Source organism: Cerasibacillus sp., from assembly GCF_036516575.1.
Taxonomy (GTDB): Bacteria; Bacillota; Bacilli; order Bacillales; family Amphibacillaceae; genus Cerasibacillus.
The window spans coordinates 57,672-173,014 of the sequence record NZ_DATBTY010000036.1 but is presented as its reverse complement, the minus strand read 5'-3'; the positions used below and the strand labels follow the sequence as shown (position 1 = coordinate 173,014).

Sequence of the window (115,343 nt, the reverse complement as noted above, 5' to 3'; positions counted from 1 at the left end):
GGATTCTTTTGTTGTTCGGATTATTTAATTGGCTCGGTATTCTATAAAAAAAATACGCAAGTGAAGATTCTGCTCTTCCTTGCGTATTTTCTCTTTTAACCACGATTACGTCGATGACCGCCCTTAAATCGGCCCTTTCCTCTACCTTTTCCCTTTCCGTAAAAGCGCTTTTTATTAGAACGACGTTTTTTATCACGATGATTCTCTGCTTTTTTTACACTAACTGGAGCAATCGATGAAATCCTAACCGGAACAGCATTTCTTTCTTTTGTTAGCATCTTTAAGGCTGCTGCAATAACGGTAACCGAATCATGTTCTTCCAGTAATTCAACAGCTGTCTCACGGTAATCTTGTAAATCATGCCCGTTAATTTGTTTGATGATTTTCTCTGCTGTTGCTTGTTGTTTACCACGAACCGCTTCCTGGTGGGTCGGTGGAGATAAGCGTTTCATTTTACTCTTCGTTGTCGCTTCAATTAATTTCAAATGTGCAATTTCACGTGGTGTAATAAACGAAATTGCTTCTCCAGTTCGACCAGCCCGACCTGTTCTTCCAATGCGGTGAACATAGCTTTCTGGATCTTGTGGAATATCGAAGTTATACACATGAGTAACACCGGAAATGTCGAGGCCACGTGCTGCGACATCTGTTGCTACTAAAATGTCAATACGACCATTTTTAAATTTTTTGAGAACAGACATCCGTTTTCCTTGTGTTAAATCACCATGAATTCCTTCTGCTCTAAAGCCTCGCACCTGTAATCCTTCAGCAATTTCATCAACACGCTTCTTTGTTCGACTGAAGACAATGGACAAATCTGGGTCATGAATTTCTAGGTGATTTGTTAACGTATCAAATTTATGACGTTCTGGAATCTCAATAAAGTATTGATTAATATTTTCGACCGTTAATTCTTTTGCTTTCACTTTTACTTCTTTCGGGGTTTTCATCATATTTGTAGCAATATCGCGTATTTCTTTAGGCATCGTAGCGGAAAACAATAACGTTTGACGCTCCTCTGGAATGCTCTTTAAAATATCACGAATATCATCGATGAATCCCATGTTTAACATTTCATCAGCTTCATCAAGTACCGCCGTTTGTACATCATCATTACGGATGGTTCGGCGACGGATATGGTCCAATAATCTACCTGGGGTTGCAACGACAATATGTGGTTTGTCTTTTAATGCTCTAATCTGTCTCCCCATATGTTGGCCACCGTATACTGGTAAAACACGTACACCTTTTATTTTACCAATTCGATTTAGTTCTTCCGCCACTTGAATGGCAAGCTCACGAGTTGGTGCAACGACTAAGCCTTGAATTGTTCGTTCTTTTGGATTAATTTTTTCTATCATTGGAATTCCAAATGCTGCTGTCTTACCTGTTCCAGTTTGCGCTTGTCCAATGACATCATTTCCTTGCATTGCAAGAGGAATTGTCTGTGCTTGAATGGGTGTTGCCTCTTCAAAACCCATTTTCTGTACTGCTTTTAATATGGGTTGTGAAATACCCAATCCATCAAATGTTGTTGTCACGTTCTATTTCTCCTTTATTATGTCAAAAAATTTATCAATAAGTACGATATATTAGAAAAGCTCACTGATTCATCAAATGATGTTGCGAAAGAGGTTCTTCAATCTTTCCACTCAACTTGTTGTACCTGCATACATTTTCTAACAAAAATATCCATCCATTAATTACAATGACACATTTATTTAATAATAACATACTAATAAGTTCTATAGCTACTAGTTGCTATGTGATATCATTTATGGCATGGTTATATTTATTAAGATGTTTTACTTAATCGGTATGATAGGATGATTTCTTGCCAATGAATAGTGATAAATAGATAAATATAAACGAAACATACAGACGAGAGGGAGTGTGTTGCATGCGATTGCCACCATTTAATCCCTATTTAGCCGTCATCATTGGTGTTATTTCTGTATCCACTTCTGCTGTGCTCGTTAAGTTAGCTGATCAAGCACCTGCTCCAATCATTGCTTATTATCGGTTACTTTTTGCAGTTTTACTCATGTCACCTTTGATTATTGCTAAATACCGACACGAATTCAAGCTTGTTGAAAAAAAGGATTGGATTTTCTCTATTTTTGCTGGTATCTTCCTAGCATGCCATTTTATATTATGGTTTGAATCTTTGAATTACACTTCTGTCACAAGTTCCGTTGTCCTTGTGACATTGCAACCAATTTTTGCCTTTTTAGGAACATTTCTGTTTTTCAAGGAAAGATTTACATTTGGTGCTGTTATTAGTATGATTATCGCACTGTTTGGAAGTGTCATTATTAGTTGGGGTGATTTTCAAATTAGCGGTGCCGCCTTATTTGGTGATATACTTGCTATTCTTGGAGCGATAACAATGACCGTTTATTTCCTACTCGGCCAAAAAGTACGAAAGCGTTTATCACTTATGACATATACGTTTATTGTCTATGGATTTAGTACAATTACCTTGCTCATATATAACCTGATTCAGCAACATCCATTCACTGGATATCCACCTAACTACTGGGGGATTTTCCTTGCCTTGGCTATTGTCCCTACTTTTTTTGGGCATACATTATTTAATTGGGCTTTGCGATGGTTAAGTACTGCTACAGTTTCTATGGGTATTGTTTTTGAGCCCGTTGGCGCGTCTATATTAGCCTATTTCTTCCTAGGTGAAACAATTACTTGGGCTCAGTGGCTAGGTGGTACAATTGTTATATTCGGCTTGTTTTTATTTATTTTAAGTACATCTAGAAAACGAAAAGTAACCATCTCACGAAAAAGGGAAATTTAACATTTTTATCTTGAGAATTACTTTTTGCGATAAACAACTTGATGTACCGTCCCTAAAAAAAGGATCAACCTTAATCATAAACTGATATACTATTATTAATTGATAATAAAGCAGGTGGGAACACGATATGAACATTCAATTTATGACAGACGGTGGAGCAGATATTCCAAAACGTATTTCCAATATGTTAGATATTGAAATCGTTCCGCTCTACTTACACTTTAAGGACCGAGAATATAAAACTGGCGATATTGATATGGTGTCCTTCTTTCAAAAAATTGCAGAAACGAAAGCTTTACCGCGTTCAGCTGCACCAAGTCCGCATGATTTTTATGAAGCATATAAAAAAGTTGATCCAAAACGCCCTATCATTATGCTTAGTTTAACGAAAGGGCTGAGTAGTACGTATAATCATGCTGTACTTGGTAAAGACATGCTGCTAGAAGATGAGCCTGAACGTCAAATTGCTGTGATTAACACGAAGACAGCTTCATGTGGTATTGCTTTATTACTTCATGAAGCAGCAACGAAAGTTGAAGAAAACTTTACATTTGAACAATTAGTTAGTCATTTAGAAGAAAGAGTTGAACAAACGACCACATTATTCGTTTTAAAGACATTAGAGAATTTAATCCTAGGTGGTCGGTTAGATAGAGTGCGTGGCACAATCGCAAAAACTCTAAATATTAAACTTTTAATGAAAGCAAATGACGAACGTGGTGACATTGATGTCATCGAAAAAGTACGGGGGAATAAAAAGGCAATTAATCGTTTTATTGAACAAATTGGTCTACACGCCAAAAACTTTGAGAATAAAATTATTACGATGACGCATTGTAATGATGAGCCAAGGGCTAAAAAAGTATTAGATGCCATTACTGAAAAATATCCTTTTAAAGATGCCTATCTAACTGAAACAGGTCCGCTCATTTCAACTTATGGTGGTGAAGGAGCCCTCGTCATCTCCTTTTTTAACAAATAAAAAATGTCATATGTTCCATAATCTTGGTGGGACATATGACATTTTTTTAGATTGGCTGATTTAAAAAATCATACACCATTTTAATCAATACATCGCGGTCATTGCCTAAACAGATAAGATGTTCTGACCTATCGAAAATAACCACTTCTTTTATTTCAGATGCCAGTTCTTTTTCTAAATAATAAGCCGTTTTATAGGGAACCAAGCTATCTTCTTGACCATGTGCTATAAAAACAGGTACTTTCACATCTTTTAAATATTGACGTGTTTGATGAACTAATTTCATAAACTCAATATTTGCCTGTAACGGAACCTGTTCTAGCTTATCTTTGTAGTAATTAAAATATTTATTTTCTTGTAAATTACCTTTTAATCCATCTTCAATGACCTCACCAATATTAACAATAATTTTCCCAAAAGATAAATATTTTCCAGCAGTAGCCAATAAAATGAGACGATCGACTTTATACTTAGCAGTTAGATAGACACTGATCATGCCGCCCATTGAAAAGCCGATGACATAAATCGTATCACACGTCTCCTTTAATGATAAATACGCTTCTTCAGCCGCTAATAACCAATCTTCATAAGTAAGATCAGCTAAATCTAATGGTTCACCATGCCCTGGTAATAAGGGAACAACAATTTCCCAATCCGTATGTTTCTGCAAATAAGCCGTTAATGGTGCCAGTTCATGTGGTCCACCAGTATAACCATGGATCAATAAACAGCCTACCATTTCCATTCCCCTTACTCTTTATCAAATTATAATAACTAGTATATACCAATCAGTATATACATGGAAATTTATCCACTTTTCGTATACTTTATTTTTATAAAATTATTCTTGACGGGGGGTGGTGAAATTCTTCATAAATGAACCAAATTGTTTAATAATCGGACTAACTTGATGATAAATACTAGCGACTTGCCCGACCGTGGATAACATTTTATCAATATCTAGCTGACCATTGCCATCATAAAAATATTCCAAGAAACCATTTCCTGATTGTTCTTGTTCTATTTGAGACATATTTAATGGTGATTCTAATGGTTGATTATAATAGGGTGGTGAAAATGGCACAGGCTGGTGGTAATCGGGTGGTTGGACAACTGGATTTAAATAGGATGATTGGCTTGTTGTATATTGCCATTCACTATTTTGTTGATAAGCACTTGGTGAAGGTGGATAACTCGGATTGGGCTTATGAACTGGATAAAAAGGGTCTCTATACATAAATATAACACACACCCTTACCTTTCATTTGATAATTTAGCATATGATAATAGCAAGACGGGTGTGCATAGCACTACCCGTCACAAAAGAGAAAATGATCGTTGCTCAGTTAAAAAAGGAAAAATAAGTGGAAAAAAACATGCCAACATCGGGTATAAACTGCTTCCGATAACTATACATAAAAATACAAAACTAACCCAGCGAGCTTTAACAAAAACAATTTCTGCTTTAGATAAAACGGCAATTGAATAGTTTATTTCTACATGATAAATATAGAGACCAGTTAGTAAGATTAGTATAAATTGTACTGGAACCCACCACGTAAAATGAAGTGTAAAATAAGTAATCATAGGCATTAAAATAGGTAAACTACCTATTACATACCATTTAAGGAATGATTGTTTATACGCCATCAAATCCCAAGGTAGCACTTCAACGAGATCTGCTTGGAATTGGTTTATGAAAAAAGAAGTCGACCCAGCTGCATATACATAAAGTGCTACTGCAATACCGATGAACATAAAACCTGTTTTCGGAATATAGTTCAACACCGCTAACATAAGCACAAGAACACCAACGAGTTGAATAATATATTCGATATTTCGTATAAATGCAATTTGCCAAATTCGATGATGAATACTTCGAAACGTATAACGAAAAGGCTTTTTTCGGTATGACAATTTTTTCATTAAACTGTATTTCCTTTGTGGTTTAATGCGAACTTGCGATACTCTAGAAACAAAAGCCATATTCCATAAGTGATAATCACATACCGTCATTACTTTTCCCCAATCCACTCCAACGAATAAGCGAGGGTAAAACCATATATTTATAAAAATAAGAACACCGATTATAGTAACCATTGTGAATAAATCCAATTGGACAAAGAACGCGATACTGTTGATTGTGACAAATAAAAACCAAAAAAGCATTTTTATAAAAATATTTCTTTGGAACATAAACCATTGTGGAATCGTCATACCAAGGTCAATGAGAAAGAACATTCCGAAATAATTTAAAATCAATGTTCCGTTAATTGGTGTTAAAAGAAATAAACCGAATCCAAAGAATACCATGACCAAAAGCTTCTTGATCACTTTATTTAAAAAACTCAAAAACCAAATATGCTGACGTGAATAAGGTAAGAGACTTAATTGATATTCTGAACTTGAAAACATAACACCAGGATGTCTAAACGATAAGAAAATATATCTAAAAGGAATCACTGCGATTAACAGATAAAAATAACGTTCTCCTTGAGATTGCATCCACAAAAATTGTTCCTCATATTCACTTAGCACGTTACCAAAAACAAACATCGTCATAAAAAGGTAACCGAAAAAAACAGATAAGTAAAAAGCAATTGTTTTGTCAATAACTGTTCTTAAAGTAAGCTGATAAATGTTCATCTTCTTTTTAAACCGCTGCCGACTTAAAAAAGTATACGCCCATAATGTCGATGGTTTCATACCTTTTACTCCGTTCTCCTTGTAATCGTATCAAAATCATCGATAGAACCTGATTGAACCAATTTTCCTTCCTGAAGCAAGACATAACGGTCAGCGATATTTTTTACACGGTCTAATTGATGGGATGTAATGAGAACGCTCGTTCCTTCGGTGATTTTATCCTTTAGTAATTCTTCAAAATAAGCAATCGCATAAACATCTAAACCCATAAATGGTTCGTCGATTATTAACAGTGGTGTATCTGGTAAGAAAGCACAGATCGTTTGAACTTTTTGACGCATTCCTTTTGATAAAGATTCCGGATATTCATTAAGCTTATCGGTTAATTCAAATCCAGTAACATAATCATCTATCCGCTCATGTAGACTTGTTTCATTGATTTGATAGCTTTTACCATATAACTGAAAATGTTGTAAAACGGTTAACTCAGATAATAGGAGTGGTTCTTCTGGTAAATAAGAAAAATACTGTTTATAGGAAAGGAGGTCTTCATCTTGGTCATACCCATTAATCACAATTCTTCCAAATGATTTGTTCAAAACACCTGTGATTGTTTTTATAAGGGTTGATTTTCCAGCTCCATTATGACCTACTAATGCAAGCACTTCACCCTCCCTTATATCAAATGTGATTGTGTCAAGAATTTTCTTCTTCGATAATTCTGTAGATACCGAATCAACAAGTAAAGTAGACAATATGTTCACCCCGCCCTTTTTGTTACTATACGGGACAAAGGTGAGAAAAGTTTCAAAAAAAACAGGACATTCCCAGAACGCCCTGTTCATCCTTTATTAATCATCTAGGTCAATTAATAAAATTTCTCCCGTACATGCATCAATTTCTATGTCCGCTTCTTGATGCCCATTTTTCACTTCGACTTCATAAATAAGTTGACCATCGTCTTCATCTAATTCGATACTTTCCACTTCACCAGGAAATTCCTTTAATGCAATGTCAGCTGCTTCACTATGATCAATAATCGTTCTTTTTCTCTCTCTTTTTTGTTGCTGTTTAGGTTGTTGTTGCTGTGGCTTTGCTTTATTAATTTCTTTTTGCTTCTGCTTTACGGATTCATTTTTAGGCTTATCTGTACGAGTTGTCATGCATTTCTCTTTAAGTTTTAATACTTCCCCTGTATTTCCATCTAATTTTAAATCGTATTCTTTATCATTTGTTTTAACTTCTACTTCATAAACAACTTTATTGTTTTCCTTTTCCAATTCTAATTCTGTAATTTCTCCTGGATATTGCTCTGTAACTAATGCTTTAATATCGTCTGAGGATAGCTTCGGTTCATCTTGTGAAGCATTTGATTGATAAATCCCAACACCTAGGATAAGCGCTATGACTGCGGCACTTACTGTAATCATCATTTTTTTATTCATTTTGTTTCCTCCTCTTTATCTTGTACTTCTATCATAACGCGCCAAAGTAATAAAACACGGTGAAGTAGATTAGAATTTGATGAGAAATCAATGATACTTAGGTAGTTTTAATGTAAATATCGATCCTTTATCTTTTTCACTCTCCACTGAAAGTGTTCCACCATGTAATTCTGCGATCTCTTTGGCAATGGCTAGACCAAGTCCTGTTCCACCAGAATCTCGACTTCTAGCCTTATCAACCCGGTAAAAGCGATCAAAGATTCTATCTTGATCTTTCTTACTAATCCCGATACCATAATCTTCCACCTGGAAAATAACATCATCAGTTTGTGAGTAAAGACGGATATCAATTTCCCTTTCACTATATTTTAAAGCGTTCATGATTAATATATATACAATCTGTTGTAATTGCTCTTTATTTCCTCTAACTATATTCACTTTGTCCATTGATAATCGAAGCTCACGGGAATGAACGCCACTTATTTTATGAACAATATTTTCACAAATGTTATTGAAGTTTACTTTTTCTTGCAACACATTTGCTTCATTCTTCGCTAACAATAATAACTGTTCGACTAGCTTTTGCATCCGGTCTGATTCTGAATGAATGGCATCCACTGATTCAGTAAATATATCGGGATGTTCTAATCCACGGCGTTTTAATAATTGAGCATAGCTTTTAATAATGGCAATAGGTGTCTTTAGTTCATGAGAAGCATCAGAAACAAAAGCTTCTTGTTTGTGAAAATTCTCCTCCAGCTTGGTAATCATATGATTAAATGTTTTTCCCATCTCGTACATCTCGTCTTTTGATCGTTTTTTTAGGCGAAGCCTTTGCCATTTCTTTGCGGTCATATTTTCATTCATTGTTTTAATAAATTCATGAATGGGTCTTAATAGGAAACCGCTTAACATTTTACTAGCTAGCATCGTTGGGATTAACATAAAAACCGCTGCTATGATGAGAACATAAAATAGAATGCTCATATTCTTTTCTAATATAACGAGGTGTTTCGATACTTCTAAGGTGACAACTTGTCCGTCTTCCCAGATGATTGGTTTTGAGACAACCGCCATTTTCTCGCCATTTAAATCATAAATATTCTTTATCTCTGAATCAGTATAAATGACTTCTTGATTTAGATAGTCTTTTTTCCTTGTCAATTGATGGATAAATGTAGAATCATCATTAATGATACGGATCATGCCATCACTGGGTAAAAATGCACGCAATAAATCATTCGTTAATACATCATCGCTTTCATTAAGAGCTGTAGCAATGATATTCGTCTGATCGAGAAGCTCTTCTAATTCACCATCGCTAGATGTCTTATAGAACAAAATATAAATCGCAGCATTAATAATTAATAGCAATAAAATCATAAAAAGACTGGAGAAGAGCTGAATTTTTGTTTTTAATTTCATTGTTCTGGATCCTTTATCATATAGCCGACGCCTCGTATTGTTTCGATATAAGGTATTGAAAATTTTTTATCTATTTTTTGTCTCAAATAGCGAATATACACATCAACTACATTTGTATCGCCTACATAAGTATATCCCCAGACACGATCAACAAGTTGCTCTCTAGTAAGAACGATATTTTTATTTTTCAAAAGATATGTTAATAAATCATATTCTCGTGGTGTCAGGTCAATGTAATCTTGATCGTGGGTAACTTCTCTTTTATTTAAATCGACTTGTAATCGCCCAACAGTTAGGTAATTTTTCTCTGTTGTTTCTAGGGTTTGTGATTGACGGAGATGGGCGCGTATTCGTGCTAGTAATTCCTCAATTTCAAACGGCTTTGTCATATAATCATTCGCGCCTAAGTCAAGTCCTCTCACTTTATCATGTGTACGATCTCTTGCTGTTAGTAAAATGACAGGTGTTAGGGAATCCCTCTCCCTGAAATCTCTTAAGATATCTAACCCGCTCACTTTAGGAAGCATAATATCTAATAGGACGAGATCCCATTTTTCTTCACGAAGTTTTTTTACAGCTAAATCGCCTTCTTGAATCGTTGTGACGTCATAGCCTTCAAAGTTAAGTTCCAGTTCTAAAACACGGCTTAATTTTTCTTCATCTTCAACAACTAAAATACGCTTTTTTTCCATACTTATGCACCACACTTTCTACACAAAGTATAACATTTATTATGCTGAGTCTAATCATAATAGCTTACTTTAAAACCCGCAAAATTTTTCATGCACAATATTAAAATAGATATTTAAACGCCGATTCCTTTTAGAGCAAGGTTGCCAAAATACAAAAAGGAAGTGTCTCCCGAATTCTTATATATGGCCACTGACCAAACCTCCTTAAAGATTCGTGGAATACTTCATATAGCAGTCGACATACACGAAGACTCCTGATCGGCTAGAAGAGGCCACGTCCTGTCCGTCGCGGGAAAAGCGAGGTTAGAGAGACCCCACAGAACGGAACGTCATTGCAGTTCGAGGAGGCTCGCTGACCACCCGTGGAAAGTGAAGTGTATGTCAACTGCAGATTCGTAGCAATATTCATTATGATGTTATTTATCATTTGAAAAACTGATCATTTCTAGGCATTCATGGTAAGATAAAAAGAAAAGGGAGAGATTGTAACATGTTAGCATTGGACCATCTCGTTATATCTGTAAAAGATGCTGAGAAAGCGAATGAATATGCTCGTAAACATTTGTCTATCAAAGCAATTAAAGGCGGAAATCATGAGCAATGGGGAACGTATAATTATTTAGCCTATTTTTCTAACACGAGTTATATAGAATGGTTAGCGATTCATGATGAAGATAAAGCGAGGTCTGCAGATAATCCATTGATTCAACATCTTCTACATGTTCAAGAAGAAAAAAGTGAACCGACAACTTTCCAATTTGCTCTGCGCACAAATCAGCTAGATAGCTATGTAGAACACTTCAAACAGGAACAAATTCCCTTTAAAGGACCCTTTAATGGTCACAGGGTAAAACCAGATGGAACTGAATTAAAGTGGCGCATGTTATTCCCTGAATATAATTTTAAAACTGAAATGCTCCCGTTTTTAATTGAGTGGGAAACGCCGAATAAAACACTTGGATTAGATAATGCACAAAATATATCTAAAATTTACTACGGCGGTACAACAAAAGATAGATTCACACATATATACAAACTTAGAAACAGAAAAATCCATAAAAACATGCTACGATTACCAAATACAAAGCTTTATTTCACAGATCAAGCATTATTATCCTATGAATTATCTTAAAGAAAACAATAAAATGACAGCTCCATCAAGGACGGATGAAGCTGTCATTATTCATTATTTATTCTTATTGATTTAATTGTTCTTTTAGAAACTGTCGAACTGATTCTGGCGTTTTTGTATAGGCACTATGTTGATGAGCAATCTTTTCGCCGTTCTTAAAAATAAGCATGCTCGGAATGCCCATCACCTCATACGTCTCGGCAATCCCTTCTATTTCATCAATATTCACTTCGTACCACTTGTATGTGCTAAACTCTTCAATAATGTCACCGATAAACATATCTAATCGCTTGCAATCTGGACACCAATTGGCAAAGAACTTAATAATAACCGGTTGTTCACTTTCAATAACCGTGTTAAATGTTTCCAATGTATGTATCTGTTCCATTCTTATACATCCCCTTTTACTTATACTGCTTTTTATTGTATCAAGTCACTCATATATTTTCTTGGATACTGCTTCCTGTTATTGACGATGTTCTACTTTACCAAGAATATAAGCACCGAATAAACCAAGTGCAAAAGTGGCAACAGAAGTGATCATTTCCCTTGTTTCAGATGGCCAACCAGGAAAAACAATAATAAGCGAGCCAATAACGAAGCCGATCACACAGGCGAATGTCGCCGTAAAATAATGTTTTAGAAAATAATTAATCAACTTACTCATCGTGACGATACCGATAACGATACCGAGTCCAGTTACAATAATGACATCAAAATGAAAATTACTGATGGCATGAATGATTGTCTTATATGCTCCAATGACGAGAAGTATCATTGATCCACTAATACCCGGTAAAATCATCGCCGCACTTGCCAAAATTCCAGAAAAAAATAAAAATACGTAATCACTTATAGAGAGGTTATTCATAATTGTCTCATCTGTTCCAAGGAATTCAATCGATCCAACCAATATAGCACCAACAATCAGGATGCCATAATGATAGAAGCGAAATTTACTTTTCATATCTGCTTGTTGTGTTAAAAAAGGCAATACACCAAGGATAAGACCTAAGAAAAAGAATTGTAATGGCCCGGGATGATGTTCGAGTAACCAATCAATTACCTTGCTTAATGAAACAATAGCAGCACCTGCACCTATCCCTAAAGGTATTAAAAATGTTAGATGACGTTTCCATTCCCGACTAAACAGTCCGTTAATCGCTTGAATGAGGCGATCATAAATACCTAATAAAAGAGCGATTGTTCCGCCACTTACTCCAGGTATCAAATCACTTGCTCCCATAAAAAAACCACGGTAAATATTTTTCCATTCCATAGAATTACTCCTCTTCTCTATCAAGTAGGGATAGATTTCCTCGATAATATTTATTATTATACTATGTTTTTTTGTTTATAGAAATACATGGATGTAAGTCTTCACTCTTCGATAAATTGTAAATCCGGAACAAATTGATTCATATGTTGTTTAACTTCTTCATAGTGTTGGCGTGCTTGTGGTAAGTCATCGTCTGTCAATTGAAACATTGGCCTTGGTTTCCATTCATTGACGTGAACAAATGTTGGCATAAACGCTGGTGAATGAATCTCAATTTTATGCGATCCATTTTTTTCAAATGTTTTTGTTATCTCACATTGGAAGATGCCACCTATTTGACGTTCAAGACCAATTTGACCAGATAAGAAGTTTCCTAACGAGTATATGGCAAGTGTTTGGTGACCATCTTTTCCTTCTAGCCAATCAATCGGTTGCAAAACATGTGGATGATGCCCAAGTATGAGGTGCGCTCCCTGATCTGCAGCAAATTGAACAAGATCACGTTGCTCTTCACTTGGCATTCGTTCATATTCAATACCGAAATGGTAACTAACGACAACAACATCTGCCTTTTCCTTCGCTTCTTTAATATCACGTTCAATCACATCTTTTTGAATCAAATTAACTAAATAATCCTTCCCAGTTGGAACTGGGATACCATTTGTTCCATATGTATAAGCTAAAAAGGCGACCGAAATACTTTCAGGCGTTTCTATAACACGTAGATTGTCTCTATCTTCTTGGCTTTTATATGAGCCGACATACATCATCCCGATTTTCTCCCAATGACGTATGGCATGAAGAATTGCCTTCTCTCCTCGGTCAAGCGTATGATTATTAGCCATTGATACAAGATGAATACCCGCATCTTTTAATGCATCACCTACTTCGTGGGGACTATTAAATGCAGGATATGTTGATAAACCTATCTCTGAGCCACCAATCATCGATTCTTGATTAGCAAACCCAATATCTACCTTTTGTAAATATGGTTTAACATATTGTAAATACGGGATAAAATTATACTCCTTCTTTTCACGTGCTGTCTCATAAACGCTTTCATGTATTAATATATCACCAATAGCTGCTAATGTGATCGTCTGCTTCAACTGCTTCTGCTTTAGCTCGGAAGGTGCTTTTTTGGCATGTTCTCTCCCTTGTTGCTCTGAATGTGAGCAAGCTGCTACTGAAATAGCAACAAACATCAATAAGATAAATGTTATATTTTTCTTCATTTGTTGCACTCCTTCTTTATAAACCTTTTTCATCATAACATGAACAGACATACTTTATCATAAATATTTTTTTATACTTTATGAAACATTATTAGATGTGAATCGTATTAAGACGTAATGAAGGAGGTATTTAGCATTGAAAACACCAGCATTAGAATTAATCAATGTTACCAAACGGATCGGTAATAAAGAAATTATTAAAGGATTGCAGTTTAAAATTGATAAGGGAGAAGTATTCGGCTTTATTGGACCAAATGGTGCAGGTAAAACAACAACCATTCGAATGATTGTTGGATTAATGAGCCTAACTGAAGGTGACATCCGCATTCACGGTAAAAGTATCAAAACAAATTATAAAGAAGCAGTACGCGAAATCGGAGCAATCGTAGAAAACCCTGAGCTCTACCCTTATATGACCGGTTGGCAAAACTTAAAACATTTTGCCCGCATGATTCCCGGCATTACCGACGAAAGAATAAAAGAGATTATATCACTTGTAAAGATGGAAAAAACGATTCACGAAAAAGTTAAACGGTATTCACTGGGTATGCGGCAAAGACTTGGAATTGCTCAAGCCCTCTTACATAATCCTTCCATATTAATTCTAGATGAACCGACAAACGGATTGGATCCTGCAGGGATTCGAGAGATTCGAGAATATATTCGCGCACTTGCCAAAGAAGAGAATGTCGCCATTATCATATCAAGCCACTTATTATCAGAAATTGAACAAATGTGTGATCGGATCGGTATTATAAAAAATGGAGAACTCATTACGACACAGAGTGTTCATGACACAGAAGATGAAGAACAATCTAAAACGGAACAAATTTTCTTATTTGATATCAAACCGGCTAAAAAAGCACAAGAGGTTTTGGAATCAGAGTTTGATGCTGAAGTAGATCATAAAGATGGCATCCTAACTGTAAAAACAACACGAGAAAACGTACCAGAAATGATTAAAACATTGGTCAAACATGATATGGCTATCTATCAAGTAGCAGCGTCTAAATCAACATTAGAAGACAAATTCTTTGATTTGATTGGAGAGAATATCATTGAGTAACTTTTTTAAACTCATTTATAATGAATTATTTAAAATCTTTGTGAGAAAATCAACATGGTTTATGTTTATTGCTCTTTTAATTGTCCTTCTGGGAATGGGCTTTTTAGAAAAAGGATTTGGTGATGATTACACAAATGAAAATTGGCGAACAGAATTGGAACAGGAAAATAAAAATTTACAAAAAGATCTAGAAGAAGACGATATTGAAGACTCCCCTTTTTACGATTTTGCAATGTCAACGATTGAAGAAAATAATTATCGGCTAGAAAATGACATCATGCCACTTTCAACAGGCGGTTGGAGTTTCATGTATCTCACAGCATCTTTTTTAGGTTTAGTTAGTCTATTTACAATTGTGATTGCAGCAGGTATCGTTGCTAACGAGTTTTCACAAGGGACGATTAAATTACTCCTAATCAGACCGATTCATCGTTCTGTTATTTTATTATCTAAGTATATAGCTGTTCTCATTTTTGGGTTTATTACAGCCGTTTCCTTATTACTTTTATCTTTAGGTGTCGGGGGAATTTTATTCGGATTTGAAGAGCATATTCCCGCTGTTGTCATTGAAAATACAGAAGGTCTAACACATCTATCAGTCTTAAAAGAAACAATTTACGGATACAGCTTTTACTCTGTTAATCTGATTATGATTACGACGTTAGCATTTATGATATCAGCCGTATTTCGTAACAATGCTTTGTCAATCGGTGTCGCTCTCTTCTTATTATTTACAGGTAATACGGTCGTGCAATTCTTTTCCGATAAAGAATGGGCTAAGTATATCCTGTTTGCAAATACGGATTTAAGACCATACTTTGGTGGAAAACCTTTGTTTGAAGGCATGACGCTCTCGTTTTCAGTTATTACTCTCCTCGTCTATTACGCTATTTTCGTCTTTTTAGCATGGGGTATCTTTACAAAACGCGATGTCGCTTAAATATTTCATTTCTTTTACAAACATTGAGAAAGTATGCTATAACTGAATCATAGTTCACTATATGAGGTGTTTCGAATGAAACGACATATGTCCGGTGTATTCATATTATTAACAGCGATTATTTTGGTAGTTGGAACGAAATTAGACTATGCCTGGAGTGGTATTGTCAAATGGGGATTAGCTGCGATTACGTTATCATTGGCTGCTTACTATACCAAGTATATTCCAAGTCAGAAGAAACAAGACAATACAAAAAGTGGGGAATAATATACCCCACTTCTTTTTTTATTCTCCTATTTCTTTGAATGTTTTGATGCGTTCTTCTATGGCATCCCTTACCTCTTGAAAAACACGCCACTTTTCAGCTTCTGTTCCAGTTGCTTTTGCTGGATCAGGAAAACCCCAGTGAATTTTCTTCACATGTGGTGATGTTACAGGGCAACTCTCCAATGCATCGCCACATAAAGTAATCACAAGTGTAGCATGATTTAAAACGGCCTCATCGATAACAGATGATTTTTGTTTCGAAATATCAATACCTACTTCTTGCATTGCCTTTACTGCTAAAGGATTTAAACCATGCGCCTCAATGCCAGCACTTCTAACATCCCATTCTTCACTTAAATATTTCTTTCCAAATCCTTCTGCCATTTGACTACGACAAGAATTACCAGTACAAAGAAAATATAAAATTTGTTTATCCATTATGCCCCTCCTTTTACAAAATAACTAACGTGATATAAAGGCCGACTAACGTAATGAAAAGAGTTGGAATCGTTAAGATAATCCCTACTTTAAAGTAATATCCCCACGAAATATGAACATCTTTCGTTTTTAAAACATGTAACCATAATAATGTAGCGAGTGAACCGATAGGAGTTATCTTCGGTCCTAAATCACTGCCAATCACATTCGCATAAATGAGTGCTTCTTTCATAACTCCAGATGCATTCGTCTCAGCAATGGCAAGCGCATCAATCATAACAGTCGGCATATTATTCATAACCGATGACAAGATGGCAGCGATAAATCCCATGGCAATTGTTGCTATAAACATACCTTGATCGATTGTTAATTGAATGACATCAGCTAAAACGGCTGTCAATCCAACATTTCGTAATCCGTATACGACAACATACATCCCAATGGAAAAGAAAACGATATTCCATGGTGCATTCTTTATAATAAGAACAGGTTCTACTGTCTTACTATTTCTCCCTAATAATAAAAATAAAATAGCAATCGCCCCTGCAATAAATGATACCGGGATTCCCAAAAATTCACTCGTAAAATAACCCATTAACAATAATAATAAAATGACCCAGGATAACTGAAACATCCGTTTATCTTTAATCGCAGTATGTGGCATTGCTAATTCATTGACATCATAGGTTTTTGGAATATCTTTTCGGAAAAACAAATAAAGGACCACAATACTAGCAATTAAAGAGAATAGATTAGGAATAATCATTCTAGACGCATATTCAACAAATCCAATCGAAAAGAAGTCAGCAGAAACAATGTTTACTAAGTTACTAACGATAAAAGGAAGCGATGTCGTATCAGCAATAAATCCACTCGCCATAATAAACGGCAAGATGAATACGTCCTTAAATCGTAGAGCTCGAACCATTGCTAATACAATCGGAGTTAAAATGAGTGCTGCACCATCATTAGCAAATAAAGCCGCTACTAGAGCTCCTAAAATGGAGATGTAAATAAACATTTTTACACCACTGCCATTTGCTAGACGAGCCATATGTAAGGCAGCCCATTCAAAAAAGCCAATTTCATCTAGTACGAGGGAAATGATAATAATTGCCACAAACGCTAATGTTGCGTTCCATACAATATTTGTAACGTCTTTTACATCTGCCAATGTTACGACACCAAATAATAGAGCTAAAATAGCTCCCCCAATCGCTATATAACCAATTCCAAGATTTTTGGGTTGCCAAATAACGAGTATAAGTGTAATAAAAAATATAATAATTGCCATGATTGTTGCTATATCCATATACAATCCTCCATCATTTACATTAACAAATTGTAATATTGTCTATTTTCTTTAATAATTCATATGGAACTGGAATTTGCTTAAGAATTTGATCGATAAAGGGATACTCATTCGATTCTTTATTTAATTCATAATACACCCATTTTCCACGACGCTCTTCATTAACTAAATTTGCATCACGTAATCTTCTAAGATGCTGACTAATAGCGGGCTGAGACATATTTAATACAGAGACAAGTTCACAAACACAACATTCTTTCTGTTGAATAAGCTTTAAGATCATTAATCGCGTTTTATCTCCAAGTAATTTCAAAACAGGTACAATCGTATCAATATCCATTACTTTCGTAGCCAATTATGTACATCTCCTTTTTCATATAATCAAATAATTATATGATGATATTATAAATTGAAATGACCTAATAAACAAGAAAATAGAACAACAAGTAGTCATTAACGAAGCCGCTTGATATACAAGGAATATTTATAAAACTGATTTTACGTCGGTCTTAATAATTTTTTGAGATATGCCTGAATAGCATTCTAAACGAAATAAGCGGGAGAAACTTATCCAGTTTTCCCGCTAGTTCCGATCTGCGTATTTTTTTAAAAAAGCTGTTCAGATGATTGGAGCGTGCTTGAGCTTCAATACATTGTGTTGTTAGAATTTTCCTCTGTGAGAGGACACATTGATGACTCAATGCGGTGTCTCACTTGGATTTTCCGTCTCGAGAGGACGCATTGAAGGATCAATGCGATGTCTCATTCGGATTTTTCGTCTCGAGTGAATGCATTGAAGCCTCAATGCGGTGTCTCATTTGAATTTTTTGTCTCGAGAGGATGCATTGAAGGCTCAATGCAATGTCTCACTTGGGTTTTTCGCCACGAGAGGCTGTATTGAAGCATCAATGCGGTGTCTCATTTGAAGTTTTCGCCACGAGAGGCTGTATTGAAGCATCAATGCGATGTCTCATTTGAAGTTTTCGCCACGAGAGGCTGTATTGAAGCATCAATGCGATGTCTCATTTGAAGTTTTCGCCATGAGAGGCTGTATTGAAGCATCAATGCGGTGTCTCATTTGAAGTTTTCGCCACGAGTGGATGCATTGAAGGATCAATGCGGTGTCTCATTGCGTACTTTCACTGTGAGAGTACATGTTGAACCTTAGATATAAACGACAAAAATTATCTTAGGCAAGACTAACCATAGGAAGTGGTCAAACCCAAACTAAGTTTATGATCATTTCCTATGATCGTCTAGCAAAATCGACAAACTTAAATTTATCTGGTCGGTGACGTGAAACGGTATATTGAAATAAACTCGCATCCTTTAAATAAACACGACTTTTAATAATAACAATATTTGTAAAACCCTCCATGTCAAGTAACCTGTAGTCTTCATCTGTCGGTTCTTCTACTGTGATCTCTTTTTCTGCAAAACTAATCTCCAGACCGAGCGATCCTTCTAAATATTCATAAATAGAATTCTCACAAACATCTACTGTCAGTTCCGGAACATACGCCTTGACGAAATAATCCTTATCTAAAATAACCTTTTCATCATCTATTTCACGAATACGGGCGACACTCCAGACACGTTCATCTTTAGATAAATTTAATTGATCCTGAATCTCGTCTCTTGGCTTTTTAAGAACAAGCTGATGAACATATGTTTTCGCGTCTAAATTTAGTTTCTGAGATAATTCTTTAAAACTTTGAATACCCGAAACTGGAAAATGATGCATATGGCGATTGATAATAACAGAACCCTTACCGCGCACCTTTTGGATATAACCTTCTCGGACAAGAATATCTAATGTTTTTCGGATTGTTTCGCGCGAGGCGTCATACATCGTGGATAGCTCATTTTCAGAAGGGAGCATCTCTTGCTCCCTCCAATGATGTTCTTTTATTCTTTTTAACAAATCTTGATAGATGGCAAGATATTTCTTTTGCATGAAATTACCTCATTAAATAAATAATTGATTCATAAGGTCTTAGCACTAAATTGTTAATATTTGTAGATGATCCCTCATAATTAGATAACAAGATATCCATTCGTTCATGGGGTATATCTAAAGATACATGTGTCTCTCGATTATAAAAATGACTAACAACAAGTAATGTCTCACCCTGATATCTTCTTACATATGCAAACACATGTGGATCATCACGTAATAACAATTGGAAGTCTCCGTGTACTACTATACCATACGTCTTTCTTAATTCAATCAATGATTTATAATGATAAAAAATCGATTCATCATCATTTAATTGTTCCACTACATTAACTATTTGATAATTATTGGCAACATCAATCCATGGAGTACCATCCGTAAATCCAGCATGCTGACGATTATCCCACTGCATTGGTGTTCGTGCATTATCACGTGACTTCTGTTGTAAAATTGCCATCGTTTCCTCTGCAGAAATACCTTTATCCTGTAACATCTTATAAGCATTAATCGATTCGACATCACGATATTGATCAATTTGGTCAAAATTAGGATTGGTCATCCCAATTTCTTCCCCTTGGTATATATACGGGGTACCTTGCATCATATGCAAAGTCGTAGCCAACATTTTCGCTGATTCTTTCCAATACGTGCGGTCATCACCGAAACGAGAAACAACACGTGGTTGATCATGATTGCACCAAAATAGGGCATTCCAACCATTTCCATTATGCATACCGACTTGCCATTCAGATAAGATATTTTTTAGCTCGAGGAAATCAAAGTCTGCTTTCGTCCACTTCTCCCCGTTAGGGTAATCAACTTTTAAATGATGAAACTGAAATACCATATTCAATTCCTCGTTGTCAGGATTCGTATACTGGATACAATGATTCAAAGAGGTAGACGACATTTCGCCAACAGTAAGCAGATTATAAGGTGTTAACACCTTTTGATTCATCTCATGTAGATACTCGTGAATTTTCGGCCCATCAGTATAAAACTTGCGACCATCACCGTCTGAATCATCGGGAAAGCTCTGGTCTTTTGAAATTAAATTAATCACATCTAGACGAAAGCCATCGATTCCCTTTTCAGCCCAGAAACGCATCATATCAAAAACTTTTTCTCGTAAAACAGGATTTTCCCAATTTAAGTCGGCCTGTGTTTGATCAAACAGATGTAAATAATACTGCTCTGTTCTTTCATCCCATTGCCACGCTGAACCACCGAACTTCGATTGCCAATTATTCGGTGGTCCTCCATCCTTGGCATCTTTCCAAATATAAAAGTCTCGAAAAGGATTTTCCTTCGATGATGCCGCTTGTTTGAACCATTCATGTTCAGTCGATGTATGATTGACGACGAGATCCATTATTAAACGCATATCACGTTTGTGAACTTCTGTTAATAATCGTTCAAAATCTTCCATCGTGCCATAACGTTTGTCAATGGCATAATAATTACTAATATCATAACCATTATCGCGTTGTGGCGATTCATAAACCGGTGTTAACCAAATGACATCAATTCCTAATTCATGTAAATAATCGAGTTTTTCAATAATCCCTTGCAAATCACCTGTACCATTACCAGTCGTATCGTTAAAACTTTTAGGATAAATTTGATATACAACTGCTTGTTTCCACCAATCTTCAGTCATCTTTTTTACCTCACCCCCGCTTTCTTAAACCAATGATTAACGTTACTACAAATGGGAATATAATGACGATGGCCATACCAATTAAAAAGGCAGTCCAGCCACCTGGTATAATAGATAATATCCCCGGTACACCACCAACACCGACAGATGCCGCCTTAACATGCATACCCATAATGAATGCTCCTGCAATGGAAGCCCCTGTTATAGCTGCAATAAATGGATATCTGAAACGTAAGTTCACTCCGAACATAGCTGGTTCTGTAATACCGAGCCAAGCAGAAATCCATGATGTTAATGAGAGTCCTTTTAATTTTTCATCTTTCGTAACAAACATCATCGCCAGTGTAGCAGAACCTTGGGCAATATTCGATAGAGCTAAAATCGGCCATAAGAACGTTGCTCCGATTGTCCCTATTAATTGTAAGTCAACTGCTAAGAATGTATGATGCATCCCTGTAATAACTAATGGTGCATAAATTGCCCCATAAATTAAACCACCTAATACAGCAAAATTATCAAAAATCATCACTAAACTATCTGTAATCCAGTTTCCAATTGCAAATGTTACAGGACCAATGATAATAAATGTTAAAAAACCTGTGATTAAGAGAGAAACTGGTGCAACAACCAATAATTGAATCGAGTCAGCCACACGACGCTTTAAAAAGATTTCTATTTTCGCTAAAATCCAAGATGCAAATAAAACAGGAAGAACTTGACCTTGATAACCAATTTTATCCACTTCTAAGCCAAATAAATTCCATGTAGGAATGGCACCTTTTTCGAGAGCTTCACCATAAGCCCAAGCATTTAACAAATCAGGATGAACGAGCATGAGTCCTAATACAATTCCTAATAATGGGTTACCACCGAAACGTTTAACCGCTGACCAACCAATTAGACCCGGCAAAAACACGAATGCCGTATTAGCAATAATATTAATCATATCGGCTAATCCGGCCCAGCTTTCATGAACTTCAATAAATGATTTTCCCTCATAAAAAATATCCGGATTCGCTAGTATATTATTAATCCCCATCAATAAACCGGCCGTTACAATCGCAGGTAAAATCGGAATAAAAATATCAGCTAACGTTTTAATGCCGCGTTGTAATATATTTTGTTTGTTGCTTGATGCTTGCTTTACATCATCTTTTGTTGCTTCTTCCGTAATACCTGTCTCTTTAACCATCGCTTGGTATACTTTGTCAACCGTTCCTTGACCAATAATAACTTGGAACTGACCACCTGCTAAAAAGGAGCCTTTAACAACATCTAGACGGTCTAGTTGGGCTTGATTAATTTTAGCATCATCTTTTAAAGCAAATCGTAATCTTGTCACACAATGCGTCATTTTTTCAATGTTTTCTTTACCACCAATTGCTGCAACAATATCTTTTGCTTCTTGTTGATATGAATCATCTGTTATAGACGATTGAGAATTATCTTGTTTTAAGATAGATAAAACAGGTGTCTCTCCTCTAACAACTTTTTGTTCTGCAATTTTTTCTAAACCAGAAAACGCTTTACTGTTCGTTACAATAATCGGGGTAATGATATGTTTTGCTTTCTGTTTAATTGTTTCCAGATCAAATGTGATGAGGCGTTGACCGAGTTCCACTTTATCCCCTTGTTCGACATGAGCCTGAAAGCCTTCTCCTTTTAAACCGACTGTTTCCAAACCAATGTGAATAAGAACTTCTACACCGGCATCATTTTTTAAACCGATGGCATGTTTTGTAGGGAAAACGGAAACCACTTCACCCGTAAATGGCGCAACAACTTCACCATCTTCTGGTATAATCGCTATCCCATCCCCAACCATTTTTTCTGAAAACGTTGGATCCGGAACCGTTTCCAGTTGTTTAACCGTTCCATTCAAAGGCGCATAAATAACGTATTGGCTATCCACATTTTGTTTTTTAGCCATGTCAAGTACCTCCCATATAATATATTAACTTGTATAGACATCTCCTACTTCAATTTTAACCTGTATATACATGTTTGGCAACAATATTATAGAAGCCACCATCTTTTATAAGAACGCTTTAAATTATGTTACCCAAAATTCACGATATCACATAAAAAAATCGATATGTCTGAAAGTAAAAGGACATACCGATTTTATCTATTCATTAATTTTTATTTCGTTTTGCTGCTTTTTCACGTTCTGATTTATTTAAAATTTTCTTTCGTAAACGAATTGATTCTGGTGTTACTTCACAATACTCATCATCATTCAAATATTGTAAAGCTTCCTCTAAAGACATATCACGTGTTTTTCGAATGGTAACCGTTTGGTCTTTATTAGCAGAACGCATATTCGTTAGATGCTTTTCTTTTGTAATATTAACCGTTAGATCATTTTCACGGTTATGTTCTCCGACTATCATCCCCGCATATACTTCTGTACCTGGTTCAATGAAGATGACACCGCGATCTTCTAATTGCATAATCCCATAAGTTGAAGCTTTTCCATTTTCAAGGGCAACTAAAGCACCTTCACGGCGGCCACCGAGCTGCCCTGGCGTAATAGGTTGGTATGAATCAAATGTATGATTAAAAATACCATAACCATGTGTTTGTGTCATAAATTCCATTGCATAACCGATTAAACCACGGGATGGTACTTTGAATTCGAGGCGCACTTGACCATTGCCATAATTAATCATATCAAGCATTTCGCCTTTTCTTGAACCGAGCGCTTCCATAACGGCTCCTGTATATTGTTCTGGTACATCAATTTGTACGCGCTCAACGGGCTCACATTTGATACCGTCAATTTCTTTAATAATAACTTTCGGCTTAGATAATTGTAGCTCATAGCCTTCACGGCGCATATTTTCAATTAATATCGATAAATGTAATTCCCCACGCCCTGATACAATCCATGCATCTGGAGATTCTGTCGGTTCAACACGGAGACTCACATCTGTTTCTAATTGTTTCATCAGACGGTCTTTAATTTGACGTGAAGTAATATATTTACCTTCTTTTCCTGCAAATGGACTGTTATTTACGACAAAGGTCATCTGTAATGTCGGTTCATCAATACGCACTTCTGGTAAGGCTTCTAAATGATCTGGCGGACAAACTGTTTCACCGACATTTAAATCTTCCATACCGGACAATGCAACAATGTCTCCCGCCTGTGCCTCTTCAATTTCAATCCGCTTCAAACCAATAAACCCGAACAGTTTGGTAACGCGGAAGGATTTTGTCGAACCGTCATTTTTCATGACAACGACTTGTTCACCGACACGAATTTTCCCACGAAAGACTCGACCGACTCCGATTCTGCCAACATAGTCATTGTAATCAAGTAATGACACCTGGAATTGAAGAGGTTCTTCACTTTTTTCTTCCGGGGATGGAATATGTTCTAAAATGGTCTTAAACACTGGATCCATCGTATTTGCCTGCTCATCTGGTTCCAAACCTGATGTACCATTCAATGCAGAAGCGTAAACAACTGGAAACTCGACTTGTTCATCATCAGCACCGAGATCAATAAATAAATCTAACACTTGATCAATGACCTCTTCGGGACGTGCATTCGGACGATCAATTTTGTTTAATACAACAATGGGTGTCAATTTTTGTTCGAGTGCTTTCATTAAGACAAAACGTGTTTGAGGCATCGTGCCTTCATAAGCATCGACAACAAGAACGACACCGTCAACCATTCTTAAAATACGTTCCACCTCGCCACCGAAATCAGCATGTCCTGGTGTATCTAGAATATTAATCGTCGTATCTTTATATTTCACAGCCGTATTTTTAGCTAATATAGTAATCCCACGTTCTCTTTCGATATCATCGGAATCCATGACCCGATCATCAACTTGCTCATGCTCATGGAATGTTCCCGAGTATTTTAATAATTGGTCTACTAACGTTGTTTTTCCATGATCAACGTGTGCGATAATCGCAATATTTCGTATATCTTCTCTTCGTTGCACGGGCAACGCTCCTCTCTATATAACAACTTAACTAGTATAGCACATCTTACTTTATCCTAAAATAACTGTCTATGAAAAAATTATTTTTTTATCACTTGATGAAAGGTCACCTTAAACAACGCTCCACCTAAATCAGAATCAGCAACTTCAATCTTGCCATCCGAACGCTCAATTATCGCTCGCGAAATAGCGAGTCCTAAACCCGTTTCCCCATGTTTACCTTTTACAAATCGTTGGAATATATGCGGTTTGAGTTCATCCGAAATTCCCTGTCCATCGTCTTCAATAGTGATGACAACGCGTTTGTCCTGTTTCATTAATCGAATGCGCACAACATCACGCGCATGACGTACACCATTTATCGTTATATTTAGCATTGCTCTTAATAATTTTTCTTGATCTGCTTTAACAGTCAATCCTTTCGTTACGGCATAATCCAATGTAATATCTTTATCATTGGCGAGAGGGATGACGCGATCAATCACTTGTTCAACGAGCTCTGCCATATTGACAGGTTCTTCTTGATAGACCGTTTTTTCACTTTCCAACTTCGCTAAAATGGTCATTTCATTAATAATTTTTTTCAAACGTTTTACTTCAACAACCATGACTTTCAAACCTTTTTCGATTTCTGCTTGATCAAACACCCCTTCTTTGATCCCTTCTGCATAGCCTTGAATCGTCATTAATGGGGTTTTAAGTTCATGGCTTGCATTTTGAAAGAAGGTTTGCTGTGAATTGATATAGCGTTCTAATTCATTCGCCATATCATAGAAACCTTCTGCAACTTCATGAATTTCACCGGTCGCTTGTATCGGTTGTATCTCATTAAATTTACGCTGTTCAATCTTTTTCACTTGATGCTTTAAGTGAGTTAACGGTGTGACCATTTTTTTCGTTAAGAAATAGCTCAATATAACAGCTACAATCGCACCGATCAAAAACACGAGTAAAAGCCGAGTAAAAAAGTCATGCTGAACAATCTTCAAATCATGGAGAGGTGTTAATAAAATCAGTTCTAATCCTGACGTTCGTGGGTAAAAAAGAATTCGTGACTGCACATATTTATCGTTTCCAAAACTCATTAACTTCACATGCATATTAGAAAAATCATTCGATTTAATAAATCCCTTAACGACTTGATCTGGCATCGTCGAATAAAGTACCCGATCTGATTCGCGATCATATAAAAACATCTGCAAATCTTGTTGTTTCAAAAACGTATTAAACTGCTCGATATCTTTTTGGGTTTGATAGCGTTCTGACAAGACTTTAACAATAATTTGCCCTTTTTGTTCAAGTTGTCGTTGTTCATTTGAAATCAATAAATCCATAATGAGCGAATAAATAACGAATCCCGTAATCGTCATCATAATAATTAATAACATCGTAAAAGCTGTATTTAATTGATCTTGAAGTTTCATTTCGATTCCTCTTTATCTCTCAGCCGATAACCATAGCCCCATACCGTCTCTAATGGTATATGATTTAATTTTTTACGAATACGTTTTACTAAATCATCAACAGCACGGTCACTGCCAAAGTAGTCTTCACCCCATACTTTAATAAGCAATTCTTCGCGCGAGAAAGCACGGTTGACGTTTTGAGATAATAATAGCAACAGGTCAAATTCCTTCGTCGTTACTTCTCGTTCTTTTCCTTCCCAGAAAATCCGTCGATCATGTTCATAAATAAGTAAATCACCTACTTTAATACGATGATCATCAATCTGCTTATGTTCAACGGTTGAATCGAGGCGTTTGAATAAACGCTTAACACGCGCAACAAGTTCACGAGGGCTAAACGGTTTCGTTAAATAATCGTCTCCGCCTAATTCCAAACCGAGTATTTTATCAATTTCTTCATCTTTTGCCGAGATAATAATGATGGGGACATTACTTTCATTGCGGATTCGTTTACAAAATTCATACCCATCCATCCCAGGTAACATAATATCCAAAATCCACATATCTGGAGGATTTCTTTTCCACAACTCCCAACCTGCCTCTGCAGAGTCCAATAACGTCACATGATAGCCTGCCTTTCTTAAAAAAGCGGCTACGATGTTTTGGATATTCGGATCATCTTCTACTATACCGATATGTTTCATATAGTAACCCTCCATTCGTTCTTTACTTCTATTTTCCCATAATTAAAATGGAAATAACACTGTTTCACATTAGTTACGACCCACATTTCCATACTTATTCCACAATTATACCAAACGGACACAAACTTCTTGATGTAAATTAAATATATAAGAGATAATAATAGAAGATAGATCTTAATCAGATTTAATAAGAAGGAGGCTTTTTCATGAAACAAGATGATTTGAAACAAGAACAATCCGAATTAAACCATCACGATAAAAATAAAGCAGAAATCAAACATGACATGGCCGATACGGATTCGTATAGACTAAAACAAGAAGAACAACATACAGAATCAAATCAAGAATTAACATCGGCTTCAAGTGAAGGACATGACGACCAACAATATTCACGTCAATTCGAACAAAGAAGTGCAAAAAAGTCGCCTCGTTTTAATATAGGTGCTTTCTTTAGTGGGATGATTGGTGGACTTGTTCCTGTGATTGTAGCCATTATGTTAATCATGAACAATGTCATACCTCTTCCTGTTACAGACAATGAACAACCACAACAAACACAAGCAAAAGAAGATTACAGTCAAGAAGTTGTTTCAAACATTGCTAGTGATGATGCTGACATGTCCACTGATATTTCTGAGGTATCCGATGCCGTTGTTGGGGTTCTTAATTTACAACAGCGAAGCATTTGGGAACCGAGTGAAGAAGTCGGATCAGGTTCGGGAATTGTTTACAAAAAGGAAGATGGTTACGCCTATATTGTTACAAATGAACATGTCGTCCAAGATGCCCAAGAAGTTGAAATTGTGTTCAATGATGACAAACGTGCAGAGGCAAAAGTACTTGGAACAGATAAATTAACAGACTTAGCCGTTTTAAAAGTAGATGGTAAACATGTTAAAACAGTTGCTAAGCTCGGTGATTCAGAAAAACTAAAGGTCGGCGAAACGGTCTTTGCCATTGGAAACCCGCTTGGCATTGAATTTGCTAACTCACTTACAAAAGGAATTATCAGTGGGCTTAATCGCTCCATTAGTGTTGATACGAATGGAGATGGCCAACCGGACTGGATTACAGAAGTTATTCAAACAGATGCCGCGATTAATCCTGGAAATAGTGGAGGTGCATTAGTTGATAAAGATGGTGATGTCATTGGCATTAATTCGATGAAAGTAGCCAGACATGCTGTCGAAGGGATTGGACTCGCGATTCCAATCAATGCTGCATTACCGATTATGGAACAACTTGAAACAAATGGCGAAGTTGTCCGGCCATTTATCGGAATCAGTTCTGCCCCATTAAGTGATGTTCCACCACAATATAGAGACCAAATCGTCTTGCCGAAAAACATCGAGGGCGGCATGGTCATTGCCAACGTCGAAATGGGGTCTCCTGCTGATAAAGCTGGTTTAAAACAATTTGATATCATTACAAAAATCGATGGTCAAAAAGTAACATCAATTTTAGAACTCAGGAAATTTCTTTATACTGAAGCAAAAGTGAATGAAAAAGTAAATATTGAATTTTATCGTGATGGTAAAAAACAAGAAGTCGAATTAAAACTAACAGAAAGAAGCTTATAATAAAAAGCACCCCAAATTTATGGGGTGCTTTCCTATATATAACTCGTTTTTATTCTTCTCCATGTTATGATGACTAATAATATCGTTAAAGCAATGATAATTGGAATACCGTCATACCATGATTGGAAGATTTGCTTAATAATACGTTCTTCACCTAAAAGATATTGAAATGGATTAACCCAACTCATAAATGACCAAGGGATAATTGAAAATAGAGCGAATCCACCAAATAAGGTGAGTACAACACTAAAGAGCATAAATAAGGTTTGTTTAAATAATATACTATACAGTAAAGATAGCGACACCATCAGAAATAATGTGACTGTTGTTGTAACCATTGCTTGAAAAATATACTCAAAAACCGTTATAAAATCAAGCTGCTGATGCTTTTCAATCAGAATTGGATACTGAAATGTCCCCTTCTCGCCAAATGTATAACTGAGCATAGAAGCGAGCCCAAATAAGAGACCTATAATTATAAAGTAAACAATACAAACTGTAACAAATTTACTAACGAATATCCCCGTTCGCTTTAATGGCTGCGTATATAATAACTTTATTGATTCATTTTCAAATTCATAAACTAAAATATCACCGACTAATACGAGTAAAATAATGAGACCACCTAGGTTAATAAATAAATCAACCATTTGCTTTAAAAATAAAGGCATACTAATACTATAGCGATGTTCTGGTGAGATATTATCTTCTAATAAGCGATTATTAATTGCTTGCTTGTGTGTGATGTCACGTTTATTTATGCCAAATTCGCCTTCACGGTCTAAATAGGCTAATACATATGTCATAAACGTATTATCCCACTCAAGAAATTCTCGCCAATCTGACGGAGATCCTATTAACTCAGCTTTATGTCTAAGCGCCTCAGAAATATGCTGCATAAGCTGAAGCCTTTCCTTAGCTTCTTCATCATTTGGTTTACGGATTAATTGCTGTTCATATGAATCTTCTAGCCAGTAGCTTTGCCTCTGGTAACTGTTTATTTGCTCTTTTTCTTCTTTAATCACTTTCTCCTGAAAAAGGACATTACGAACGAACAAGCCGACGATTCCAATTATAATAAAGGCAAGTAAATAAAGGAACTTTTTGCTATAAATTAATTTACGTAATTCAAACCTAATTAGCTTCATAACGATGATTCCTTTTCAAATAATTCTCGATAACGTTTTTCTGCGCCTACCTTTTCCTTATCAATATCAAGAATCGTTATCCCTTTTTCATTGATAAAATGAATCATCGCTTGCAAGGTAATATCTGTTTCATTAAATTCAAGCTCATCTCGTGCATTTACTGTAAATGGCATATTCGCACCTTGTAAAGCAGACAGCGCTTGATCGGCATCGCTAATCGTCATACGATATTGATTTGTCGATAAATCTTTTAAAGACTCTTTTAATAAAGAGCCATCTTTCATAAAATAAATTGTATCTGTCAGGCGATCAATTTCGGCGAGATTATGGGAGGAGACAATAATGGTCGTTCCCCGATCATACAATTCCAATAAAATATTTCTCATATTAATCGCACTTGTCGGATCTAGCCCGTTTAAAGGTTCATCCATCAAGAGTAATTTCGGTTCATTAATTATTGCCATCGCTAATAAGAGATGTTGCTTCATACCTAGGGAGTAACTTCTAACCCTTTTATTCATATAATCCGTCATGCCTACCCAATTAGTCACTTCGTTTATCTTTGACATGGGAATCTGTTGCACTTGGCATATGAACTTCAAATGATCATACCCAGATAAATCACCATAAAGAATACGATTGTCCTGTAAATAGGACACATCATAGAATAACGAAGAATCATTATGTGATTTACCTAGTAGTTTTATTTCTCCTTCTTGAAACGGAATTATATTAGTCATGCAATTTAATAAAGTGGTCTTCCCTGCACCATTCGGTCCAACAAGAGCGATAATATTTGGTTTTTCAATCGAAATATGAATATCATTTAATACTAATTGTGATTTATATCGCTTGACTAATTGATTAATTTCCACAATCACTCATCTTCACCTCTTTTTCTTTATAAAATTATCTAACGTGTTTTTGTTGAAATAATAACACGAAATATATAAAAACAACGACAATTAAAATCGAAACGACGAACGAAAGAATCCCGTTTAAATAAGTAAAGCGAAAATCATTAACGACTACTGCATACTCATTCGTTACAATGCTAAAAATATCAACATAATGAAAAGGTAGATACTGTGAAAACGGGAAAGATAATAAACTCTCTCTAAAATAACTTCCTAAACCAATGACTGAAATGGTTAAAACAACCGAAATAAGCGCTCGCTTTGTTATTAAAGAAAAGAGAAAATGGAGCGTATAACTAAAAATGAGTAAGATGAAAAACAATCCTAGACTTTTCATTAAAAACGGCGCCAATTTCATAAAAGAAAAGGTAACTTCCTCACCATAAATTAAAATAGGATAGTTCCATTCACCCATGCGGTCAAAAATCGTTCCTAATAAAAACGAAAACAATGTGATACATAAAATAATCACTACGCTAACGAATAATATTGCGATAAATTTGCTAATTAAAATGTGTCGCCGTTGAATCGGTTGTGTCCAAAGTAAATGAAGCGTTCCATTACTGCCGTACCCTTCTCTTGTTACAACTTGACCGAATAATAGAATAAAAACAGCGATGCCGATGATAGAGAATAAATAGGAAAATAAATGATATAAAAAATAATAGCCTGTGGAAGAATAAACAACCGCAAGCTTTTTAACCAATTCTTCTAATAAGTCATCCGAAAAATTCACATCATATGCCGTTAGCCAAGCGAATAACGTAAGAGGTAAAACCGGGGCAATCTGATGGTCGTATAGCCATTTATTTCGCTCGATATATGTAATCATATTAAAATCAGTCGAATATGTAGTAGAGTACAATATTCGTCCCTTTTCAAGGTATTCCTGATAGTAAGGTTCATCGATAAGTTTATCATTTTCTACTTGTAGATAACTTTGCCAATCATTATTTTCAAGTGCTGTAACGATCGCTTGTTTCTCTTCGAAAAAATGCTTAACGCCGTCATATTCTGATTTAAATTCTGGATCAAAAAAATCCTTTTCTCCTGAAGCAAGAACTTCTTCTAATTCTAAAAACTCCTTTTCATAACTATGTAAACTAATTTTCTCATTTTCTAATATATTTTCTTTTCTTTCTGTGTTTGTATAAACAAAAATGAAATAAAAAACAATCATTAAAAAAATACAGCCTAACATAACGGGGAAGAAAACCGATTTACCTATCTTTTTCATTTCGAATGTTATTAAATAACGCAAACAATCACCTCCAGTTTTCATGTACTTGGGTGTTATATATATTATTCGACATAAATTCAGTTATCCCTTCATTTATTACTGATTTTTTAGTTTTATCAGTAATATTTGAATAATATTTGCCCTATGCTATAATAATGCCAACTTTTTATTCTCAGATTGAAGTCTTCCAAGTCGATTCTCAAGGTAACGAAACACCCGTTGAACTCGAGGGTCAGTCGTATACAGCACCGCATGAAAATGGGAACTATTATTACATCGCTCATTTAAAATGGAGAGAAGAGATAGTAGCTGAAGGCATTTATGCATTTGCTTTTAAAATAATGGATATTGATTAATATCCACTATAAAAAACAGGCATCATCATCGGGATGACACCTGCTTTTTTTATTCTTCTTCTATAACCTCATAATTTTCCAGTTTGTTTTGTGGGAGTTCTGTTCCTAGAATATCTCCGTCTTCGGTTGAAGTCATCATGTTTTCGATTCCCTCTACAAAGCCTACGAAATCGTCCTTGTTTGGGTACATCTCGTTATAGTCTTTTCGATCGCCAAAGAAATCAGACGGTGTTTCACTTGTGCCATATTGACTCACTTCTTGCCAAGCATCTTCAGCATCATAGCCTACTTGTTTCTCTGGAGTTGTATTATCCGGATTAATATTCGGACTAAAAACTTGCTCTTCGACGGGGCGGGCATTCTCATAAGGCGCGTTTGAAGCGTGTTCGATACAACGATTCGTCGTCGGAACAGCTTCTAAGCGCTCATAGGGAATATCCTCTCCACACTCAACACAAATTCCATATGATCCTTCTTCAATCGCATGGAGAGCACGATTGATATCTTCTAATTCTCTTTCCGCATGTTCATTAAGAGCTAAATCCTTACCTCTCTCATATGTTTCAGTCCCTAAATCTCCTGGATGATTATCATAGTTCGACAATTCACCGGTTGTTTGCCTTTGGGCATTTTCTAAACCATAATGATCTTGAATTTGTGGGATAAGTTCATTTTGTCTTTCAACTAATGTCGCTTTTAAATGATTCCTTTCCGTATCTGATAACATCGTCACTTTACCTCCCTTACACACGGTTTAACAAATAGGTAGATGTAAAGTTACTTTATGTTATTCTGATCAGTTCATTCTGTTATTTCTTCCCATTATAGAACGTAAAATCATTTAATTTCCTTTTTAGCGACTCGATGCCCGCGGTAAGCAACTATATGAAGTAAAAGGAAACGCACCCTGAATATAGAAACGATTTTATCAAAAAAAGAGCCCAGTTATATTAACTGAACTCTTTTCTATTTAGCTGGGTTTCCTTCCAATCTCTTTTTTACTTAAAGTTTACATTCAGCTTTTACACTAACTCCAAACTTATGCCATTCCCAATTTCCAGTAAATTGACCACCTTTATAAACTAAACACCAGATGGTTAAACCAGCGAAAATAGTAAATGCTAATGTTAATAAAACAGCTAGCAATACAACAAACCAAGCATCAAATTGTGCCTTTCGCTGTTCAAATGATTCCATTACCTGATCCTTCCATGATGTTAACATAAGTGCAAACATGAGTGAAAAACGATTAACTAAAGTCATTATTTTCACCTCCTTTCAGGTCTTATTAATATAGATTTTATTATCATCATTCCATCACCTAATGGTGGGATGATGTTAATAATATGGAATATATAAATATAACCAACATACATAAGGAAAGTTATTTGCATTAAGTGAGCAAAAATAATCACTAATATGCCTATTACTAATAAACATAAATTTGGGATGAGTGCTATGATGAACATGTCACTCGAACTTAATTTAAATTTGGGATATAGTGAAATCCTTATCAATGAAAAATTAATATTAATATATCCGGAATTATTAACTCTTCTTAAAAAAACAATGTGTAAATATTCATGAAAAACATACGATAGAATAAGACCTAACCACAAAATCGCATGAAATTGAAGTATATATTTCATCATCAGCCAAGTCGGAGCAAAAAATAATGGAATAAATGTAATAAGACAAATTCCAATGATTATTTTTTTACAATAACGCAAAATCAAATTGAAAAAATAGATAAATGTAATATTTTTAATTAATAATGTTTTATTCATGCTTTATCTTTTGCTCGCTTTTTTATAGAAAATAATAGAAAATATACTACAAACAAAATAATTATTGTCATGATAATAGGACTGCCTTTTGCAACACCAAATTGCATCTCTAAAATTTCTTCAGATACAGCCACATTATTAAAATAAATGCTATCAAAATATGATGTTCGATACCCTTCCTTTCCACTACTAAAAAGCATAATCATAAAACTTGCCGTTAATATGATTAGTGTAGATATGATTGATGCCACTAAACTATTAATAAAATTAGCCAAGATCTTCATATCTTTCACTCCTTTTCAGATTATGTAGCCCCTGTATACTGAATTGAACGACAACAAAATAAAAAAATATCATAATTGCTACATTTTTAATCAATCCAAGGTTTAAAAATGAAAGAGAAATTCCTATCACCAATATCGGAATAATCACTACTACCATACTTGTTACTACAGAAAATGGATTGTCATTATAAGGAGGAAATAATATTCCTGTCATTGTAAGAATGAGTGTTCCCAATATTAAAAATCCATAAGGTGCTATTAGGTTAATATGATTTTGAATTGATAGTATCCCTAGAAAAAGTAAAGGTAATGTCACAATGAAATGAGCTATCATTTGTGATCCTATTAAATATAGATAATCTCGCCAAGCTTGATATGATAAGTTATACATAATTACTCTAATATTTTGTGATTGAATGTAACTGTAAATACTGTTAAATGACAGAAATACGATTGGATACAAAATATATTCATCTAATTGAAATATCATTAAAATAAATGAAGCTAAATACACAAAAGATATTGTATGCACTGTATTTATGTTTCTGACAAAACTTAACATATATGTTTTCAAGAGATTAATTGATTTTACTTTGTTAATAGTTAATAGATGTTTATTATGAAACATATAGGATCTATCCGGTAAAATAATAATAACGCTAATTAACAAAGTAGTAATAAACAGGTAAAGTGATGTAGTTTTCAAAAATCCATATTCTGCGTGAAATTTCTGTAACCATACCAAAATACCTCTTGTACTTTCAGTTTTATTTAATAAATCACTGGATAAGTTAGTTACTAATTGACGTGCCTCTTTTAAAAATATTGAAAAAATAATTATTAGAACTGAAATATTTATGATATGAAAAATCTTGGTTAATTTTAAATAGTAACACGCAGAAGCTATAAGCTTTGATATAACTTGAAGTATTAAATAGGATAGAGTGCTTATATACAAAATATTGACAACTAACACATCAACAAAAGCTAGTTTATGAATCCATATAATTGATGTGACAACTGAAAAACTTAATATAGTAATAATTAAAAGAGAAATAAACGTTTCAAAAATAAACAATGAAAAATTTCGTTCTTTATTATTTATTGGAAAATTAACTGTTAGGATTAAAAATTTGTCAACTTTTGAAAAGACAAATTTGAGAAATATTGTTACAACGATAGTCCACAAGACAATTGTGCTAGAGTATGTATTTAATAAAAACAATACAATTTCCTCTGAATGTAATGTTTCCGAAAAAAAGGCAAAAACTGAAAAAGATGTAAATAAAAATATGATGATAAAACCTATAAAAAGTAATATCTTTATAATGGGATTACTCAGTACTCCAAAGTTTAAAATTCTCCGGACAAAAAAGGTGTTGTACAAACGGACTAAGGTCATTATTTGACTTTTTCTCATTCTTAACCACTACCTATATTTTATTTCGCCAATCTAGTCATTTTGTATTTTTTAAGACATCATTATTTTATTAATTAGTTCATCATGTTTAATAATTTGCCTAAACGTTGTGATTAAATTACTATTTTTCTTTATTTCATCCATGTCTTTGTCGATATGTACGACACCATTATATAAAACAACTACTCTATTACAAACTTCCTCTAACAAATGCAGATCGTGTGAACACATAATAATTGTTTTGTTTTGTTTCATATATTTCTTTAGTAATATTTTTGTTATTTCTAATGATTCGATGTCAATTCCATTTAGAGTTTCATCAATAATTAAAATTTCTGGCTCTATCAATAAAGCAGTCATTAGCTGTATTTTCTTTTTCATCCCGTGAGAATATTCTTCAATTAACACATCTAATGCAGATTCAAAAGAATAGAATTCACTCATTTTTTCCAACGCTGTTTGATTCAAAGTTTTTTCGTACATTTTTAACATGAGGTCAATATATTCGGCTCCCGTAAGAAAGTCTGGAAGAACATCATCACTTGGTAGATATAGAAAAGACTTCTTAACTTGCAAACGGTCATTATCTATTCCGCGAAACTTAATATGACCTTCTTGCTTTTCTAATAAATCACATATTAATTTAATTAACGTCGTTTTCCCACAGCCGTTAGGACCTACTAATGCTAAAAAATCACCTTTGTTAATAGATAAATTAATATTATTTAACACGGGGGTCCCTTTATTATACGAGAATTTGATTTCTGCTATTTCCAACACTTCAAATCGCCCTCTACTCCTTTATTGATTAAAATAATGTCTGTAAATATATAATAACATGAATTATTAGATTTAAAACTTAAATTTTGTTAAGAATACGTAGTAATATAGGACTATTTGTATTATTTAAACTATCTATAAACATACATTTATGTTTAAATTATATATAGATAATCCTTGAAAATGTTCAATGAAAGGAGATCGTAAGTTGTTAGAGATTAATGAAAGGTGGACATTAGACACGCGAAGAGGATTACTAATTAATGGAGAAAACATTGTTTCTTTGTCAAGAATAAACTTTAGAATCATCTATTACTTAGCCACTCGTCGAAATCAACCAGTTTCTATAGAAAATATTATTCAATTTGCGTGGGGTAATAAAAATTATGCAACTAAAAACACATTATATGTATATATTTATCGTCTACGATTTATTATTGAAGAAGACGTAAAGTCTCCAAAAAGCATTCTCAATGTTAGAAATTATGGATATGTGCTCACTAATAAATTTTAGATATTAATGTCTATAAAAAAGATGCCACTCCAAATTGAACTGCCCCCTGTCAATTAGACAGTGGAAATAATAAAAACTGACTTAAGCGGCTTTAACTCTGTATTCCATAGAGCTAAAGCCGTTTAGTCGTTCTTGGTATCTTTCATTGTTGTAGAAGCGAATGTATTCATCAATTGCTTTTGAGAGATCCTCAAATGTCTCATACTTATGTAAATAATACTTCGCACTTAAGAGTTCCCCAAAACAGCATCTTGTACAATTTCAATACGTTTTTACCAAGTCGTTTTTCTTCCTTTAGTCATAGAGCTTGTCCTTCCTTTTCCTGTATCTTTTTATTCCTTAGAATACTTTTTCCATGGTTTCGATGCTTTAAACCATGTATTCCTAATTCCTCAAATTTATCAATCCATTTGCAAAGAGTTGATTTATAAATCTGATATTTTGAACATAACTCACTAAGTGCATAATCTTCACTTTTATAATCCATTATTATTTCATATTTCAATTCTAAAGAATAAGCTCTTTTTGACACAAAAAACTCCCCCTAAGATAGAAACAGATTTTTATTTTTTAATCTGTCTACCTTAAGGGGAGCATATAAAATTAGGCCTCATCTTTTTTTCATATGATCCATTTCTCGTTGGACGATAAACGCTAAGTCATGATTTCCAAACAGCTGCAGGGCTTGTAAGACGGTCTGCTCTGGAATCGGTGTAGACTCTTCTTTCGGTACTGTTAATTCAAGTGCCTCTTCTAAAGCGTCATTCCTCATTTGCCCTGGATATGCTTCTTGATATAACTGTTCCGGATCCAAATCATGATTTATACACCATTGTGCATAAATAAGAATCATCATCTTTTCATCAGATTGATAACTGTCTATCACTTGCTGTTCGATTTCTATTTTATTCAATCTAAATCTGCCTTTCATCATTTATTTTTTCGAAAACAATAAACCCACATAAAAGAGAGAGCTTGTTGTAATGATTCAGTCAATTCCTTGTAATGATAGGCTTTGACACCTCGTTTATATACACCAAAACCATCAACAAAATGAAAGCCTTGTTCTTCCGCTAATTGCTTCAATTCCCACGGCATCATTGTATTACAAATCGCCACTTGTTTATACAATCTCGGATAACTATTTTTCCTAGGTCCTGCTGTTGGGCCTAATATACCAACAAAAAATAGACTGTCTTCTTTTAATACGCGGTCAATTTCTTGGAGTCCGTGCAATGGATTTTCTAACCACTCCAACACATTGATTGCCATCACCGCGGAAAATGAACGATCTTTAAAAGGAAGCTCGAGAATACTCCCTTGTAAAAAGGGAATATCGTGATGATTTTTTTTCGCAATATCAACCATATCAGCGGATAAATCAACACCCGTCACATCATAACCCGCTTGCTTTAATTTAAAAGAACCATAACCATCACCACAGCCAATATCAAGAATTGAACCTTTATGTTGAAGATGCCTTTCGATAAATGGAATGATCCGCTTGCGGCTGCCTTTATCCCACATATGGCGACTTCTTTCACTCCACTGGATGGCTTGCTGATTCCACTGTTTCTCCGTTTCATCTTGCCAATTAAATGTTTGCAAAATAACCCCTCCGTTTGTTTCTCCATTCCCCTTGTGTTTCATTATAGCCTGTTCAATAAATGTTTGCCAAAACAAAAAAGGCCCTCTCCATCATGGAGAAAGACCTTTTCTTTTTATGAATTATAGTTTAACAACGTTTGCAGCTTGTGGGCCACGGTTACCTTCAACGATTTCGAATTCAACTTCTTGACCTTCTTCAAGAGTTTTGAAACCTTCGCCTTCGATCGCTGAGAAGTGTACGAATACGTCGTCACCGTCTTCACGCTCGATAAAACCGAAACCTTTCTCTGCGTTAAACCATTTTACTTTTCCAGTCATTCGAACAACCTCCTTATCCAACATAGTGTTGCAAAGTAATTGAATCATGAATACTTTTACACCACTTTGGTAAAGAGATCGTAAAAAATTATTCAACCTTCAATTTCCTTTTGCTATGTTTAACTTTACCTGTTTGTGGTGCTGATTGCAAGTAATAAGGAAAATTTTTTTAATGTTTTTTTCGCTTAGACATTTTCCTCGGTCTTATTATTCGATATATGTCAAATTGTATACGTTAGGCAAACTGTTTTTTTCTGTCATATATGGCATCTTCATAATCGGCAATTAGCTGAGAAAATATGTTATCCCATGATTGTTTTAAAGCGAACTGTCTTCCTCGTTCGCCCATTGTTTGTAGTAGCATTGGATGTTCCAGAAGAGTGGTGATTTTCTCGATGTAGTCGGATGGATCATAAGGATCACAAAGGTAGCCCGTTTTCCCGTGTTTAATTAATTCCGTCACCCCACCTTTATTAGCACCAATTACCGGAGTTTTTGAAGCAAATGCCTCTAAAACGACATTACCAAATGTTTCTGAAGCGGATGGAAACACAAATAAGTCGGCCGTTGCATAAGCTTGTGCGAGTGCTTCCCCTTCCAAATAACCAGTAAATATAGCATCATGTTCTAATTCACCTTCTAATTTAGTGCGCATTGGACCATCGCCAACAACCAACCACTGGGATTTGTTTCTAATCGAATCTGGTAACTGTTTTATTATTTTCGCTAATGTGGCAAGATTTTTTTCCTGCGCTAAACGCGATACGAATAAGAAAACAAACGGAGCACGAATACCATAGCGCTCTCTAAAATCACGCGTGTCTATGTGTGGTTGAAATATATCTGTGTCAACCCCTCTTTTCCAGTAAAAAATGTTACTAAATCCTTGGGAATGTAGATGGTCATTCGTCTCGCATGATGGAACAAATATTTTCTTAAAGTGATCTTGATAAAACCAATTGAAATATCGCTTCATCCATGGGGAAAGAAATTCCATACGATAATATTTTAAATAATGGTCAAAATGTGTATGATAAGACGCAACCATTGGGATATTATTTTTTTTACCATAACGGAGACCCGTTAAACCCAAATTAAAAGGAGTCGCTATATGAATTAAATCTGGTTTAAATTCCTTAAGCTGTTCGTTTAATTTTATTTTATTTGGGAAAGTAATCCGACATTCTGGATATAGAAAAAAAGGAAGGCTCTTGAATCGACGAATATGATGACTATAATAGTCTTCTCTAGCATAATGGGGTGCATAAATTTGGTGTTCGATTTGTTGACGTTCTAAATAATCAGCAAGTCGCTTCAATGTTTTCGACACACCATTCACTTGCGGAACAAATGTATCGGTAAATAGCGCTATCTTCATGATTAAATCCTCCCACCTTAAATAGTGAAATAGACCGTGGTCAATCCAACTAAACTGCCAAGAAGAGCACCAGCAATTACATCAGTCGGGTAATGTAATCCGATATAAATTCGCGATAAACCAACGAGACATGCTATGAGAAATAAATATACGGCTATCGAAGGCATATAATACATAAAAGGTGTAACGATTGAAAAAATAGCTGTTGTATGCCCAGATGGAAATGAATGGTCTGTTAATATTTGTCCTGGTGTTTTCGTTTCCGGATAAATGATATAAGGACGTTGCCTTCGATATCGCCTTTTGATCATAACGACGATGATATGACTGATTGTAAGTGCAATCATACTTTGGATTCCCCAATATTTACCAGGGGCTGGGAAAAACAAGGAAATAAATAATGTTATTGAGATCGTTGCTGTAGCTCCACCTAAATGTGTGATCATACTAAAGAAATAATTTAAACTTTTATGATGACATGATGCATTAATAAAATGAAACAATCGCCACTCCTTGTGATGAAACCATATTGCCAATCGGCTCATAAGTTTCTAACCTCCCTTCCTCTACTTTCATCATAAATGAAAATTGTTTTCTTTTAATTAAGCCAATGTAAAGTTTATGTAATAGTGATTTCTTGTGTAGACAATAATCACCATTGCATGTCCTTATTCACATTTGTTATAATTATTATTTGCAAGGTGTTAATAGTGATAACCACAAAATCATTTGTTCTTGCAAAATAAATGGGATAGGTGGTAACAAATATGGAGGAAAAATATCGCGTATTATTGTATTATCATTACGTGCATATTGAAGACCCAGAAACATATGCTGCGGAGCATCTTCAATATTGTAAAGACTTAGGGGTTAAAGGGCGTATTTTAGTAGCACATGAAGGAATAAACGGCACCTTGTCTGGAACGATTGAACAGACAGATGCCTATATGGAACACATGCGTCAAGATCCATTATTTAAAGACATCGTTTTCAAAATGGACTTACATGATGGTCATGCCTTTAAAAAGATGCATGTCCGTCATCGTCCAGAGCTTGTCACACTTCGCTTAGAGGACGATATTAACCCATTAGAAATAACTGGGAATCATCTAGAACCAACTGAGTTCTATGAAGCGATGCAGGATGAAAACACAATCGTTATTGACGCACGTAACGATTATGAATACGATTTAGGGCATTTCCGTGGTGCTGTTCGTCCAGATATTCGCACATTCCGTGAACTTCCTGGTTGGATTAAGGAAAATAAAGAAATCCTAGAAGGGAAGAAAATTCTTGCCTACTGTACCGGTGGTATTCGTTGTGAGAAATTCACTGGCTGGTTAAAACGTGAAGGTTACGAGGATGTTAACCAATTGCACGGTGGTATCGTCACATACGGTTATGATCCAGAAGTACAAGGGGCATTATGGGATGGAAAATGCTATGTCTTTGATGAGCGTATTTCAGTACCAATTAACCGAAAAGAACATGTTATTGTTGGTGTCGACTATTTCGACGGTACACCATGTGAACGCTATGTCAACTGCGCAAACCCAGAGTGTAATAAACAAATTCTTTGCTCTGAGGAAAATGAGCATAAATATATGCGCGGTTGTACTCATGAATGCCGTGTACATCCACGTAACTTATATATTAAAGAACATAATCTTTCCGAAGAAGAAGTCGATCGCCGTCTAAAAGCAATCGAAGAAGAAGACAGATTAAAAAATAAAGCGATGTAAACATAATACACGAGTAGTTCTTTGTGAACTGCTCGTGTTTTTATATTAAAACTATGATGATGTTGTTGCCGACTGCTTATATGCGACCTTCTTGCTTTTATTAATGGAACGCCTTCTTAATAAGATACGCTGATAAATGTTATTTAATAACAATGCTAACACAATAAATGCTGTGCCGACTACATCGTATAACGTCAAGTTGTATCCTTGAACATAGCCAATCACTAACGTCGTGACAGGTACAAAACTTAAAAATAACAAACTGTTAATGGGCTCTAAAATTCGAACCCCTTCATTCCATCCAAGAAGCGCAATAATCCCTGGGAAAATAACCATAAATATGATGTCATAGCGAACCGCATAAACGGCTTCTAATGTTGGGGCTTCAACCCAACCGAACAAGGTCGTTAATAAAACAATACCTGTTGTTGTCACAATACCATATGTTAATGTCAGTGTTGAGTAGCGAAGGATTGACCAATCAGGAAAACGTCCTCCCCCCATTGTATAGACAACCCATCCAACAATACCAAAAAATAAGATTCCTAATGGGAACAGCTGCTTATGGATATTGGATAAAAAACCAAGATCCCCATTTGTTACAACAAGAACCACTCCGACAAAGGCAACCCCAATTGAGAAAAGTGTAAACGGACTTGGTCTTCTCCTACTTAACACCCATATAATTAATACGGAAACCATTGGGCTAAGGGACTCCATAATAGATGCTAGTAAAGTTCCTGTCTCACCAAGCATCTCCTGACCCCAAAAAATAAATAAATTATAAATCGTAAATCCCATCGTTCCAAAAAACCAAACATAAAATCCACGACCATCTGTGCGAAAGGCATCTTTCCCTTCTTTCATCAAAAGTATGATTACTAGTATGAGTGCCACAGGAATATAGCGGAAAATGGTAAAATAAAAGGAATCTATATATTTAAAGCTATGATTAGCAACCGGAAACATAGCACCCCATGAAATACTTGCCAATAGCGCTAGAAAAGCGCCCCATAACATCTTGTTTTTACGCAAACATTCTCAACCCCTTGTTGTCTATTCTATATCTATTTAACTACAGTTTAAGTATCATGTGAAATGATTCTTAGTGATATTTGACATCACTTTACAAGATAGCCATTAATTATATGAATAGTCCCAAAAGAAATATTAGTATGGTATATTATTAATAACTATTTTATAAAGGGGCGATCGCATGTCATGGAAAAATATTGACGGATCACTTCATGATGATTCGCTTGATTATTTATTTACGCTATTAATTTTCTTTATCATCTTTATTAAAAAAACCATCACATCCCGTTCGTAAAATGGTTTTTAACTTTGAAAGAAAAGCGGTGATGCTTGGGAAAGAACGATACCCCTTTGAAACGATTGAGGAATGGTTTGAGCGATTAGACGTTGAAGCTTCTAGTGCTGTGTATCAGATGATTCGCTATGGAGACAAACATGTTGACGAGCAGGAAATACATATATTTATTCAACAAATAAAAGCTGCTGAAAAAGTATTAAATCATAAATAGAAAGGGATGCACCTTATGTGTCGGAATTAATAAATAGAAAGTTTCATAGATATCTTATACAATGATATATATAATTATATTTCATCTCTTTTTACGATATCAGGAGTGAGCATTCTAATGGATTTAAAGGATTTATATATTTTTCAAAAAGTAGCTGAAAAAGGTAATATTAGTAAAGCTGCTGAAGCATTAAATTATGTGCAATCAAACGTAACAACCCGTATTCAGAAGCTAGAAAAAGAACTTCGTACACCCCTTTTTCATAGACATAATCGCGGGATGGTATTAACGCCAGAAGGAAGAAAGTTAATTACCTATGCTGAGAAGATTATTTCGATAGTCAATGAAATGAAGAAGGTGATGCATGATTCAGACCAACCAGTAGGAAAACTTGAAATTGGCACAGTCGAAACAGTGATTAAGTTACCTTTCATACTTTCAAAGTACAATAAACAATATAAACATGTTGATCTCTCTTTAACATCTGGCGTAACGAAAGAGTTGATTGATCAAGTGCTTCATTATAAACTAGATGGCGCTTTTGTTACAGGGAATCATAAAAGTGCCCACCCAGACCTTGTTCAATATAAAGTATTTGAAGAGGAGCTCGTCCTTGTGACGGATAATACACCAACAACACTTGAAGAAATTAAACAAAAACCACTTCTTGTATTCCGCTCAGGATGTGGCTATCGCTCCAAACTGCGAGAGTGGCTCCGTGATGAACAAGTCGTACCAACAAAGATTATGGAGCTCGGAACATTAGAAACAATCTTAGGAAGTGTTTATTCCGGCTTAGGGGTTACTTTTATTCCCCATTCAGCCGTCCAGCGGCATGAAGCACGGGGACTTATTCAATGTCACCATTTGCCGAAAAAATATAGCAAAATTGATACGCTCTTTATCTGTCGTAAAGAAGCATATCAAACTGCTTCATTAGAAAAGTTCATTGAAACATTAGAAACATGCAAGGACGACACGCGAGCCCCGTTACCATTTATATAATAAGTTGAGATGGTATGCACTGAAGCCACGTTATAAAGCTCAACGCGGCCTAATACAGGAAGAGAATATGAGATTACATCCCGTTTAGCACTAAATACGATTTAATACCAGAAATGGATTTGAGATTACATCACGAACGGGCACTCGGTTGCCAAATAACAATAAAAATTAGTTGCAACAAAAAAAGCGCCGTCCAAAAGTAGTTAGAGAATACCCATTGGACTGCGCTTCGTTTTTATGATAACACTTTATCTAGGAAATATTTCGCACGATCGGTTTGTGGGCTTGAAAAGAAACTCGTTGGATTACCTTTTTCGATGAGTTTTCCATTATCTAAGAATAAAATTTGATCTGCCACTTCTTTAGCGAAATTCATTTCATGCGTCACAACGACCATCGTCATTCCTGAATCAGCTAGATCCTTCATAACGTCTAAGACTTCTTTTACCATTTCAGGATCGAGGGCTGATGTGGGTTCATCAAATAGCATAATTTCTGGATTCATCGCTAGTGCACGCGCGATGGCGACCCGTTGTTTTTGCCCACCAGACAGTTTATTTGGATATGTGTTTGCTTTCTCTGTTAAACCGACTTTTTCTAGTAATTCATATGCCTTTTCTTCTGCATCGGTTTTAGAAATATTTTTAACCTTTTGTGGAGCATATGTCACATTATCAAGTACTGTCATATGGGGGAATAAATTGAAATGTTGAAATACCATGCCAATCTGTTCACGCATCGCTAATTTATTTGTTTTTGGATCTGTAATCTTTTTTCCCTTTACCCAAATATCCCCTGATGTCGGTTCCTCTAGCAAGTTTAAACAGCGAAGAAACGTTGACTTTCCAGATCCAGATGGGCCAATAATTGCTACGACTTCACCTTGCTCGATTGTTGTTGAAATCTGTTTTAATACGGTATTTTCCCCAAACTTTTTCACTAATTGTTCGACTTTAATCACTTTGGCGCATCCTCCGTTCTATCCGTTTACCGATTTGCGTTAATATAAAGACCATCACCCAATAAATAATACCAGCAAATAGGAGAGGTTCAAAGTTTCGGTAAATTTTAGCTCCAACTATTTCGGCACGACGCATTAAATCTAAATAGCCAATGACTGATACAATAGCAGATTCTTTCGTTAATGTAATAAACTCATTCATTAATGCAGGTAAAATATTTTTAAGTGCTTGTGGCAAAATAATATGGACCATCATTTTCGGATATGGCACACCTAATGCTTGTGCCGCTTCAACTTGACCTCGATCAACAGCTAAAATACCCGCACGGATAATTTCGGAAACATAAGCAGATGAATTTAACCCGAATGCTAAAATAGCAGATAAAAATGCAGATATATCATATCCAATTAGTTGAGGTACAGCATAATAAATAATCATTAATTGTAAAATAAGTGGAGTCCCACGAAAAACAGATGTATAGGCATCCGCCAACCATTTTAGAATTGAGACATTCGTTATTTTACATAATGCAAGAATCGTCCCTAATAATAAACCAATGGATATTGAAAAAACGACAAATTTTAACGTTACCCATATCCCTTTTAACATAAAAGGAATATAAGGCACGATTTGGCTAAAATCCAAATTCATGCCTCACACCTCTCCTTCTCTTGTTGACGATTCATCTTTTTATTCTGCTTCATATTCGGTTAACCATTTCTCTCTTAACTTTTCCATTTCACCACTATCTTCCAATTCGGTAAGAATATCATTCACATCGTCAACAAGATCGCTTCCTTTTGGAAAGGCAACACCCATACCCGGCGCACTTTCTGTAGGGTCTTCAAAAGCTGTTAGACCTTGTGATTCCATGTATCCTGTTGCAACTTCTTGATCCATATAGCCGATATCTACCCGATTCGACATGATTTCCTGAACAACAATATTAACATTATCGAGCTTCTTCACTTCGAAACCGTATTCTTCGGCTAATTTTTCTGCACCTTCTTCTTGAATGGATCCTAATTGTACACCGACAACTTTTCCTTTTAAGTCATCCATCTGATTAATTTCATTTTCTGGTTTACTAATAAACATTTGACTTGAATGATGGTATTCCTCTGAGAAGTCAACATTTTTCTTTCGCTCTTCTGTCGCACTCATACCAGCAATTGCTATATCTGCACGTCCCGCTTGAAGCGCACCTACAATGCCATCAAATTTCATATCTTCAATTTGCAATTCAAACCCTAGTTTTTCACTAATCATTTCTGCAAGATCAATATCAAATCCGATAATTTCCCCTGCTTCATTTCGTGTTTCAAATGGTGGAAATTCAGCAGCCGTCACCATCTTTAAGACCTTCTTGTCGTCTTTTTTGTTATTTGTAGTTGATGTTTCTTCTCCTTGACCACATGCTGCTAATAAACAAACAAGTAACACAATGATGAAACTGATTAATATATTTTTTTTCACGTTTTTTCTCTCCTTAGATAATGATGTTATTTTTTTTGCTCAAATTCTTCTTGAACAGCTTGAAATAACGTCGTGTCAGTAAGTAAATCAAAACCTGTACATGCTAGTGCTAATGCACCATCAATGAGTGCTTGATGACCATCTTCTGTAATTGTTTGGTCTGCGAATGCTTTCGTATGAGCAATTAAACCTTTTTTATTTAATCCAATGTATGGATGAATAGCGGGAACAACATGACTCACATTACCCATATCGATTGATCCATTAGCAGGTGTCGCTTCATAAAGCGGATGTGGGCTAATCACTTGAAGATTTTTTGTAAAAGCATTGGATAATGTCTGATTCGTTACCATATTGTCGTAGCTCAATTCATAGTTAGAGATTTCTAACGTTGCACCTGTCATTAATGCTGCTCCTTTAGCGATATTCACTACTTTTTCATTCACTTGATTTAATGCCTCACGGGTTTTGGCACGCGTGTAAAACTGTGCAATGGCTAAATCAGGAACAACATTCGCTGCTTGTCCACCTTCTGAAATAATGCCGTGAATTTTTACATGTGCTGGTAAATGCTCACGTAAAGCATTAATCCCATTAAACAATTGAATGACACTATCTAACGCATTAATTCCTTCTTCTGGTGACGCTGCCGCATGGGCACTTTTTCCCGTATATTTAAATTGCAGAGCATCCATCGCCAATGATTCACCGCTTTTATATGATTGATCCCCCGGATGTAAAATCATCGCCACGTCTATATCATCAAAAATGCCTTGTTCACTCATCGGTACTTTTGCCCCATTCGTCTCTTCAGCTGGGGTTCCGAGGACGATGATTTTACCACCGATTTCGTCTAAAAGCTTACTTAAAATAATCCCCGCCCCTACGCTCATCGTGCCAATTAAATTATGACCACACCCATGACCAACCCCTGGTAAGGCATCATACTCAGCGAGATAGGCAATCGTTGGGCCTTTCTTTTCCGCAGCAAATTGTGCTTTAAACGCGGTTGGACGACCAACAATTCCTTCTTCAATTTGAAAGCCATGATCGATAAGTAACCTTGTTAACTTCTTCATCGATTTGTATTCTTGATCCCCTAATTCAGGATTGTCGTACAAATCATCACTTATGGACCACAACTCTTGTTTTATCAGTTCTATTTCAAATCGCAATCGGCTTTTCATATATGTTCACCCATCTGTATAAATATTATTGATTATGTATATTTATACTATAAATTGCATTGAAATGCAAGTGCTTTTTTATAATCTTGAGTAAAAAGCGCTTCAAAAATGGCTATTAGACAATCTTTAAACACGTCATCCCAACAAGTTTAGCTGTATTTTATAAGGTAAGTTATTGGCTAAACAAGCTTTGACAATCTCAATTTTTTCTTCATGCGTCACTTTTCTACTTTTCATTGTATACATCTCGGGCTTTCGAGAATAAGTTTTTAACCCTTCCCCTTAGTGTACTTGATGATCCAATTCTGAACAGTTTTATCAGATGGAATGTTATAGATGTATCGATTAACCACTTATAACACATTTAAAGAGCTAGAGAAAGATATTAAAGCATATATTGACTTCAATAACACTAAGCGTGTGACATTGAAGATGGATTTGAAAATTCAGCATAAGAAAAGCCATGTATGAAGATCATACATGGCACAAAATATTTTGTTTATTTACCTGTCTACTTGACAGGGGGCAGTTCATCCGTTTTCTCCGCTTATATTTGATTTATATTTGATTTATATTTGATTTAATGAAAAATTAATATGCTTTTGACCAGTAAACCATTTCTTTTGCCTTTTCACCGCAGCATACACATGTATCAGAAATATGCTCTTGGTCAAAAGGAATGCAGCGTGATGTCGCTGTTGTATCTTCTTTAATTTTTTCTTCACATTCAATGTTCCCACACCACATTGCTTTAATAAAGCCACCTTTTTCATCGAGAATTTGTTTAAATTCATCCATTGTTTTAGCAACAGATGTCATGTTTTCACGATGTTTAACGGCACTCTCATAAAGATGTTGCTGAATGTCTTCTAATAATGCTGGAAGACGTTCTATTAATTCATCCATCGCGACAAACTCTTTTTCACCTGTATCACGACGGACAAGTACGACTTGATTTTTCTCAATATCTCTTGGCCCCATTTCAATACGAACTGGGATTCCTTTCATCTCATATTCATTGAATTTCCAGCCAGGCATTTTGTCACTTGCATCGATATCGACGCGGACGATGTCTTTTAATCGGTCACGAAGCTCATATGCTTTATCAAGAACACCTTCTTTATGTTGCGCGATTGGAACAATCATCGCTTGCGTTGGTGCTACACGTGGTGGCACGACTAGTCCTCGATTATCCCCATGTACCATGATGAGCGCACCCATGATACGTGTTGACACACCCCAAGATGTTTGGTGAACATATTGTTGTTTACCTTCTTTATCTAAATACTGAATGTCAAATGCTTCAGCGAACCCTGTTCCAAGATAATGTGATGTCCCAGATTGTAAAGCACGACCATCATGCATCATGCTCTCAATAGTGAGTGTATATTCTGCACCGGCGAATTTCTCTTTCTCCGTTTTCTTACCTTTTAACACTGGAATCGCTAAGAAGTTTTCACACACGTCGGCATAGACATCGAGCATCTGTCTTGTTTCATGTTCAGCTTCCTCTTTCGTTGCATGACATGTATGACCTTCTTGCCAGAGAAACTCTGAAGTACGTAAGAAAGGGCGTGTCGTTTTTTCCCAGCGAACGACATTCGCCCATTGGTTATATAATTTCGGTAAATCACGATAGGAATGGATATTTTTTGAGTAATATTCACCGAATAACACTTCTGATGTCGGGCGAACGACGATGCGTTCCTCTAGCTCCTCGTCACCACCATGAGTGACCCAGGCAACTTCAGGGGCGAACCCTTCAATATGATCTTTTTCTTTTTGCAGCATACTTTCAGGGATAAATAGTGGAAAATACACATTTGTATGACCTGTTTCTTTAAATTGACGGTCAAACTCTGCCTGAATATTTTCCCAAATGGCATATCCATATGGTCTAATAATCATTGTTCCACGAACTGGGCCATAATCGACGAGTTCAGCTTGTTTAACAACATCTGTATACCATTGACTGAAATTTTCTTCCATCGCTGTAACCTTTTCAACAAAGTCCTTGTTCTTTTTACTCATTTCGAGCACACCTTTCTGTTCATTTTTAAACACAAAAAAACCTCCATCCTGAAGGGACCGAGGCTTGGTGGTACCACCCTTATTTGCAATATAACGTCACAAGTGACATTGCACACTTCATTAGATAACGGTTATTAACCGCGCCAATCTTCGAGCATTTGCCTTTCTGATGGCGAACTCAAAGGCAGGTTCCAATTTACCACTTTGGAAAGTTGCACCGACCCTTTCCTCTCTAAGAAAGTGTATAAACTGTACTTATCCTTCTCATCGTTTCATATATTGCTTTTTTGATGGCGTCACATATCGATTGTGTTCATCACCGAAGCCATGCATACTTTGATTATACTATACATTTTACAAAATACAATGGCAAGTAAAATAACAAAAAACATCTGTCATTAAAATGTTTTTTCATATAATGAAAAAGGTGTCCCTTCAATGTCGACTGTCTTTTTAAACATATATCCAGCTTGACGATAAAATTCGTTTAAAACTTGATTTCCGCCCACACAGTCAAGGCGAATCAAGCCATTCGTTACTGATAGGTTTTTTTCTATCCACGATAAGAGCTGCAAACCGATTTGTTGGTGACGATACGTTGGGTGGACTGCTAGACGATGTAAATAAAACGCATCATCATTTCGCTCTCCCCAAAGGGCTTGATCCCATTCGCTTTGATCTTGTGATAAATTAAACGTCGCTACAAGTTGCTCCTCATTAACAACAATATATGTCGCTCCTTCTACCACGGCTGCTTCTACTTCTAAAATAGCTTGACGATCAAGGAGATATTCCCATTGATGAACTCCTTTTTGTTTTAGAATCTGAGCAATATCGTAAAGCATTTGATAAACAGATTGAACATCTTCGAGCGTCGCTTTTTTGATTGTAAATGTATTAAATTGATCTATTCGAAAAATAAATGACATGACATTTACCTCCACTTCTTCATCGTATACGTTGATTTTAACATGTTATGAGTGATCTGTTGGTATTTATTATTATTTTGCTTATATAATAGTATGAGACGGGGGTGACAAGTTGAACGCTGTTAATATTATTGAACAATTAAAGAAACGAAAACGATCAATGATTGGGGGAGAACAATTAAAAAAGTCAGCTGTCTTAATTCCTCTCATTGAAAAACAGGACGGTATTCATATCTTATTTGAAGTCCGCTCGATGATTTTGCGTAGTCAACCAGGAGACATTTGCTTCCCAGGGGGGCGAAAAGATAGAGAAGATCCGAGCCCATTACATTGTGCCATCCGTGAGACATCTGAAGAACTTGGTGTTAACGCCTCTGACATAAAAGATGTCGCACCACTTGACTATTTTATTCCAGATATGGGGCGAATCATCTATCCATTTGTTGGGAGAATTACCGAGAATCATAAACTAAAACCAAATCAAACTGAAGTAGCGGAAGTTTTCACTGTTCCATTAGACTACTTTTTAAATACAGAACCAAAGAAGTATAAAGTGAATTTCCAAGTTATTCCTGAAAAGAATTTCCCGTATCACCTCATTACAGGGGGAAAAGATTATCAGTGGAGAACACCAAAAATAGACGAACTTTTCTACCAGTACGATAATCGCGTCATATGGGGACTAACAGCACGGATTTTAAAGCATTTTATTGATCTCATTAAACATGAATGAAGTCCAGCCAGCGATTTCTTCTAATATGAACGTGCGCATGAACAATAATAAGGCGAATCGTAGCCACATAACAATAGCAGCCTGAATTGATCGAATCAGACTGCTTTATTTTTTTGTATCTTATGAAACAACTTCGCCACCGAGTACGTTTTTTACATGTTTCAAAGCAAAGTCATGGCCAACAGCATTAAAGCTTGCTACCCCTTTTTGGTGAACGACAATTTTAAATCCTTTATTATAAGCATCAATCGCCGTATGGAGAATGCAAATATCCGTACATACACCAACGAGATGCACTTCTTCGATGCCACGTTCTCTTAATTTTATTTCAATATCCGTTCCAGCAAACGCACTATACCTTGTTTTATCCGTGTAATACACATTTGATTTATCTTTATGTTTTTCATAAACATCGGCAAGCTTTCCGTACAGCTCTTTCCCTGGAGTTCCGACAATATTATGTGGTGGGAATAATTGACTTTCCGGATGATATGGATCATCTTCTTCATGAGCATCCATCGCAATAGCGACAAAATCACCCGCTTCAATAAACTCTTCTGTCACCTTAGCAATATAATCCTCTAATACTTGACCAGGTGCACCGCAAGTTAGTTTTCCATCATCAGCTACAAAGTCATAAGAATAATCGATATTTAATAACGCCCGTTTCATCATATACCCTCCCAGAAGATTGTGAAGTATTTTACAATCTAGTGATATATATAATATAACAAATTTTTTGAAATAATTCCATTCGATCATTAGTTCATAAAAAATATTTTTACAATTAAACCAAAAGAAAACACATCCTTAAAGGAATGTGTTTTATAACGTTAAACAATTATTTTAAAACAGTCGAACGCACTTTAATAGAATGTGCTTCGCCAAATTTACCAAAAGCGGCATGATACGTTGGACCGACTAAATCATTATAAGAAAAGCCATGCGCAATGGCGGTTGTAACGAAACTTTTAGCATGGTGAACCGCTTCTTCTACTGATTTGCCTTTAGCTAAATAAGCGGCAATGGCAGCAGAGTATGAGCAACCTGCACCGCTTGTATTTTTCGTATCGATTCGCGGTGCCTCAAAAGTTATTAATGTTTCCCCATCATATAAAACATCAACCGCTGGTCCGGATAAACGTCCACCTTTGACTAAGACATATTTTGCCCCTAACTGATGTAAATCAACTGCTGCTTGTTGTAAATCTTCTACTTCCTTAATTGGTCGATCATCAAGTAGGACAGATGCTTCAGGCATATTCGGAGTGATGATGGTCGCCAGTGGAATTAACCGCTCGCGAAGCATTTCAATCGCATCATCGGCCAATAGCTTTGAATCGAGCTTACCGACCATTACAGGGTCAACGACAACATGCTTCGTCCCCGCCTCACGAATCATATGAGCAACACGTTCAATAATCGAAGTCGAAAACAACATCCCCGTTTTTAGGGCATCAATCCCAATTTGCCTTTTCGCCGTGGCAAACTGGGCCTCAATCGCTTCAATCGTCATTTGATGGACATTTTTATTTGTTGTAGGATGACGGCCAACAATGGCGGTAATCACACTCATGCCGTAGACATCCAGTTCCTGAAATGTTTTTAAATCAGCTTGAATGCCAGCACTTCCTCCTGAAGCGGCTCCAGCAATCGTCATGACACGTGGTAAATCAAACATGAACAAAACTCCTTTTATATAAATTTTAGAAAATAACCGCGATGAAAAACCAAATAATCATCATGAACTGTATGATTATTTTAGCAAGTGTTCCCCCTAAAAAGCCAATTAACGAGCCTGTTGCCGCACGAATCGCTTCTTGGAAAGACCTCGCTTGAAACAATTCAACTGCAACGACAGCGATAAACGGAACGACAAGAATACCGAACGGTGGGAAGAATGATCCTATAATAACAGCAATAGCTGCTGTGTTTTCTCCTAACTTACTTCCTCCAAAACGTTTTACGAAGTGACGATTAGCAATGATATCAGCTAAAAATAACACCACCGTAAACACAATCATCATTGTCCAAAACAGCCAACCTAATTCAGTTGAATTGATTTTAAAATGGTACACTAAAAAGCCGACCCAAATCAATAATGATGAAGGAAGAATTGGAAAGACTAATCCGATAAAACTTACGATAAATAATAGAATAATGAGTATCCAAAGATAAATATCTGCCATCTTTACACCTTCTGTTTTTTAAGAGTTTGGTCTTAGAGGAAGTTCCTACTCTTTACTTCAGCCACTTTCTTTTGGAGTTTGCGCCGAGTCGGAACCTCTACTCCTCGTCCTGTTGGTCCTATCTTTAATGATAGGCTCCTCTTATTCTTTGTTCAACTTTTCTTTTTTAGTCACAAAGGCATTTACATAGACTTTTCTCTTACCTATTCTTACACTAAAGATAATAAATAAAGGATGTGAATAACATGATAATAAAAGGAATTCACCATGTATCAGCAATTACTGCACACGCTAAAGGAAATTATCATTTTTACACTGATATTCTCGGATTACGACTCGTAAAAAAAACGATTAACCAAGACGACCCTTCCGTCTATCATTTGTTCTATGCCGATGAAATGGGAAATCCCGGAACCGATTTAACCTTCTTTGAACTTCCATATGCCGGGAAAACGATGCACGGAATCTCAAGTATCTCAACAACATCATTGCGTGTGTCAGAAGATAAAGCTCTCAACTACTGGTTAGACCGCTTTAATCAGCATGGTGTCTCGCATCAAGGCATCTCAACTCAAGGTAAACGAAAAGCGCTCTATTTCCAAGACCCAGAAGGCCAAAGACTCGCCCTCGTATCTGATGAAAATAATGATGGTGTGCCTGGTGGGACACCATGGAAGCATAGCCCTGTACCCGCGCAATATGGCATTCGTGGTCTCGGACCTGTCCGATTAACAGTAGCTGATAAGCAGCCTACTGAGCATATTTTGACAAACATATTAACGTTTAAATTAGTCGACCAATATCCTTCTCATATAAAAGGTAATGAAGATATTTACGTTTTTTCAACGGGTAAAGGAGGTACAGGGGCAGAAGTTCATCTTGAAGTGCGTACCGATTTACCTCGGGAACGCCTTGGACGCGGTGGGGTTCACCATGTTGCCTTTCGGGTTGAAGATGAAGCAGAACTGGCTCAATGGCGTCACTTATTAACTGAAAAGAGAGTTGCCAATTCTGGTATTATCGATCGTTATTATTTTAAAGCACTCTATTTCAGAGAACCAAATGGAATCTTATTTGAGCTATCAACAGATGGACCAGGGTTTGCAACCGATGAAGACCCTGAATGTCTAGGAGAATCACTTGCTCTCCCTCCGTTTTTTGAAGATCGCCGAAAGGAAATAGAAGCGAATCTCGAACCTTTAGATACAACAAATCATAAATAGATGCAAAAACCCGCTTCAAATATTTGAAGCGGGTTTGCTACCTACTTGTTATCTTCACCTTCATCATCAGTTAGTGTAGGATGGGGGTCGACCTCATGCTTATATGAATATGCTTTAGAAATTAATACTAATGAAATAATTAGGATGATCACAACGATGGCAATCATACCGATGATATAATAAGTCACTATCTCTTCTCCTTTTATTACTATAAATCTTCCCCGATAATGCGAACTTCACGTTCGAGCTGAACACCAAATTTCTCTTTTACTGTCTTTTGAACATGATGGATTAAATCAATGTATTCCTGGGCGGTGGCTCCATTTTTATTAACGATAAAACCCGCATGCTTTGTCGATACTTCTGCTCCACCGACTTGTGTCCCTTGCAAGCCACTATCTTGAATTAATTTCCCAGCGAAGTATCCAGGTGGGCGTTTAAATACACTACCACATGACGGATATTCTAATGGCTGCTTCGATTCACGTTTAAATGTTAAATCATCCATGATAGCTTTAATCCCATCATAATCGCCATGCTTAAGATGAAATGTCGCTTCTAAAACAATATAGCCGTTCGTTGGGATATTACTTGTACGATAAGATAAATCTAATTCCTCTGCTGACAATTTAATTAGCTCGCCTTCTTTCGTCACAACAAGTGTATGAGCGAGAACATCCTTTATTTCGCCACCATATGCTCCAGCATTCATATAAAGGGCTCCTCCAACAGAACCTGGAATCCCACAAGCAAATTCTAATCCGGTAAGATGTGCCTCTAATGCCTTTCTTGATGCATCAATAATGCGTGCCCCACTAGCTGCAACGAGAGTCGATCCATCTGTACGAATCTGATTTAATCGATGGAGATTCATAACAATACCACGTATACCGCCATCTTTAACGATTAAATTTGACCCATTTCCTAACAATGTGAATGGAACTTGTTCTTGATTGGCAAGTTTCACAACTTGTTGTACTTGTTCATATGTTTCTGGAGTGACGAAGAAGTCGGCTTTTCCTCCTAAACGTGTATATGTGTGTTCTTTTAAGTATTCATCGACTAACACGTCTTTCTTGGGAAGAATCGCAACCAATTTATTATATAAATCATGATTTACCATGCTACTCAGTCCTTTAAGTATATACTTCAATCCAAACTAAAAATTATCCTATGATTATTATTGTACGAAAAAAAAGCGTGCCTTTCCACTAACAATCATATGTCAAAGCGATACAATTCATCACATCAGCATATGACAAAGTCCCTTTATCTGTACCTATCTATCATCCAATCACTACATACATATGAAACAGCACTGCATTCGACAGTGCTGTTTCATTTATAATTTCTCTTTTATTTTTGCCGTTTCTTTTAATTCTTTAATTTTCTTCTGTAGTTCTTCTTGTTGTTTACGTTGGGAAATTTGTTCCTTTAAAACACCTTCTATTTCATCATATGTTGGTAAATTCTCATCATCTTTCTTTAAGTCATCATAAAGCGCTTTTGCTTCTTTATCTGAAACTTTAACTGGAATTTCTTTCTCAACATACTTCATATAGACTAGGCTATACATAATTTGTTCTTTAAAAGAATCCTCTGTCAGCTGGAATTGTTTTAAATAATCGTCTAATTGCTCACCATTTTCCTCTTTTAGCTTATTAAACTCCTCTTCAACTTCCTCTTCAGTCACATGAATCCCTTTCACTTCTGCTTCTTGACGCATCAATTCATGGGCAATTAATTCGTCTAATGTATCATTCTTAAGTGCTTCTCGGTCCTCAATATCTTGTCCAAACTGATGACGCTTCATTTTTGTCTGTATATAAAGCGAGTTATAATATTGACCTGTCATTTTATGATTATTAATTTCAGCAACAACTTTATCATCAGCGACTTTCTCTTCTTCAGAGATTGTCAGCTCATCACTTTGTTTTGCTTTCTCATCATCTTTTTTTTGCTCACCACATGCTGTCAGGGTTATTAGTAAAGCACATATCATGAGCCCGATTGATATTGTTCGTAAATTTTTCATTCATTAAAGCCTCGTTTCATTCTATAATACCTTTATTGAAACATAGGAATTGAACACAAGTCAACTTATGGGTATTCACAGACCTAGGCATTTCTTTCCAAATTCCTACACGTAAAAAGCCCCCTAAAAAGGGAGCTTTTCTATATTAAAAAAGGGGGGTATTTTTTTACTTAATACTTGCTTCTATTTCTGAAATCATTTTCTCGACAGAAACGAGTCCGCCACCAGATAAGTACCAAATTTCTGGGTCAAGATAGACAATGCGGTCGTTTTTATATGCTTTTGTCTTTTGAACAAGTTTATTTTCAACAACTTGTTTTGCAGATGATTCGCCGCCAACGACAGCACTACGGTCAACTACATATAGAATATCTGGATCATGTTCAACAACGTATTCAAATGACACAGTCATGCCGTGTGTTGAAGCCTCAATATTTTCATCGACTGCTTTAACACCAAATTCATCATGGATTAGACCGAATCTTGATTTTGATCCATATGCGCTAATTTGATCATCGTTTGATAAAACGATAAGTGCTTTTTCTTCTTGTGATTTTACTTTCTCTTTTAATGTCTCAGCATGCTCTTCAATCGCTGTAACTGCCTCATCAACTTCATCTTGATTATCAAAGATTTTTGCAATGACATTCATATTCTCTTTAAATGACTCCATGTAACGGTCTGGTTCAACACCTAAATAGACAGTTGGTGCAATTTTATTTAATTCTTCATAAACGTCTGTTTGACGTGAAGAAATAAAGATTACATCCGGATTAATTTCACTGATTTTATCAAAATCAGGCTCTTTTAAACTACCGATATTCGCATAGTCATCACTTGTATATTTATCTAAATACTTCGGAATGACACTGCTTTGTGCGACACCTGCTACATCAATACCAAGTTTATCTAAAGTGTCTAAAATACCATAATCAAATACGACAACGTTTTTCGGGTTTTTTGGCACATCGGCTTTACCTAGTTGGTGTTCAATTGTCATCTTTGTGTCTTCGGATTTGGTAGCTGTTTTATCTTCTTGTTTATCTTTACTATCTCCACAAGCTCCCAATGTGAAAGCTAATAATGCGATGATTAAAATCGTGATATATTTTCTCATGACGACTTGACTCCTCTTTTCACTTCATTTATTTTCTGTCACTAATGTTGCCGTTTACTGTTGGATAGCCATATTAATAAAAATGGCTCCCCCTTCTTTATGGTTTACTTCATGGACATTCTAAGGTAAACTTAATGTATCGACGTGCCTCTGTACGATTTATCTTATGATCGTACAGAGGTCTTTTTTTATTTTTATTAATAATGGCTCTCCGCATCCTGTGCAACATTAGTGATCAAAAATAAACACAAATTCGTTGATTATTTACCTCTTTAATATCAATATCCATTTCATAGATTTCTTTTAATACACAGCTGTCAATAACATCACATGCTTGACCTTGTTTGACAATTTTGCCATCTTTAAGTGCAACAATATGATCGGAATAACATGAAGCAAAGTTAATATCGTGGATAACGATAACGACCGTCTTATCAAGTTCATCGACAAGTTGGCGAAGAATCTTCATAATTTGCACAGAATGACGCATATCTAAGTTATTCAGTGGTTCATCAAGCATAATATATTCTGTGTCTTGAGCGATTACCATGGCAATATGGGCTCTTTGGCGCTGCCCTCCACTTAATTCATCTAAGTATTTATTTTGAATCTCTTCCAATTCCATATATCTAATAGCTTGATCAACGATTTCCCAATCATCCTTTTTCAATCGTCCTTTGGAATAAGGAAAGCGTCCAAAGGAAACGAGCTCACGAACAGTTAATTTTAATTGGATGGAATTAGACTGCTTTAAGATTGAAATCTTCTTTGCAAGGTCGTTATTTTTGACCTTATCAATATTTTCTCCATCAATTGCGATCAGACCTTCATCTTGAGCAATTAAGCGTGTAATCATTGACATCAATGTACTCTTACCTGCTCCATTCGGACCAATAAAAGATGTAATCGTGCCTTTTTCAATCGTTAAAGACACATCATCGATGACTTTTTTATCGTGATACGATTTTGATAGACGTTCTACCTTTACCATGATCGATTCTCCTTTAACAATAAATAGATGAAGTAAATACCACCAATAAAGTTAATGATGACGCTTATCGGGGTCTGGAACACAAAAATCTTCTCCACAATTAACTGCCCACCAATTAGAGCAATAATACTGATTAATGCTGATCCCATAATAATATACTTATGTCGGAATGTTTTTAAAAATTCATAGGCCAAGTTTACCACTAACAATCCTAAAAATGTCATTGGACCAGTTAAAGCTGTCGCTATAGAAATCATGATGGCAACAATGACTAATAAGTGTTTAACAACATCGTTATATGGAACACCTAAATTAATCGATAAATCCTTCCCTAAAGCGAGTACATCTAAATATTTGGCATAGCGCCAAAAGTAAAGCATGACAAGAAAAATAAGTACTACAGATAAGTAGACAAGATTCGTATTGACGTTGTTTATACTAGCAAACATTTTATCTTGAGCAATCATAAATTCATTCGGATCAATTAATACTTGCATAAATGATGTTGCACTATTAAAAAACGTTCCTAATATAAGCCCTATTAATAACAGAAAATAGACATTACTATCCTCACCTCTAAATAAAATCCGATAAAGTATGAGTGAGAATAGGACCATCGCTATAATAGATATTACATAATTAATATTACTGTTCATCATGACAAGTGAATGAGATCCAAATAAATAAATCATGACTGTTTGCACAAGTAAGTATAATGAGTCTAACCCCATGACACTTGGTGTTAATATTCGGTTATTCGTTATCGTCATAAAAATCGTTGTCGCAAAAGCAATTGCCCCACCTGAGATAATGACGGCTATCACTTTAACAATCCGTCGCGGTAAGATGTAGTCGATATTTCCAGATAAGCCGTAAAAAATATATAAACATGTCAATAGTAAAGCAACAAGGAATAAGATGACTGTTTTCTTTTTATAAGCCATATTTCTTTCTCCTTAGTAACAGATAAAGGAACATCGCACTTCCTATGACACCTACTGTTAGGCTAATAGGTATTTCATATGGATAAATAACGATTCTGCCTATAATATCACAAACGAGTACAAATACCGCACCTAAAACCGCTGTATGTGTGAGACTTTTTTTCAAATGATCGCCTTGATAGATTGTTACGATATTTGGAATGATTAATCCTAAAAATGGAATGACGCCAACTGTTAAAACAACAGATGCTGTAACAAGAGCAACAATCATTAAACCTAGATTGACAACTTGACGATAGTTTAATCCTAAATTCTTAGCGAAATCTTCTCCCATACCTGCGATGGTAAATTTATTAGCAAACAAAAAGGCTAAAGCTAAAATCGGGATACTAATAAACATTAATTCATATTTGCCACTCATAATCATTGAGAAATCACCTAACATCCAGGAACTTATATTCTGAATGAGATTATTTTTATAAGCGATGAACGTCGCCATTGAACTAATTATGTTCCCAAACATTAATCCTACAAGCGGGATGAAAATCGTATCTTTAAACTTGATTTTCTCAAGTAGTTTCATAAAGATAAACGTCCCTGCTAATGCAAATAAGAAAGCAATCGACATTTTTACTAATGGGCTTGCTGATGTAAACATTAACATAGCAACGAGTATGCCTAGTTTTGCTGAATCAAGTGTTCCCGCTGTTGTCGGTGAAACAAAGCGGTTACGACTTAACTGTTGCATAATTAAACCGACGATACTCATGCTCATCCCAGCTATTAAAATACTAATCAAGCGCGGGATACGACTATGCCATAAAATATCTCTTTGATCTGCTGTCAGTGAAAATATATCTTTCAATGACAAATCAGATACACCAACAAATAGCGATGTAATTGATAAAACGATGAGTGATATGATTAAATAACGTAGTTTCAAAGTATCCCTTCTTGCTCTGTAGGAAGTTTTCTGATTCTTCTTAATCGACAACCGTTTAAAGTATGTCTAATCTATTGATAATGAGAGTCATTCTCAATTAGTGGCTAAATTGATTATAGCATAGTCAATTATTTCGTCAACCGTTTTCATGAAAATTGCTTTAAATTTGTAGTCGCCGTCACATTTTGTTCAAAATTTATTAATGAGAACGATTTGAGAATAAAAAAAGCCGGCATATAGCCGACTCTTTTTATTCGTCTTCTTTTCTTTCGACAACACAGCCTTCATCCGTACAATAACTTGTCTCAGAATGATTTGGTGTGATTGTTTCTAGTGAAGACTTACGATTGTGTCTTCTCCATACCTCTTCTAATACTTCTTTAAATACCTGAGTTGGCTGTGCACCTGAAACAGCGTATTTTTCGTCAAATACAAAAAATGGTACGCCTTGTACCCCAATTTCACGGGCAACAGCTTCTTCTTCACGAACATACTTTGAATGTTTGCTTGATTCAAGCATAGTCAATACTTCTTCAGCGTCTAAGCCGATTTCGCATGCCAATTCTTTTAAAACATGGTGGTCACTTATTTGCTTTGATTCTGTGAAATAAGCAGCAAATAGGCGTTCAGCCATTTCCTTGCCCTTTGCTTTCTTCTCAGCATATTTAACGAGGCGATGAGCATCAAATGTATTTCCATGTTGAATAGAATCAACCCGATACTCTAAGCCTGCTTCTTTTGCTTGTTGGACCAATTGCTGAACAGATTGTTTTGCCTGTTCGACAGTCATACCATATTTATTGACTAACAACTCATAATATTTCTTGTTTCGGATTGGTTTGGCCAAAGGATCTAATTCGTAACTTTTGAATTCAATCGTAATCTCGTCTTTGAATTCGAAGTCATCGAGTGCCATTTCCAACCGACGTTTCCCTATATAACAGAATGGACAAGCGAAATCTGACCAAACTTCTATTTTCATCATGTCACCACCTCTTATCTTTCATGTATTTTAGCATAGAGGAGCGTCATTTTATATAATTGTGCTTACAAAATGTGATGAATCTTAATCTACCAATTTTACACTATTGATATAGGAAAAACGTTTTCCATATGACTATCAATAATAATCTATACAGTTACGAATGATTCATACATATTAAAAAAACTCTCATAAGTCACTATTTAGACTTATGAGAGCTAAATTATTATTCCATAAGTGATTTACCCATAATTTCAACACGATTCGTCTGCTTCAGTTCAGTTAAATTCTTCGCTCCGATACCGAACATCGTAATTCTTAATTCTAATTCAATTTGCTCCATCACTTGTAATACGGATTCAACTGATTCTGTAGCCGCTTGTAGTAAAGTACGGGCGAAACCAATGATATCGGCACCTATTGTCAATGCTTTCGCTGCATCATGTCCTGTTTTCATCCCACCACTTGCAACAATTGGAATATCTGGTAATTGGCTACGGACAGATACAATACAATCTTTCGTCGGAATACCCCATTGATTAAATGCTTCAGCTGCTGCTTTTCGTAAAGGATCTTTGGAGCGAAGTTTTTCCACTTGACTCCAAGATGTTCCTCCAGCTCCAGCAACATCGATATAAGCAATACCAACATCTGCTAATTGCTTCGCCAGTAGCCCATCAATACCGAATCCCACTTCTTTAACCCCGACAGGAACATGTAATTCCTTACATATAGATTCAATTTTTGGTAATAGCCGTTCAAAGTTAATATCGCCTTCATCCTGAAAGACCTCTTGTAATGGATTTAAATGCAGGACTAATGAGTCTGCTTCGGTCATATCAACGATGCGTTTCGCCTCGTCTATACCGTATCCATAATTCAGTTGCACAGCTCCTAAATTAGCTATAAGAGGGGCATGTGGGGCTTGCTTTCGAATAAGAAATGAATCTTGATAAGCTTCACTTTCGAGTAAAGCTCTAGTTGAACCTAAAGCAATCGCCCAACCGCGTTCTTCTGCTGCTATAGCAAGATTCTGATTGATCCGAGCAGCTAATTTTGACCCTCCAGTCATCGAGCTGACTAAAAATGGTGTCTTTATTTGCTTTCCTAAAAAGGTCGAATCGATTTCAATGTCATTAAAATTAATTTCTGGTAATGCATTATGAATAAATGAAATGCCCTCTAACCCTGTTGACTTATTTACACCTTCAACTTGATCGGTTAAACAAAGGCGAATATGCTCTGTTTTTCGTTTATTAATTCCGGATTCTGACATTTTTTCACTTCCTACACACATATTTGAAAAAAGGTTGATTCGCATCTTAAAAACTTTGGCACCATCTGTTTCGTAACTACATGATACCAAAAAAATATACAAATTAAAAAACATACAAGAAAACACCGATTACCCTCCCTTATTTGTGAAAGTAATCGGTTCATCCTACCTTTTTCCTTGACGATTCAACATATATCTTAGAGGTAGAGCTGAAATAATGATAATAAGCAAAGCCGGTGGTGCAGCTAAGTGATACAGTGCTTCACTCGCCTCTACCCAAATACGAACGGCCATTGTATCGTATCCAGGTGGACGCAGTAAGAGTGTTGCCGGAAGTTCCTTAATCGAACTGACGAAGACGAGCGCACCACCCGCTAAAATACCTGGCCAAATAGTTGGAAGAATAACACGAAACATGACCTTCCATGGGGGGGAACCTAAACTTCGCGCTGCTTCATCAATTCGTGGCGAAATTAAACTAAGTGATGCTTCTTGTGCCTGCATCGCTTGTGGTAAAAACCGAATGACAAAAGCAATTACGATTAATAAAAATGAATTATATAGTGGCGTTTCATTAAATACAAAAATGATTCCTAGAGCGACGATTACACCTGGTAAGGCATAACCCGAATATGATAGTTTCTCAATTCCTGATGAAAGAGCAGACGGATAGCGTGACTTTAAGTAAACGATTGGTAATGCGAGTAACATACTCAATAAAGCCGCTAACCCTGAAACTTTCAAGCTATTCAAAGCATACATCCAAAATTTACTATTAAGCGCTCCCTCTTGCCAGCCGATCATCGACCAATAAATTAATACGAGAATCGGTAATGCAACCGCTAAAATAAATATAACAACTAAAAATCCTATCGCAGCCCATTTCCATTTCCCTAATGGAACAGGATCAGGTCGATTATAAGCACCTGTTGCTGATTGTGAATAGCCACCTTTTCGATGTACTCGTGCTTCAATCCATAGAATGATTAATGTTAATGCGACAAGCACAACACTTAATACGGTTGCTGATAAATTGTCATAGCTTCCCATTTGATAATATATCGCCGAGGTAAATGTCATATACCGAAGCATTGCGATTGCTCCAAAGTCTGACACAACATAAAGCGCAATTAAAATAGCACCTGCACCAATCGCCGGGCGAAGTAAAGGCATATTTACTTTCCAAAAAACTTGCCACATATTCATCCCTTGTGAACGAGCAACTTCTTCATAATTTCGGTTCATCCGTCTCATTGCCGCACTAACAATTAAATAAACATACGGATATGTGAACATCGTTAATACGAAAAAGATTCCCCAAAACGTATACATATCAAACGGATAATCTCCAGGAAGCCATGCAGACTTCTCCCATACTTCCCGTAACCAGCCACGCGGCCCTAGAACAATTAAGTAAGCTACCGCACCAACATATGGTGGAATGACGAGTGGTAATGCCACGATCCATGACCATGTTTTTCGACCTGGTAAATCAGTTCGCTGTACAAGCCATGCTAATGTTACACCAATTGTAACCGCAACGAATGTCACGAGAAACGTTAGGCTAAGCGTATTCCATAATAATTCAGGAATACGACCATCCAATAATTTAAGCCACCGTTCTTTACCCGCAAAAAAAGAACGAATCATGACATACAATAATGGAACAGCCATCAATAAGGCCGTTACTAAAGCAATAAATAGTAAAATTCCTGCTTGACGATTTTTCCGCCATAAATGGCGCCATGACAAATGCGAAAAAGCTGAGGGAAAAACTCCCTCAACTTGTCTAGAATCTATTAATTTATCTTGTTGTTCTCTCTTATGTTTATTCATCCCTACATGCACCAACATATCTAACTAGCTGTATATTTTACTCTATAACTCCATTATGCCTGAAGCAAAGTCAGAATACTAGTCCGACACTTAGCTTCCAATTTCTAGGTCAAGGCCTGATTTTTCAATTAATGCACGTGTATCTTCCCATACATCTCCTAGATCCCGTAACGGCATATCGGAAACTTTATAATCTGAAATCTTCTTCGCTTCATCTACTGCTTCAACAGATGGATTAATCGGTACTTCCATTGAAGCATATGAGAATTCACGTTGATTCTCAGGTAACATAATCCAATCTAGGAATGCTTTTGCATTCTCTTCATGTGGCGCATGATTAATAAAACCTACACCAGCAGCATTTACAAATGCACCCATATCCTTTTCATCTTGATCTGGATAAATGACACCAACATTATTATCAGTTGGCTCATTCAATTGTTGATGGTAATAATAATTATTAACAAGGCCAAATTTAACCTCGCCAGAACCGACAGCTCTGCGAATATCACCATGTCCATCGGTAATAACAGCCGCATTTTCTTTAACCTTTGTTAACCATTCGAGTGTTTCGTCATCTCCCCACTCATTGCGTAATGCAGACACATGGGCAATCATACTACCATTTCCACCGCGCGTTATCGCGAATGTATCTTTCCATTTATCATCTGCTAACTCTGCCATTGTTTTGGGCATCTCATCTTCTGTTATCTCATCTTTGTTATACATGAATACGCGTGTACGAGCAGATAATCCATACCAAGAATTATCTTCGGCGCGGTATTTTTCCTCAATGGATTCTATACCTTCTGCGTCATATCCTTGAAGAAAACCATTTTGTCTAAGATGTTCTAATGCACCGATATCATTTGAAATTAATATATCAGCATGGGCATTCTCGCCTTCTTCTTTAATTTTATTTATTATCTCATCTTTACCACTAAGCAGTTTAACCTCAATACCTGTATCTTCTTTAAATTTATCTAAAAGTGGTTCCATAAACTTTTCATTTCGTGAAGAATAGACGACAAGTTCTCCAGCGTTTTTTACTTTTTCACCTGAATCTGTTCCGTCTTTTTGATTAGCGTTATCGTTATCTCCGCTGCACGCAGCAATCAATAATAGCAGTGCAACTGATAGAGCGATTATCGTATATCTTAGTGTCTTTTTCATCACTGTTTCCTCCTATGTTTTAACTTCATATGCTCATCATCATTCTACTGATAATGATTATCAGCGTCAAACACAATATACTTCTCTTCTTTCTAGTATGGCCTAATTCATTCAAAAACGGTGATAAATCGGCAAAATTTCGTTCTACGATTTACACTTGAATGCAGTTAAGTCTTTTGATAAAGCATAAAACAAGGGAAGAAACAGGTACCTGTTTCTTCCCTTGTTTGGCTTTAGTATTCATATCATTCGGCAACTAATGCAACTAATTCGGGTGTAATATCAAACGAGACAGAATGACCGATTTCAATATCTTTTTCAATTGGTGCATATATCAGCATGAGCCGCTCATTCTGTTTATTATCGTTTAGCTGTACAAATAATTCTTGATACTCTCCACTATAAACAACACGTACAACTTCACCTTGATAACGACCTTCCCCATTCTCCTCTAAGCGACAGGCTTCTGGACGAATGGATACAGTCACATCATCTATAGTCGGTTCTGTTTTTTCCGGCAAGCAAACACGCCCGATTCCTGTATCAACATGCTTTAAATCATCAGCTAATTTCCCTTGAATTAAGTTTGTTTTACCAACGAATTGCGCCACAAAACAATTCGTTGGGCAGCGATATAAATCACGTGGCTGTGCAACTTGTTGAATGACACCATCTTTCATCACGACAACACGATCCGACACAGCAAAAGCGTCTTTTTGATCATGTGTAACAATAATCGCTGTCGTATTCGCCTTCTTTAAAATTCCTGCAATATCATGGCGCATCTTTTCACGTAAGCCCGCATCTAAATTACTAAAGGGCTCATCCATTAAGACAACATTCGGTTTCGGGGCAAGTGCGCGAGCAAGAGAAACACGTTGTTGTTGACCACCTGAGAGTTCATTGGGGTAACGTTTTTTAAATTCAGCTAGTCCGACGAGTTCAAGAACTTCATTAACACGCTGTCTCTTATTACCTAGTCGCCATTTATTTAACCCGAAAGCAACATTTTTCTCTATCGTTAAATGAGGGAAAAGCGCATAATCTTGAAATACCATACCGACTCCACGTTTTTCAGGTGGAATGAATGTTTTTTCATCATACATCACTTTTTCCTCGATTTTAATACGTCCTTCTGTTGGCTGTTCAAAACCAGCAATCATACGTAATACCGTTGTCTTTCCACAACCACTTGGACCAAGCAATGTGACAATTTCACCTTTTTGAATTGATAAATCCAAGCGGTCAACAGCCGGAATTGCTGCGTTTGAGAAGACCTTCTGTATCTTTTCCAATTGGATAAAACTCATTTCATTTCCCCCTACAGGTGCTCGCTTTTATCCCATTAATTATTGAATTGAGAATCATTTTCATTCAAAGAAAGTATATCAAAACAGGGCCTACTACGTCAATGAACTGGCCTTTAATGACAAGGTTTGCCCTAGCTTTGGTATATATAATTTATCTTTATTTATATTTCGGCGTTCCCATTCATTAAAAAGGCGATTTAATGCTTCTTCTGGTGTATCATCCGCTAACATAAACGCACCGTAATGAGTAGGGATCATATAAGTTGCTCTCGTATCTAGAAATGCTTGTACCGCTTCTTCAGGACTAACATGCTGACGATGCATAAACCACTCGGGTTCATAAGCACCAATAGGCATTAATGCATAATCAAGTTTAAAGCGCTCGCCAATCTCAGCAAACCCTCTAAAATAACCACTATCCCCTACAAAATATATAGAAGGTACTCTTTCACCTTCTATCACCCAACCACCCCAATGGGAGGTATTTGTATCAAACAACGTTCGCTTCGTCCAGTGCTGGGCAGGGACAAAAGTGAATACTAAATCTTTTAGGCGAAATGATCCCCACCAACTGAATTCTGCGACATGCTCTATCCCCCGTTTTGTAAACCACTTTCCTAATCCAGCTGGTACGAGAAAAAGGGGATTACCAGGTAGTTGATAAATCGTCTGTTGATGTAAATGGTCATAGTGACTATGTGAAATAAGGACGACATCTATCGGAGGTATATCTGCAAGTGGGATGCCGGGCTGTGTGAGTCTTTTATATGTAAATAATTGTTTCGCCCACACGGGGTCTGTAATCATATTCAGTCCATTAAGTTGAATTAAAAATGTGCAATGTCCAATCCATGTGATGGTTGGCTCTGTCCGATTTGTTTGTAGATTTGTGATTTCAGGTTTATCAACAAGAGGTACCTGAAACGACATATCCTTCTGCTTTTTCATCCGCTCCTTGAACCAGAGTAATAAATCTCGCCATGAGTTATTGACTTGGATATTGTCTTGGTTTTTAAAACGCTTTTTCTTCATAAAATCTTCCTTTTATACAGCCATTTTTAAACTTAATAAGAAGTTTTCCCAAAAACATTAATTTTAATAGGCGTTTTATACATCCCTCTTTTATTATATCGAATGAGAATTTAAATTATTTATTATCGAAAAATAATAATTAAACATTTTATAATTTTAAGTCGATATAAATAAAAACACCTAGAATTAGCACTAAATCAGTGTAAGATTCACTGCTTTATTGATGGATATATTCCATAAATGGATTTCCAAAGTAATAGATAACAACAGACAAGGGGACAGGGGGACTTAGATTAATGGCAAAACGAAAGCGGCAGGGGAATAAAATTAATGTGAATTTTCTGAAATGGAATAATTATTCAATTGGAAGAAAATATGTAACCGTTTTCTTCCTGACAGCGTTCTTTTTTATGGTGGCTGGTGTTATTGTGTTTATTCAAATGTTCCAGGGCAACAAGAGCTTAGAAGACGTAGAAATAACAAGTTCACTCGTCAGTGACATGTCAGAAATGGCGGCTATTATTCAGACGAAAGATGTTCAGATATCCGATTTTTTATTAACGAATAGTAAACGTTATATCGAGGCATTTGAACAATATCAGGCTGAATTAGATCAATTGACTAAAAAAATAAAACCACAATTACAAACTAAAACACAACAAACTACCTTTCACAATATTGTTGAAAATGATGCACGAGTAAATGAGATTTTCTTTGACGAAGTGCTAAAGTATGTCGAAATGAAGAGTGACTATATGGCGATGTCAACGCGAAATCAAACATCGGAATTACGGGCACATACGATTCAATTAGTCAATGAATTAATGGACCTTGTTAAAAAAGAAGAGGCTCAATCGGTAAGTAGTGCGAAACGGAATTTAACAGTGAGCACCATTGTGTTAGTTATTGCAATCCCTACCGTTGTCATTATTGGTGTTGTGTTAATGATTTATGTCAGTCGGAAGATTTCAAGTCATTTAAGACAGGTCGTTGGCATTACGTCCGAAATAGCGAAAGGTAACCTTGCCGTATCAGATATGGATTACGAGGGAAATGATGAGATTGGTCAACTAACACAGGCTTTAAATCAAATGAAAGGAAATATGACAGGAATATTATCCAAAGTGGCAAGCGCTTCAAATGTTATCACATCAAGAAGTAATGAACTTAATCAGTCCGCTAATGATATTAGAGAGGGTAGCGAACAAATTGCTACAACAATGGAAGAACTGTCTTCCGGTGCGGAAACACAGGCGGATAGTACGTCTGGATTAGCTGAAAAGATGACTGATTTCGTACAAAAAGTAACGATTTCAGAGGAAAATGGAACGGAAATCAAAGTCAATTCCAAACATATGTTACAGCTTACAAACGAAGGAACGACTCTGATGAATCAATCGGTTAAACAGATGAATCGAATTGATACAATTGTTTCGGAATCCGTGAAAAAAGTTCAAAGTTTAGATGAACAATCCAACCAAATTTCAAACCTTGTATCTGTTATCAAAGATATTTCCGAACAGACAAATTTACTTTCTTTAAATGCCGCTATTGAGGCAGCTCGTGCTGGCGAACACGGTCGTGGATTTGCTGTAGTAGCAGATGAAGTAAGGAAACTATCTGATCAAGTTGCTGAGTCAGTTAGTGAGATTACGAATATCGTTAACAATATTCAACATGAAACAGATGACGTCGTTCATTCACTCCATCAAGGATATGATGAAGTGAAATCTGGGACGAACCAAATTGAAGAAACGGGTAAGAAATTTCAAGTCATTCATTCCTCAATTACTGATATGGTAGAACGGATAAGTATTATTTCAAACCACTTACAAGATATGAGTATAACGAGTGATGATATGAATCGCTTGATTAGCGATATTGCTGCTATATCAGAGGAATCTGCAGCTGGTGTCGAGCAAGCAGCAGCGTCAGCCCAACAATCATCAAGCGCAATGGAAGAAATTACGCGCAGTGCTAGCGAATTATCCGATTTAGCTAAACAGCTGCAAGGAGAATTAAAAGTCTTTAAATTCGTCTCTTTTTTCGACCAATCCGATTAAAATGAAACCATATGGTAGCCCAAAACGTATATCAAATAAGTAAACTATTATCGATTAGGGGGTGGGTACCATGTTAGTCGTAACGACAAATCATGTCCCTGGAAAGAATATTATCGAAACGTTTGGATTGGTTAGAGGAAGTACCGTCCGTGCCAAACATGTTGGAAGGGATATTGGGGCATCCTTGAAAACACTTGTCGGTGGAGAAATCAAGGGTTATGCTGACTTAATGACGGAGGCACGAGAAGAGGCAACAAACCGAATGATCGAAGAAGCGAGACAACTAGGAGCCAATGCGGTTGTCGGAATGCGTTATCAAACATCACAAATTATGAATACAGCCGCTGAAGTTATTGCTTATGGAACAGCTGTCATCATAGATTAACAGAAACGAGGATACCTTATGAAAGGTGATCCTCGTTTTTGGTATGTGGAGATAAATAGCAATCAGCTGTATGATCATTGACCATCCCTATTGCTTGCATAAAAGCATAACAAATCACTGGTCCTACAAAGGAAAAGCCATGTCTTTTTAAATCCTGACTCATCAACTCTGACTCTTTTGTCTTTGCTGGAACATCTGCGGAGGATTCCCACTGATTTATCATTGGTCTACCTCGAACAAATTGCCAAATATACTTGTCGAAGCTTCCAAATTCCTTTTGAACATTTAGAAAAGCAAGCGCATTTTTAATGACAGAACGGATTTTCCTTTCATTCCGTATAATGTCGTCATTTCTCAGAAGACGTTGAACATCTTCTTCATTATATTGACTTATTATTTCTGGTTGAAATTGACTAAACGCCTCTTGATAATGGTGACGCCGACGTAATATCGTAATCCAACTGAGTCCTGCTTGGGCACCTTCTAAACAGAGCATTTCAAATAACAGGCGATCATCATGAACCGGTCGCCCCCACTCATTATCATGATAGTCAATATATAACGGATCATCTGTCACCCATTGACAACGTTGTTTATCAGGCACTCTTACTCCTCCTTTGTTTCTACTGGATGCTCCCCGTAGGAAATCCAATCGCTGTAGCCACCTGGATATAAGTAAACATTTTCATATCCTGCTTTTTTCAAAGCCAAAATATTAGGACATGCGGAAACACCCGAACCACAAGATACAATGATTGGGGTATCTTTTGGCAGTTTTTCGAAGTGTTGTTTTAAAGTGACATCATCTTTATATTGGCCATTAGTCATAAAAACGTCTTCCCAAAAGAAGTTTTTAGCTCCTGGAATATGGCCTGCTTTATGATAAAGTGGTTCGGTTTGCCCGAGATAACGCTCCTTGGCACGAGAATCAATTAGGATAGCGCTTTTATTTTTTAGCTTTTCCTTTAGTTCCTCAATGGTGATGGTATGTGTATATGCTTGTCTAACTTTATAGACTGTCGGTTTTTGTTTAGGAATTGTCGTCTCTAGCGGAAGCCCCGCCTCTTTCCAAGCCGTTAGTCCACCATCTAAGACAGAGATTTTTGGATGACCAATTGCTTGTAACATCCACCAAAATCGTGCCGCAGTCATATCTCGGCCATGGTCATATATGACAACAAGCGTATCAGTATCAATCCCATTCTTGCCAATTTTTTTTGCGAAGTATGTTAAATCAGGTAATGGATGAGCACCACCATGTTCACTAACAGGGCTTGATAAATCTTTATTTAAATCAAAATATATAGCACCTGGAATATGTCCTTCTTGATAAACCCTGTGTCCGTATGACTCATCCGTTAACTCAAAACGGACATCAACAACGACTAGATGCTTTTTTTCATCGAGTCTTCGCTTTAAATCTTCAACTTTTATTAAATGTGGCATTGCATGACTCCCCTTTCACCTTTGTCTCTATGTTAACAAAATTATAGTCTATAAAAAATATTTATCGAACAGGATATGATAAAATAAAATGAAACCTAGATGAGGAGTTGAATGATGTGAAAGAACAGTTAATCGAACGCTTAACAACATATGCTAAAATTGATACCCAATCGAATGAAAATAGTGAAACAACACCTTCAACAAAAGGGCAGTGGGATTTACTTCATTTACTGGAAAAAGAGTTGAAAGAGATTGGTATGGAAGACGTATCACTTGATGAAAATGGCTATCTGATGGCAACACTACCGGCAAACACAGACCGTGATGTACCTACAATTGGCTTTCTAGCCCATGTTGATACAGCAACTGATTTTACGGGAAAAAATGTCAAACCACAAATCGTCGAGAACTTTGATGGTAAAGCAATCACATTAAATGAAGACTTAGGAGTTGTCCTATCACCAGAAGACTTTCCAGAATTAGTCAATTATAAAGGCCACACATTGATGACAACAGACGGTACGACGTTACTTGGAGCTGATAACAAAGCAGGTATTGCAGAAATTATGACAGCAATGTACTACCTAATCAACCATCCTGAGATTGAACACGGGCCTATTCGTGTCGCCTTTACCCCCGACGAAGAAATTGGTCGCGGTCCTCAGAAATTTGATGTTGAGCGATTTAACGCCGATTTTGCTTATACAATTGATGGTGGGCCACTCGGAGAACTCCAATATGAAAGCTTTAATGCTGCTGCTGCAAAAATAACATTTAAAGGGGAAAACGTTCATCCAGGTACTGCGAAAGACAAGATGGTGAATGCAGGAAAGATGGCTGCTGAGTTCATTCAACAAGTTCCAGCACAAGAAGCACCCGAATATACGGATGGTTATGAAGGGTTTTATCATTTAATTTCGGTCAATGGTGACGTGGAAAAAGCTGAAGTATACTACATCATTCGTGACTTTGATAAAGCAAAATTCACTGAACGAAAAAACACGATTCAACGTCTAGTAGAAGATTTGAGAGAACAATATGGAAAAGACCGTGTCATATTAGAGTTACGTGATCAATATTATAATATGCGAGAAAAAATTGAACCCGTTAAAGAAATTGTTGAAGTGGTGGAGCAGGCGATGAAAAACTTAAATATTGAACCCATTATTGAGCCAATCCGTGGTGGTACAGATGGTTCACAATTATCATATATGGGCTTACCAACCCCGAATATTTTTACAGGTGGAGAAAATTTCCATGGTAAGTATGAATATATTTCTGTCAATAATATGGAGAAAGCGGTTAAGGTTATTGTAGAAGTTTGTCGTTTGTTTGCATTGAATCATAAATAATTTACTGATATTAATAGAATAAGGAGCGGACAAACGATGCACGCCAATATTAGAAATTTATTTTTCCTTACCATTCTTTTATGTTTCTTAACAGCTTGTGAAGAAACAGATTTAGCAAACAAATCGAAACAAGCTCCTACAGTTGAAAGCAACTCTATGCAAAAAAACGAGGAGGTTGGGAATATGACTTTACCTGATGCCCCCCTCCAAAAAGGGGATCAAGGTGACGATGTAAAGGCCGTGCAACAAGTGCTTAAAGACATCGGTTATTCAGTTATTGAGTCTGGTATTTTTGATCAAGAAACCATTTGGGCTATCACTGATATCCAACTGCAACAAGGTGACTCACTCCAATTCACTGGTTTATATGACAAAGAAATGAAAGCTGTTCTTGAGAAATGGCTCGAAAAAAATGGCGACATTCATCCCGGTGATGGTTTTAAAGAAGAAAATGGTGAGTTTAACCCTTATGAGATCCTAGCATTAGTGAATAAGAAACATATGCTTCCTGAAGATTTTGTACCGGAGGATCTCGTTGTACCTGATGTCCTTTTTCCATTTACAGAAGACTTACCAAAGAAAATGATGCGTAAACCTGCAGCCGATGCTTTAGAAAAATTATTTGTCGCCGCTGAAAAGAAAGGCTTAAATCTATTTGCGCAATCAGGTTATCGCTCATATGAACGACAAGAAGAATTGTATACAGCCTATGTCGAACGTGATGGTGAGGAAGCAGCAAATAAATATAGTGCTCGACCTGGGCAAAGTGAACATCAATCTGGATTAGCAATGGACGTGACCAGTCCCGATGTTAATTTCTTGCTTAATGAAGCTTTCGGTGAAACAGCTGAAGGTCAATGGCTAAAAGAACATTGTCATGAGTTTGGTTTTATTATTCGCTATCCAAAAGGAAAAGAATCGATTACTGAATATCAATTTGAACCATGGCATTTGCGTTATGTCGGTGAAAAAGCAGCAAAAGAAATAATGGAAAAAGAAATCACATTAGAAGAATACTTAGAAGGTCTGTCTTATTAAGAGTGGATGGTGTTGTTTTGAGTTTCCGTTCTTGGGGGCGATTTTTTTCGATATCGTTTGGACACAATTAGGGCCACTATAATCAACAAATTAACGCGTGTATCTGCAAAACAGGTACACGCATATTTTTTTATTAAAAAAGCACTACCATATGGTAGCACTCATCATTAAATACATGTTGATGGTATTACTGGGTTTGTTATCGTTTCTTTTTCTGGGACGCAATAATAGCCGACGACTTGAAAACCATATTTTCTAAGGTCACGAATACTAACATTACGAGAAATACGGTCTGATGCAATAATGGCAACTTTTTTCGTAGGAATTTGTTGATAATTTCTTCCTAGATAAGGAATTGGGATATGGGTAATCTGTGAATCTTCATCATATGCAATTTCGTTATAATCACGAACATCAATTAACGTTACGTCTTCTTCTGGCATCATTTTTTCTAAACGTTTAACCCCAGGGACAGGTACATAACGTTTATAATAAATGCTCAAGATGATGATGAACATCATACCTAGCAATATATATTCCATATGTTCATTGCTCCTTTTTAAACAATAAGTCATGTGCATAAGGTATGTTATATGATTCAACATCTATCCGTCAATTATTTAGTCTCGGATCATCTTCATAAAAATGGCAAAAAAAGAAGAGTGGGTGTTTGGTGTAGTAATTTTTGTGAGGTTTAATTAATCATCTTTATTCTGTCTATCTGTTGTTCTTCATCAATTTTGGCATCAATGGCACGAATGCGGTTTAGCGCAATGATAGTGTCTATTTTTTTATAATGATGATTGCCACCCGCTTCTTCATCCGCTTCATCTGCTAAAGCAACAACCTGTTGAAGTGGATTTAAACGTAGTTGACCATCCGGTAAATAGGAGTCCGTGTGAAGTAATATTGCAATGGCTATCTTTTTTGCATGACGTGGATTTTCACCGATCTCTATTAGCAACTCGTGGGCACGGTTTGCTCCTTTAATAGCATGAATATCATTTTCTTTATATTGTTGATAATCCCATTTGCCATTTTTATACCATGTATAGTGTCCTACATCATGTAGCAAAGCAGCTTTTGTCGCAAGGTCTGGATTGACTTGAAATCGTTTTGCAAAGATATAGGCATACTCCGCCACCTGAATGGCATGAGCAATCCCTGATCGATGCAAATATTTTTGAGTTACCGGATGAACAAACACCTCTTCTAGTGTTACTCTCCGCATTATTTATACCTCCTCTCAAATAGTGTCGAAAAATATATTGTTAAAGACTATAACATGTTTAACTTAACTTTGCAATATAATAATTGGGATTGCGCGAATTTGGCATGGGATTGCGCGAATTTGGCATGGGATTGCGCGAATTTGGCATGGGATTGCGCGAATTTGGCATGGGATTGCGCGAATTTGGCATGGGATTGCGCGAAAAGCCGCCAAGCGGTGCTGGCGGCTTTTCTTAAATCATGGTTTGATAATCATTAAAACGATAATAATCAGGAAAATGGTATTTTCGATTCGCTCATAAAAAAATAATTTTCTTGCTAACGAATAGTAAATACCAGGAATTGTCTCCCCTTGGTGTTCTTTAAGTAATTTTTTTATTGGCTTTGATCTTGGTGATAAAATAACTGGGCCAATGGCTAATGCGAGTAAATATAAAGCCAAACTAACTACGTACCAGGGTGTTTGAAATAAGCTTGGTCTTAATATCCCCATTACAATACCAGTAATTAATAGTAAGACACCACCAACCATCACAAAAATATGAACACGATGTCTAATCTGGTAGGCATGACGGAGCTCTGTCATACTATTTGCTTTCTTTGCAATTGAAATCATCGCAAATCCAGGTCCTAACCCAAGTATAGCTGAAAATATATGTATAAATAGTAATACATCATAAAGGCTCATCATTTTCGCTCCCTTTAGAGGAATGTTATTCAACTCCGCATGACTCTTATTATAGTAAAAAACGGGGAAATTTCCCAAGAAGAGCACCATGAATATCTTGTGAATGATATGATAATATTACAAAAACAGTGGAAGAATCTACCGCCTTTTATACCAAAAACTCAGAGGATCCACTTCTCCTTCACTTAGAGGTGAATGAATCATTTCCATTGTATCTCGTTCTGTTCGGCCCTTTTTAAAATCGTCATATAAGATTTTTGATGCGCCCAAACCCTTCTTTGCTGCTTCTTCAATTGATACACTATAATAGACTTTTCTAATATTAGAAAAATACATCGCTGTATAACACATCGGACAGGGTTCACCACTTGCATACATAACTGCCCCCTTAAGATGACTCGTCTGTAGTTTATGCTGCGCACGACGAATCGCTAATAATTCCGCATGACCGCTTACATCATGTTTGAGATGTAATTCATTCACTCCTTCCCCTATAATTTCATCATCCTTAACAAGAACTGCCCCAAAAGGTTGCCCACCTTCCGCAACATTTTGTTTAGCTAAATCAAGCGCTCGTTTCATATACATATTCATATTAATTCCTCCTTAGCCTGCACAAGATTTTATTAAAGTAGACGATTTTTAAATGTAGAAGTAAATAAAGCTCACTATCATTTTAAGTTTCTCACAAAATCCTATCACCTTCAATTATAAATCTGAACTTTCCCGCGAAAACAAAACCCCTTGCCTTTATGAATGATTTAACGTATAAATAAAATAATACTTTTATTTCGGAATTTTATGTGAAACACTTCACAGATAAACTCTATTGGAGGAGATTTTGTCATGGTTAAAATTTTAAGAAAAAAAGGCATCTCTTTATCAGTTAAAGAATATGTTATTACAGCTTTAAGTTACATGGCACTTGGACTATTTTCTTCCTTGATTATTGGACTTATCATCAAAACGATTGGTGAACAACTTGTAACCGTTGACATGACAACAATCGGAACCTATATGATTGATATGGGATCCTTTGCTATGGATACGAAAATTATGGGTGGTGCCATTGGTGTTGCAATTGCCTATGGATTAAAAGCACCTCCTCTTGTTTTGTTTTCCGCTTTATTTGCTGGTGCATTCGGAGCTGAACTCGGTGGACCCGCTGGAAGTTATGTTGCAACATTATTTGCTACAGAATTTGGAAAACTCGTTTATCAAACGACACGTGTCGATATTATTATCACCCCTTTTATTACGATCTTTGTTGGTTTCGTAACAGGAAGTTTAATTGGTAAACCAATTGAATCGTTTATGACTGGGTTTGGTCATGTTATAAATTGGGCTACAGAACAACAGCCTTTCATTATGGGGATGATCGTTGCTGTCCTTATGGGATGGGCACTCACGGCACCAATCTCAAGTGTTGCCATTGCTTTGATGCTCGGTTTAGATGGGCTTGCAGCTGGAGCAGCTACTATTGGTTGTTCTGCGCAAATGATCGGTTTCGCTGTATCAAGTTATCGTGACAACGGTATTGGCGGTCTATTCGCACAAGGGCTAGGAACATCGATGCTTCAGGTCGCAAATATTATTAAAAACCCGCTCATTATATTACCACCTACAATTGCTGGAGCAGTTCTTGCTCCTTTTGCTACAATTGTTTTCCAATTAACGAATAATCCTTCAGGAGCTGGAATGGGAACGAGTGGCTTAGTTGGGCAGATTATGACATTTGAATCAATGGGTTTTTCATGGCAAATATTTTGGCTAATTATCGGCCTACATATTGTAGCACCGGCTATCATTAGTTTAATCTTTTCTGAGTGGTTTGTTAAAAATGGGTGGATTAAGCCTGGTGATATGAAAATTATGTATCAATAAATGCCTTTATCATATTAAGATGTATTGAGCTTATTCATATTTAAGGAAAAACACGGAAACACACTTTTTTGCAAATTTAACTTTAATCCGGTATAATCTAATTGATAATGATTATCAATTATGGGTAAAGGAGACATATAAATATGGGGTTATCTAATCTTTCAGAGCTTATCCGCGGGCGCCGTTCCATAAAAAAGGGCTACACAAATCAAGAAGTAAAGAAGGAACTTGTTCTAGAATTACTAAATGATGCTGTATGGGCACCAACTCATGGAATGCGTGAGCCATGGCGATTCATTTTTATAGATCAAGATCATTTACCAAATTTCGCTGAGAAGGTAGCTAGAACGTATCCAGAAGAAATGCAAGAAAATCGTAAAAATTACTTAATGGAGCCAAATGCGATTTTAGTTGTCGTTATGGAGGCACCACCACTCCCTAAACAATGGGATGAAAACTTCGGTGCAACGGCGGCTATGATTCAAAACTTCTGGTTATTGGCTTGGGAAAAGAGGCTAGGAGTCGTGTGGAAAACAAATCCACATATTTATAACGAAGAAGTAAAAAATCTTTTAAATGTTCAAGAACATGAAAAAATTGTCGGCTTTTTACATCTAGGTTATTTTGATGACATTCCCGAAGATAAAGGACGTACAAAAGCAAATGACAAATTCACCGTATACGGGCAATAATTTATTTAACTAAATAATTTTAATATCAAAAAGAAGTGAAGAAACGAAAATTAGTTTTTTCACTTCTTTTTATTTATTTTCCTCACATCATTAAATCCTTTATAGTGTTATTTAATTTCACTTTCCGCAAAACAATATCTTCATTTCTGTATAAAACAACCGAATTAATCAATGCTAAGAATATATACAACTCTCATAAGAAAGGAGTAAAAAAACAATGAAGACTTTACAAAGAATTGCGCTTATTCTAACCATTATTGGTGCCATTAATTGGGGTTTGATTGGATTTTTTGATTTTGATTTAGTTGCTGCAATTTTTGGAGGACAAGATGCTGCATTTTCACGAACGATTTATAGTCTTGTTGGTTTAAGTGGATTGTTCGCCATTACATTGCTATTCGATCAAACAGATGATATTCATCATGAAGAAATGCAAAGAGGACCTAATCAAGATGTCAGATACGGTACAGAATTTGCAGAAGACCAAGATTTGACGAGTAACGACTTAGAAGATAAATAAAAAGACGATAATAATCAAAATAAAGCAAGCGAAGAACGATAGCCATTTCTCCGCTTGCTTAGCTTAAGTTATTGGCTTATTTCTCATCCCAAACTGAACTTTTAAGCTTCTGATCTGCTTCATGACGCTTAATAGCTAATTCAATCAATTTTGTAATTAAATCTGTATATGAAATACCACTCACTTCCCATAATTTCGGATACATACTGATTTTTGTAAAGCCTGGGAGGGTGTTGATTTCATTAACATATAAATCGCCATTCTCTGTTAAGAAAAAGTCAACACGTGCTAATCCTTCACATTGCAATGTTTCATATGCGTGTATCGCTGTTTCTTGTACCTTTTTAACTTCTGCTTCTGTAAGATCTGCTGGGATGGCAAGGTCGGCACCTTTTTCATCAATGTACTTTGATTCATATGAGTAAAATGCAGTTTTCGGTAAAATTTCGCCAGGTACAGAAGCAATTGGGTCTTCATTTCCTAGAACGGAGCATTCAATTTCCCTACCATGGATTGCTTCTTCTATCACAATTTTATGATCATATTCAAAAGCAAATTCAATCGCAGTCGTAAATTCTTCTTCAGTTGCTACTTTACTAATCCCAACAGAGGACCCTTGATTAGCTGGTTTAATAAAAAGTGGTAAGCCGAGCTGTTCTACAACCGTTTGATAATCAATCTGTTGTTTCTTTGCACGTGTGTAAACAAGTCCTTCGGCTACTTTAATTCCAGCATCGTGGAGTAAGCGTTTCGCAATATCTTTATCCATACAAATAGCTGAACTTAAAACATTCGGACCTACGTATGGTAAATTAGCCACTCTTAGCATCCCTTGTAAACTACCATCTTCCCCTAATGTCCCATGAACAATTGGGAAAACAACGTCCAATTGTTGAAGCACTTCAGCTGTTTCGGTCTGAATGAACTGGTGGTCACTTGAGCCAGGAATAATTGCGACTGATTGGTTAGATTCATTTAATTCAATATGCTTCGGATCATCAGCATTTTTTAAATATGACTGTTTATTATTCACATGCCATTTTCCGTTTTTATCAATCCCAATAAGGACGACATCGAATTTTTCTTCGTCTATCGCATCAACGATATTCTTTGCAGATTGTAATGATACTTCATGTTCAGCTGATTTTCCACCAAAAATAATCCCAACGCTCGTTTTCTTCATCTTTTTTATCCTCTCTTATCATTAACTTAATTTATATGTATGCACATTCGATTGATTAATGAACTGACCTATTTACCACGGCTTCGCTTAGCATGTAAATAATCCTTAAAACTCACTTCGCCTTTTTCCATTCGTTCTTCTAATAGATCAAGTGAATCTTGTGCCGGATTTTTGTCAGCTCGGAAGCGAAATAAAATGTAAACTAATGCAACAAAAACAAGGAACGTGAGCAGAATGCGTACACCAATCGGAATCGACCAAAGCGCTAACATAACCCTTTCACCTCGTCGTTGTTCATTATCTTTATTTAAGCATAATCTAATGGAATTGCCAAATGAGAAAAACGTTTATACAGTTCCTTTCATTCAAACACTCATTTGATTGACATACTCCTTTCCATTTTCATATAATACATTCAAATGATCATTTGAATGAGGTGTTCCAATGTCTATAAAACTAAATGTTGAAGATGACAATCAAGCATGTGATATATACTGTTATGATGAAAACGTTGTAAATGAAGGCAAGCCAAAAGTAAAACAAGTTGATGGTGTAGAGAAGATTTTTAAAGCCTTGGCCGATCCAACTCGTTTGAAGATTGCTTATGCACTTACAATTGAAAAGGAATTATGTGTTTGTGATGTCGCTCATATCATTGGATCAACAAGTGCGACTGCTTCCCACCATTTACGTTTCTTAAAAAAAATGGACCTAGCCAAGAATCAAAGAAAAGGGAAACAGGTCTTTTATTCTTTAAAAGACGATCACGTTAGACAATTGATCTATATTGCCATGATTCACGCACATGAGGAGGAGGAAGATGTCTGAGACAAAAACATATCGTCTTGAAGGTTTGTCCTGTACAAACTGTGCTGCAAAGTTTGAAAAAAACATTCGTAATATCGTGACTGTTGAAGATGTTCAACTCAATTTCGGAGCATCTAAAATAACGATTCAAGGCGAAGCATCAATCGAACAATTAGAAAAGGCTGGAGCATTTGATGATATTAAAGTATTACCGGAAAACGTACGCATTAATAAAACAAAAGAGCCTTTTTGGAAGAAAAAGGCGAATATAACAGCATTAATTTCGCTTGTTTTCGTTTTTCTAGGGTATATCTTTTACTTTAATTATGGCGAAAATCATGTCGTGACGATTGGGTTATTTTTGGCAGCCATCATCATTGGTGGTTATCAGATGTTTATCGAAGGATTTAAAAATCTATTTAAATTAGATTTTAATATGAAAACACTAATGACGATTGCGGTTATCGGGGCTGCTATCATCGGTGAATGGGCTGAAGGTGCGGTTGTTGTTTTTCTATTCGCTGTTAGTGAAGCTTTAGAAGACTATTCGATTGATAAAGCAAGAGAATCCATTCGCTCACTGATGGACATTGCGCCAAACACGGCCCTTATTAAACGAGCGGACCAAGAAATTGAAATGAAAGTAGAAGATATTCAGATTGGCGATATCATGCTCGTAAAGCCTGGGCAACGTATCGCGATGGATGGTGAAGTGATTAAAGGAGAATCGTATATTAGTGAAGCAGCCATTACAGGTGAATCACTTCCTATTTTTAAATCAATTGGTCAGGATGTCTTTGCTGGATCCATTAATGAGGAAGGATTTCTCGAAGTTAAAGTAACGAAGCATGTTGAAGATACGACCATTGCTAAAATTATTCATCTCGTTGAAGAAGCACAAGCTGAAAAAGCCCCTTCACAAAAATTTGTAGACAGATTCGCCAAGTATTACACACCAGCTATCATGTTAATAGCATTATTCGTTGCAATCGTCCCACCATTATTGTTTAGTGCCGACTGGTCTACATGGGTGTATAGTGGATTAGCCGTGCTTGTCGTCGGTTGTCCTTGTGCGCTCGTTATCTCAACACCTGTTGCGATTGTCACAGCAATTGGTAATGCAGCACGACATGGTGTATTAATTAAAGGTGGTGTTCATCTTGAAGAAGCGGGACATTTACGCGCTGTCGCCTTTGACAAAACAGGCACATTGACAGAAGGTACACCTAGAGTTACAGATGTCATACCATTAAATGATACAGATGAACAAGACGTTTTATCCATTGCTCATACAATTGAATCTTATTCAGAGCACCCGTTAGCAACAGCCATCGTTCACTATGCAAAAGAAGCACAAGTACCTAAATATAAAGCAGAAGCATTTCAATCTATAACAGGGAAAGGTGCTAAAGCGACAATTGAACATACCGAGTATTATATTGGAAGCCCCGCTTTCTTTAATACAGAACAAACGATACCAGAAACTATTCAAGAGACAATTAATGCCTTACAACGAGATGGGAAAACAGTGATGGTTCTAGGCACAAAAACAAAAACACTCGGTTTAATCGCTGTAGCTGATCGGCTACGTAAAGAAAGTCGCGATATCATTGATACATTACATCAAATCGGAATTGAAAAAACAATCATGTTAACTGGCGATAATGAAAACACAGGACATGCCATTGGGCGTGAACTTGGTATATCAGAAGTTAAAGCAGAATTATTACCAGATGAAAAACTAGAAGTCATAAAGAATTTAAAACAACAATATGGGAAAACCGCTATGGTTGGTGACGGGATTAATGATGCACCAGCACTTGCTGGGTCTTCAGTCGGAATTGCTATGGGCGGCGCTGGAACAGATGCAGCTCTTGAAACAGCTGATATCGCCTTAATGGGTGATGATCTAACAAAATTACCATATACAGTAGCACTTAGCCGCAAAACGTTATCGATTATAAAACAAAACATCTCTTTTGCACTCGGTCTAAAATTACTTGCTTTATTATTCGTCATTCCAGGCTGGCTAACACTTTGGATTGCTATTTTTGCCGATATGGGGGCTACGCTCATAGTTACTTTAAATTCTTTAAGATTAATCCGCAGTAAATACGAGTCAGCATAAAACAGAGTCCGCTATTGGTTAAAGTAGCGGACTCTCATTTATTTCGGTACATTTTCTTGTGATTCATAGGCTTTTCGACGGCTATCGCTTAAATAAGCCTTAATGTTGGGACAAGCGTCACATGTCTCATCTTTAAATTGCAGATACAACTCTTTATATTCCTCGTCTGAAATTTCACCTTTAGCAAGACTTTCATTTAACATGTTAACGACTTTTCGATCACGCTTTTTATCTTTCCGAATAATAATGATAGTCGTGAGAATGGTGATAATAATAACACCAATCCAAAGTAGTCCAAACAATTCCCCACCCTGCATTCATATCCTCCTATCACATTTGCTATTCATACTTATTTAATCATGATTGATTTAAAATTGAAACAAAGTCAACTTAGACACAAACATACTTAACTAAAAAAGTACCATCTATTTTTCTGTATCCGCTTTACAATCTAAGTAATCATCGTTAAGATGAAATTAAGTTATTATTTGCACTAGGGGTGCCATTTTTGGCTGAGAGGAATAAATATTCTAACCCTTTGCACCCGATCTGGTTAATACTAGCGTGGGAAAGTGCAGTTTACCATGAGAATTATTACACATGGTGCTGCATTCCTAATGGGATGCAGCTTTTTTTTGTAAATAAAATAGCTGTTTAAAGGGGGAGTTATTTTGGGAGAAACATGGAATATCTTACGAACAGGTTCTCATGATGCCCATATCAATATGGCGCTTGATGAGGCTCTATTGAATTGGCATAGCGAAGGACATATTCCACCAACATTACGTTTCTATGGCTGGAGGAAACCATCATTATCTGTTGGGCATTTCCAAAAGGTTGAGAAATCGATACATTTCCCAGGCTTAGAGAAACATGGCTGTCAATATGTTCGTAGATTAACTGGGGGAAGTGCTGTCCTGCATGATGATGAACTAACTTACAGTATTGTCGTTTCTGAGAATCATCCGAAAATCCCACACTCTATTCGGGAAGCATACTATGTGTTATCACAAGGCATACTAGAAGGATATAAAAACCTCGGCATTCAAGCCGAATATTTTATCCCAAAACAAAAAAGCAAACGAACTGCTGTCTGCTTTGAAAGACCTGCCTTTTATGAATTAGTTGTTGATGGTAAAAAAATATCAGGTAACGCACAAACAAGGAAAAAAGGAGTCCTATTACAACACGGATCCATTCCTATTCGCATCGATATCGACATGCTATTTGATTTATTTATATTTCCTAATGAAAGAATGCGTGACGTTAACAAGCGTGCCTTCAGACAAAAAGCAGCAACCATTCAGCAATTAACAGGGAAAACATTTACATACGATGAGGTTGAACAAGCTTTTTATCATGGGTTTCAATCGACACTAGACGTTCAATTTAAGCCTTTTGAGTTAACAGAAAGTCAATGGGATGAAGTGTATCAATTAGCAGAAAAACATTATAAAGAAACCATCCCATCATTTGTTTAATGAATTCATCAATCATTTAGGGGGCACAGCAATGAAAAATAAAACAGAGATTTTAAGAAAGCCGAAATGGTTAACAACGAATATTAACACGAATAAATCATACACACAATTAAAAAAGTTAATGCGTTCTAAAAACCTCCATACTGTTTGTGAAGAAGCAAAATGTCCGAATATTTATGAATGTTGGAGTGAACGTAAAACGGCTACATTCATGATTTTAGGAGATACATGTACAAGAGGCTGTCGTTTCTGTGCGGTTAAAACAGGATTACCGAATGAATTAGATTGGAACGAACCAGAAAGAGTAGCCGATTCAGTTCAGTTAATGGGGCTACGCCATGTTGTCGTTACAGCAGTTGCTCGTGATGATTTAAATGATGGTGGTGCTCAAGTTTTTGCTGAAACGGTACGAGCAATCCGTAAAAAAAATCCAGGCTGTACAATTGAAGTCCTTCCTTCTGATATGAAAGGTGACTATGAAAGTTTAAAAACATTGATGGATAGTAAGCCTGATATTTTTAACCATAATATTGAAACAGTGAGGCGCTTGACAAAACGTGTCCGGGCACGAGCAACATATGACCGTTCTTTACAACTATTACAGCGCGTAAAATTAATCGCTCCACAGACACCGACAAAATCGAGTATTATGGTTGGCTTAGGAGAGACAAAAGAAGAAATTATTCAAGCAATGGATGACTTATTAGCTCATGGTGTCGATATTATGACAATCGGCCAATATTTACAGCCGACGCGAAAACATTTAAATGTGGAACGTTATTATCATCCAGATGAATTTGAGGAATTAAAAGAAATTGCATTACAGAAAGGTTTTCAACATTGTGAGTCTGGTCCACTTGTTCGTTCATCATATCATGCTGACGAACAAGTGAATCAAGCAGCCGCCCAACGTCGGATTAAGTATATGAAAGGCTATGAACAACAAGAGGGAAAAGAAGTAGACTTTTCGTTTAACAAATAGCTAGAAATCTCACTTCATACTATTCAAAAAACCCTCTATCAATTGATAGAGGGTTTTTCACTTTTCCATTACCGTTTGTTAATTAATGCTGCAGTAAATGTTATAGGGCCATTTAGGAATAAATCCGTATCTAGCGGTTCGATAGTTACAGTATACGTGACATTGTTAGCGTTTTCCGTTATTCTATCAACATGCATTAATGGTTCAATGACTTGGTCATCACCAGCCTCACCTTCTACCTCAAATCTAGCTCGATAGATTTCTGAACCAGGGGTAAATACTGGAGGGTTTCCTTTAAATATTCTCATATCTACTCGATTGTCAATAAAGATGGTCTCATCCTGATCTAAACCAAATACGCCATTTAGCCAAACTAAGTCTCCATTTCTAACCTGCTCAAGAGTGACGGAGGCTACAGGTGTTTGCATATCTTCAGGTAATCTCATATTATTATCCATCCGAACATTTGGATCAAGTGTAAAAAATTCAAAATCTAATAAATCTGCTTTGTCTCGTTTTTTATGCTTATCCTTCCCATCATGTTTTTTACCTTTCTTACAGCAACATTTATGATCATGTTTACAACAATCATCCCATTTATGATGATGTTTCTTACAACGATCACATGAGCAATGTCGTTTCATCTTTTTAACCTCCTTTTTATGGCAACTACAAAACTTTGCCATTTCTTCTATTTCCTTATCTTTATACCGATAATAATCTCTCATTTTCCACTTCACCTCCTCTACTATTTAGTACATGCAGTTGGGTAAGTTTTTGATATAGCTAATCGTTTAATAATAGAAAAATATACGATTATCTCTATTAAAAAACCTAGATAAAAAGCCAGTGATCAGCTGGCTTTTAAAGAATTTCATGGGCTGTGGATAAATCCACTACAAGTCTTGTAAGGATTCAATATATTGTATGGCTCACCTCAAAGATATGAAGCGTCACTATCACTAATACAAAGAAACATTTTAATGGTTCTTATGGATTGTTTAACTAGTCTTTTGTTTACTAGACATTAAAACACTCCATAACAGCATAGATAACATATATTAAATTGATGACATATAAAAGGAGTGAACATTCATGGGCTATAGTTATCATCAACAAGATGATTGTGTTTGTACGACTGTAAAAAAGATAGTGGATGCACAGAATGAAGTCGCCGAGCGCCAATCCCATCGTTGTATAACAAGTTGTGAGCAATCCATTAAACAACTGACCTCACCAACGAGAAATGATAGTAATCTAAAAACAACCATTCCATTTATTCTCTACTGTAAACAAAGTTGTCAACCATTTATTGCTAGTGGTGTATTCAAGCAACCAATTGACGGCTTTCCAAATGAAACATTTTATGATTGCATCGAAACACCGATTTTACGTGCTAAAAAATTTGTCAAAGGATCGGAATGTTGTGTCGTCGTTGAGTTATTAAGACCTGTCAACGCAAATGGGATTCCAGTAGCAGACAGCGGGGAGAAACTGTGTGACTTCTTCAGCCATAAGGGTCCATTTAAAACAATTCAATTTCGGGAAACAGGAATATGTTTAACTTTAGACTTAAATGATTTCTCAACCATCGCTTGTTTAGACCCTATTAATCCGTTACCAAAGTACAAAGGAAAAAAACATCATTGCCACCACTGCAACGATCACTGCAGAAAAAAATGTCATTGCCATTGCCATCATTCACATAAACCATCCTAAGCGAAAAAAGAACCTTCGTTGTCGAAGGTTCTTTTCTTTATTTTGTTTTTAAAGGCGATATAATATGAAGTTTGTTTATCTTATTACATCGCATTTCTTATTAAATGCGATGTAATCTCTCATTCGTTTAACCGATTAGGTCGCGTTAGCGTCTATAATGATCATCTTTGTTCTTTTTAAATCACAAATTAACTGATAAACAAAAAACATGCCTAGACAATCAATCCGTGCTATGATAACAGAAAGAATGGAGGATAACTGATGAGAGAATTTAAAGATTTACATTCCATAGAAGAAATAGACACCTTCATAAATGAGCATCAACTCGCGTTTCTCTATATAAGCATGCCTAATTGCAGTGTGTGCCACGGTCTTTTACCACAAGTACAAAATCTAATGGAGAATTATCCCCAGATTCAGCTTGCACATGTTGATGCATCGGAAGTAGAAGCTGTTGCAGGTAAGTTTTCTATCTTTACCGCTCCTGTTCTATTACTCTTTGTAGAGGGCAAAGAATATGTACGTGAAGCACGAATTGTTCATATGGATTTGTTTAATGATAAACTAAAGAAAATATATGAAAATGTGGCCGAATGAGATTCAGCCACATTTTTACTTTTAAGATGTTACAATAATATTGAAATCTGATTTTTGAAGGGAGTTTTGTTGCAATGAGAATTCTTGTCGTTGGAGCAAGTGGGACAATTGGAACAGAAATTGTTAAAGCACTTGAATCAGAGCATGACATTATTCGAGCCAGCAGAAATGGTGAAGATGTTCAAGTCGATATCTCCTCATTTGATAGTATAAAAAAGATGTATCAACAAGTAGGAAAAGTTGATGCTGTCGTTAACGCAGCTGGTGGTGCTAAATTTTCCAAACTAACTGACATGACACCTGATATTTATAATATAGGGATTGAAAGTAAGCTGAAAGGTCAAGTCAATCTCGTCTTATGTGGTTTAGATTATATGAATGACAATGGAAGCTTTACATTAACGACAGGTATTATGATGGATGATCCGATTCGTGAAGGGGCTGCGATTGCGATGGCAAATGGTGGTGTCAAATACTTTGTCAAAGCAGCTGCAATTGAAATGCCAAGAGGAATCCGCATTAATAGTGTTAGCCCAACAATTATGGAAGAATCATGGGAAGCATTAGGAGATTATTTCCAAGGCTTTAAACCAGCTCCAGCACGTGAAGCAGCATTACTTTACAAAAAAAGTGTCCTTGGCTTACAAACAGGACAGAATTACGAAATGTATTAAATACAAATGATTAGGGTTGACCCAAAAGTCGATTTGCCTTTTAGGTCAATCCTGTTGTAAATAATGATTTTCAGCATCCAGTCCAGAATCTCCCCTAAACTGGATTCATTTACTGATTAATATTAAGAAATGCATTTTGAAAAACATAGTCTTTTACAGGTGCTTTCCCTTTTTGTTCAACTTTCCCTTTATATATCGTATCACCGGTAACAATATCCTCAATAATTAGTTCAATACTCTTACTTTCATCTATTAAATTCGTTACGTATAACTTATTATTGTAAAATATTGTATTCGCTCGATAATCCCCGTACTCGTCAACAAACGAATCAAATGTTTGTTTAGATGTTATCTTATTCTTAGAGTGATCATAACCTACAACATGAATGCTTTGTTCAGCTTGTTTAACAAAATATAAGACATCCCCATTAACATGCTCGAATGTATACCCTTCAAGTTCTTTCGGAATCGTTATGTCACTCAATTTATTTGCCTTGATATCATATTTCTTCAATGCTGCCGTTGATTCTGTTTGTTGATTATAGGCGCCCTCTTCCTCACTCTCAACCGTTATATCTTCGTAAGATCTTTCTTCAATCATAATAAAGTCTGAAAACTCATCCCTTTTATCTGTATGAAAGTCTATGATTGAATATTGGTTTTCTGAAATTTCTTCATTCGTATATTCGAATACTTTCTCAGCGTCTATCACTTTTTTTGTATCTATATCAATGGTATACACGACATAGTCCGTTAGCGTTCTGTGACTTTTTGGTTCTTCATATTCATTCGACGTGATTATCTTTAATATATTATCATTTAACGAAGCTGTTACTAGGAAAAGCCATCTATATTTATCGACATGAGGTAGTTTGACTTCAAAAGAGTCTTTCTCTTTTGTTTTTAAATCATACATTGAAACAGTGATGTTATGTTTTTCTCTATTGTCAGTAAATGGATTTAAACTATCATCTATGTGCACAAGTAAATCATCTTTTTCGAAAAATCGACCTACATCTGCCTTACCTCTTATAAAGCTACCGTATTTCTTTCTTAGCCGATTTATTTGGGAGTTTTTAGATATGTGTTTCAGATGTTCATAGATAGATAAATTACTATAAACAATTGAGCCCTTATTCGTAATCCCTACCATTTCCCGTCCATCAGTATAATTGATTTCAGTGTCTAAACTAATGTGCTCAACCTCTTTTTCATCTCCTGACTGCTTCGCAAGAAAGAATTGTGCACTAGCTACAGGATTTGATTGCACATGTATATAATAGGTTATAAATACAATCATCGTTATGAGCGGTATCATAATAACTTTCCAATACTTTCCCATCTTCTTTCCTCCTCTTATACCGTAATTTTTTTATTTAATAAGAAACGACTTGTTAATATCGACATAATAAACACTAAAACACACAAAATGAGTTCAAGATAAAAAAGTTCAAGCGGATATAGATAAGATTTCTCCGTTATAGCAATCATAATGACTGGAGAAAAGATAATTAATAATGATAAAGCAATATATAAAATGCCATAAACAATCCCTTTTAATCGAAAACTACGTTCGAATAAAATCGCAGTAAACAAAAGCGTTACAGCTAATAACCCAAGACCATAATGAATCATAAAATCACTAAAAGAAAAAGGAAATAGGATTGTTAATACATCAAATCCGCTAATCATTTCCTTGAAAGATAAATTCATAAAATAAGCTTCCGGCACTAAAGAACTCATAACCTTATTTAATACCGGTAATAACATGATTTGTAAGGCTACAAGGCTTAAGACCATCACCATAATCGTTGTTAATTTAGCAAAAAATATGTTGATCCGTTCTGTTGGTAACATAAGTAATCGATAAATAAATGTATTTTTCCCGAACCAGTCGCGATACCATATTAAAAGTGTGTAAATCAGTAGAACACTTATACAAAATAATATGGGTCCTTGAATCCAAAGAGAATGAATAATTGCATACATAGACATATCCCCAAATTGGCTTAAAAATTCATCTATAGCCATGCCCTCATGGTAAACATATTTATTAATTTTATTTGTATAAGATCTAGATGCTATCACAACACCTAATACCTGAACGGCCACCGTTATGCCAACAAGCGCTAGGTATCCTTTTAAAAAGCGGCCCATTTCAAAATTAAATAGCTTGACATAGTTTTTCATACATGAAACACCTCTCTCATGACATCTACAATTGATTTCCCTTCATTTTCCCGAACATCTTCTGCATTAAATTCCTTTAATATCACACCTTCATCTAATAACACAGCTTTATCAATTAAATGTTCGATATCATGAATTTCATGAGTCGTTATAATAACACCACGATTTTCAATTAAGTGACTTGTAAAAACTTCTGCAATCTGTTCACGGCTAAAAATATCGATTCCGGAAAACGGCTCATCCATTAAGACATAGTCCACATCCAACGCGAGCCCAAGAAGGAGATTCACTTTCGCACGATTCCCTTTTGATAGTTCAGAAATGCGACTTTCCTTTTCAAGTCGAAAAAATTTTAACATGTCATTTGCACGTTTTTGATTCCAACATTGGTAATAATCGTTCATAAAGGCCATCGCATCAGAAATTTTCATTTGCGGCAACATCGTAATTGCATCGGGAATAAATGTGATCTTCTCATAACTTGTTTTATCTAATGGCTTACCTTCAATTAAAATCTCACCACTTTTAATTGGTGTTAATCCCATGATGGCGTTCATAATTGTTGTTTTCCCTACACCATTTACACCGATTAAACAAGTAATTTCTCCTTTATTAGCAGTGAAACTAACCCCTTTTAGCACTTCTCTACGCCCATAGTTTTTCTTAATGTTTTTAACTTCTATCATCTTTCTCCCCCTCTTCCAAATGGCTTTGATAGTTATCAGTTACTCTTTGTACGACCTCATCGAGTGACACATTAATGGAATGCATCGTTTGAATAAATGTCTCTGTCGCCTCCATAATAAGTTCTTCTCTAACAGCACGTAAGACACGGTCATCTTTTGTCACACGACTCGGTAAATTCCCCTCTGTGAATATCAAACCTTCCTCCTCCATTTCTTTATAAGCTCTCTGAGCGGTATTCGGATTAATCTTTAATTGGTTGGCTAATTCTCTTCGTGACGGAACTTCCTCTCCAGGTTCTATTGTCCCTTTAGCAATCTGTATTTTAAAATATTGAATCACTTGCATATAGACAGGATCCCGATTATTAAACTTCAGTCCCATAGGTCCATCTCCTATCACTATGATGAAATCACAGCGTATTAAATGTTTCATACACTAATGACAAAAAAACACACAAGCTGTATGGACAGCTTAATACACTTGTTACAAAAAAACACGTATTAACCACTTCATACACTCTTTAACTGTATTATACACGTAATACACATCATGTCAACGAATCTTTTTCAATTTTTGATTCACATTGTGTTAATATATGGATTGTTAGGGGGAGAAAAATGAAACTCATTTCATGGAATGTCAACGGCCTTAGAGCCTGTGTTCGTAAAGGTTTTCTAGATTATTTTCATGACGTTAAAGCAGATATTTTTTGTGTACAAGAAATAAAATTACAAGAAGGACAGATTAAATTAGATCTCAACGGTTATCATCAATATTGGAATTACGCAGAGCGAAAAGGGTATTCAGGAACGGCTATTTTTACTAAAAAGGAACCATTGTCTGTCCAATACGGTCTTCTTGATGAACAAGAAGAAAAAGAAGGGCGAATCATTACATTAGAATATGATGGCTTTTATATCGTCAATGTCTATACACCGAATGCCCAGCGTGACTTAGCACGTCTTGAATATCGCTTGGAATGGGAGGGCAAAATATTTGAACATCTGAAACAATTAGACGAGAGAAAACCCGTCATTTATTGTGGCGATTTAAATGTAGCACATCAAGACATTGATATTCGTAACGCAAAAGCAAATAAAGGCAACTCTGGTTTCACAGATGAAGAAAGAGGAAAAATGTCACGATTATTAAATGCTGGATTTATCGATACACTTCGTCATTTCTATCCAGATACTGAAGGAATATACACTTGGTGGTCTTATATGAGAGGCGTTCGAGAACGTAATATTGGCTGGCGGATTGACTATTTCATTGTGTCAAATCGTTTAGAAAAGTACCTTACACATTCTGAAGCACACCCACAAGTTATGGGCAGTGACCACTGTCCAATTCAATTAGATATCGACATCGAGTTTTAAACATCGAGCCGTACGAGGTTTGTCATCTCTTATTCATATTCTGTTCATATTCACAATATATACTCTATATAAAGTGAATTTGTAAGGAGATGACATTATGACATCGTATAGTAAAGTATTGCTTCGTTTTTCAGCACTATTCGCATTAGTCGGTGCTATTTTAGGATCACATATGGCGGGTTCCGGAAGCTATCTATTTAAGTCTGTTCATGCTCACGTCCTCGTTGTCGGCTGGTTATCGCTTTTTGCTTGGGCGGTATATTATAAAATTTTTACACCACAGAATAAAAAATTAGCTGCTGCTCACGTTTGGACAGCGATTATTGGATCGCTCGGTCTGACAATTGGTATGTGGCTTTATTATGTCAACCCGTTCTCATTAAATCAAACCTTAGTGACGATCTTCTTTATCGTTGGTGGCACGATTCTCTTGATTAGTTTTGTTATATTTGCCATTTTAACGTTTATGAAAACTGAAGAAGAGTAATCAAAAAGCGGTCTTCATGGTAAAGACCGCTTTTTTTACTGTTCTATTTTTTGAAAATAATCGATAAGACCAAGAGAACTTAAGTATAAATCTAAATTGATTAATAAATATACATCATCATTGGCCATAATACCTTGCTTCAGGAGGTATTGTGTCACTTTCTGTTGTAATTGTTTCATTAAATCATCATATGTAGCCCCTCTAACAAAGGCTTGTTCCCCCGTATCGATAAAGAGGTCTAGCCAGTTACTCACTTGATTGAGTGCTTTTGCTGGTTCATTTGTGACACCAAAATGACCATAGCATAATTGCTTAATTGGTAATTGCTTTAGTTTTTCTAATGATTTCTTCATCGCTCCGGGGTCAAATTGATTTGGTGGTGTAAATGGCAGAACAAAGTCCACCCCAACTTGAGCCAATTGTTCATATCGTATCCCTGTGCTATTTCCAGAAAACAAACGTTCTGTCTGCTTATCATAGACGACAAAATGATGTGGCATATGTCCAGGTGTATCAATAAATTGTAGTGTACATTTTAAACCAATGTTTAACTCATCTCCACCTTGCTTTATGACGATATCTTCTTCATAAACCTTACGAATCGGATCAAAGAAATCGGTAAAATTATCACCATACATCGCACGTGTCACAGCAGCAACTTTTCTCGGTTGTAATAAATACTGGACCGCATCTGGATGACAGATAATTTTAGCGTTTGGGCAAGATTGCATAAATAGCCCAATGCCTCCTGCATGGTCTAAATGAGCATGGGTTAGAATAATGTATCTCACGTCATCCATGCGAAATCCAAGCTTTTGTAATCCACGTTGAACATAGGGAACCGAGGGACTCGGTCCTATTCCAATTAATGTGAGTTTTTCTTTAGCAAGGACATAGATGCTTGTCCTCTTTCGTATGTTCATATCAAATCCATCAATTAAGTAAAGATCTTGATCAATAAGAAGCGGTTGTTGCAATGTTGTTATCTCCTTCCCATTATGAGAATAATCCTAATAGCCACGGCGCCGCATATAGAACCATAAACTGAACACCATAATTAACACCCCAACGATGTAAAGTACCCGCTACAATACCGATTAAAAAGACACCTGCAATGTTTATTAAACCAGCATCACGATAAGCTAACATAAGAACGAGTGCAAAAAACACACCTAATAGCGCTTCATGTGGAACATATTTAAACACAAATGCACAAATTTGCTGTGAATATTTTACAGTTACATAATAAGTGAGTCCGATAGCAATAACTGAACCAATGATGGTTGCCACGACAAAATCAGTCATTGTTAGTAAATGATGTAAATTATGGTCTTCTGTTAACACAGGGGGTGCATTAAATAAAGCAATCGCTGGTCCAATAGCTGTCGGTGATAACGGTAAACCGATGGCAATTAATGGAATCAATGTTCCAGAAATATATGTTGCATTTGTTAGTCCGTCCATACTCGCAATAGCACGTGAGGCACGCTTTACTGGATTTTTAATATATTTCGTTAATGTCTCCCCTAAAAAGATTGTAATACCAACTGGGCTCATAAAGAAAGTCATCACACCTAAAAATGAAGCAAATGATGTTGTTCGTACTTCACTTCGGTCAAGTATTTTAAACGGGTTCGGAAACCCTTTCGTCGGTTTCTGCTTAATAACTTTAATTTCCTTTTTACCGTAGCGTGGTTTTTTTTGACGAATATCCTTATTTAATAACTCAAATAACGTTAAAATAATAGGTCCAATCGTAATGCCTAAGAAAAATGATGTAAAGACTGTTTTATCTTCCGGAATGATACCTATTCCCCAATATAAATGGCGTAACCCTTGAATGAGGATAGCAAAAGGAACGATGGATACTAAAGCTAGCCAACGGTTTTTAGACATTAAAGCTAAAAAGACAGCTCCGCCGAAAAAGATTGGGCCCGCATATTGAGCAATATTACCGCCAAATGGAGCCAATAGGCTCGCCAGTAATAAACTCAACGGCACAGCCACAAGTGTTCCAATCACAGAACCAGAAGCCATTTTGCGAATACTCACATCTGGTAATCCATGCTTTTTCAATACCATCGCATGTTCCACCATCGGCGCTGCCATCACACCACCTGGAATGCCCGCAATAGCGACTGGAATGGAGTCTGTTAATTTTTTTGCGACAATGGCTGATATAAAAAAAGATAAAATAACGATTGGTTGTATGCCCATTAATACGAGCACAAGGGTAACTGGAGCAAGGACAGCTGTTTCATCTGTACCTGGCGCAATTCCAATTATCGTATATAATGTTGCACCAATAACTGCTGCGATAATCATTTGTACAATAAGTGATACGTCCAAAACTTACTCCTCCTCTTCAATATATTCAAAAGTACGTTTTGGTTTAAAAATGATGCTACAAATAATAAAGCCAATGACTGTACCAATCAACCCAAAAACGAGTGGTTTCGTTGCATCATTAGGTGCGAAAAGATATCCACCCATCGTCGTTACGCTACAGATGATTAAACTAAGCACTAAGTCTTTCATATGAACAACGTCTTCCCAAACTTCAATATACTTTTTATCATTTGATTCCATTTCTTTACCTCCACACCTTTCAAACATATTCGTGAAATTATTATCATACACCTTTTTTTATGTTAAGAGAAATAGATATAGAATATTTTATAATAAATCGTTCACAATAAAAACGATAATAATAAAGGAGGAATTGTAAATTATGCAACAGCAAAATCAAGGACAACAATTTCAGCGTTCGGAACAAGTTCCCCCACAAATGAATCACGGTGGTCATGAGCTCTTTGATGCCCATGAGGCAATTTCTGGATTAGTTGGCGGAATGGAACAGTATATGTTGTATGAACAACATATTCAAGATCCCGAACTCAAGTCAATGCTTCAAAGACATCGGTCGTTTTTAAGTCAATTATACAATACGATTGTCGATACATTAAAAACGGGACAAGATCCGACTGTTAAAACACAAGTATATGAAATGACTGAAAGTAATGACGTACTATTCGGGATGCAACCATCACAACCAAAATCACCTGCTCAATCTGTTCAAGAAATTAACGATCAATGTATTTCCGGTTTTATGATGGCTGCTTTAAAGTCGAGTGCATCTAGTTTTACGATGACAGCCCTTGAAGCGACAAATCCTGTCTTACGCAGGGTGTTTGCTGATAGTGTACCAAATTTAATCGAAATGGCGTATGAAGTCTTTTTATACCAAAATCGTAAACATTATTACCAAGTGCCTCAGCTAAAACAGGAGGATATGAATCAGTACATCAACGCCTTCGCACCAATACAAGGTGGCACGACGATGCATTAATATATGATGGCCACACAAAAATCCGCTCCTCAACTAAGGAGCGGATTTTTCTTAATCAAGCAAACGATTGTTTTCATCGGTTGACATAATTTTAACATTCCGAGCAGTGCTTAATTCATTGACGACTCCTTCTCCATGACAGACGCTACACGTATATTGCCATCCCTCATCATCTCGTTGCATACCTGAACCGTGACACGCTTTACAAGTTGCATCGTTCGTCATACGATAACACCTCCAAATTTCCATGTTTATGATTGCCTATTTTTAACCCAATTAATCATTCCACCTTGAAGCATCACATCGATTTGGCGTTTTGATAATGCGTGAGTCACTTCTATATGTTTTTCTTTATCTTTAACTTTGAGTAGAAATGGTTGATCTGCTTTAACTTTTTCACGTAAATTAGAAACGACTAATACATCTCCATTCTCGAGTTTCTCATAGTCATCAACATTGACAAAAGTGAGCGGTAATACCCCAAAGTTAACAAGGTTTTGCCAATGAATACGCGCAAAGTCCTTAACGAGAGCGATTTTTAATCCTAAATAACGTGGGGCTAATGCTGCATGTTCACGACTTGATCCCTGTCCATAGTTATAACCAGCAACAATGGCATGGCCTCCTTCTTGAACAGTCTTTTTTGCCCGTGAATAATACGTGTCATCAATGATTTCAAAGGTAAATTTACTTATTTCTGGCAGATTACTTCGATAAGGAAGTACACGTGCCCCACCTGCCAGGATTTCATCCGTTGATATGTTGTCACCCATTTTAAGTAAGACCGGTACTTCTAATTCATCAGGTAAAGCATCCATCGTAGGAATAGATGCGATATTAGGGCCTTTTTCTAGCTTAACTTTTTGTGCTTCTTCATCCGGTAAAGGAGCGTCAAGGATTGTTTGATCGACGGTCGGTTTTTTAAGTTCTTTAACTTTTGGGTATGGAATATTTAAGGTTCGCGGGTCAGTAATTTTTCCGGTTAATGCAGAAGCAGCAGCTGTTTCCGGGCTACATAAATAAACACTATCTTCTTTAGTCCCAGAACGTCCAGGGAAATTACGAGGTGTTGTACGTAAGCTGTTTTTACCAGTGGCAGGCGCTTGGCCCATGCCAATACAACCATTACAACCAGCTTGATGCATACGGGCTCCTGCTTGTAGAAGACTTGAGATATGACTTTCTTTTACAAGATCTGTTAACATTTGTCTTGATGTCGGGTTAATATCAAACGAAACACCATCCGCTATCTTTTTATCTTTAACCATTTCAGCAGCAATGGCAAAATCACGAAAGCCTGGATTGGCAGATGATCCGATATATGACTGGTAGATTGGAGTGCCAGAGACTTCACTTACCGGGACAACGTTTCCTGGACTTGATGGCTTAGCAATTAAAGGCTCAAGTTCTGATAAATTAATTTCTTCATTAATATCATAGGTTGCCTCATCATCTGCTACAAGCTCTATCCAATCAGCTTTTCTTCCTTGCGCTGTTAAAAATCGCTTTATTTCTTGATCGGATGGAAAGACTGTTCCTGTGGCTCCTAATTCAGCTCCCATATTAGCGATAACATGGCGATCCATTGCACTTAGTTTATCGAGTCCTGGACCATAATATTCAATCACTTTACCGACTCCACCTTTCACATCGTGGCGTCGTAACAATTCTAGAATAACATCTTTAGCACTTACCCAATCTGGAAGTTCTCCTGTTAATTTAATCCCCCACACTTGAGGCATCTTGACATAAAACGGCTCACCTGCAATGGCCAGCGCAACATCTAGACCACCAGCTCCCATCGCTAACATTCCCATACATCCATTAGCACATGTATGACTATCAGATCCAAGTAATGTTTTTCCTGGTTTAGCTAAATATTGCATATGGACAGGATGACTAACGCCATTCCCAGGACGGCTGTGATATAGCCCGAAACGGCGTGTTGCACTATATAAAAACAAGTGATCATCTGGATTCTTACTATCTTCCTGAATAAGATTATGATCCACATACTGGGCCGATACTTCTGTTTTCGCACGCTTAAGCCCCATTGCTTCAAGTTCAAGCATCACGAGAGTACCTGTCGCATCTTGCGTGAGCGTTTGGTCAATTTTCAGACCAATTTCTTCGCCCGGAACCATCTCTCCAGATACGAGATGGCTTTTAATGAGTTTTTGGGTAACATTTAATCCCATGAAATCTCCTCCTTATTTCATCCTTACTAAGTAGCCGAATCGCCTTGTAGTTAGTATATGATAACGCCGGCAAATTATTTGTTATGCCAATGAATCAATGCCCTAAAGTATTCCTATCATATTTGTAAAATACTTTTTGCATTCATAACATTTACTGACTATAGATGAAACAAGGAAAGACGAAAGTCAGGAAGAAATTTTACAATTTTTGCCCATCATATTTGTCCAATGTAAATCCTCTACCCAATATTTCTGATGCGTTGAGGAAAATAACGAAGGATGAGTCATCTTCTTGTAATCGTTTCTTTAAATGGACAGCCTCCTGTTGTTCAGCTACACAGAGAATCATCGTTTTTTCCATCTGTGTATGACCGCCAATTGAACGAACCTTCGTTAATCCTCGATCGATTTCTTCTTTAATAAGTGCCTGAATTTTATCTTCATGTTCGGTAATAATTAGAATAAGCTTTGTTCGTGATGTGTCAATTTGTACGACATCAATCGCCTTTCCTGTAATATATATAGCCATTAATGCAAATAATGTAAGTTCCAAATTAAAAACGACTAACGATGCGATGACAACTAATCCATCAACGATAAATTGAGAATAACCACTTGAAATGCCTGTAAATTTTTTTACGATTTGAGCGATTGCTGCTGTACCACCTGTTGATCCATTCCCTTTATAGACCAATCCCAAACCTAAACCTAGTACAATTCCCCCATACAATGCTCCTAATAAGGGATTTGTTACATGAAATGGCAAATCCTGGGATAACCAAATGACAAATGGTACCCAAAATGTCCCTACTAATGTTTTTTTAGAAAAGTCTCTTCCTAAAACCATCCAGCCAATAATAAAAATTGGGATGTTCATAATGAATTGTGTAAAGGCTGGACTTAGCCGAAATAACTCATAAAGAATGGTGCTAACTCCTGATAAACCACCTGCGGCTAATTTCGCTGGCAGTAAGAAAATATTGTATGATAAACCGACTAAAGTTGCTCCGATAAATATAAAAAAATAATCGCGGTATATTGATTGGTTATGATGTCTTGACATGGTTGGTTTTCCTCTCTTTTTAAGTAATATTTGTGTTAATGGTTTTTTTATGGTATTTTAATATAATCCACACAGCTGACTTTATCGTAAACATTACAAATTTTATTTTATATGCATGTTTACAAAAATCCAAGCTATATTTTAACATAAGACTTGTTAGAACTAGCAACATTTACCACATCAACCATATGATATTATCCACCGTTCCCTTGCATCTAGTTCATGAATATCGTAAAATTAAAAGTTGATACTGTATTCAATAGTTTGTTAGAAAAAAATTGAGGTGACACAAAGTGAAGAAAGTATTACAAACAAAGATGGGATTCTTCTTTGTAGCTGCAACTTTGCTTTGGCTGAAGTCGTATATCATTTATGTTATCGAGTTTAATTTAGACATAAATAATGGGATCCAGTCGTTTCTTTTATTCATAAACCCTATCAGTTCTGTGTTAATTTTCCTCGGTATTGCATTATTTGCACGTGGAAAAAAGGCTGGGATATGGATTATCGTTATCGATTTTCTCATGAGTTTATTTCTCTATGCGAACGTCGTATTTTATCGATTCAACAACGACTATATCACGTTACCAACATTAACCCAAACAAGTAACTTCGGAAGTATTGGTGGAAGTATTATTAGCTTAATAGAGTGGTACGATATCTTTTACTCAATCGATTTAATTCTGTTAGTTATCTTATTTATTAAGACAAAACATCATTGGTCAGGTGAACGTCTTCAATTACGAAAGCCAGTATTGGTGTTAATGGCGGGTGCGATTGCTTTTTCTGTGAATCTTAGTATGGCAGAAGCAGACAGACCACAGCTACTGAAAAGAACGTTTGACCGAAACTATATCGTTAAATATTTAGGTGCTTATAACTTCGCCATTTATGATGCAATCCAGAATATTAAATCATCATCACAACGTGTCCTTGCAGACAGTAATGATATCGTTGAGATTGCTGATTATACGAAAGATAAATTCGCTGAACCAAATAAAGAGCTTTTTGGTGTTGCGAAAGGGAAGAATATTATTAAGATTCATTTAGAATCTTTTCAATCATTCTTAATTGATTATGAATTACATGGTGAAGAAGTAACGCCGTTCCTGAACTCACTTGTTCATAATAAGGAAGAAGGCTTTACGTATTTCGATAACTTCTTCCATCAAACAGAGCAAGGTAAGACCGCAGATGCAGAATTCATTCTAGATAACTCCCTATATGGGTTACCACAAGGGGCCGCATTTGTAACGAAAGGAAACAATACGTACCAAGCATTGCCTGCGATTTTAAATCAAAGACAGGACTACACATCAGCTGTCCTCCATGGAGATTATAAATCGTTTTGGAACCGAGATGAAGTTTATAAACAATTTGGTATTGATTACTATTTTGATGCGAGCTATTATGATATGAATGATGACAATGTCATTAACTATGGACTTAAAGATAAACCATTTTTCGAAGAGTCTATACCGATGTTGCAAAAGTTAGATGAATCTGATAAACCATTCTACGCGCATCTCGTCACACTGACACATCATCATCCATATTTAATTGATGAGGAAGAAGCATCGATTCTACCAGCCGAAACGGGCGACAGTTCAGTAGACCGTTATTTCCAAACAGCGCGCTACTTAGACGAGTCACTCGAACAATTTTTTAACGATTTAAAAGAAGCTGGTCTCTATGAAGACTCTGTGATTTTCTTATATGGGGATCATTATGGTATTTCTGAGAACCATAACCGAGCAATGAGTGAATTACTGGAGAAAGAAATCACACCATTTGAAAGTGCGAATTTACAACGTGTTCCTTTCCTCATCAGAATTCCTGGTGTTGAAAGTCAAGGAACAAACCATCGTTATTCAGGACAAATGGATGTCATGCCGACACTCTTACACTTATTAGGTATTCGTGCTGACGATTATATCCAATTTGGTACAGACATGTTCTCTAAAGATCATAAACAGTTCGTTCCTTTCCGTCGAGGCGATTTCATAACACCAGATTATACCTATGTATCTGGTTCGTATTATGATAATGAAACGGGTGAGGTAATTGAAGAAGCGACCGAAGAAATGGAAGAAATGAAGCGGCTTATTGAAGAAGAGCTTCGTTTATCCGATAAGCTTGTTTATGGTGATTTGTTAAGATTCTATACGCCGACAGAAGATTGGGAACCTATTGATCCATCTATCTATCGTTATGGATATGATGAAGATGAGGATTCAAGAGAATTTAAAACACCAGGTTCAAATGAAGAGGATCAACAAGAACAAGAATCTGAGAATACAGATGTTATTCATGAACCTAAAGTTGATGAATAATACGTTATAAGGGCTGTCTAAACAGCTCTCTACATGAAGCAAGCGGAGAAAGCTTATCAGTTTTCCCCGCTTGCTTTTTTATTTTTATATACATTCTTTTCTTAATACATTCCTGTGGCTTGAGCGTTCAATGTGGTGTCTCGACTTGGGTTTTTCTCATGAGAGGCTGCATTGAACACTCAATACGTTACTTCGCCTTGAGCTTTCCTCACGAGAGGCTGCATTGGGCACCTCACTCTACAAATTAATCTTAGACAAGTGATTCAAATGAAGAAAATAGTCGCTTTTCCTATAAACTTTGATTCACTTTGCAACTTTAGTCCTAAATTAGTACAATAGAGGTGACAATAAATACCATCTAACGGAGTGAGTACATTGGTTAAAAAGGACGTCAATAATTATTTAACAGATGGCATATACGGTATACGGCTTCCAAAACAAGATGAGCGTAATAAATATTTAGGTACATTACGTGAACGAATTGTACTTGCTTTAACAATTGGTCAAGTGATGTCGGATAAAGGATTAAAAGCTTTGGAGGAAGAAATGTTACGACATCCAGATGCAAAGCTGATATTTAATGGAGCCGTAGCGAATAAATTTCTAACTGAAGAGAAACAACTAGCTGAAAAATATAACATTCCATATACAGTGATTACGAATGGCGAAGTTGAGACACATATCGGTGCTGTTTTAGCATATGATTTTGCGATTGACAAAGAAGAGATTTTTATTAAAGATAAATCTGAAGTGACTAAGCAAGCAAAGAGTACTAAGAAGCACTCAATCTTTGATAAAGTCATAAAAAATCTTTTTAAGTAAAAAAAGCGACCCTGCTTCCCATGTTTCTTTTAAGGAAACATAATTAGCAGGTCGCTTTTTTATACTTTTTGAATACGGATGTTGCTGACCATTAGAACCATTAAGATGGCCGTAATAACAGCGAAGAAAAGGATTGGTAAGTGATTGGAAAATATGGCAAAAAATGACAATATCGTTCCCGCTGCGGTAATCGGCACACCGTAAAAAGCACCGTCGAATTCTTTTACGTTATATCTAGCTAGACGAATAGCACCACATAAAACGAAGAAAATAACAAGTGTGATACCAACAGTTGGCATTTTATTTAAGCTCGTTTCATAAACAAGCAATGCTGGCGCTAAGCCAAAGGAAACTAAATCACTCAACGAATCAAGTTCTTTTCCAAAGTCCGATTCAATATTATATTTCCGAGCGACAATACCATCAAACCGATCAAATAATGCAGCAAGAAAAATAAATAATACACTAATATGGATAAGTCCTTTTAAAACGAATACAATAGACAAAATCCCAAAACTTAAATTCATTAATGTAATAGCATTCGCTTTTTGTGCCTTAAGTTTAGTATAATCAATACGTCTAAGTAAAAACATAGCTTCAACCTCCCGTTTCTATCATTATTTTCGAACAAAAAAGGATGATTCATAATGATGAAATTTCTATTAAAATATGTTGTAGAGCTTACTGGAAACCGCTATAGTTCTTTGTTTTTAAAATCGTTTGCCCAGTCGCGTCTAAGTAAACCGCTTATCCGACCATTTGCGAAAACCTATTCTATCAACTTAGATGAAGCGGAATACCCTATTGGCCATTATCAATCATTACATGACTTTTTTACGAGACGGCTTAACGAGCAAGTTCATACAATTGATGAATCAGTACACACTTTAGTTTCACCAGCTGATGCGTTGTTAAGTGATATGGGACCAATTTCGGAAAAACAAACATTCTATATTAAAGATCAGCTCTACTTTCTTGATGAGATGCTTGGTAGTAAAGAAAATGCAAAGTCTTATGAAAACGGGTTTTTCCTCATTTTATACCTTTCACCAAGAGATTATCACCGTTTTCATTATCCAATTACAGGACAGCTCACGAAGCGATATGCCTTAGGTGAGAAATCATACCCTGTTAATACACTCGGTACACGCTATGGTCAATCGCCCTTTTCGACAAATTATAGGGTTATCTCGGAACTTACATCTACATTTGGCAAATTAGCGATGATTAAAATTGGTGCATTAAATATCAATTCCATTCAACTGACACACTCAGGTTCTGAATTTAACAAAGGTGAAGAGCTCGGATATTTTTCATTTGGATCAACCATCTTACTTCTTGTTGAACCAAATCGATCGTTCAAGCCTCTATTAAAAGCAAACACTACCGTTCGTGTTGGTCAACCTATTGGTGAATGGGCAGATTATTCATTATGACATACTCTGTTTGCGATAGCGATAAATAGTAATACAGATAATAACAATTAATATAATAATGGCAAATATACTTAAAGAGTACTTTCGAAAAAGGTGTGCGATGATGTTCCAATTGGTACCTAGTCGATTTCCAATAGATAAGAAAACAATCACCCACATCATCGCCCCAGCTGTTGCAAATAATAAAAATTGCTTCAGAGAATAACGCGTAATGCCACTAATATACGCTGCTACATGACGAATACCGGGTATGAAATAGGAGAAAATAAGTAGAAGTGAGCCATATTTATCAAAAAGTCGCTTCGTTCGCTTCACAGTTCGCTTTTTAATAAATAATTTATGACCATATTTTTCAATAAAAGGTTCGCCTAATTTCACACCTAAAAAATAGCTAAACGTAATCCCACAAATAGAACCTAAAACAGCTGCGATAAATGTGAGTGTAAAACTCATCTCTCCTAATGATGTAATATAACCTAGATAAGTCAATAATACCTCATCAGGAATAGGAATTGGAACACCTACTAACCCGAGCGATAGAAATGCAAAAATCACAAAATACCCAAATTGACCAATAACATCATGCCATACTCCCATTTGCCTTTCCTGCTTTCATAGATGATTACATTAATGTTCCTATTATACTATAAAAACGTTGATTATAAATGATATTCCAGCATTTTTTTATTTTCCTTCCCTTGCTTACTATTACGTACCAAAATTGAAAAAGATTCATGTATTTTGTATTGCTTATGATGTTTTGTCCTACTATTCTATGCCTCGAGCCAATAAGTGCTCCTTTACACGAGGTAAGCGTTTTCATATAATGGTAGTAATAAGGGGTTTTAATGAAGGGGGAATAATATGAAGCGCATTGAGGAAGGAAAATTACTATGGAAGCCGGGGCAAAAATGGAAAGATGAAGCCAACCTAAACAAATATATAGCTTGGTTACAGGATAAAAAAGGGCTTCAGTTTAAAAACTATCAATCCTTATGGACATGGTCAGTTGAACATTTAGAAGATTTTTGGGAATCGATATGGGAGTACTTTGGCATTCAATCGAAAACGCCTTACACATCTGTTTTATCATCTCACAACATGCCTGGTGCAAAATGGTTTACGGGAGCAACATTAAATTATACAGAACATATTTTTAAAAATCGAAACGCCGAGGATATCGCCGTTATTCATGCATCTGAATTACGTGACACTAAACATGTAACATGGAAAAAACTATACAAAGATACGAACGCTTTACAACAAACTTTAAAACAACTTGGTGTTAAAAAAGGTGACCGTGTTGTTTCATATGTACCAAACATTTACGAATCGGTTGTATCATTTCTAGCGGTTGCTAGTTTGGGAGCCATTTGGTCGAGCGCTTCACCGGACTTTGGTACACATAGTGTTATTGATCGCTTTAAGCAAATTGAACCAAAAGTGATGATTACAATAGACGGCTATCGTTATGGTGGCAAAAATTTCAACCGAATACCTGTGATTGAAAAAATTCAAAAAGAATTACCTATGCTTGAAGCAACGATAGGTATCCCGTATCTTAATCAGGAAGTAGCATTTGACTCATTAAAAAATCCAATACGATGGGATGACGCCATCTCTATAAATCATGATTCTCTCACATATGAATATGTTGAATTTAATGACCCTCTCTGGGTTTTATTTTCATCTGGAACAACAGGTATGCCAAAGCCTATCGTTCATAGCCAAGGTGGTATGTTGCTTGAACATTTAAAGGCAACGGTCCTGCATACTGATTTATCAGAAGGTGACCGCTTCTTTTGGTTCACGACTACAGGATGGATGATGTGGAATTTCTTAGTCGGTGGTTTACTTGGAGGAAGTTCAATTATTTTATACGATGGTAATCCCGCTTATCCAGATACTGATATGCTTTGGCGTTTTGCTGAAGAGACAAAAATGACCGTATTTGGAACAAGTGCAAGTTATCTCACCACTTGTATGAAATCCGGTCTATCTCCTGGCAGGACATATGATTTAAGTCATTTAAAAAATATTAGTTCAACAGGTTCTCCTTTGCCACCTGAAGCATATCAATGGTGTTATGACCATGTCAAAGAAGACTTATGGATTGCTTCCGCTAGTGGTGGTACAGACGTATGCACAGCCTTTATTTTAGGAGCGCCAACTTTACCTGTTCATGCAGGTGAACTCCAATGTCGCGGCTTAGGTGCTAAAATTGAAAGTTACAATATGGCTGGCGAGCCGAAACTGAATGAAATTGGCGAATTAGTCATGACCGCTCCTTTCCCTGCAATGCCGATTTTCTTCTGGAATGATATAGATGGCTCAAAACTCCATGATAGTTATTTTGACATGTTTCCAGGGATTTGGCGTCACGGTGATTATATTAAAATTACCGAACATGGTTCTTGCATCATTTACGGACGATCTGATGCAACAATCAATCGCGGTGGAATCAGAATCGGGACGAGTGAAATTTATCGTGCGGTTGATCTAGTTAAAGAAGTTGAAGATAGCTTAATCGTAGATATTCCACTTAATAGCGGGGATTCATTTGTGCCACTATTTGTCATTATGAAAGAAGGCTATGAATTAACAGAGGATATTAAAAACAAAATTAATCATCAAATCCGAACACAATGTTCTCCAAGACATGTCCCAACAGGTATATTCCAAGCACCAGACATACCGAGAACTTTAAACGGGAAGAAATTGGAAATCCCAGTCAAGCGGATTTTGATGGGACATGACATCCATAAAGTGGTCAATAAAGGATCATTAAGCAACCCAGATATGTTAGAGTACTTTTTACAATTCGCTAAAAAACATATGAAGCAAAATGTTTAAATAACAAAAACACCGGAGTTCATATCAGGAGCTCCCGGTGTTTTTTTGGAAAGTTCAACTCAGACTATAGTTGGATTTCACAAATCTAAAAATCGTTCTCTCATCTCCTCCGTAAGTAATTGACAACTTTCCCGCTTGCCAAACCAGCGATAGCGATTTTTAGCCATCACACGATACACGATATTCCGAATAGCAGGAGGGACAATTAAACATATCGTCAACACTTTCCACAATCCTGTTAAATGCTTACAAATATGTAAGGCAGCAGATGATTCAAGGTAATAACGATTATTCTTTATTAACACAAGGCTATCGGTTTCTTTAGGCACACCATATGTTGTTAATAATGTCTGACCGACCTCACTTTGTAAGGAAGCAAATTTATATCGCCCTTTCTTATCACGCTTTATAATAAATTGCACACTCTGATTACAAAAATGACAATCACCATCAAATAAAATGATGTGCGACATTCAATTCCCTCCTACTAGCCTGAATTAAGACGACTTCATTGCCGGTTGCTTTAATAAACTCACACATACATAGGTCACGAATGACAATAAAACAGGCAGTACAACAACATGCATACCAAATGGTTGAATTTTTAACCAATCAAAGACAATATACGAACCGATACCAACAATCATCGAAGCGAGCGCACCATACTTATTCCCTTTCTTCCAATAAAGCCCCATCACAATTGGCCAAATAAACGCCGCTTCCAGTCCACCGAAAGCAAAAAGATTTAACCAAATAATCAAGTTCGGGGGATCAAGTGCAAATAAGAAAACGATGAAACCTAGTATAGCCGTAACCCCGATACTCATTGTTTTTATCTTTTTCGGTGAGGCATTTGGACGGATATAGTTTAAATAAACGTCTTTTACAACTGAAGAACTAACGAGTAATAATAATGAATCAACAGTTGACATAATGGCTGCCATTGGTGCAGCAAGGACGATCCCTGCAAGCCAAGCTGGCATCGTTTCAAGTGCAATTAACGGCATCACTTTATCAGCGACATCAATACCAGGTAAGATTGGCCGCGCAAAAACACCAATTAAATGCATATTTAACATAATAAATCCGACAACAATCGTCCCGATAATAATGGCTCGGTGCATCGATTTTGAATCCTTATAGGACATCGCTCGTACCGCTATTTGCGGTAATGCGACAACACCAACCCCGACTAAAATCCAAAAAGATGATACAAATGCTGGTGATAAATCACCCGCCGCACCAAATGGGGTAATCAAATTTGGGTTTTCAACATATAAATCATCAATAATATTCGAGACACCACCACCTGCGATAATAACAGCGATTAAAAGGATCAATGTTCCAATAAACATAATCGCTCCTTGGACAGCATCCGTCACAGCAACTGCACGAAAACCACCGATAACAACATAAAGAAGGACAGATATAGCGAATATAAACAGAGCACTCGTATAAGATAGGCCAGTTAATGATTCAATCAGTCGACCCCCACCAATCCATTGCGCTGCCATGGCCGAAAATAGAAAAACAATAATACTAAAAGAAGACAATAAAACAACCCACTTAGACTGATAGCGCTCTTTTAAAAAGTCGACAAGTGTGACAGCTTGGTAACGTCTCGCCATAATGGAAAACTTCTTCCCGAGAATCATCAACACGAAATAACCCGTTGCGACTTGTGACATCGCAAGTAACACCCAACCTAAACCTTGTGTATAGGCAACACCTGGTCCACCAATAAAACTACTCGCACTTCCATACGTCGCCGTCATCGTCATGGCCAAAATAAATCCACCTAAACTTCGCCCACCGAGAAAATAGTCTTGTAAAAAATTCGTCGATGAACGAATCGAGCGACTTGCCCATATCCCAATTCCAAACATCACGATTAACATTAAAATCATTGGAAAAAGCGCTTGCCCATTCATTCGTCTTCCTTCCCTTCATCATCTAACGGCACTTCAACAAAATATCTCTTCACAATAAACGTGACGAGAATGACCATCACGATCAAGCCGACGACACAACTATAAAAGAACCATGCCGGTAAACCGAGAACATATGTATATTCAGATGGATCTTTATGACCTAACCCATAAGCAAAGCCAAACCACCATATAAAATTAAAGATAACAAGTCCTACCCCAATAAGTGCTTCACGATGCGCTATTTGGAAGCGTGAATCGCCTTTTTTATTTTTCACCTTTTTTACCCCCACTTTCATTCCATTTTTCATGCGTATTTTAAGTAAATCGTTAGTTACATAAATATTAACATAAACGACACAAATCTATTTATCTCTAAAATTAAATGTAATTTTATTTAATTTCTAATTAACTTGAATTATAAGAAAAGTGATGCACAATAAATTTAGATCTCTACATAAAATTAAAGTAGCTATAATGACTAATGACCTTGTGAGACATCATTTAATAAGTGGGTGATTAGGTATGATTCGTTTTATTTGGCAAAATTGGTGGCGAAGGAAAGAGCGCTTGATTCTCCTTATTATAGGAGCATTAATAATTAGTAGTGGCTTATCCTATCTTCTTGGCATGTTAGATACAAATAAGACAACCATCGTGGATGAATTACAAAAAAGATGGTCTTCAGCCTATGACATTGTCGTTCGTCCTCCTAATACACGAAGTGAAACTGAAGAAAACAATTTATTAGATCCGAACTTTTTAAGCGGGATTAACGGCGGGATTAGTTTAGAGCAATATGAACAAATTAAAGCGATGGAACATATTGATATCGCCGCTCCAATCTCAATGATTGGATATACGGATTATTCACTCTATCTCGAATCCCTTACATTTAATGAAGATGGAATCTATCGGGTAATCGAAAAAAGAATAAACGATGATGGCATTCGAAAAACAGAAGACGTATACACATCATATATTCCTGGTGGTAGATGGCTACAATATGTCGACACAGCACTGGATAAAAATATACCACTTACTTATATGAACTGGTCCAATCATATGTACTTGATGCGATCCATGTTACTCGCTGCAATCGACCCAGAACAAGAAGCACAATTAATTGGAATCGATAAAGCCATTCTTCCGGTAGGAAATAGTAGATATTTCACGGCAGAAGATAAAGCGCGACATAAACCAGTGATCGAACCTGGAGATGATGGCGGAGCAGAGGATGAGGTAGAAGAACAACATATCACTTACTTTCCCGTCATTATTAATACCCATTCATTCGCTGACCAAGAGATTCACTATCACATAGAAAAGCTTGATATCCCATTTGATTCGAACACAGCTTTAAAAACGCTAGAAGATATTGATCAAAAAGGTGGCAAGAACTATTTAAACAGTCTGAAGGGAAATACCGTTACTACATATGAACATGATGAACAAGAACTCTTCTCGCAAATGATTAATAGTATCGCTGGAGTTGATCATCAGACAGGAGAACCGGTATCGGAAGATATTACAAAAAATAAACATAACCCTTTTCAGATGGACGATTTATTTTTAGTGAGTTTTGCAAGCCCACTAGAATATGATGATGTTTCAAGTCCATTTGCAGAAAAATGGCCGTTTGCCTATCGTATACGCACATTTACAGACAGCTTTGAAGATAGTTTCAAGGCGGGAGAATATACGTCGTTTCGTCGACCAATTGAACCTGAATTTGCCAACGCGGGTGATTTTCCAAGAATGAAACCGAACTGGATTGGGTTTTATGATGCGGAAAAAGTAAATATATCAAAAGACCCGACAAATGAATTACCAATGGAAACATATCGTCCAGCTTCGGCTAAACTCGTATTAGATGAGCAAAAACAACCGATTAACCCACCACAAATATTAAAACCAACTTATGATCCATTCGGCTATTTAGCTAATCCACCGACAATGTTAACGACACTTGATGCAGCTGAATACCTTTTAGGAGATAAACCGATCTCGGCCATTCGCATTAAAGTTTCGGAAGCAAGAGATTTATCTGAAGACAGCCAAGCAATGATTGAAAAAGTAGCTAAAGAGATTGAACAAAAAACAGGGCTCATAACAGACATCACGTTAGGTTCGTCCCCACAACCAACGTTAGTCCATGTACCTCAAATAGATGCTCAAGAAGAACTCGGTTGGTTCCAACAACCTTGGATTCGGCTTTACTCGTCAATCACAATCTTTCGTGAAGCGAAAATGGGCTTTTCTATGCTTATTTTCTGCATCATGGCCGTTGCCATTATTTACGTTTGGGCTTCAAGCTTTGTATCACTACTCGCTCGGCGAAAAGAGTTCGCCGTACTACTATCCGTTGGTTGGCGTCCACAACAATTACGTCAATTGATTTTTATTGAATCGGCAATAATTGGTAGTTTTGTTGCATTTGTATCATGGATCATCCTAGGATTTATTTATATTTCTGAAGAAGCCACTTTAGATCCGGTGCGATTCCTGTTAACTGGATTGATTGGCTTTATGATTTACATGCTTGGGGCCGTTATTCCAGCTGTCTTCACGCAAAAAATAGAACCGTATGAAACATTACAAACAGGGGAGATTTCTAAAACGAGCAAACGGTTTATGAAATCAAAGGGAATCATTTCCATGGCCTGGAATCATTTTATTGGCAAATGGAAGCGAAATGTTCTCTCGATTGCAGCGATTGCCTTACCGACCACCTTACTCGCTATCTTTTTATTTATCACCTTTCGTTTACGAGGCATGATGTATTTAACATGGCTCGGACAATATGTCGCCTTAGAAATTGGGCCTCGTCATTATATAGCGGTCATTGTATCACTCATGATTGCCGTCTTAACCGTCGCTGAAATCATGTGGCAAAATATAAGTGAACGTCAAGAAGAAATGGCGTTATTAAAAGCACTTGGCTGGCGAAATGGTTCTATTCGCCTCCTCATTTGGATGGAAGGCTTGTTCAGTGGTTTATTCGCAGCGATGATTGGTCTTAGTCTCGCATTTATGCTCATTAAGCTCATGTATCAGGACATCCCAATGACAGAGCTGCCGTTTATTTTAGCAACAGGACTGATCCCAATTATTGTAGGGATTATCGGTACCATTATACCCGCTGAACGAACAGTCAGGATGTCACCTGCATCTGGAATGAGCGGAAGCTATTCTAACAAAAAAACATCAGAAAAAAGTATGAAATGGCTTTTATTAACATTGTTCTTATCGATTTCTGCATTATTTGTTTATCTGTTCGTTCAAATATTAATATCCTAAAAGTAAAACACTTATTAAATAAACAATCCCGTCACTCATAAAAAAATGACGGGATTGTTTTGTTTACATATAAGCTAATCATATAAGTGGCAACGAACCGTATGCTCTGTTGTAAGCTCATGTTTAACTGGTTTTTCATGTTTGCATCTCTCCTGAACAAACGGGCAACGTGTATGAAATGGGCACCCCTCAGGAATGGCGCTCGCACTTGGGACTTCACCACTTAATACCGTTTCACTTGTATTCACTTCACGAGTTGGAATAGATGAAAACAAAGCTTTTGTATACGGATGTTTCGGTTCATCTAAGTCAGACACTGTCCCCATTTCGACCATTTCCCCTAAATACATGACAGCAATCCGATCACAAAAATATTGCACAACATTCAAATCATGTGAGATAAACAAATAAGTTAAGCGATATTTTTTCTGTAATGCTTTTAAGAGATTTAAAATCTGTGCTTGAACTGATACATCAAGCGCCGAAACGCCTTCATCAATGACAACAAATTCCGGTTGTAAAATAAGTGCTGCTGCTATGACAACACGCTGTCTTTGACCACCACTTAACTCATGCGGATAACGCTTCAAAAAAGACTCGTCTAAACCAACATCATGTAACATGTCGATAATCCGTTTATCCTGTTCCCTACGATTGCCCATTTTATGAATCATCAACGGCTCGCGTAAAATCCATTGAACCGTTTTCTTCGGATTCAACGATGCATAAGGGTCCTGAAAAACAATCTGGACTTTTCTCCGCCATGTTTTTAGCTTTGATGCGCTAAACTTAGAAACATCTTTTCCCTTATATAACACTTGACCACTCGTTTGCTTTATTAATTGAACAATGATTTCTCCCGTTGTCGATTTACCACTGCCACTTTCACCAACAAGACCAAATGTTTCCCCTTCACGTAATGTAAAACTAACACCATTAACCGCTTTAATAGACGTCTCTTTAGAAAAAAACTTCTTCCGAGGCATGTGATAAAATTTATAAAGATTTTTTACTTCAATCATGATGATGGCACATCCATTTCTTCCGTATAAAGATGACATTGAACCATTTGTTCCTTTATATTCACTGTTTTAGGACG

123 protein-coding genes, 1 pseudogene, 1 riboswitch and 1 other annotated feature (2 of these 126 cut by a window edge) are annotated in these 115,343 nt (G+C 36.3%); of the genes and pseudogenes, 39 read left to right on the top strand and 85 right to left on the bottom strand.

Annotated features, from left to right (window positions below; all coding sequences use genetic code 11):
* Nucleotides 1-47, top strand: partial view of a rhomboid family intramembrane serine protease gene (locus VIG73_RS06975; RefSeq protein WP_331640359.1) — the final stretch only. 745 nt of this gene lie to the left of the window's left edge; the window shows 47 of its 792 coding nt (coding positions 746-792); its start codon lies off the left edge, out of view; it ends in the stop codon at nucleotides 45-47.
* Between the two features lie 48 nt (nucleotides 48-95).
* Here the strand turns inward: VIG73_RS06975 and VIG73_RS06970 are convergent, their stop codons facing one another.
* On the bottom strand, nucleotides 96-1,481 hold the full coding sequence (locus VIG73_RS06970) for a DEAD/DEAH box helicase (RefSeq protein WP_331640401.1): 1,386 nt from the start codon (nucleotides 1,479-1,481) through the stop codon (nucleotides 96-98).
* A gap of 419 nt (nucleotides 1,482-1,900) precedes the next feature.
* Here VIG73_RS06970 and VIG73_RS06965 point away from each other — a divergent pair, with 419 nt between their 5' ends.
* Nucleotides 1,901-2,812 carry a DMT family transporter gene (locus VIG73_RS06965; protein ID WP_331640357.1) on the top strand — a complete coding sequence of 304 codons (912 nt, stop codon included), beginning with the start codon at nucleotides 1,901-1,903 and terminating at the stop codon, nucleotides 2,810-2,812.
* 127 nt (nucleotides 2,813-2,939) lie between these two features.
* Nucleotides 2,940-3,794 carry a DegV family protein gene (locus tag VIG73_RS06960; protein WP_331640355.1) on the top strand — a complete coding sequence of 285 codons (855 nt, stop codon included), beginning with the start codon at nucleotides 2,940-2,942 and terminating at the stop codon, nucleotides 3,792-3,794.
* A gap of 46 nt (nucleotides 3,795-3,840) precedes the next feature.
* Here the strand turns inward: VIG73_RS06960 and VIG73_RS06955 are convergent, their stop codons facing one another.
* The 7 genes from VIG73_RS06955 to VIG73_RS06925 all read right to left on the bottom strand — a co-directional run bounded on the left by VIG73_RS06955 (nucleotide 3,841) and on the right by VIG73_RS06925 (nucleotide 10,002).
* Nucleotides 3,841-4,533, bottom strand: coding sequence for an alpha/beta hydrolase (locus VIG73_RS06955; RefSeq protein WP_331640353.1), 693 nt, complete (start codon nucleotides 4,531-4,533; stop codon nucleotides 3,841-3,843).
* Nucleotides 4,534-4,635: 102 nt separating this feature from the next.
* Nucleotides 4,636-5,031 (bottom strand): YppG family protein, encoded by a 396-nt coding sequence (locus VIG73_RS06950; protein WP_331640351.1) that lies wholly within the window; start codon nucleotides 5,029-5,031, stop codon nucleotides 4,636-4,638.
* Nucleotides 5,032-5,111: 80 nt separating this feature from the next.
* Complete coding sequence (locus VIG73_RS06945) at nucleotides 5,112-6,500, bottom strand: hypothetical protein (protein ID WP_331640349.1); 1,389 nt, start codon at nucleotides 6,498-6,500, stop codon at nucleotides 5,112-5,114.
* A gap of 5 nt (nucleotides 6,501-6,505) precedes the next feature.
* Nucleotides 6,506-7,204, bottom strand: coding sequence for an ABC transporter ATP-binding protein (locus VIG73_RS06940; protein WP_414648383.1), 699 nt, complete (start codon nucleotides 7,202-7,204; stop codon nucleotides 6,506-6,508).
* A gap of 87 nt (nucleotides 7,205-7,291) precedes the next feature.
* On the bottom strand, nucleotides 7,292-7,885 hold the full coding sequence (locus tag VIG73_RS06935; RefSeq protein ID WP_331640344.1) for a PepSY domain-containing protein: 594 nt from the start codon (nucleotides 7,883-7,885) through the stop codon (nucleotides 7,292-7,294).
* Between the two features lie 87 nt (nucleotides 7,886-7,972).
* Complete coding sequence (locus tag VIG73_RS06930) at nucleotides 7,973-9,310, bottom strand: sensor histidine kinase (RefSeq protein WP_331640343.1); 1,338 nt, start codon at nucleotides 9,308-9,310, stop codon at nucleotides 7,973-7,975.
* Nucleotides 9,307-10,002 (bottom strand): response regulator transcription factor, encoded by a 696-nt coding sequence (locus tag VIG73_RS06925; protein ID WP_331640341.1) that lies wholly within the window; start codon nucleotides 10,000-10,002, stop codon nucleotides 9,307-9,309. Before VIG73_RS06925 ends, VIG73_RS06930 begins: the two co-directional genes overlap by 4 nt.
* A gap of 490 nt (nucleotides 10,003-10,492) precedes the next feature.
* Here VIG73_RS06925 and VIG73_RS06920 point away from each other — a divergent pair, with 490 nt between their 5' ends.
* Nucleotides 10,493-11,134 carry a VOC family protein gene (locus tag VIG73_RS06920; protein ID WP_331640339.1) on the top strand — a complete coding sequence of 214 codons (642 nt, stop codon included), beginning with the start codon at nucleotides 10,493-10,495 and terminating at the stop codon, nucleotides 11,132-11,134.
* Nucleotides 11,135-11,198: 64 nt separating this feature from the next.
* On the opposite strand, the gene VIG73_RS06915 is transcribed toward VIG73_RS06920, so the two are convergent.
* From VIG73_RS06915 to VIG73_RS06905, 3 genes are all read right to left on the bottom strand, one after another.
* Nucleotides 11,199-11,522 carry a thioredoxin family protein gene (locus tag VIG73_RS06915; RefSeq protein WP_331640337.1) on the bottom strand — a complete coding sequence of 108 codons (324 nt, stop codon included), beginning with the start codon at nucleotides 11,520-11,522 and terminating at the stop codon, nucleotides 11,199-11,201.
* 78 nt (nucleotides 11,523-11,600) lie between these two features.
* The gene (locus VIG73_RS06910; protein ID WP_331640335.1) at nucleotides 11,601-12,413 is read right to left on the bottom strand and encodes a DUF368 domain-containing protein; all 813 of its coding nucleotides are present in this window, start codon (nucleotides 12,411-12,413) and stop codon (nucleotides 11,601-11,603) included.
* 101 nt (nucleotides 12,414-12,514) lie between these two features.
* Nucleotides 12,515-13,648, bottom strand: a complete 1,134-nt coding sequence (locus VIG73_RS06905) for a CapA family protein (RefSeq protein ID WP_331640333.1) — start codon at nucleotides 13,646-13,648, stop codon at nucleotides 12,515-12,517.
* Nucleotides 13,649-13,784: 136 nt separating this feature from the next.
* Between VIG73_RS06905 and VIG73_RS06900 the strand changes: the two genes are divergently transcribed.
* The 3 genes from VIG73_RS06900 (at nucleotide 13,785) to VIG73_RS06890 (ending at nucleotide 15,921) form a co-directional block, all read left to right on the top strand.
* Nucleotides 13,785-14,714: an ABC transporter ATP-binding protein gene (locus VIG73_RS06900; protein WP_331640331.1), complete on the top strand. Its 930-nt coding sequence runs from the start codon at nucleotides 13,785-13,787 to the stop codon at nucleotides 14,712-14,714.
* Nucleotides 14,707-15,654, top strand: coding sequence for an ABC transporter permease (locus VIG73_RS06895; RefSeq protein ID WP_331640329.1), 948 nt, complete (start codon nucleotides 14,707-14,709; stop codon nucleotides 15,652-15,654). The genes VIG73_RS06900 and VIG73_RS06895 overlap by 8 nt, the downstream gene beginning before the upstream one ends.
* 75 nt (nucleotides 15,655-15,729) lie before the next feature.
* Nucleotides 15,730-15,921, top strand: a complete 192-nt coding sequence (locus VIG73_RS06890) for a hypothetical protein (protein WP_331640327.1) — start codon at nucleotides 15,730-15,732, stop codon at nucleotides 15,919-15,921.
* A gap of 18 nt (nucleotides 15,922-15,939) precedes the next feature.
* Here the strand turns inward: VIG73_RS06890 and arsC are convergent, their stop codons facing one another.
* From arsC to VIG73_RS06845, 9 genes are all read right to left on the bottom strand, one after another.
* Nucleotides 15,940-16,359, bottom strand: coding sequence for an arsenate reductase (thioredoxin) (gene arsC / locus VIG73_RS06885; protein WP_331640325.1), 420 nt, complete (start codon nucleotides 16,357-16,359; stop codon nucleotides 15,940-15,942).
* Between the two features lie 13 nt (nucleotides 16,360-16,372).
* Nucleotides 16,373-17,671 (bottom strand): arsenic transporter, encoded by a 1,299-nt coding sequence (locus tag VIG73_RS06880; protein WP_331640323.1) that lies wholly within the window; start codon nucleotides 17,669-17,671, stop codon nucleotides 16,373-16,375.
* A gap of 22 nt (nucleotides 17,672-17,693) precedes the next feature.
* The gene (locus tag VIG73_RS06875) at nucleotides 17,694-18,026 is read right to left on the bottom strand and encodes a metalloregulator ArsR/SmtB family transcription factor (RefSeq protein WP_331640321.1); all 333 of its coding nucleotides are present in this window, start codon (nucleotides 18,024-18,026) and stop codon (nucleotides 17,694-17,696) included.
* A gap of 891 nt (nucleotides 18,027-18,917) precedes the next feature.
* Nucleotides 18,918-19,628 (bottom strand): trehalose operon repressor, encoded by a 711-nt coding sequence (treR, locus tag VIG73_RS06870; protein WP_331640319.1) that lies wholly within the window; start codon nucleotides 19,626-19,628, stop codon nucleotides 18,918-18,920.
* A 4-nt stretch (nucleotides 19,629-19,632) separates the two neighbouring features.
* Nucleotides 19,633-21,288 (bottom strand): alpha,alpha-phosphotrehalase, encoded by a 1,656-nt coding sequence (treC, locus tag VIG73_RS06865; protein ID WP_331640317.1) that lies wholly within the window; start codon nucleotides 21,286-21,288, stop codon nucleotides 19,633-19,635.
* A gap of 10 nt (nucleotides 21,289-21,298) precedes the next feature.
* Nucleotides 21,299-23,218 carry a PTS system trehalose-specific EIIBC component gene (treP, locus tag VIG73_RS06860; RefSeq protein WP_331640315.1) on the bottom strand — a complete coding sequence of 640 codons (1,920 nt, stop codon included), beginning with the start codon at nucleotides 23,216-23,218 and terminating at the stop codon, nucleotides 21,299-21,301.
* A gap of 205 nt (nucleotides 23,219-23,423) precedes the next feature.
* On the bottom strand, nucleotides 23,424-25,250 hold the full coding sequence (gene typA, locus VIG73_RS06855) for a translational GTPase TypA (RefSeq protein ID WP_331640312.1): 1,827 nt from the start codon (nucleotides 25,248-25,250) through the stop codon (nucleotides 23,424-23,426).
* 80 nt (nucleotides 25,251-25,330) lie between these two features.
* The gene (locus VIG73_RS06850; protein ID WP_331640310.1) at nucleotides 25,331-26,674 is read right to left on the bottom strand and encodes a HAMP domain-containing sensor histidine kinase; all 1,344 of its coding nucleotides are present in this window, start codon (nucleotides 26,672-26,674) and stop codon (nucleotides 25,331-25,333) included.
* On the bottom strand, nucleotides 26,671-27,360 hold the full coding sequence (locus tag VIG73_RS06845; RefSeq protein ID WP_331640308.1) for a response regulator transcription factor: 690 nt from the start codon (nucleotides 27,358-27,360) through the stop codon (nucleotides 26,671-26,673). Before VIG73_RS06845 ends, VIG73_RS06850 begins: the two co-directional genes overlap by 4 nt.
* Before the next feature lie 206 nt (nucleotides 27,361-27,566).
* Here VIG73_RS06845 and VIG73_RS06840 point away from each other — a divergent pair, with 206 nt between their 5' ends.
* Nucleotides 27,567-28,940: a S1C family serine protease gene (locus VIG73_RS06840; protein WP_331640306.1), complete on the top strand. Its 1,374-nt coding sequence runs from the start codon at nucleotides 27,567-27,569 to the stop codon at nucleotides 28,938-28,940.
* Between the two features lie 32 nt (nucleotides 28,941-28,972).
* On the opposite strand, the gene VIG73_RS06835 is transcribed toward VIG73_RS06840, so the two are convergent.
* From VIG73_RS06835 to VIG73_RS06825, 3 genes are read right to left on the bottom strand one after another with little or no spacing between them, the layout of a single operon-like run.
* On the bottom strand, nucleotides 28,973-30,088 hold the full coding sequence (locus VIG73_RS06835; RefSeq protein WP_331640304.1) for an ABC transporter permease subunit: 1,116 nt from the start codon (nucleotides 30,086-30,088) through the stop codon (nucleotides 28,973-28,975).
* Nucleotides 30,085-30,969 carry an ABC transporter ATP-binding protein gene (locus tag VIG73_RS06830; protein ID WP_331640302.1) on the bottom strand — a complete coding sequence of 295 codons (885 nt, stop codon included), beginning with the start codon at nucleotides 30,967-30,969 and terminating at the stop codon, nucleotides 30,085-30,087. Before VIG73_RS06830 ends, VIG73_RS06835 begins: the two co-directional genes overlap by 4 nt.
* A 28-nt stretch (nucleotides 30,970-30,997) precedes the next feature.
* The gene (locus tag VIG73_RS06825) at nucleotides 30,998-32,266 is read right to left on the bottom strand and encodes an ABC transporter permease subunit (RefSeq protein WP_331640300.1); all 1,269 of its coding nucleotides are present in this window, start codon (nucleotides 32,264-32,266) and stop codon (nucleotides 30,998-31,000) included.
* A gap of 134 nt (nucleotides 32,267-32,400) precedes the next feature.
* Here VIG73_RS06825 and VIG73_RS06820 point away from each other — a divergent pair, with 134 nt between their 5' ends.
* Entirely contained in the window at nucleotides 32,401-32,601 is a 201-nt protein-coding gene (locus tag VIG73_RS06820; protein ID WP_331640298.1) for a hypothetical protein, read from the top strand.
* Between the two features lie 49 nt (nucleotides 32,602-32,650).
* Here the strand turns inward: VIG73_RS06820 and VIG73_RS06815 are convergent, their stop codons facing one another.
* The 5 genes from VIG73_RS06815 to VIG73_RS06795 form a co-directional block, all read right to left on the bottom strand.
* The gene (locus VIG73_RS06815; protein ID WP_331640296.1) at nucleotides 32,651-33,328 is read right to left on the bottom strand and encodes a TraR/DksA C4-type zinc finger protein; all 678 of its coding nucleotides are present in this window, start codon (nucleotides 33,326-33,328) and stop codon (nucleotides 32,651-32,653) included.
* A gap of 275 nt (nucleotides 33,329-33,603) precedes the next feature.
* Entirely contained in the window at nucleotides 33,604-33,864 is a 261-nt protein-coding gene (locus VIG73_RS06810; RefSeq protein WP_331640294.1) for a hypothetical protein, read from the bottom strand.
* A gap of 520 nt (nucleotides 33,865-34,384) precedes the next feature.
* Nucleotides 34,385-34,672, bottom strand: coding sequence for a hypothetical protein (locus VIG73_RS06805; RefSeq protein ID WP_331640292.1), 288 nt, complete (start codon nucleotides 34,670-34,672; stop codon nucleotides 34,385-34,387).
* Nucleotides 34,656-36,092, bottom strand: coding sequence for a hypothetical protein (locus VIG73_RS06800; protein WP_331640290.1), 1,437 nt, complete (start codon nucleotides 36,090-36,092; stop codon nucleotides 34,656-34,658). Before VIG73_RS06800 ends, VIG73_RS06805 begins: the two co-directional genes overlap by 17 nt.
* Before the next feature lie 51 nt (nucleotides 36,093-36,143).
* Nucleotides 36,144-36,872, bottom strand: a complete 729-nt coding sequence (locus tag VIG73_RS06795) for an ABC transporter ATP-binding protein (protein ID WP_331640288.1) — start codon at nucleotides 36,870-36,872, stop codon at nucleotides 36,144-36,146.
* A 208-nt stretch (nucleotides 36,873-37,080) separates the two neighbouring features.
* Between VIG73_RS06795 and VIG73_RS06790 the strand changes: the two genes are divergently transcribed.
* Entirely contained in the window at nucleotides 37,081-37,386 is a 306-nt protein-coding gene (locus VIG73_RS06790) for a winged helix-turn-helix domain-containing protein (protein ID WP_331640286.1), read from the top strand.
* A gap of 81 nt (nucleotides 37,387-37,467) precedes the next feature.
* Here VIG73_RS06790 and VIG73_RS06785 read toward each other — a convergent pair.
* The 7 genes and pseudogenes from VIG73_RS06785 to VIG73_RS06755 all read right to left on the bottom strand — a co-directional run.
* Nucleotides 37,468-37,575: pseudogene (locus VIG73_RS06785) on the bottom strand (IS3 family transposase); the annotation flags it as partial.
* Between the two features lie 109 nt (nucleotides 37,576-37,684).
* On the bottom strand, nucleotides 37,685-37,918 hold the full coding sequence (locus VIG73_RS06780) for a helix-turn-helix domain-containing protein (protein WP_331640284.1): 234 nt from the start codon (nucleotides 37,916-37,918) through the stop codon (nucleotides 37,685-37,687).
* Nucleotides 37,919-37,996: 78 nt separating this feature from the next.
* The gene (locus tag VIG73_RS06775; RefSeq protein ID WP_331640282.1) at nucleotides 37,997-38,299 is read right to left on the bottom strand and encodes a hypothetical protein; all 303 of its coding nucleotides are present in this window, start codon (nucleotides 38,297-38,299) and stop codon (nucleotides 37,997-37,999) included.
* A gap of 17 nt (nucleotides 38,300-38,316) precedes the next feature.
* The gene (locus VIG73_RS06770) at nucleotides 38,317-38,994 is read right to left on the bottom strand and encodes a class I SAM-dependent methyltransferase (RefSeq protein ID WP_331640399.1); all 678 of its coding nucleotides are present in this window, start codon (nucleotides 38,992-38,994) and stop codon (nucleotides 38,317-38,319) included.
* 120 nt (nucleotides 38,995-39,114) lie between these two features.
* Nucleotides 39,115-39,312 (bottom strand): cold-shock protein CspD, encoded by a 198-nt coding sequence (gene cspD, locus VIG73_RS06765; protein WP_146938151.1) that lies wholly within the window; start codon nucleotides 39,310-39,312, stop codon nucleotides 39,115-39,117.
* A 235-nt stretch (nucleotides 39,313-39,547) separates the two neighbouring features.
* Nucleotides 39,548-40,690, bottom strand: coding sequence for a glycosyltransferase family 1 protein (locus tag VIG73_RS06760; protein WP_331640278.1), 1,143 nt, complete (start codon nucleotides 40,688-40,690; stop codon nucleotides 39,548-39,550).
* A 17-nt stretch (nucleotides 40,691-40,707) separates the two neighbouring features.
* On the bottom strand, nucleotides 40,708-41,235 hold the full coding sequence (locus tag VIG73_RS06755; RefSeq protein WP_331640276.1) for a phosphatase PAP2 family protein: 528 nt from the start codon (nucleotides 41,233-41,235) through the stop codon (nucleotides 40,708-40,710).
* Between the two features lie 222 nt (nucleotides 41,236-41,457).
* Between VIG73_RS06755 and VIG73_RS06750 the strand changes: the two genes are divergently transcribed.
* Nucleotides 41,458-42,432: a rhodanese-related sulfurtransferase gene (locus VIG73_RS06750; RefSeq protein WP_331640274.1), complete on the top strand. Its 975-nt coding sequence runs from the start codon at nucleotides 41,458-41,460 to the stop codon at nucleotides 42,430-42,432.
* 51 nt (nucleotides 42,433-42,483) lie between these two features.
* On the opposite strand, the gene VIG73_RS06745 is transcribed toward VIG73_RS06750, so the two are convergent.
* Complete coding sequence (locus tag VIG73_RS06745; RefSeq protein WP_331640272.1) at nucleotides 42,484-43,467, bottom strand: DMT family transporter; 984 nt, start codon at nucleotides 43,465-43,467, stop codon at nucleotides 42,484-42,486.
* Nucleotides 43,468-43,790: 323 nt separating this feature from the next.
* On the opposite strand from VIG73_RS06745, the gene VIG73_RS06740 reads away from it, so the two are divergent.
* Nucleotides 43,791-43,976, top strand: a complete 186-nt coding sequence (locus tag VIG73_RS06740; protein WP_331640270.1) for a hypothetical protein — start codon at nucleotides 43,791-43,793, stop codon at nucleotides 43,974-43,976.
* A gap of 117 nt (nucleotides 43,977-44,093) precedes the next feature.
* Entirely contained in the window at nucleotides 44,094-44,981 is an 888-nt protein-coding gene (locus tag VIG73_RS06735; RefSeq protein ID WP_331640268.1) for a LysR family transcriptional regulator, read from the top strand.
* A 235-nt stretch (nucleotides 44,982-45,216) separates the two neighbouring features.
* Here VIG73_RS06735 and VIG73_RS06730 read toward each other — a convergent pair whose 3' ends face one another.
* Genes VIG73_RS06730 through VIG73_RS06715 form a run of 4 tightly spaced genes read right to left on the bottom strand, consistent with a single transcriptional unit; the run spans nucleotide 45,217 to nucleotide 48,606 of the window.
* Nucleotides 45,217-45,942 (bottom strand): amino acid ABC transporter ATP-binding protein, encoded by a 726-nt coding sequence (locus VIG73_RS06730; protein ID WP_331640266.1) that lies wholly within the window; start codon nucleotides 45,940-45,942, stop codon nucleotides 45,217-45,219.
* Nucleotides 45,935-46,594: an amino acid ABC transporter permease gene (locus VIG73_RS06725; RefSeq protein WP_331640263.1), complete on the bottom strand. Its 660-nt coding sequence runs from the start codon at nucleotides 46,592-46,594 to the stop codon at nucleotides 45,935-45,937. The genes VIG73_RS06730 and VIG73_RS06725 overlap by 8 nt, the downstream gene beginning before the upstream one ends.
* 39 nt (nucleotides 46,595-46,633) lie before the next feature.
* The gene (locus VIG73_RS06720; RefSeq protein WP_331640261.1) at nucleotides 46,634-47,419 is read right to left on the bottom strand and encodes a transporter substrate-binding domain-containing protein; all 786 of its coding nucleotides are present in this window, start codon (nucleotides 47,417-47,419) and stop codon (nucleotides 46,634-46,636) included.
* Between the two features lie 26 nt (nucleotides 47,420-47,445).
* Nucleotides 47,446-48,606, bottom strand: coding sequence for a M20 family metallopeptidase (locus tag VIG73_RS06715; RefSeq protein ID WP_331640259.1), 1,161 nt, complete (start codon nucleotides 48,604-48,606; stop codon nucleotides 47,446-47,448).
* Between the two features lie 336 nt (nucleotides 48,607-48,942).
* Here VIG73_RS06715 and VIG73_RS15700 point away from each other — a divergent pair, with 336 nt between their 5' ends.
* Complete coding sequence (locus VIG73_RS15700) at nucleotides 48,943-49,077, top strand: IS3 family transposase (protein ID WP_414648382.1); 135 nt, start codon at nucleotides 48,943-48,945, stop codon at nucleotides 49,075-49,077.
* Nucleotides 49,078-49,197: 120 nt separating this feature from the next.
* Here the strand turns inward: VIG73_RS15700 and proS are convergent, their stop codons facing one another.
* Both proS and VIG73_RS06705 read right to left on the bottom strand, forming a co-directional pair.
* Nucleotides 49,198-50,637, bottom strand: a complete 1,440-nt coding sequence (gene proS / locus VIG73_RS06710) for a proline--tRNA ligase (RefSeq protein ID WP_331640397.1) — start codon at nucleotides 50,635-50,637, stop codon at nucleotides 49,198-49,200.
* 49 nt (nucleotides 50,638-50,686) lie between these two features.
* Nucleotides 50,687-50,914, bottom strand: a binding site (T-box leader).
* Nucleotides 50,915-51,035: 121 nt separating this feature from the next.
* Nucleotides 51,036-51,566, bottom strand: coding sequence for a GNAT family N-acetyltransferase (locus VIG73_RS06705; RefSeq protein WP_331640257.1), 531 nt, complete (start codon nucleotides 51,564-51,566; stop codon nucleotides 51,036-51,038).
* 112 nt (nucleotides 51,567-51,678) lie between these two features.
* Here VIG73_RS06705 and VIG73_RS06700 point away from each other — a divergent pair, with 112 nt between their 5' ends.
* Nucleotides 51,679-52,299: a CoA pyrophosphatase gene (locus tag VIG73_RS06700; RefSeq protein WP_331640255.1), complete on the top strand. Its 621-nt coding sequence runs from the start codon at nucleotides 51,679-51,681 to the stop codon at nucleotides 52,297-52,299.
* Between the two features lie 120 nt (nucleotides 52,300-52,419).
* Here VIG73_RS06700 and VIG73_RS06695 read toward each other — a convergent pair whose 3' ends face one another.
* The 3 genes from VIG73_RS06695 to VIG73_RS06685 form a co-directional block, all read right to left on the bottom strand.
* Nucleotides 52,420-52,971: a cysteine hydrolase family protein gene (locus VIG73_RS06695; RefSeq protein WP_331640253.1), complete on the bottom strand. Its 552-nt coding sequence runs from the start codon at nucleotides 52,969-52,971 to the stop codon at nucleotides 52,420-52,422.
* 169 nt (nucleotides 52,972-53,140) lie between these two features.
* A complete protein-coding gene (gene thiD / locus VIG73_RS06690; protein ID WP_331640251.1) occupies nucleotides 53,141-53,980 on the bottom strand; it encodes a bifunctional hydroxymethylpyrimidine kinase/phosphomethylpyrimidine kinase in 840 nt (279 codons plus the stop codon).
* Nucleotides 53,981-54,005: 25 nt separating this feature from the next.
* Nucleotides 54,006-54,488 (bottom strand): DUF456 domain-containing protein, encoded by a 483-nt coding sequence (locus VIG73_RS06685; protein ID WP_331640249.1) that lies wholly within the window; start codon nucleotides 54,486-54,488, stop codon nucleotides 54,006-54,008.
* Nucleotides 54,489-54,733: 245 nt separating this feature from the next.
* Here VIG73_RS06685 and VIG73_RS06680 point away from each other — a divergent pair, with 245 nt between their 5' ends.
* The gene (locus VIG73_RS06680; RefSeq protein WP_331640247.1) at nucleotides 54,734-55,711 is read left to right on the top strand and encodes a ring-cleaving dioxygenase; all 978 of its coding nucleotides are present in this window, start codon (nucleotides 54,734-54,736) and stop codon (nucleotides 55,709-55,711) included.
* A gap of 41 nt (nucleotides 55,712-55,752) precedes the next feature.
* Here the strand turns inward: VIG73_RS06680 and ytzI are convergent, their stop codons facing one another.
* The 13 genes from ytzI to VIG73_RS06615 all read right to left on the bottom strand — a co-directional run bounded on the left by ytzI (nucleotide 55,753) and on the right by VIG73_RS06615 (nucleotide 69,350).
* Entirely contained in the window at nucleotides 55,753-55,899 is a 147-nt protein-coding gene (ytzI, locus tag VIG73_RS06675) for a YtzI protein (RefSeq protein WP_331640245.1), read from the bottom strand.
* Nucleotides 55,900-55,919: 20 nt separating this feature from the next.
* Nucleotides 55,920-56,834, bottom strand: coding sequence for a UDP-N-acetylmuramate dehydrogenase (gene murB, locus VIG73_RS06670; protein WP_331640243.1), 915 nt, complete (start codon nucleotides 56,832-56,834; stop codon nucleotides 55,920-55,922).
* A gap of 219 nt (nucleotides 56,835-57,053) precedes the next feature.
* Nucleotides 57,054-57,746 (bottom strand): SurA N-terminal domain-containing protein, encoded by a 693-nt coding sequence (locus VIG73_RS06665; RefSeq protein ID WP_331640241.1) that lies wholly within the window; start codon nucleotides 57,744-57,746, stop codon nucleotides 57,054-57,056.
* A gap of 166 nt (nucleotides 57,747-57,912) precedes the next feature.
* A complete protein-coding gene (locus VIG73_RS06660; protein ID WP_331640238.1) occupies nucleotides 57,913-58,863 on the bottom strand; it encodes a siderophore ABC transporter substrate-binding protein in 951 nt (316 codons plus the stop codon).
* A 235-nt stretch (nucleotides 58,864-59,098) separates the two neighbouring features.
* Nucleotides 59,099-59,854, bottom strand: a complete 756-nt coding sequence (locus VIG73_RS06655) for an ABC transporter ATP-binding protein (protein WP_331640236.1) — start codon at nucleotides 59,852-59,854, stop codon at nucleotides 59,099-59,101.
* On the bottom strand, nucleotides 59,848-60,798 hold the full coding sequence (locus tag VIG73_RS06650; RefSeq protein ID WP_331640234.1) for an iron chelate uptake ABC transporter family permease subunit: 951 nt from the start codon (nucleotides 60,796-60,798) through the stop codon (nucleotides 59,848-59,850). Before VIG73_RS06650 ends, VIG73_RS06655 begins: the two co-directional genes overlap by 7 nt.
* A complete protein-coding gene (locus VIG73_RS06645; RefSeq protein WP_331640232.1) occupies nucleotides 60,788-61,741 on the bottom strand; it encodes an ABC transporter permease in 954 nt (317 codons plus the stop codon). Before VIG73_RS06645 ends, VIG73_RS06650 begins: the two co-directional genes overlap by 11 nt.
* A gap of 250 nt (nucleotides 61,742-61,991) precedes the next feature.
* The gene (locus tag VIG73_RS06640; RefSeq protein ID WP_331640230.1) at nucleotides 61,992-62,726 is read right to left on the bottom strand and encodes a DsbA family oxidoreductase; all 735 of its coding nucleotides are present in this window, start codon (nucleotides 62,724-62,726) and stop codon (nucleotides 61,992-61,994) included.
* A 223-nt stretch (nucleotides 62,727-62,949) separates the two neighbouring features.
* Nucleotides 62,950-63,999 (bottom strand): type 2 isopentenyl-diphosphate Delta-isomerase, encoded by a 1,050-nt coding sequence (gene fni / locus VIG73_RS06635; protein WP_331640228.1) that lies wholly within the window; start codon nucleotides 63,997-63,999, stop codon nucleotides 62,950-62,952.
* 165 nt (nucleotides 64,000-64,164) lie between these two features.
* On the bottom strand, nucleotides 64,165-65,835 hold the full coding sequence (locus VIG73_RS06630) for an iron ABC transporter permease (protein ID WP_331640226.1): 1,671 nt from the start codon (nucleotides 65,833-65,835) through the stop codon (nucleotides 64,165-64,167).
* A 90-nt stretch (nucleotides 65,836-65,925) separates the two neighbouring features.
* Entirely contained in the window at nucleotides 65,926-67,008 is a 1,083-nt protein-coding gene (locus tag VIG73_RS06625) for an extracellular solute-binding protein (RefSeq protein WP_331640224.1), read from the bottom strand.
* A gap of 245 nt (nucleotides 67,009-67,253) precedes the next feature.
* Nucleotides 67,254-68,318, bottom strand: a complete 1,065-nt coding sequence (locus VIG73_RS06620; RefSeq protein WP_331640222.1) for an ABC transporter ATP-binding protein — start codon at nucleotides 68,316-68,318, stop codon at nucleotides 67,254-67,256.
* 93 nt (nucleotides 68,319-68,411) lie between these two features.
* Nucleotides 68,412-69,350 carry an MBL fold metallo-hydrolase gene (locus VIG73_RS06615; protein WP_331640220.1) on the bottom strand — a complete coding sequence of 313 codons (939 nt, stop codon included), beginning with the start codon at nucleotides 69,348-69,350 and terminating at the stop codon, nucleotides 68,412-68,414.
* 296 nt (nucleotides 69,351-69,646) lie between these two features.
* Here VIG73_RS06615 and VIG73_RS06610 point away from each other — a divergent pair, with 296 nt between their 5' ends.
* On the top strand, nucleotides 69,647-71,413 hold the full coding sequence (locus VIG73_RS06610) for a methyl-accepting chemotaxis protein (protein ID WP_331640218.1): 1,767 nt from the start codon (nucleotides 69,647-69,649) through the stop codon (nucleotides 71,411-71,413).
* Nucleotides 71,414-71,483: 70 nt separating this feature from the next.
* Nucleotides 71,484-71,798, top strand: coding sequence for a YbjQ family protein (locus VIG73_RS06605; RefSeq protein ID WP_331640216.1), 315 nt, complete (start codon nucleotides 71,484-71,486; stop codon nucleotides 71,796-71,798).
* Nucleotides 71,799-71,814: 16 nt separating this feature from the next.
* Here VIG73_RS06605 and VIG73_RS06600 read toward each other — a convergent pair whose 3' ends face one another.
* The gene (locus tag VIG73_RS06600; RefSeq protein ID WP_331640214.1) at nucleotides 71,815-72,402 is read right to left on the bottom strand and encodes a DNA-3-methyladenine glycosylase I; all 588 of its coding nucleotides are present in this window, start codon (nucleotides 72,400-72,402) and stop codon (nucleotides 71,815-71,817) included.
* 2 nt (nucleotides 72,403-72,404) lie between these two features.
* A complete protein-coding gene (locus VIG73_RS06595) occupies nucleotides 72,405-73,244 on the bottom strand; it encodes a sulfurtransferase (protein WP_331640212.1) in 840 nt (279 codons plus the stop codon).
* Nucleotides 73,245-73,360: 116 nt separating this feature from the next.
* Between VIG73_RS06595 and pepT the strand changes: the two genes are divergently transcribed.
* Nucleotides 73,361-74,596 carry a peptidase T gene (gene pepT, locus VIG73_RS06590; protein ID WP_331640210.1) on the top strand — a complete coding sequence of 412 codons (1,236 nt, stop codon included), beginning with the start codon at nucleotides 73,361-73,363 and terminating at the stop codon, nucleotides 74,594-74,596.
* A 36-nt stretch (nucleotides 74,597-74,632) separates the two neighbouring features.
* Nucleotides 74,633-75,634: a D-alanyl-D-alanine carboxypeptidase family protein gene (locus tag VIG73_RS06585; RefSeq protein WP_331640208.1), complete on the top strand. Its 1,002-nt coding sequence runs from the start codon at nucleotides 74,633-74,635 to the stop codon at nucleotides 75,632-75,634.
* 167 nt (nucleotides 75,635-75,801) lie between these two features.
* On the opposite strand, the gene VIG73_RS06580 is transcribed toward VIG73_RS06585, so the two are convergent.
* Both VIG73_RS06580 and VIG73_RS06575 read right to left on the bottom strand, forming a co-directional pair.
* Entirely contained in the window at nucleotides 75,802-76,176 is a 375-nt protein-coding gene (locus VIG73_RS06580; protein ID WP_331640206.1) for a hypothetical protein, read from the bottom strand.
* Between the two features lie 152 nt (nucleotides 76,177-76,328).
* Entirely contained in the window at nucleotides 76,329-76,865 is a 537-nt protein-coding gene (locus VIG73_RS06575) for an HD domain-containing protein (RefSeq protein ID WP_331640204.1), read from the bottom strand.
* 83 nt (nucleotides 76,866-76,948) lie between these two features.
* Here VIG73_RS06575 and VIG73_RS06570 point away from each other — a divergent pair, with 83 nt between their 5' ends.
* Complete coding sequence (locus VIG73_RS06570) at nucleotides 76,949-77,101, top strand: hypothetical protein (protein WP_331640202.1); 153 nt, start codon at nucleotides 76,949-76,951, stop codon at nucleotides 77,099-77,101.
* A gap of 1 nt (nucleotide 77,102) precedes the next feature.
* On the opposite strand, the gene VIG73_RS06565 is transcribed toward VIG73_RS06570, so the two are convergent.
* On the bottom strand, nucleotides 77,103-77,552 hold the full coding sequence (locus VIG73_RS06565) for a DUF2269 family protein (protein WP_331640200.1): 450 nt from the start codon (nucleotides 77,550-77,552) through the stop codon (nucleotides 77,103-77,105).
* Between the two features lie 138 nt (nucleotides 77,553-77,690).
* The gene (locus VIG73_RS06560; protein ID WP_331640198.1) at nucleotides 77,691-78,146 is read right to left on the bottom strand and encodes a nucleoside deaminase; all 456 of its coding nucleotides are present in this window, start codon (nucleotides 78,144-78,146) and stop codon (nucleotides 77,691-77,693) included.
* A gap of 252 nt (nucleotides 78,147-78,398) precedes the next feature.
* Between VIG73_RS06560 and VIG73_RS06555 the strand changes: the two genes are divergently transcribed.
* The 3 genes from VIG73_RS06555 (at nucleotide 78,399) to VIG73_RS06545 (ending at nucleotide 80,648) form a co-directional block, all read left to right on the top strand.
* Entirely contained in the window at nucleotides 78,399-79,436 is a 1,038-nt protein-coding gene (locus VIG73_RS06555) for a PTS sugar transporter subunit IIC (protein ID WP_331640196.1), read from the top strand.
* Between the two features lie 143 nt (nucleotides 79,437-79,579).
* Nucleotides 79,580-80,128 carry a nitroreductase gene (locus VIG73_RS06550; protein ID WP_331640194.1) on the top strand — a complete coding sequence of 183 codons (549 nt, stop codon included), beginning with the start codon at nucleotides 79,580-79,582 and terminating at the stop codon, nucleotides 80,126-80,128.
* Between the two features lie 217 nt (nucleotides 80,129-80,345).
* Entirely contained in the window at nucleotides 80,346-80,648 is a 303-nt protein-coding gene (locus VIG73_RS06545; RefSeq protein ID WP_331640191.1) for a DUF378 domain-containing protein, read from the top strand.
* A 76-nt stretch (nucleotides 80,649-80,724) separates the two neighbouring features.
* Here the strand turns inward: VIG73_RS06545 and ddlA are convergent, their stop codons facing one another.
* Together ddlA and VIG73_RS06535 are read right to left on the bottom strand one after the other, a co-directional pair.
* Nucleotides 80,725-81,831 (bottom strand): D-alanine--D-alanine ligase, encoded by a 1,107-nt coding sequence (ddlA, locus tag VIG73_RS06540; protein ID WP_331640188.1) that lies wholly within the window; start codon nucleotides 81,829-81,831, stop codon nucleotides 80,725-80,727.
* Nucleotides 81,832-81,899: 68 nt separating this feature from the next.
* Nucleotides 81,900-82,103, bottom strand: a complete 204-nt coding sequence (locus VIG73_RS06535; RefSeq protein WP_331640186.1) for a hypothetical protein — start codon at nucleotides 82,101-82,103, stop codon at nucleotides 81,900-81,902.
* A gap of 172 nt (nucleotides 82,104-82,275) precedes the next feature.
* Between VIG73_RS06535 and VIG73_RS06530 the strand changes: the two genes are divergently transcribed.
* Together VIG73_RS06530 and VIG73_RS06525 are read left to right on the top strand one after the other, a co-directional pair.
* Entirely contained in the window at nucleotides 82,276-82,659 is a 384-nt protein-coding gene (locus VIG73_RS06530) for a metalloregulator ArsR/SmtB family transcription factor (RefSeq protein ID WP_331640184.1), read from the top strand.
* On the top strand, nucleotides 82,652-84,766 hold the full coding sequence (locus VIG73_RS06525; protein ID WP_331640182.1) for a heavy metal translocating P-type ATPase: 2,115 nt from the start codon (nucleotides 82,652-82,654) through the stop codon (nucleotides 84,764-84,766). Before VIG73_RS06530 ends, VIG73_RS06525 begins: the two co-directional genes overlap by 8 nt.
* Before the next feature lie 38 nt (nucleotides 84,767-84,804).
* Here the strand turns inward: VIG73_RS06525 and VIG73_RS06520 are convergent, their stop codons facing one another.
* The gene (locus VIG73_RS06520; protein ID WP_331640180.1) at nucleotides 84,805-85,083 is read right to left on the bottom strand and encodes a hypothetical protein; all 279 of its coding nucleotides are present in this window, start codon (nucleotides 85,081-85,083) and stop codon (nucleotides 84,805-84,807) included.
* 168 nt (nucleotides 85,084-85,251) lie between these two features.
* Nucleotides 85,252-85,354: riboswitch (TPP riboswitch) on the top strand.
* A gap of 83 nt (nucleotides 85,355-85,437) precedes the next feature.
* On the opposite strand from VIG73_RS06520, the gene VIG73_RS06515 reads away from it, so the two are divergent.
* Together VIG73_RS06515 and lipA are read left to right on the top strand one after the other, a co-directional pair.
* On the top strand, nucleotides 85,438-86,247 hold the full coding sequence (locus VIG73_RS06515; protein ID WP_414648380.1) for a lipoate--protein ligase family protein: 810 nt from the start codon (nucleotides 85,438-85,440) through the stop codon (nucleotides 86,245-86,247).
* Between the two features lie 7 nt (nucleotides 86,248-86,254).
* Nucleotides 86,255-87,229 (top strand): lipoyl synthase, encoded by a 975-nt coding sequence (gene lipA / locus VIG73_RS06510; RefSeq protein WP_331640393.1) that lies wholly within the window; start codon nucleotides 86,255-86,257, stop codon nucleotides 87,227-87,229.
* Between the two features lie 68 nt (nucleotides 87,230-87,297).
* On the opposite strand, the gene VIG73_RS06505 is transcribed toward lipA, so the two are convergent.
* Nucleotides 87,298-87,873, bottom strand: a complete 576-nt coding sequence (locus VIG73_RS06505; RefSeq protein WP_331640178.1) for a hypothetical protein — start codon at nucleotides 87,871-87,873, stop codon at nucleotides 87,298-87,300.
* 451 nt (nucleotides 87,874-88,324) lie between these two features.
* Between VIG73_RS06505 and VIG73_RS06500 the strand changes: the two genes are divergently transcribed.
* The 3 genes from VIG73_RS06500 to VIG73_RS06490 all read left to right on the top strand — a co-directional run bounded on the left by VIG73_RS06500 (nucleotide 88,325) and on the right by VIG73_RS06490 (nucleotide 90,219).
* Entirely contained in the window at nucleotides 88,325-88,948 is a 624-nt protein-coding gene (locus tag VIG73_RS06500) for a CotY/CotZ family spore coat protein (protein WP_331640176.1), read from the top strand.
* Between the two features lie 261 nt (nucleotides 88,949-89,209).
* Nucleotides 89,210-89,545 (top strand): thioredoxin family protein, encoded by a 336-nt coding sequence (locus tag VIG73_RS06495; protein WP_331640174.1) that lies wholly within the window; start codon nucleotides 89,210-89,212, stop codon nucleotides 89,543-89,545.
* A gap of 74 nt (nucleotides 89,546-89,619) precedes the next feature.
* Nucleotides 89,620-90,219, top strand: coding sequence for a short chain dehydrogenase (locus tag VIG73_RS06490; RefSeq protein ID WP_331640172.1), 600 nt, complete (start codon nucleotides 89,620-89,622; stop codon nucleotides 90,217-90,219).
* Between the two features lie 109 nt (nucleotides 90,220-90,328).
* Here the strand turns inward: VIG73_RS06490 and VIG73_RS06485 are convergent, their stop codons facing one another.
* Genes VIG73_RS06485 through VIG73_RS06470 form a run of 4 tightly spaced genes read right to left on the bottom strand, consistent with a single transcriptional unit; the run spans nucleotide 90,329 to nucleotide 93,477 of the window.
* The gene (locus VIG73_RS06485) at nucleotides 90,329-91,561 is read right to left on the bottom strand and encodes a hypothetical protein (RefSeq protein WP_331640170.1); all 1,233 of its coding nucleotides are present in this window, start codon (nucleotides 91,559-91,561) and stop codon (nucleotides 90,329-90,331) included.
* Between the two features lie 14 nt (nucleotides 91,562-91,575).
* Nucleotides 91,576-92,409: a hypothetical protein gene (locus VIG73_RS06480; protein WP_331640168.1), complete on the bottom strand. Its 834-nt coding sequence runs from the start codon at nucleotides 92,407-92,409 to the stop codon at nucleotides 91,576-91,578.
* Nucleotides 92,406-93,095, bottom strand: coding sequence for an ABC transporter ATP-binding protein (locus tag VIG73_RS06475; RefSeq protein WP_331640166.1), 690 nt, complete (start codon nucleotides 93,093-93,095; stop codon nucleotides 92,406-92,408). The genes VIG73_RS06480 and VIG73_RS06475 overlap by 4 nt, the downstream gene beginning before the upstream one ends.
* A complete protein-coding gene (locus tag VIG73_RS06470) occupies nucleotides 93,082-93,477 on the bottom strand; it encodes a GntR family transcriptional regulator (RefSeq protein WP_331640164.1) in 396 nt (131 codons plus the stop codon). Before VIG73_RS06470 ends, VIG73_RS06475 begins: the two co-directional genes overlap by 14 nt.
* A 236-nt stretch (nucleotides 93,478-93,713) precedes the next feature.
* On the opposite strand from VIG73_RS06470, the gene VIG73_RS06465 reads away from it, so the two are divergent.
* Complete coding sequence (locus tag VIG73_RS06465) at nucleotides 93,714-94,475, top strand: exodeoxyribonuclease III (RefSeq protein WP_331640163.1); 762 nt, start codon at nucleotides 93,714-93,716, stop codon at nucleotides 94,473-94,475.
* 97 nt (nucleotides 94,476-94,572) lie between these two features.
* Nucleotides 94,573-94,962, top strand: coding sequence for a hypothetical protein (locus VIG73_RS06460; RefSeq protein WP_331640162.1), 390 nt, complete (start codon nucleotides 94,573-94,575; stop codon nucleotides 94,960-94,962).
* A gap of 35 nt (nucleotides 94,963-94,997) precedes the next feature.
* On the opposite strand, the gene VIG73_RS06455 is transcribed toward VIG73_RS06460, so the two are convergent.
* The 3 genes from VIG73_RS06455 to VIG73_RS06445 are packed head-to-tail and all read right to left on the bottom strand — an operon-like array spanning nucleotide 94,998 to nucleotide 97,551.
* Nucleotides 94,998-95,939, bottom strand: a complete 942-nt coding sequence (locus tag VIG73_RS06455) for an MBL fold metallo-hydrolase (RefSeq protein ID WP_331640161.1) — start codon at nucleotides 95,937-95,939, stop codon at nucleotides 94,998-95,000.
* A 19-nt stretch (nucleotides 95,940-95,958) separates the two neighbouring features.
* Entirely contained in the window at nucleotides 95,959-97,311 is a 1,353-nt protein-coding gene (locus VIG73_RS06450; protein ID WP_331640158.1) for a tripartite tricarboxylate transporter permease, read from the bottom strand.
* A gap of 3 nt (nucleotides 97,312-97,314) precedes the next feature.
* Nucleotides 97,315-97,551, bottom strand: a complete 237-nt coding sequence (locus tag VIG73_RS06445) for a hypothetical protein (protein ID WP_331640156.1) — start codon at nucleotides 97,549-97,551, stop codon at nucleotides 97,315-97,317.
* A 142-nt stretch (nucleotides 97,552-97,693) separates the two neighbouring features.
* On the opposite strand from VIG73_RS06445, the gene VIG73_RS06440 reads away from it, so the two are divergent.
* Nucleotides 97,694-98,311, top strand: coding sequence for a spore coat protein (locus VIG73_RS06440; RefSeq protein ID WP_331640154.1), 618 nt, complete (start codon nucleotides 97,694-97,696; stop codon nucleotides 98,309-98,311).
* Between the two features lie 51 nt (nucleotides 98,312-98,362).
* Here the strand turns inward: VIG73_RS06440 and VIG73_RS06435 are convergent, their stop codons facing one another.
* The 3 genes from VIG73_RS06435 to VIG73_RS06425 all read right to left on the bottom strand — a co-directional run bounded on the left by VIG73_RS06435 (nucleotide 98,363) and on the right by VIG73_RS06425 (nucleotide 101,572).
* Nucleotides 98,363-98,536, bottom strand: coding sequence for a hypothetical protein (locus VIG73_RS06435; protein WP_331640152.1), 174 nt, complete (start codon nucleotides 98,534-98,536; stop codon nucleotides 98,363-98,365).
* Between the two features lie 26 nt (nucleotides 98,537-98,562).
* The gene (locus tag VIG73_RS06430; protein WP_331640150.1) at nucleotides 98,563-100,509 is read right to left on the bottom strand and encodes an aconitate hydratase; all 1,947 of its coding nucleotides are present in this window, start codon (nucleotides 100,507-100,509) and stop codon (nucleotides 98,563-98,565) included.
* A 199-nt stretch (nucleotides 100,510-100,708) separates the two neighbouring features.
* On the bottom strand, nucleotides 100,709-101,572 hold the full coding sequence (locus VIG73_RS06425; protein ID WP_331640148.1) for a YitT family protein: 864 nt from the start codon (nucleotides 101,570-101,572) through the stop codon (nucleotides 100,709-100,711).
* A gap of 293 nt (nucleotides 101,573-101,865) precedes the next feature.
* On the opposite strand from VIG73_RS06425, the gene VIG73_RS06420 reads away from it, so the two are divergent.
* Both VIG73_RS06420 and VIG73_RS06415 read left to right on the top strand, forming a co-directional pair.
* On the top strand, nucleotides 101,866-103,905 hold the full coding sequence (locus VIG73_RS06420) for an LTA synthase family protein (protein ID WP_331640146.1): 2,040 nt from the start codon (nucleotides 101,866-101,868) through the stop codon (nucleotides 103,903-103,905).
* 366 nt (nucleotides 103,906-104,271) lie between these two features.
* Nucleotides 104,272-104,727, top strand: coding sequence for a YueI family protein (locus VIG73_RS06415; RefSeq protein WP_414648379.1), 456 nt, complete (start codon nucleotides 104,272-104,274; stop codon nucleotides 104,725-104,727).
* 59 nt (nucleotides 104,728-104,786) lie between these two features.
* Here the strand turns inward: VIG73_RS06415 and pssA are convergent, their stop codons facing one another.
* On the bottom strand, nucleotides 104,787-105,320 hold the full coding sequence (gene pssA / locus VIG73_RS06410) for a CDP-diacylglycerol--serine O-phosphatidyltransferase (RefSeq protein ID WP_331640142.1): 534 nt from the start codon (nucleotides 105,318-105,320) through the stop codon (nucleotides 104,787-104,789).
* Between the two features lie 54 nt (nucleotides 105,321-105,374).
* On the opposite strand from pssA, the gene VIG73_RS06405 reads away from it, so the two are divergent.
* Nucleotides 105,375-106,163, top strand: coding sequence for a phosphatidylserine decarboxylase (locus VIG73_RS06405; RefSeq protein ID WP_331640140.1), 789 nt, complete (start codon nucleotides 105,375-105,377; stop codon nucleotides 106,161-106,163).
* Here VIG73_RS06405 and VIG73_RS06400 read toward each other — a convergent pair.
* Entirely contained in the window at nucleotides 106,158-106,760 is a 603-nt protein-coding gene (locus tag VIG73_RS06400; RefSeq protein ID WP_331640138.1) for a DedA family protein, read from the bottom strand. The two genes, VIG73_RS06405 and VIG73_RS06400, sit on opposite strands and share 6 nt — an antisense overlap.
* A 267-nt stretch (nucleotides 106,761-107,027) precedes the next feature.
* Here VIG73_RS06400 and VIG73_RS06395 point away from each other — a divergent pair, with 267 nt between their 5' ends.
* Nucleotides 107,028-109,016, top strand: coding sequence for an acetoacetate--CoA ligase (locus VIG73_RS06395; protein WP_331640136.1), 1,989 nt, complete (start codon nucleotides 107,028-107,030; stop codon nucleotides 109,014-109,016).
* Nucleotides 109,017-109,093: 77 nt separating this feature from the next.
* Here the strand turns inward: VIG73_RS06395 and VIG73_RS06390 are convergent, their stop codons facing one another.
* From VIG73_RS06390 to VIG73_RS06380, 3 genes are read right to left on the bottom strand one after another with little or no spacing between them, the layout of a single operon-like run.
* Nucleotides 109,094-109,489, bottom strand: a complete 396-nt coding sequence (locus VIG73_RS06390; protein WP_331640134.1) for a thiol-disulfide oxidoreductase DCC family protein — start codon at nucleotides 109,487-109,489, stop codon at nucleotides 109,094-109,096.
* Between the two features lie 24 nt (nucleotides 109,490-109,513).
* Nucleotides 109,514-110,947 carry a sodium/pantothenate symporter gene (gene panF, locus VIG73_RS06385; protein WP_331640132.1) on the bottom strand — a complete coding sequence of 478 codons (1,434 nt, stop codon included), beginning with the start codon at nucleotides 110,945-110,947 and terminating at the stop codon, nucleotides 109,514-109,516.
* Nucleotides 110,944-111,222: a YhdT family protein gene (locus VIG73_RS06380; protein WP_331640130.1), complete on the bottom strand. Its 279-nt coding sequence runs from the start codon at nucleotides 111,220-111,222 to the stop codon at nucleotides 110,944-110,946. Before VIG73_RS06380 ends, panF begins: the two co-directional genes overlap by 4 nt.
* 247 nt (nucleotides 111,223-111,469) lie before the next feature.
* Here VIG73_RS06380 and VIG73_RS06375 point away from each other — a divergent pair, with 247 nt between their 5' ends.
* Nucleotides 111,470-114,244 carry an ABC transporter permease gene (locus VIG73_RS06375; RefSeq protein ID WP_331640128.1) on the top strand — a complete coding sequence of 925 codons (2,775 nt, stop codon included), beginning with the start codon at nucleotides 111,470-111,472 and terminating at the stop codon, nucleotides 114,242-114,244.
* Nucleotides 114,245-114,318: 74 nt separating this feature from the next.
* Here the strand turns inward: VIG73_RS06375 and VIG73_RS06370 are convergent, their stop codons facing one another.
* On the bottom strand, nucleotides 114,319-115,266 hold the full coding sequence (locus VIG73_RS06370; RefSeq protein WP_331640126.1) for an ABC transporter ATP-binding protein: 948 nt from the start codon (nucleotides 115,264-115,266) through the stop codon (nucleotides 114,319-114,321).
* Nucleotides 115,263-115,343 carry the end of an ABC transporter ATP-binding protein gene (locus VIG73_RS06365; protein WP_331640124.1) on the bottom strand. 909 nt of this gene lie beyond the right edge of the window, so 81 of the gene's 990 nt are visible here — the last part of the coding sequence; its start codon lies beyond the right edge, outside the window; it ends in the stop codon at nucleotides 115,263-115,265. The genes VIG73_RS06370 and VIG73_RS06365 overlap by 4 nt, the downstream gene beginning before the upstream one ends.

Excerpts from the sequence above, each read along its gene's own strand:
- VIG73_RS06435 (WP_331640152.1), bottom strand. The coding sequence starts at position 98,536 with ATGACGAACGATGCAACTTGTAAAGCGTGTCACGGTTCAGGTATGCAA.
- VIG73_RS06485 (WP_331640170.1), bottom strand. The coding sequence starts at position 91,561 with ATGGGAAAGTATTGGAAAGTTATTATGATACCGCTCATAACGATGATT.
- VIG73_RS06535 (WP_331640186.1), bottom strand. The coding sequence starts at position 82,103 with ATGTTAGCGCTTTGGTCGATTCCGATTGGTGTACGCATTCTGCTCACG.
- VIG73_RS06820 (WP_331640298.1), top strand. The coding sequence starts at position 32,401 with ATGCCAACTTTTTATTCTCAGATTGAAGTCTTCCAAGTCGATTCTCAA.
- VIG73_RS06500 (WP_331640176.1), top strand. The coding sequence starts at position 88,325 with ATGGGCTATAGTTATCATCAACAAGATGATTGTGTTTGTACGACTGTA.
- VIG73_RS06845 (WP_331640308.1), bottom strand. The coding sequence starts at position 27,360 with ATGAAACATATCGGTATAGTAGAAGATGATCCGAATATCCAAAACATC.
- VIG73_RS06585 (WP_331640208.1), top strand. The coding sequence starts at position 74,633 with ATGCACGCCAATATTAGAAATTTATTTTTCCTTACCATTCTTTTATGT.
- VIG73_RS06545 (WP_331640191.1), top strand. The coding sequence starts at position 80,346 with ATGAAGACTTTACAAAGAATTGCGCTTATTCTAACCATTATTGGTGCC.
- panF (WP_331640132.1), bottom strand. The coding sequence starts at position 110,947 with ATGAATGGGCAAGCGCTTTTTCCAATGATTTTAATGTTAATCGTGATG.
- VIG73_RS06605 (WP_331640216.1), top strand. The coding sequence starts at position 71,484 with ATGTTAGTCGTAACGACAAATCATGTCCCTGGAAAGAATATTATCGAA.
- VIG73_RS06440 (WP_331640154.1), top strand. The coding sequence starts at position 97,694 with ATGCAACAGCAAAATCAAGGACAACAATTTCAGCGTTCGGAACAAGTT.
- VIG73_RS06850 (WP_331640310.1), bottom strand. The coding sequence starts at position 26,674 with ATGAAACTTCAAGATCAATTAAATACAGCTTTTACGATGTTATTAATT.
- VIG73_RS06800 (WP_331640290.1), bottom strand. The coding sequence starts at position 36,092 with ATGAGAAAAAGTCAAATAATGACCTTAGTCCGTTTGTACAACACCTTT.
- VIG73_RS06560 (WP_331640198.1), bottom strand. The coding sequence starts at position 78,146 with ATGAATATGTATATGAAACGAGCGCTTGATTTAGCTAAACAAAATGTT.
- VIG73_RS06390 (WP_331640134.1), bottom strand. The coding sequence starts at position 109,489 with ATGTCGCACATCATTTTATTTGATGGTGATTGTCATTTTTGTAATCAG.
- VIG73_RS06610 (WP_331640218.1), top strand. The coding sequence starts at position 69,647 with ATGGCAAAACGAAAGCGGCAGGGGAATAAAATTAATGTGAATTTTCTG.
- VIG73_RS06955 (WP_331640353.1), bottom strand. The coding sequence starts at position 4,533 with ATGGTAGGCTGTTTATTGATCCATGGTTATACTGGTGGACCACATGAA.
- VIG73_RS06490 (WP_331640172.1), top strand. The coding sequence starts at position 89,620 with ATGAGAATTCTTGTCGTTGGAGCAAGTGGGACAATTGGAACAGAAATT.
- VIG73_RS06715 (WP_331640259.1), bottom strand. The coding sequence starts at position 48,606 with ATGAAAAGCCGATTGCGATTTGAAATAGAACTGATAAAACAAGAGTTG.
- VIG73_RS06520 (WP_331640180.1), bottom strand. The coding sequence starts at position 85,083 with ATGCAGGGTGGGGAATTGTTTGGACTACTTTGGATTGGTGTTATTATT.
- VIG73_RS06805 (WP_331640292.1), bottom strand. The coding sequence starts at position 34,672 with ATGAAGATCTTGGCTAATTTTATTAATAGTTTAGTGGCATCAATCATA.
- treP (WP_331640315.1), bottom strand. The coding sequence starts at position 23,218 with ATGGCTAAAAAACAAAATGTGGATAGCCAATACGTTATTTATGCGCCT.
- VIG73_RS15700 (WP_414648382.1), top strand. The coding sequence starts at position 48,943 with ATGTATCGATTAACCACTTATAACACATTTAAAGAGCTAGAGAAAGAT.
- ddlA (WP_331640188.1), bottom strand. The coding sequence starts at position 81,831 with ATGAAGAAAACGAGCGTTGGGATTATTTTTGGTGGAAAATCAGCTGAA.
- VIG73_RS06465 (WP_331640163.1), top strand. The coding sequence starts at position 93,714 with ATGAAACTCATTTCATGGAATGTCAACGGCCTTAGAGCCTGTGTTCGT.
- VIG73_RS06495 (WP_331640174.1), top strand. The coding sequence starts at position 89,210 with ATGAGAGAATTTAAAGATTTACATTCCATAGAAGAAATAGACACCTTC.
- VIG73_RS06760 (WP_331640278.1), bottom strand. The coding sequence starts at position 40,690 with ATGAAGATAGCGCTATTTACCGATACATTTGTTCCGCAAGTGAATGGT.
- VIG73_RS06575 (WP_331640204.1), bottom strand. The coding sequence starts at position 76,865 with ATGCGGAGAGTAACACTAGAAGAGGTGTTTGTTCATCCGGTAACTCAA.
- VIG73_RS06375 (WP_331640128.1), top strand. The coding sequence starts at position 111,470 with ATGATTCGTTTTATTTGGCAAAATTGGTGGCGAAGGAAAGAGCGCTTG.
- VIG73_RS06945 (WP_331640349.1), bottom strand. The coding sequence starts at position 6,500 with ATGAAACCATCGACATTATGGGCGTATACTTTTTTAAGTCGGCAGCGG.
- VIG73_RS06725 (WP_331640263.1), bottom strand. The coding sequence starts at position 46,594 with ATGAATTTGGATTTTAGCCAAATCGTGCCTTATATTCCTTTTATGTTA.
- VIG73_RS06460 (WP_331640162.1), top strand. The coding sequence starts at position 94,573 with ATGACATCGTATAGTAAAGTATTGCTTCGTTTTTCAGCACTATTCGCA.
- VIG73_RS06810 (WP_331640294.1), bottom strand. The coding sequence starts at position 33,864 with ATGACTTTAGTTAATCGTTTTTCACTCATGTTTGCACTTATGTTAACA.
- VIG73_RS06555 (WP_331640196.1), top strand. The coding sequence starts at position 78,399 with ATGGTTAAAATTTTAAGAAAAAAAGGCATCTCTTTATCAGTTAAAGAA.
- VIG73_RS06650 (WP_331640234.1), bottom strand. The coding sequence starts at position 60,798 with ATGGCTTATAAAAAGAAAACAGTCATCTTATTCCTTGTTGCTTTACTA.
- VIG73_RS06615 (WP_331640220.1), bottom strand. The coding sequence starts at position 69,350 with ATGAAGAAAAAGCGTTTTAAAAACCAAGACAATATCCAAGTCAATAAC.
- VIG73_RS06840 (WP_331640306.1), top strand. The coding sequence starts at position 27,567 with ATGAAACAAGATGATTTGAAACAAGAACAATCCGAATTAAACCATCAC.
- VIG73_RS06630 (WP_331640226.1), bottom strand. The coding sequence starts at position 65,835 with ATGAATAAACATAAGAGAGAACAACAAGATAAATTAATAGATTCTAGA.
- VIG73_RS06835 (WP_331640304.1), bottom strand. The coding sequence starts at position 30,088 with ATGAAGCTAATTAGGTTTGAATTACGTAAATTAATTTATAGCAAAAAG.
- VIG73_RS06960 (WP_331640355.1), top strand. The coding sequence starts at position 2,940 with ATGAACATTCAATTTATGACAGACGGTGGAGCAGATATTCCAAAACGT.
- murB (WP_331640243.1), bottom strand. The coding sequence starts at position 56,834 with ATGGTAAATCATGATTTATATAATAAATTGGTTGCGATTCTTCCCAAG.
- proS (WP_331640397.1), bottom strand. The coding sequence starts at position 50,637 with ATGAGTAAAAAGAACAAGGACTTTGTTGAAAAGGTTACAGCGATGGAA.
- pssA (WP_331640142.1), bottom strand. The coding sequence starts at position 105,320 with ATGTTTTTACTTAGACGTATTGATTATACTAAACTTAAGGCACAAAAA.
- arsC (WP_331640325.1), bottom strand. The coding sequence starts at position 16,359 with ATGGATAAACAAATTTTATATTTTCTTTGTACTGGTAATTCTTGTCGT.
- VIG73_RS06880 (WP_331640323.1), bottom strand. The coding sequence starts at position 17,671 with ATGGATATAGCAACAATCATGGCAATTATTATATTTTTTATTACACTT.
- VIG73_RS06750 (WP_331640274.1), top strand. The coding sequence starts at position 41,458 with ATGGAGGAAAAATATCGCGTATTATTGTATTATCATTACGTGCATATT.
- VIG73_RS06905 (WP_331640333.1), bottom strand. The coding sequence starts at position 13,648 with ATGAAGAAAAATATAACATTTATCTTATTGATGTTTGTTGCTATTTCA.
- VIG73_RS06735 (WP_331640268.1), top strand. The coding sequence starts at position 44,094 with ATGGATTTAAAGGATTTATATATTTTTCAAAAAGTAGCTGAAAAAGGT.
- VIG73_RS06685 (WP_331640249.1), bottom strand. The coding sequence starts at position 54,488 with ATGGCAGATATTTATCTTTGGATACTCATTATTCTATTATTTATCGTA.
- VIG73_RS06755 (WP_331640276.1), bottom strand. The coding sequence starts at position 41,235 with ATGAGCCGATTGGCAATATGGTTTCATCACAAGGAGTGGCGATTGTTT.
- VIG73_RS06370 (WP_331640126.1), bottom strand. The coding sequence starts at position 115,266 with ATGATTGAAGTAAAAAATCTTTATAAATTTTATCACATGCCTCGGAAG.
- VIG73_RS06680 (WP_331640247.1), top strand. The coding sequence starts at position 54,734 with ATGATAATAAAAGGAATTCACCATGTATCAGCAATTACTGCACACGCT.
- VIG73_RS06620 (WP_331640222.1), bottom strand. The coding sequence starts at position 68,318 with ATGAGTTTTATCCAATTGGAAAAGATACAGAAGGTCTTCTCAAACGCA.
- VIG73_RS06580 (WP_331640206.1), bottom strand. The coding sequence starts at position 76,176 with ATGGAATATATATTGCTAGGTATGATGTTCATCATCATCTTGAGCATT.
- VIG73_RS06475 (WP_331640166.1), bottom strand. The coding sequence starts at position 93,095 with ATGATAGAAGTTAAAAACATTAAGAAAAACTATGGGCGTAGAGAAGTG.
- VIG73_RS06425 (WP_331640148.1), bottom strand. The coding sequence starts at position 101,572 with ATGTCAAGACATCATAACCAATCAATATACCGCGATTATTTTTTTATA.
- VIG73_RS06565 (WP_331640200.1), bottom strand. The coding sequence starts at position 77,552 with ATGAGCCTTTATGATGTATTACTATTTATACATATATTTTCAGCTATA.
- VIG73_RS06950 (WP_331640351.1), bottom strand. The coding sequence starts at position 5,031 with ATGTATAGAGACCCTTTTTATCCAGTTCATAAGCCCAATCCGAGTTAT.
- VIG73_RS06430 (WP_331640150.1), bottom strand. The coding sequence starts at position 100,509 with ATGGGATTAAATGTTACCCAAAAACTCATTAAAAGCCATCTCGTATCT.
- VIG73_RS06815 (WP_331640296.1), bottom strand. The coding sequence starts at position 33,328 with ATGTTATCAGATACGGAAAGGAATCATTTAAAAGCGACATTAGTTGAA.
- VIG73_RS06525 (WP_331640182.1), top strand. The coding sequence starts at position 82,652 with ATGTCTGAGACAAAAACATATCGTCTTGAAGGTTTGTCCTGTACAAAC.
- VIG73_RS06910 (WP_331640335.1), bottom strand. The coding sequence starts at position 12,413 with ATGGAATGGAAAAATATTTACCGTGGTTTTTTTATGGGAGCAAGTGAT.
- VIG73_RS06505 (WP_331640178.1), bottom strand. The coding sequence starts at position 87,873 with ATGAAACGACATTGCTCATGTGATCGTTGTAAGAAACATCATCATAAA.
- VIG73_RS06705 (WP_331640257.1), bottom strand. The coding sequence starts at position 51,566 with ATGTCATTTATTTTTCGAATAGATCAATTTAATACATTTACAATCAAA.
- VIG73_RS06935 (WP_331640344.1), bottom strand. The coding sequence starts at position 7,885 with ATGAATAAAAAAATGATGATTACAGTAAGTGCCGCAGTCATAGCGCTT.
- VIG73_RS06550 (WP_331640194.1), top strand. The coding sequence starts at position 79,580 with ATGGGGTTATCTAATCTTTCAGAGCTTATCCGCGGGCGCCGTTCCATA.
- VIG73_RS06445 (WP_331640156.1), bottom strand. The coding sequence starts at position 97,551 with ATGGAATCAAATGATAAAAAGTATATTGAAGTTTGGGAAGACGTTGTT.
- VIG73_RS06890 (WP_331640327.1), top strand. The coding sequence starts at position 15,730 with ATGAAACGACATATGTCCGGTGTATTCATATTATTAACAGCGATTATT.
- VIG73_RS06970 (WP_331640401.1), bottom strand. The coding sequence starts at position 1,481 with ATGGGTTTTGAAGAGGCAACACCCATTCAAGCACAGACAATTCCTCTT.
- VIG73_RS06915 (WP_331640337.1), bottom strand. The coding sequence starts at position 11,522 with ATGGAACAGATACATACATTGGAAACATTTAACACGGTTATTGAAAGT.
- VIG73_RS06925 (WP_331640341.1), bottom strand. The coding sequence starts at position 10,002 with ATGGAAAAAAAGCGTATTTTAGTTGTTGAAGATGAAGAAAAATTAAGC.
- VIG73_RS06655 (WP_331640236.1), bottom strand. The coding sequence starts at position 59,854 with ATGGTAAAGGTAGAACGTCTATCAAAATCGTATCACGATAAAAAAGTC.
- VIG73_RS06530 (WP_331640184.1), top strand. The coding sequence starts at position 82,276 with ATGTCTATAAAACTAAATGTTGAAGATGACAATCAAGCATGTGATATA.
- treC (WP_331640317.1), bottom strand. The coding sequence starts at position 21,288 with ATGACTGAAGATTGGTGGAAACAAGCAGTTGTATATCAAATTTATCCT.
- VIG73_RS06660 (WP_331640238.1), bottom strand. The coding sequence starts at position 58,863 with ATGAGAAAATATATCACGATTTTAATCATCGCATTATTAGCTTTCACA.
- VIG73_RS06930 (WP_331640343.1), bottom strand. The coding sequence starts at position 9,310 with ATGAAATTAAAAACAAAAATTCAGCTCTTCTCCAGTCTTTTTATGATT.
- VIG73_RS06480 (WP_331640168.1), bottom strand. The coding sequence starts at position 92,409 with ATGAAAAACTATGTCAAGCTATTTAATTTTGAAATGGGCCGCTTTTTA.
- cspD (WP_146938151.1), bottom strand. The coding sequence starts at position 39,312 with ATGACTGGAAAAGTAAAATGGTTTAACGCAGAGAAAGGTTTCGGTTTT.
- thiD (WP_331640251.1), bottom strand. The coding sequence starts at position 53,980 with ATGTTTGATTTACCACGTGTCATGACGATTGCTGGAGCCGCTTCAGGA.
- VIG73_RS06965 (WP_331640357.1), top strand. The coding sequence starts at position 1,901 with ATGCGATTGCCACCATTTAATCCCTATTTAGCCGTCATCATTGGTGTT.
- VIG73_RS06695 (WP_331640253.1), bottom strand. The coding sequence starts at position 52,971 with ATGAAACGGGCGTTATTAAATATCGATTATTCTTATGACTTTGTAGCT.
- fni (WP_331640228.1), bottom strand. The coding sequence starts at position 63,999 with ATGTCAGAATCCGGAATTAATAAACGAAAAACAGAGCATATTCGCCTT.
- VIG73_RS06595 (WP_331640212.1), bottom strand. The coding sequence starts at position 73,244 with ATGCCACATTTAATAAAAGTTGAAGATTTAAAGCGAAGACTCGATGAA.
- treR (WP_331640319.1), bottom strand. The coding sequence starts at position 19,628 with ATGCAAAAGAAATATCTTGCCATCTATCAAGATTTGTTAAAAAGAATA.
- VIG73_RS06665 (WP_331640241.1), bottom strand. The coding sequence starts at position 57,746 with ATGAAAAATTTACGAACAATATCAATCGGGCTCATGATATGTGCTTTA.
- VIG73_RS06405 (WP_331640140.1), top strand. The coding sequence starts at position 105,375 with ATGATGAAATTTCTATTAAAATATGTTGTAGAGCTTACTGGAAACCGC.
- VIG73_RS06920 (WP_331640339.1), top strand. The coding sequence starts at position 10,493 with ATGTTAGCATTGGACCATCTCGTTATATCTGTAAAAGATGCTGAGAAA.
- VIG73_RS06395 (WP_331640136.1), top strand. The coding sequence starts at position 107,028 with ATGAAGCGCATTGAGGAAGGAAAATTACTATGGAAGCCGGGGCAAAAA.
- VIG73_RS06640 (WP_331640230.1), bottom strand. The coding sequence starts at position 62,726 with ATGATGAAAATAGAAGTTTGGTCAGATTTCGCTTGTCCATTCTGTTAT.
- VIG73_RS06470 (WP_331640164.1), bottom strand. The coding sequence starts at position 93,477 with ATGGGACTGAAGTTTAATAATCGGGATCCTGTCTATATGCAAGTGATT.
- VIG73_RS06625 (WP_331640224.1), bottom strand. The coding sequence starts at position 67,008 with ATGAAAAAGACACTAAGATATACGATAATCGCTCTATCAGTTGCACTG.
- VIG73_RS06400 (WP_331640138.1), bottom strand. The coding sequence starts at position 106,760 with ATGGGAGTATGGCATGATGTTATTGGTCAATTTGGGTATTTTGTGATT.